Annotated in this window: 131 protein-coding genes, 1 tRNA gene, 2 riboswitches and 1 other annotated feature (1 of these 135 cut by a window edge); of the genes, 26 read left to right on the top strand and 106 right to left on the bottom strand. The window is 40.9% G+C overall.

Annotation, left to right across the window (positions count from 1 at the left end; genetic code table 11):
* Both mntR and R0K30_RS00655 read right to left on the bottom strand, forming a co-directional pair.
* On the bottom strand, window positions 1-246 hold the 5' portion of the coding sequence (mntR, locus tag R0K30_RS00660; RefSeq protein WP_410608576.1) for a transcriptional regulator MntR. Its footprint begins 189 nt before the window's first position; 246 of the gene's 435 nt are visible here — the first part of the coding sequence; its start codon is at window positions 244-246; its stop codon lies off the left edge, out of view.
* A gap of 85 nt (window positions 247-331) precedes the next feature.
* The gene (locus R0K30_RS00655; RefSeq protein ID WP_410608574.1) at window positions 332-1168 is read right to left on the bottom strand and encodes a lipoate--protein ligase family protein; all 837 of its coding nucleotides are present in this window, start codon (window positions 1166-1168) and stop codon (window positions 332-334) included.
* Window positions 1169-1388: 220 nt separating this feature from the next.
* On the opposite strand from R0K30_RS00655, the gene R0K30_RS00650 reads away from it, so the two are divergent.
* Window positions 1389-1769, top strand: a complete 381-nt coding sequence (locus R0K30_RS00650) for a rhodanese-like domain-containing protein (protein WP_099726786.1) — start codon at window positions 1389-1391, stop codon at window positions 1767-1769.
* A 42-nt stretch (window positions 1770-1811) separates the two neighbouring features.
* Here R0K30_RS00650 and gcvPB read toward each other — a convergent pair whose 3' ends face one another.
* The 3 genes from gcvPB to gcvT are packed head-to-tail and all read right to left on the bottom strand — an operon-like array spanning window position 1812 to window position 5725.
* Window positions 1812-3272 carry an aminomethyl-transferring glycine dehydrogenase subunit GcvPB gene (gene gcvPB, locus R0K30_RS00645; RefSeq protein WP_410608572.1) on the bottom strand — a complete coding sequence of 487 codons (1461 nt, stop codon included), beginning with the start codon at window positions 3270-3272 and terminating at the stop codon, window positions 1812-1814.
* A complete protein-coding gene (gcvPA, locus tag R0K30_RS00640; protein ID WP_099726664.1) occupies window positions 3265-4611 on the bottom strand; it encodes an aminomethyl-transferring glycine dehydrogenase subunit GcvPA in 1347 nt (448 codons plus the stop codon). Before gcvPA ends, gcvPB begins: the two co-directional genes overlap by 8 nt.
* Window positions 4612-4627: 16 nt before the next feature.
* Window positions 4628-5725 carry a glycine cleavage system aminomethyltransferase GcvT gene (gcvT, locus tag R0K30_RS00635; protein WP_099726663.1) on the bottom strand — a complete coding sequence of 366 codons (1098 nt, stop codon included), beginning with the start codon at window positions 5723-5725 and terminating at the stop codon, window positions 4628-4630.
* A 105-nt stretch (window positions 5726-5830) separates the two neighbouring features.
* Window positions 5831-5927: riboswitch (glycine riboswitch) on the bottom strand.
* A gap of 3 nt (window positions 5928-5930) precedes the next feature.
* A riboswitch (glycine riboswitch) is annotated at window positions 5931-6038 on the bottom strand.
* A gap of 250 nt (window positions 6039-6288) precedes the next feature.
* On the opposite strand from gcvT, the gene R0K30_RS00630 reads away from it, so the two are divergent.
* The 4 genes from R0K30_RS00630 (at window position 6289) to sinR (ending at window position 9487) form a co-directional block, all read left to right on the top strand.
* A complete protein-coding gene (locus R0K30_RS00630) occupies window positions 6289-7959 on the top strand; it encodes a DEAD/DEAH box helicase (RefSeq protein WP_410609140.1) in 1671 nt (556 codons plus the stop codon).
* A 14-nt stretch (window positions 7960-7973) separates the two neighbouring features.
* Window positions 7974-8771, top strand: coding sequence for a YqhG family protein (locus R0K30_RS00625; protein ID WP_099726661.1), 798 nt, complete (start codon window positions 7974-7976; stop codon window positions 8769-8771).
* Between the two features lie 182 nt (window positions 8772-8953).
* On the top strand, window positions 8954-9118 hold the full coding sequence (locus R0K30_RS00620) for an anti-repressor SinI family protein (RefSeq protein ID WP_099726660.1): 165 nt from the start codon (window positions 8954-8956) through the stop codon (window positions 9116-9118).
* Between the two features lie 33 nt (window positions 9119-9151).
* Complete coding sequence (gene sinR / locus R0K30_RS00615; protein ID WP_099726659.1) at window positions 9152-9487, top strand: transcriptional regulator SinR; 336 nt, start codon at window positions 9152-9154, stop codon at window positions 9485-9487.
* 68 nt (window positions 9488-9555) lie between these two features.
* Here sinR and tasA read toward each other — a convergent pair whose 3' ends face one another.
* Genes tasA through tapA form a run of 3 tightly spaced genes read right to left on the bottom strand, consistent with a single transcriptional unit; the run spans window position 9556 to window position 11565 of the window.
* Complete coding sequence (tasA, locus tag R0K30_RS00610) at window positions 9556-10356, bottom strand: biofilm matrix protein TasA (protein WP_099726658.1); 801 nt, start codon at window positions 10354-10356, stop codon at window positions 9556-9558.
* Window positions 10357-10413: 57 nt separating this feature from the next.
* The gene (gene sipW / locus R0K30_RS00605) at window positions 10414-10986 is read right to left on the bottom strand and encodes a signal peptidase I SipW (protein ID WP_099726657.1); all 573 of its coding nucleotides are present in this window, start codon (window positions 10984-10986) and stop codon (window positions 10414-10416) included.
* A gap of 51 nt (window positions 10987-11037) precedes the next feature.
* The gene (gene tapA / locus R0K30_RS00600) at window positions 11038-11565 is read right to left on the bottom strand and encodes an amyloid fiber anchoring/assembly protein TapA (protein ID WP_099726656.1); all 528 of its coding nucleotides are present in this window, start codon (window positions 11563-11565) and stop codon (window positions 11038-11040) included.
* 250 nt (window positions 11566-11815) lie between these two features.
* Here tapA and R0K30_RS00595 point away from each other — a divergent pair, with 250 nt between their 5' ends.
* The gene (locus R0K30_RS00595) at window positions 11816-12142 is read left to right on the top strand and encodes a YqzG/YhdC family protein (RefSeq protein WP_099726655.1); all 327 of its coding nucleotides are present in this window, start codon (window positions 11816-11818) and stop codon (window positions 12140-12142) included.
* 33 nt (window positions 12143-12175) lie between these two features.
* On the opposite strand, the gene R0K30_RS00590 is transcribed toward R0K30_RS00595, so the two are convergent.
* From R0K30_RS00590 to R0K30_RS00550, 9 genes are all read right to left on the bottom strand, one after another.
* Window positions 12176-12364: a YqzE family protein gene (locus tag R0K30_RS00590; RefSeq protein ID WP_008360237.1), complete on the bottom strand. Its 189-nt coding sequence runs from the start codon at window positions 12362-12364 to the stop codon at window positions 12176-12178.
* A gap of 59 nt (window positions 12365-12423) precedes the next feature.
* The gene (locus R0K30_RS00585) at window positions 12424-12807 is read right to left on the bottom strand and encodes a competence type IV pilus minor pilin ComGG (protein WP_099726654.1); all 384 of its coding nucleotides are present in this window, start codon (window positions 12805-12807) and stop codon (window positions 12424-12426) included.
* Window positions 12797-13333 (bottom strand): competence type IV pilus minor pilin ComGF, encoded by a 537-nt coding sequence (gene comGF, locus R0K30_RS00580; RefSeq protein ID WP_257213624.1) that lies wholly within the window; start codon window positions 13331-13333, stop codon window positions 12797-12799. Before comGF ends, R0K30_RS00585 begins: the two co-directional genes overlap by 11 nt.
* The gene (comGE, locus tag R0K30_RS00575; protein WP_256499678.1) at window positions 13248-13523 is read right to left on the bottom strand and encodes a competence type IV pilus minor pilin ComGE; all 276 of its coding nucleotides are present in this window, start codon (window positions 13521-13523) and stop codon (window positions 13248-13250) included. Before comGE ends, comGF begins: the two co-directional genes overlap by 86 nt.
* Before the next feature lie 19 nt (window positions 13524-13542).
* Window positions 13543-13989 (bottom strand): competence type IV pilus minor pilin ComGD, encoded by a 447-nt coding sequence (gene comGD, locus R0K30_RS00570; RefSeq protein ID WP_099726651.1) that lies wholly within the window; start codon window positions 13987-13989, stop codon window positions 13543-13545.
* Complete coding sequence (gene comGC, locus R0K30_RS00565) at window positions 13982-14275, bottom strand: competence type IV pilus major pilin ComGC (protein ID WP_008360227.1); 294 nt, start codon at window positions 14273-14275, stop codon at window positions 13982-13984. Before comGC ends, comGD begins: the two co-directional genes overlap by 8 nt.
* Before the next feature lie 16 nt (window positions 14276-14291).
* Window positions 14292-15332, bottom strand: a complete 1041-nt coding sequence (gene comGB / locus R0K30_RS00560) for a competence type IV pilus assembly protein ComGB (protein WP_410608564.1) — start codon at window positions 15330-15332, stop codon at window positions 14292-14294.
* Entirely contained in the window at window positions 15313-16383 is a 1071-nt protein-coding gene (gene comGA, locus R0K30_RS00555; RefSeq protein WP_099726649.1) for a competence type IV pilus ATPase ComGA, read from the bottom strand. Before comGA ends, comGB begins: the two co-directional genes overlap by 20 nt.
* Before the next feature lie 177 nt (window positions 16384-16560).
* Entirely contained in the window at window positions 16561-17421 is an 861-nt protein-coding gene (locus tag R0K30_RS00550; protein WP_099726648.1) for an STAS domain-containing protein, read from the bottom strand.
* Between the two features lie 99 nt (window positions 17422-17520).
* Between R0K30_RS00550 and R0K30_RS00545 the strand changes: the two genes are divergently transcribed.
* Window positions 17521-17591: transfer RNA gene (locus tag R0K30_RS00545), tRNA-Gln, on the top strand.
* A 55-nt stretch (window positions 17592-17646) separates the two neighbouring features.
* On the opposite strand, the gene R0K30_RS00540 is transcribed toward R0K30_RS00545, so the two are convergent.
* Window positions 17647-18027, bottom strand: coding sequence for a Spx/MgsR family RNA polymerase-binding regulatory protein (locus tag R0K30_RS00540; RefSeq protein ID WP_034319603.1), 381 nt, complete (start codon window positions 18025-18027; stop codon window positions 17647-17649).
* Between the two features lie 200 nt (window positions 18028-18227).
* Here R0K30_RS00540 and R0K30_RS00535 point away from each other — a divergent pair, with 200 nt between their 5' ends.
* On the top strand, window positions 18228-18470 hold the full coding sequence (locus tag R0K30_RS00535) for a DUF2626 domain-containing protein (protein ID WP_003217440.1): 243 nt from the start codon (window positions 18228-18230) through the stop codon (window positions 18468-18470).
* A 48-nt stretch (window positions 18471-18518) separates the two neighbouring features.
* On the opposite strand, the gene R0K30_RS00530 is transcribed toward R0K30_RS00535, so the two are convergent.
* Window positions 18519-19157, bottom strand: a complete 639-nt coding sequence (locus R0K30_RS00530) for an MBL fold metallo-hydrolase (RefSeq protein ID WP_099726647.1) — start codon at window positions 19155-19157, stop codon at window positions 18519-18521.
* Window positions 19158-19315: 158 nt separating this feature from the next.
* On the opposite strand from R0K30_RS00530, the gene R0K30_RS00525 reads away from it, so the two are divergent.
* Window positions 19316-19489, top strand: coding sequence for a DUF2759 domain-containing protein (locus tag R0K30_RS00525; protein WP_003217333.1), 174 nt, complete (start codon window positions 19316-19318; stop codon window positions 19487-19489).
* A gap of 24 nt (window positions 19490-19513) precedes the next feature.
* Here the strand turns inward: R0K30_RS00525 and R0K30_RS00520 are convergent, their stop codons facing one another.
* The 10 genes from R0K30_RS00520 to rpmG form a co-directional block, all read right to left on the bottom strand.
* A complete protein-coding gene (locus R0K30_RS00520) occupies window positions 19514-19828 on the bottom strand; it encodes an MTH1187 family thiamine-binding protein (RefSeq protein ID WP_099726646.1) in 315 nt (104 codons plus the stop codon).
* Window positions 19829-19905: 77 nt separating this feature from the next.
* On the bottom strand, window positions 19906-21159 hold the full coding sequence (locus R0K30_RS00515; RefSeq protein ID WP_410608560.1) for an MFS transporter: 1254 nt from the start codon (window positions 21157-21159) through the stop codon (window positions 19906-19908).
* Window positions 21160-21315: 156 nt separating this feature from the next.
* Window positions 21316-22440 carry a M14 family metallopeptidase gene (locus tag R0K30_RS00510; RefSeq protein ID WP_410608558.1) on the bottom strand — a complete coding sequence of 375 codons (1125 nt, stop codon included), beginning with the start codon at window positions 22438-22440 and terminating at the stop codon, window positions 21316-21318.
* An 84-nt stretch (window positions 22441-22524) separates the two neighbouring features.
* On the bottom strand, window positions 22525-24444 hold the full coding sequence (locus R0K30_RS00505) for an LTA synthase family protein (RefSeq protein ID WP_230030393.1): 1920 nt from the start codon (window positions 24442-24444) through the stop codon (window positions 22525-22527).
* Between the two features lie 212 nt (window positions 24445-24656).
* Window positions 24657-25610 (bottom strand): ROK family glucokinase, encoded by a 954-nt coding sequence (locus R0K30_RS00500; protein ID WP_410608556.1) that lies wholly within the window; start codon window positions 25608-25610, stop codon window positions 24657-24659.
* Between the two features lie 13 nt (window positions 25611-25623).
* The gene (locus tag R0K30_RS00495) at window positions 25624-25827 is read right to left on the bottom strand and encodes a YqgQ family protein (RefSeq protein ID WP_099726641.1); all 204 of its coding nucleotides are present in this window, start codon (window positions 25825-25827) and stop codon (window positions 25624-25626) included.
* A gap of 70 nt (window positions 25828-25897) precedes the next feature.
* Window positions 25898-27436, bottom strand: a complete 1539-nt coding sequence (locus R0K30_RS00490; RefSeq protein ID WP_410608553.1) for a rhomboid family intramembrane serine protease — start codon at window positions 27434-27436, stop codon at window positions 25898-25900.
* A gap of 86 nt (window positions 27437-27522) precedes the next feature.
* Window positions 27523-27696 (bottom strand): hypothetical protein, encoded by a 174-nt coding sequence (locus R0K30_RS00485; RefSeq protein ID WP_410608551.1) that lies wholly within the window; start codon window positions 27694-27696, stop codon window positions 27523-27525.
* Between the two features lie 141 nt (window positions 27697-27837).
* Window positions 27838-28398 carry a 5-formyltetrahydrofolate cyclo-ligase gene (locus R0K30_RS00480; protein ID WP_099726639.1) on the bottom strand — a complete coding sequence of 187 codons (561 nt, stop codon included), beginning with the start codon at window positions 28396-28398 and terminating at the stop codon, window positions 27838-27840.
* A gap of 48 nt (window positions 28399-28446) precedes the next feature.
* Complete coding sequence (gene rpmG / locus R0K30_RS00475; RefSeq protein WP_008360061.1) at window positions 28447-28596, bottom strand: 50S ribosomal protein L33; 150 nt, start codon at window positions 28594-28596, stop codon at window positions 28447-28449.
* Window positions 28597-29045: 449 nt separating this feature from the next.
* On the opposite strand from rpmG, the gene R0K30_RS00470 reads away from it, so the two are divergent.
* Both R0K30_RS00470 and R0K30_RS00465 read left to right on the top strand, forming a co-directional pair.
* Window positions 29046-29393: a hypothetical protein gene (locus R0K30_RS00470; RefSeq protein WP_003217285.1), complete on the top strand. Its 348-nt coding sequence runs from the start codon at window positions 29046-29048 to the stop codon at window positions 29391-29393.
* Window positions 29390-29890 (top strand): endolytic transglycosylase MltG, encoded by a 501-nt coding sequence (locus tag R0K30_RS00465; protein WP_099726637.1) that lies wholly within the window; start codon window positions 29390-29392, stop codon window positions 29888-29890. Before R0K30_RS00470 ends, R0K30_RS00465 begins: the two co-directional genes overlap by 4 nt.
* A gap of 43 nt (window positions 29891-29933) precedes the next feature.
* On the opposite strand, the gene pstB (R0K30_RS00460) is transcribed toward R0K30_RS00465, so the two are convergent.
* The 9 genes from pstB (R0K30_RS00460) to R0K30_RS00420 form a co-directional block, all read right to left on the bottom strand.
* The gene (gene pstB, locus R0K30_RS00460) at window positions 29934-30716 is read right to left on the bottom strand and encodes a phosphate ABC transporter ATP-binding protein PstB (RefSeq protein ID WP_099726636.1); all 783 of its coding nucleotides are present in this window, start codon (window positions 30714-30716) and stop codon (window positions 29934-29936) included.
* A 15-nt stretch (window positions 30717-30731) separates the two neighbouring features.
* On the bottom strand, window positions 30732-31544 hold the full coding sequence (pstB, locus tag R0K30_RS00455; RefSeq protein ID WP_410608547.1) for a phosphate ABC transporter ATP-binding protein PstB: 813 nt from the start codon (window positions 31542-31544) through the stop codon (window positions 30732-30734).
* Window positions 31545-31567: 23 nt separating this feature from the next.
* A complete protein-coding gene (pstA, locus tag R0K30_RS00450; RefSeq protein ID WP_099726634.1) occupies window positions 31568-32452 on the bottom strand; it encodes a phosphate ABC transporter permease PstA in 885 nt (294 codons plus the stop codon).
* Window positions 32452-33378, bottom strand: coding sequence for a phosphate ABC transporter permease subunit PstC (gene pstC, locus R0K30_RS00445; protein ID WP_034319569.1), 927 nt, complete (start codon window positions 33376-33378; stop codon window positions 32452-32454). The genes pstA and pstC overlap by 1 nt, the downstream gene beginning before the upstream one ends.
* A 79-nt stretch (window positions 33379-33457) precedes the next feature.
* Window positions 33458-34375: a phosphate ABC transporter substrate-binding protein gene (locus R0K30_RS00440; RefSeq protein WP_007501261.1), complete on the bottom strand. Its 918-nt coding sequence runs from the start codon at window positions 34373-34375 to the stop codon at window positions 33458-33460.
* A 214-nt stretch (window positions 34376-34589) separates the two neighbouring features.
* Window positions 34590-36725: a peptidoglycan D,D-transpeptidase FtsI family protein gene (locus R0K30_RS00435; RefSeq protein ID WP_283775116.1), complete on the bottom strand. Its 2136-nt coding sequence runs from the start codon at window positions 36723-36725 to the stop codon at window positions 34590-34592.
* A gap of 122 nt (window positions 36726-36847) precedes the next feature.
* Complete coding sequence (locus tag R0K30_RS00430) at window positions 36848-38134, bottom strand: MFS transporter (protein WP_099726633.1); 1287 nt, start codon at window positions 38132-38134, stop codon at window positions 36848-36850.
* A gap of 122 nt (window positions 38135-38256) precedes the next feature.
* Window positions 38257-38865 carry a superoxide dismutase SodA gene (sodA, locus tag R0K30_RS00425; protein WP_099726632.1) on the bottom strand — a complete coding sequence of 203 codons (609 nt, stop codon included), beginning with the start codon at window positions 38863-38865 and terminating at the stop codon, window positions 38257-38259.
* Window positions 38866-39052: 187 nt separating this feature from the next.
* Window positions 39053-39538, bottom strand: coding sequence for a DUF456 domain-containing protein (locus R0K30_RS00420; RefSeq protein ID WP_099726631.1), 486 nt, complete (start codon window positions 39536-39538; stop codon window positions 39053-39055).
* 143 nt (window positions 39539-39681) lie between these two features.
* On the opposite strand from R0K30_RS00420, the gene R0K30_RS00415 reads away from it, so the two are divergent.
* Entirely contained in the window at window positions 39682-40455 is a 774-nt protein-coding gene (locus R0K30_RS00415; RefSeq protein ID WP_099726630.1) for a DUF1189 domain-containing protein, read from the top strand.
* 75 nt (window positions 40456-40530) lie between these two features.
* On the opposite strand, the gene R0K30_RS00410 is transcribed toward R0K30_RS00415, so the two are convergent.
* Window positions 40531-41076 carry a GNAT family N-acetyltransferase gene (locus tag R0K30_RS00410; RefSeq protein ID WP_099726629.1) on the bottom strand — a complete coding sequence of 182 codons (546 nt, stop codon included), beginning with the start codon at window positions 41074-41076 and terminating at the stop codon, window positions 40531-40533.
* 238 nt (window positions 41077-41314) lie between these two features.
* On the opposite strand from R0K30_RS00410, the gene R0K30_RS00405 reads away from it, so the two are divergent.
* Together R0K30_RS00405 and ispG are read left to right on the top strand one after the other, a co-directional pair.
* Window positions 41315-41617 carry a hypothetical protein gene (locus R0K30_RS00405; RefSeq protein WP_099726628.1) on the top strand — a complete coding sequence of 101 codons (303 nt, stop codon included), beginning with the start codon at window positions 41315-41317 and terminating at the stop codon, window positions 41615-41617.
* A 105-nt stretch (window positions 41618-41722) separates the two neighbouring features.
* Complete coding sequence (gene ispG, locus R0K30_RS00400) at window positions 41723-42838, top strand: flavodoxin-dependent (E)-4-hydroxy-3-methylbut-2-enyl-diphosphate synthase (protein ID WP_099726627.1); 1116 nt, start codon at window positions 41723-41725, stop codon at window positions 42836-42838.
* A gap of 42 nt (window positions 42839-42880) precedes the next feature.
* Here the strand turns inward: ispG and R0K30_RS00395 are convergent, their stop codons facing one another.
* On the bottom strand, window positions 42881-43243 hold the full coding sequence (locus tag R0K30_RS00395; protein ID WP_008342359.1) for a DUF308 domain-containing protein: 363 nt from the start codon (window positions 43241-43243) through the stop codon (window positions 42881-42883).
* Between the two features lie 139 nt (window positions 43244-43382).
* On the opposite strand from R0K30_RS00395, the gene R0K30_RS00390 reads away from it, so the two are divergent.
* Window positions 43383-43961 (top strand): 5' nucleotidase, NT5C type, encoded by a 579-nt coding sequence (locus R0K30_RS00390; RefSeq protein ID WP_099726626.1) that lies wholly within the window; start codon window positions 43383-43385, stop codon window positions 43959-43961.
* Here the strand turns inward: R0K30_RS00390 and R0K30_RS00385 are convergent.
* The 5 genes from R0K30_RS00385 to R0K30_RS00365 all read right to left on the bottom strand — a co-directional run bounded on the left by R0K30_RS00385 (window position 43958) and on the right by R0K30_RS00365 (window position 48064).
* Entirely contained in the window at window positions 43958-44863 is a 906-nt protein-coding gene (locus R0K30_RS00385) for an ROK family protein (protein WP_410608539.1), read from the bottom strand. The two genes, R0K30_RS00390 and R0K30_RS00385, sit on opposite strands and share 4 nt — an antisense overlap.
* A 141-nt stretch (window positions 44864-45004) precedes the next feature.
* Window positions 45005-45433, bottom strand: coding sequence for a zinc uptake transcriptional repressor Zur (gene zur, locus R0K30_RS00380; RefSeq protein WP_410608537.1), 429 nt, complete (start codon window positions 45431-45433; stop codon window positions 45005-45007).
* Window positions 45411-46271 (bottom strand): metal ABC transporter permease, encoded by an 861-nt coding sequence (locus R0K30_RS00375; RefSeq protein WP_191097556.1) that lies wholly within the window; start codon window positions 46269-46271, stop codon window positions 45411-45413. Before R0K30_RS00375 ends, zur begins: the two co-directional genes overlap by 23 nt.
* Entirely contained in the window at window positions 46271-47047 is a 777-nt protein-coding gene (locus tag R0K30_RS00370; protein WP_099726622.1) for a metal ABC transporter ATP-binding protein, read from the bottom strand. The genes R0K30_RS00375 and R0K30_RS00370 overlap by 1 nt, the downstream gene beginning before the upstream one ends.
* A gap of 135 nt (window positions 47048-47182) precedes the next feature.
* Window positions 47183-48064 carry a YitT family protein gene (locus R0K30_RS00365; protein WP_099726621.1) on the bottom strand — a complete coding sequence of 294 codons (882 nt, stop codon included), beginning with the start codon at window positions 48062-48064 and terminating at the stop codon, window positions 47183-47185.
* A 140-nt stretch (window positions 48065-48204) separates the two neighbouring features.
* On the opposite strand from R0K30_RS00365, the gene R0K30_RS00360 reads away from it, so the two are divergent.
* Complete coding sequence (locus tag R0K30_RS00360; RefSeq protein WP_410609137.1) at window positions 48205-48459, top strand: DUF2624 domain-containing protein; 255 nt, start codon at window positions 48205-48207, stop codon at window positions 48457-48459.
* Window positions 48460-48508: 49 nt separating this feature from the next.
* Here the strand turns inward: R0K30_RS00360 and R0K30_RS00355 are convergent, their stop codons facing one another.
* Together R0K30_RS00355 and R0K30_RS00350 are read right to left on the bottom strand one after the other, a co-directional pair.
* Window positions 48509-49402, bottom strand: coding sequence for a deoxyribonuclease IV (locus R0K30_RS00355; RefSeq protein WP_410608534.1), 894 nt, complete (start codon window positions 49400-49402; stop codon window positions 48509-48511).
* A gap of 9 nt (window positions 49403-49411) precedes the next feature.
* Window positions 49412-50731, bottom strand: a complete 1320-nt coding sequence (locus R0K30_RS00350) for a DEAD/DEAH box helicase (RefSeq protein ID WP_410608532.1) — start codon at window positions 50729-50731, stop codon at window positions 49412-49414.
* A 155-nt stretch (window positions 50732-50886) separates the two neighbouring features.
* Here R0K30_RS00350 and vrrA point away from each other — a divergent pair, with 155 nt between their 5' ends.
* Entirely contained in the window at window positions 50887-51594 is a 708-nt protein-coding gene (gene vrrA / locus R0K30_RS00345; protein ID WP_410608529.1) for a VrrA/YqfQ family protein, read from the top strand.
* 157 nt (window positions 51595-51751) lie between these two features.
* Entirely contained in the window at window positions 51752-52696 is a 945-nt protein-coding gene (locus tag R0K30_RS00340; protein WP_230030401.1) for a 4-hydroxy-3-methylbut-2-enyl diphosphate reductase, read from the top strand.
* 34 nt (window positions 52697-52730) lie between these two features.
* On the opposite strand, the gene R0K30_RS00335 is transcribed toward R0K30_RS00340, so the two are convergent.
* The 25 genes from R0K30_RS00335 to rpsU all read right to left on the bottom strand — a co-directional run bounded on the left by R0K30_RS00335 (window position 52731) and on the right by rpsU (window position 76055).
* Window positions 52731-53852, bottom strand: coding sequence for a Nif3-like dinuclear metal center hexameric protein (locus R0K30_RS00335; RefSeq protein WP_410608527.1), 1122 nt, complete (start codon window positions 53850-53852; stop codon window positions 52731-52733).
* The gene (locus R0K30_RS00330; protein ID WP_099726615.1) at window positions 53845-54561 is read right to left on the bottom strand and encodes a tRNA (adenine(22)-N(1))-methyltransferase; all 717 of its coding nucleotides are present in this window, start codon (window positions 54559-54561) and stop codon (window positions 53845-53847) included. Before R0K30_RS00330 ends, R0K30_RS00335 begins: the two co-directional genes overlap by 8 nt.
* Window positions 54562-54682: 121 nt before the next feature.
* The gene (gene cccA / locus R0K30_RS00325) at window positions 54683-55042 is read right to left on the bottom strand and encodes a cytochrome c550 (protein WP_034319511.1); all 360 of its coding nucleotides are present in this window, start codon (window positions 55040-55042) and stop codon (window positions 54683-54685) included.
* 302 nt (window positions 55043-55344) lie between these two features.
* Window positions 55345-56466, bottom strand: coding sequence for an RNA polymerase sigma factor RpoD (gene rpoD / locus R0K30_RS00320; protein WP_008342392.1), 1122 nt, complete (start codon window positions 56464-56466; stop codon window positions 55345-55347).
* Between the two features lie 201 nt (window positions 56467-56667).
* The gene (gene dnaG, locus R0K30_RS00315) at window positions 56668-58497 is read right to left on the bottom strand and encodes a DNA primase (protein ID WP_099726614.1); all 1830 of its coding nucleotides are present in this window, start codon (window positions 58495-58497) and stop codon (window positions 56668-56670) included.
* A 33-nt stretch (window positions 58498-58530) separates the two neighbouring features.
* Entirely contained in the window at window positions 58531-59031 is a 501-nt protein-coding gene (locus tag R0K30_RS00310) for a YaiI/YqxD family protein (protein ID WP_410608524.1), read from the bottom strand.
* Window positions 59032-59292: 261 nt separating this feature from the next.
* The gene (locus R0K30_RS00305; RefSeq protein ID WP_099726612.1) at window positions 59293-60114 is read right to left on the bottom strand and encodes a pyruvate, water dikinase regulatory protein; all 822 of its coding nucleotides are present in this window, start codon (window positions 60112-60114) and stop codon (window positions 59293-59295) included.
* Window positions 60115-60138: 24 nt separating this feature from the next.
* A complete protein-coding gene (gene ccpN / locus R0K30_RS00300) occupies window positions 60139-60777 on the bottom strand; it encodes a transcriptional regulator CcpN (RefSeq protein ID WP_099726784.1) in 639 nt (212 codons plus the stop codon).
* A gap of 166 nt (window positions 60778-60943) precedes the next feature.
* Window positions 60944-62989 (bottom strand): glycine--tRNA ligase subunit beta, encoded by a 2046-nt coding sequence (gene glyS, locus R0K30_RS00295; protein ID WP_410608521.1) that lies wholly within the window; start codon window positions 62987-62989, stop codon window positions 60944-60946.
* Window positions 62982-63869, bottom strand: coding sequence for a glycine--tRNA ligase subunit alpha (glyQ, locus tag R0K30_RS00290; RefSeq protein ID WP_003217487.1), 888 nt, complete (start codon window positions 63867-63869; stop codon window positions 62982-62984). Before glyQ ends, glyS begins: the two co-directional genes overlap by 8 nt.
* 113 nt (window positions 63870-63982) lie before the next feature.
* Window positions 63983-64160: a binding site (T-box leader), on the bottom strand.
* Window positions 64161-64199: 39 nt separating this feature from the next.
* Window positions 64200-64970, bottom strand: a complete 771-nt coding sequence (recO, locus tag R0K30_RS00285) for a DNA repair protein RecO (RefSeq protein ID WP_410608519.1) — start codon at window positions 64968-64970, stop codon at window positions 64200-64202.
* Window positions 64971-65005: 35 nt separating this feature from the next.
* Window positions 65006-65149, bottom strand: coding sequence for a YqzL family protein (locus R0K30_RS00280; protein WP_003217288.1), 144 nt, complete (start codon window positions 65147-65149; stop codon window positions 65006-65008).
* 147 nt (window positions 65150-65296) lie between these two features.
* Window positions 65297-66202, bottom strand: coding sequence for a GTPase Era (gene era / locus R0K30_RS00275; protein WP_099726610.1), 906 nt, complete (start codon window positions 66200-66202; stop codon window positions 65297-65299).
* The gene (locus R0K30_RS00270; RefSeq protein WP_410608516.1) at window positions 66195-66593 is read right to left on the bottom strand and encodes a cytidine deaminase; all 399 of its coding nucleotides are present in this window, start codon (window positions 66591-66593) and stop codon (window positions 66195-66197) included. Before R0K30_RS00270 ends, era begins: the two co-directional genes overlap by 8 nt.
* 113 nt (window positions 66594-66706) lie before the next feature.
* Window positions 66707-67093, bottom strand: a complete 387-nt coding sequence (locus R0K30_RS00265) for a diacylglycerol kinase family protein (RefSeq protein WP_099726609.1) — start codon at window positions 67091-67093, stop codon at window positions 66707-66709.
* The gene (gene ybeY, locus R0K30_RS00260; RefSeq protein WP_099726608.1) at window positions 67071-67550 is read right to left on the bottom strand and encodes an rRNA maturation RNase YbeY; all 480 of its coding nucleotides are present in this window, start codon (window positions 67548-67550) and stop codon (window positions 67071-67073) included. Before ybeY ends, R0K30_RS00265 begins: the two co-directional genes overlap by 23 nt.
* Window positions 67551-69662: an HD family phosphohydrolase gene (locus tag R0K30_RS00255; RefSeq protein WP_370461107.1), complete on the bottom strand. Its 2112-nt coding sequence runs from the start codon at window positions 69660-69662 to the stop codon at window positions 67551-67553. It lies immediately after the preceding gene.
* A 114-nt stretch (window positions 69663-69776) separates the two neighbouring features.
* Window positions 69777-70736, bottom strand: coding sequence for a PhoH family protein (locus tag R0K30_RS00250; protein WP_034319485.1), 960 nt, complete (start codon window positions 70734-70736; stop codon window positions 69777-69779).
* A gap of 3 nt (window positions 70737-70739) precedes the next feature.
* Window positions 70740-71930, bottom strand: a complete 1191-nt coding sequence (gene yqfD, locus R0K30_RS00245) for a sporulation protein YqfD (RefSeq protein WP_099726605.1) — start codon at window positions 71928-71930, stop codon at window positions 70740-70742.
* Between the two features lie 18 nt (window positions 71931-71948).
* Window positions 71949-72230 carry a sporulation protein YqfC gene (yqfC, locus tag R0K30_RS00240; protein ID WP_012010618.1) on the bottom strand — a complete coding sequence of 94 codons (282 nt, stop codon included), beginning with the start codon at window positions 72228-72230 and terminating at the stop codon, window positions 71949-71951.
* Between the two features lie 180 nt (window positions 72231-72410).
* Complete coding sequence (locus R0K30_RS00235; RefSeq protein ID WP_099726604.1) at window positions 72411-72911, bottom strand: hypothetical protein; 501 nt, start codon at window positions 72909-72911, stop codon at window positions 72411-72413.
* Between the two features lie 31 nt (window positions 72912-72942).
* Window positions 72943-73935 carry a flotillin-like protein FloA gene (floA, locus tag R0K30_RS00230; protein ID WP_099726603.1) on the bottom strand — a complete coding sequence of 331 codons (993 nt, stop codon included), beginning with the start codon at window positions 73933-73935 and terminating at the stop codon, window positions 72943-72945.
* A 27-nt stretch (window positions 73936-73962) separates the two neighbouring features.
* Window positions 73963-75276 carry an NfeD family protein gene (locus tag R0K30_RS00225; protein WP_249705053.1) on the bottom strand — a complete coding sequence of 438 codons (1314 nt, stop codon included), beginning with the start codon at window positions 75274-75276 and terminating at the stop codon, window positions 73963-73965.
* Between the two features lie 141 nt (window positions 75277-75417).
* Entirely contained in the window at window positions 75418-75867 is a 450-nt protein-coding gene (locus R0K30_RS00220; protein ID WP_249705052.1) for a GatB/YqeY domain-containing protein, read from the bottom strand.
* Between the two features lie 14 nt (window positions 75868-75881).
* Entirely contained in the window at window positions 75882-76055 is a 174-nt protein-coding gene (rpsU, locus tag R0K30_RS00215; protein ID WP_003152957.1) for a 30S ribosomal protein S21, read from the bottom strand.
* Between the two features lie 181 nt (window positions 76056-76236).
* Between rpsU and R0K30_RS00210 the strand changes: the two genes are divergently transcribed.
* Window positions 76237-77163, top strand: a complete 927-nt coding sequence (locus R0K30_RS00210) for a Na/Pi symporter (protein WP_410608511.1) — start codon at window positions 76237-76239, stop codon at window positions 77161-77163.
* Window positions 77164-77204: 41 nt separating this feature from the next.
* Here R0K30_RS00210 and mtaB read toward each other — a convergent pair whose 3' ends face one another.
* From mtaB to gpr, 12 genes are all read right to left on the bottom strand, one after another.
* Window positions 77205-78563 (bottom strand): tRNA (N(6)-L-threonylcarbamoyladenosine(37)-C(2))-methylthiotransferase MtaB, encoded by a 1359-nt coding sequence (gene mtaB / locus R0K30_RS00205; protein ID WP_099726599.1) that lies wholly within the window; start codon window positions 78561-78563, stop codon window positions 77205-77207.
* Window positions 78563-79333 carry a 16S rRNA (uracil(1498)-N(3))-methyltransferase gene (locus R0K30_RS00200; protein WP_410608509.1) on the bottom strand — a complete coding sequence of 257 codons (771 nt, stop codon included), beginning with the start codon at window positions 79331-79333 and terminating at the stop codon, window positions 78563-78565. Before R0K30_RS00200 ends, mtaB begins: the two co-directional genes overlap by 1 nt.
* A gap of 23 nt (window positions 79334-79356) precedes the next feature.
* Window positions 79357-80292, bottom strand: coding sequence for a 50S ribosomal protein L11 methyltransferase (gene prmA / locus R0K30_RS00195; protein ID WP_230030409.1), 936 nt, complete (start codon window positions 80290-80292; stop codon window positions 79357-79359).
* 22 nt (window positions 80293-80314) lie between these two features.
* Entirely contained in the window at window positions 80315-81448 is a 1134-nt protein-coding gene (gene dnaJ, locus R0K30_RS00190) for a molecular chaperone DnaJ (RefSeq protein ID WP_410608506.1), read from the bottom strand.
* 165 nt (window positions 81449-81613) lie between these two features.
* Window positions 81614-83452, bottom strand: a complete 1839-nt coding sequence (dnaK, locus tag R0K30_RS00185; RefSeq protein ID WP_230030410.1) for a molecular chaperone DnaK — start codon at window positions 83450-83452, stop codon at window positions 81614-81616.
* A gap of 29 nt (window positions 83453-83481) precedes the next feature.
* Complete coding sequence (grpE, locus tag R0K30_RS00180) at window positions 83482-84039, bottom strand: nucleotide exchange factor GrpE (protein ID WP_099726594.1); 558 nt, start codon at window positions 84037-84039, stop codon at window positions 83482-83484.
* Between the two features lie 63 nt (window positions 84040-84102).
* Complete coding sequence (gene hrcA, locus R0K30_RS00175; protein ID WP_099726593.1) at window positions 84103-85134, bottom strand: heat-inducible transcriptional repressor HrcA; 1032 nt, start codon at window positions 85132-85134, stop codon at window positions 84103-84105.
* Between the two features lie 81 nt (window positions 85135-85215).
* Entirely contained in the window at window positions 85216-86355 is a 1140-nt protein-coding gene (hemW, locus tag R0K30_RS00170; protein WP_410608503.1) for a radical SAM family heme chaperone HemW, read from the bottom strand.
* Between the two features lie 114 nt (window positions 86356-86469).
* The gene (gene lepA / locus R0K30_RS00165) at window positions 86470-88308 is read right to left on the bottom strand and encodes a translation elongation factor 4 (RefSeq protein WP_099726591.1); all 1839 of its coding nucleotides are present in this window, start codon (window positions 88306-88308) and stop codon (window positions 86470-86472) included.
* A 168-nt stretch (window positions 88309-88476) separates the two neighbouring features.
* Window positions 88477-88809, bottom strand: coding sequence for a YqxA family protein (locus tag R0K30_RS00160; RefSeq protein WP_099726590.1), 333 nt, complete (start codon window positions 88807-88809; stop codon window positions 88477-88479).
* 13 nt (window positions 88810-88822) lie between these two features.
* Entirely contained in the window at window positions 88823-90031 is a 1209-nt protein-coding gene (locus R0K30_RS00155) for a stage II sporulation protein P (RefSeq protein ID WP_099726589.1), read from the bottom strand.
* A gap of 66 nt (window positions 90032-90097) precedes the next feature.
* On the bottom strand, window positions 90098-91213 hold the full coding sequence (gpr, locus tag R0K30_RS00150) for a GPR endopeptidase (RefSeq protein WP_099726588.1): 1116 nt from the start codon (window positions 91211-91213) through the stop codon (window positions 90098-90100).
* A 198-nt stretch (window positions 91214-91411) separates the two neighbouring features.
* Here gpr and rpsT point away from each other — a divergent pair, with 198 nt between their 5' ends.
* Window positions 91412-91678, top strand: coding sequence for a 30S ribosomal protein S20 (gene rpsT, locus R0K30_RS00145; RefSeq protein ID WP_008342485.1), 267 nt, complete (start codon window positions 91412-91414; stop codon window positions 91676-91678).
* A 135-nt stretch (window positions 91679-91813) separates the two neighbouring features.
* Here rpsT and holA read toward each other — a convergent pair whose 3' ends face one another.
* The gene (gene holA, locus R0K30_RS00140) at window positions 91814-92833 is read right to left on the bottom strand and encodes a DNA polymerase III subunit delta (RefSeq protein ID WP_256498825.1); all 1020 of its coding nucleotides are present in this window, start codon (window positions 92831-92833) and stop codon (window positions 91814-91816) included.
* Window positions 92834-93070: 237 nt separating this feature from the next.
* Here holA and R0K30_RS00135 point away from each other — a divergent pair, with 237 nt between their 5' ends.
* Window positions 93071-93205, top strand: coding sequence for a YqzM family protein (locus R0K30_RS00135; RefSeq protein WP_012010638.1), 135 nt, complete (start codon window positions 93071-93073; stop codon window positions 93203-93205).
* A 39-nt stretch (window positions 93206-93244) separates the two neighbouring features.
* On the opposite strand, the gene R0K30_RS00130 is transcribed toward R0K30_RS00135, so the two are convergent.
* The 3 genes from R0K30_RS00130 to R0K30_RS00120 all read right to left on the bottom strand — a co-directional run bounded on the left by R0K30_RS00130 (window position 93245) and on the right by R0K30_RS00120 (window position 96823).
* On the bottom strand, window positions 93245-95572 hold the full coding sequence (locus R0K30_RS00130) for a DNA internalization-related competence protein ComEC/Rec2 (RefSeq protein ID WP_410609133.1): 2328 nt from the start codon (window positions 95570-95572) through the stop codon (window positions 93245-93247).
* The gene (locus tag R0K30_RS00125; RefSeq protein WP_024423045.1) at window positions 95565-96134 is read right to left on the bottom strand and encodes a ComE operon protein 2; all 570 of its coding nucleotides are present in this window, start codon (window positions 96132-96134) and stop codon (window positions 95565-95567) included. Before R0K30_RS00125 ends, R0K30_RS00130 begins: the two co-directional genes overlap by 8 nt.
* Before the next feature lie 65 nt (window positions 96135-96199).
* Entirely contained in the window at window positions 96200-96823 is a 624-nt protein-coding gene (locus R0K30_RS00120) for a helix-hairpin-helix domain-containing protein (protein ID WP_249705045.1), read from the bottom strand.
* A gap of 90 nt (window positions 96824-96913) precedes the next feature.
* On the opposite strand from R0K30_RS00120, the gene comER reads away from it, so the two are divergent.
* Complete coding sequence (gene comER, locus R0K30_RS00115) at window positions 96914-97762, top strand: late competence protein ComER (RefSeq protein ID WP_230030414.1); 849 nt, start codon at window positions 96914-96916, stop codon at window positions 97760-97762.
* 48 nt (window positions 97763-97810) lie between these two features.
* Here the strand turns inward: comER and R0K30_RS00110 are convergent, their stop codons facing one another.
* Genes R0K30_RS00110 through R0K30_RS00075 form a run of 8 tightly spaced genes read right to left on the bottom strand, consistent with a single transcriptional unit; the run spans window position 97811 to window position 102829 of the window.
* Complete coding sequence (locus R0K30_RS00110; protein ID WP_249705043.1) at window positions 97811-98554, bottom strand: class I SAM-dependent DNA methyltransferase; 744 nt, start codon at window positions 98552-98554, stop codon at window positions 97811-97813.
* Complete coding sequence (gene rsfS / locus R0K30_RS00105; RefSeq protein WP_034319428.1) at window positions 98551-98907, bottom strand: ribosome silencing factor; 357 nt, start codon at window positions 98905-98907, stop codon at window positions 98551-98553. Before rsfS ends, R0K30_RS00110 begins: the two co-directional genes overlap by 4 nt.
* A 13-nt stretch (window positions 98908-98920) precedes the next feature.
* Window positions 98921-99484, bottom strand: a complete 564-nt coding sequence (gene yqeK, locus R0K30_RS00100; protein ID WP_099726581.1) for a bis(5'-nucleosyl)-tetraphosphatase (symmetrical) YqeK — start codon at window positions 99482-99484, stop codon at window positions 98921-98923.
* On the bottom strand, window positions 99474-100043 hold the full coding sequence (locus tag R0K30_RS00095) for a nicotinate-nucleotide adenylyltransferase (protein WP_099726580.1): 570 nt from the start codon (window positions 100041-100043) through the stop codon (window positions 99474-99476). The genes yqeK and R0K30_RS00095 overlap by 11 nt, the downstream gene beginning before the upstream one ends.
* Window positions 100044-100056: 13 nt before the next feature.
* Complete coding sequence (gene yhbY, locus R0K30_RS00090) at window positions 100057-100347, bottom strand: ribosome assembly RNA-binding protein YhbY (RefSeq protein ID WP_008342507.1); 291 nt, start codon at window positions 100345-100347, stop codon at window positions 100057-100059.
* Complete coding sequence (gene aroE / locus R0K30_RS00085; RefSeq protein ID WP_410608494.1) at window positions 100341-101183, bottom strand: shikimate dehydrogenase; 843 nt, start codon at window positions 101181-101183, stop codon at window positions 100341-100343. Before aroE ends, yhbY begins: the two co-directional genes overlap by 7 nt.
* 21 nt (window positions 101184-101204) lie before the next feature.
* The gene (yqeH, locus tag R0K30_RS00080; protein ID WP_099726578.1) at window positions 101205-102305 is read right to left on the bottom strand and encodes a ribosome biogenesis GTPase YqeH; all 1101 of its coding nucleotides are present in this window, start codon (window positions 102303-102305) and stop codon (window positions 101205-101207) included.
* Between the two features lie 2 nt (window positions 102306-102307).
* A complete protein-coding gene (locus R0K30_RS00075) occupies window positions 102308-102829 on the bottom strand; it encodes a YqeG family HAD IIIA-type phosphatase (RefSeq protein WP_008356191.1) in 522 nt (173 codons plus the stop codon).
* A 362-nt stretch (window positions 102830-103191) separates the two neighbouring features.
* Here R0K30_RS00075 and R0K30_RS00070 point away from each other — a divergent pair, with 362 nt between their 5' ends.
* Window positions 103192-103332 carry a sporulation histidine kinase inhibitor Sda gene (locus tag R0K30_RS00070; protein WP_003217327.1) on the top strand — a complete coding sequence of 47 codons (141 nt, stop codon included), beginning with the start codon at window positions 103192-103194 and terminating at the stop codon, window positions 103330-103332.
* 135 nt (window positions 103333-103467) lie between these two features.
* On the opposite strand, the gene R0K30_RS00065 is transcribed toward R0K30_RS00070, so the two are convergent.
* The 4 genes from R0K30_RS00065 to R0K30_RS00050 form a co-directional block, all read right to left on the bottom strand.
* Window positions 103468-103617 (bottom strand): hypothetical protein, encoded by a 150-nt coding sequence (locus R0K30_RS00065; protein ID WP_180275482.1) that lies wholly within the window; start codon window positions 103615-103617, stop codon window positions 103468-103470.
* 78 nt (window positions 103618-103695) lie between these two features.
* Window positions 103696-104424 carry an SGNH/GDSL hydrolase family protein gene (locus R0K30_RS00060; protein WP_230030418.1) on the bottom strand — a complete coding sequence of 243 codons (729 nt, stop codon included), beginning with the start codon at window positions 104422-104424 and terminating at the stop codon, window positions 103696-103698.
* Between the two features lie 84 nt (window positions 104425-104508).
* Window positions 104509-105249 (bottom strand): polysaccharide deacetylase family protein, encoded by a 741-nt coding sequence (locus R0K30_RS00055; RefSeq protein ID WP_230030419.1) that lies wholly within the window; start codon window positions 105247-105249, stop codon window positions 104509-104511.
* Between the two features lie 178 nt (window positions 105250-105427).
* Window positions 105428-106549, bottom strand: coding sequence for a response regulator aspartate phosphatase (locus R0K30_RS00050; RefSeq protein WP_410608490.1), 1122 nt, complete (start codon window positions 106547-106549; stop codon window positions 105428-105430).
* A 234-nt stretch (window positions 106550-106783) separates the two neighbouring features.
* Here R0K30_RS00050 and R0K30_RS00045 point away from each other — a divergent pair, with 234 nt between their 5' ends.
* On the top strand, window positions 106784-107152 hold the full coding sequence (locus tag R0K30_RS00045; protein ID WP_073979130.1) for a sigma-70 family RNA polymerase sigma factor: 369 nt from the start codon (window positions 106784-106786) through the stop codon (window positions 107150-107152).
* 14 nt (window positions 107153-107166) lie between these two features.
* Here the strand turns inward: R0K30_RS00045 and R0K30_RS00040 are convergent, their stop codons facing one another.
* Window positions 107167-108669 (bottom strand): recombinase family protein, encoded by a 1503-nt coding sequence (locus R0K30_RS00040; RefSeq protein ID WP_410608488.1) that lies wholly within the window; start codon window positions 108667-108669, stop codon window positions 107167-107169.
* 352 nt (window positions 108670-109021) lie between these two features.
* Between R0K30_RS00040 and R0K30_RS00035 the strand changes: the two genes are divergently transcribed.
* Window positions 109022-109600, top strand: coding sequence for a hypothetical protein (locus tag R0K30_RS00035; RefSeq protein WP_410608486.1), 579 nt, complete (start codon window positions 109022-109024; stop codon window positions 109598-109600).
* 92 nt (window positions 109601-109692) lie between these two features.
* On the opposite strand, the gene R0K30_RS00030 is transcribed toward R0K30_RS00035, so the two are convergent.
* A complete protein-coding gene (locus R0K30_RS00030; RefSeq protein ID WP_410608484.1) occupies window positions 109693-110529 on the bottom strand; it encodes an SMI1/KNR4 family protein in 837 nt (278 codons plus the stop codon).
* A 78-nt stretch (window positions 110530-110607) separates the two neighbouring features.
* Between R0K30_RS00030 and R0K30_RS00025 the strand changes: the two genes are divergently transcribed.
* Window positions 110608-110796 (top strand): hypothetical protein, encoded by a 189-nt coding sequence (locus R0K30_RS00025; RefSeq protein WP_061419632.1) that lies wholly within the window; start codon window positions 110608-110610, stop codon window positions 110794-110796.
* An 80-nt stretch (window positions 110797-110876) separates the two neighbouring features.
* Here the strand turns inward: R0K30_RS00025 and R0K30_RS00020 are convergent, their stop codons facing one another.
* From R0K30_RS00020 to R0K30_RS00005, 4 genes are all read right to left on the bottom strand, one after another.
* On the bottom strand, window positions 110877-111509 hold the full coding sequence (locus R0K30_RS00020; RefSeq protein WP_410608481.1) for a hypothetical protein: 633 nt from the start codon (window positions 111507-111509) through the stop codon (window positions 110877-110879).
* 22 nt (window positions 111510-111531) lie between these two features.
* Entirely contained in the window at window positions 111532-112275 is a 744-nt protein-coding gene (locus tag R0K30_RS00015; RefSeq protein ID WP_410608479.1) for a hypothetical protein, read from the bottom strand.
* A gap of 341 nt (window positions 112276-112616) precedes the next feature.
* The gene (locus R0K30_RS00010; protein WP_410608477.1) at window positions 112617-114221 is read right to left on the bottom strand and encodes an SIR2 family protein; all 1605 of its coding nucleotides are present in this window, start codon (window positions 114219-114221) and stop codon (window positions 112617-112619) included.
* Between the two features lie 296 nt (window positions 114222-114517).
* Window positions 114518-114949: peptidoglycan recognition protein family protein (locus R0K30_RS00005; protein WP_410608475.1), on the bottom strand; the 432-nt coding region annotated here is incomplete at its 5' end.

Genomic DNA, 114949 nt, shown 5'->3' with positions numbered 1-114949 from the left:
TTGCTCTAGCAGTTCATGTCTGTATACGAGACGTTTTCCAATTTTTTTGCCTTTCGGGGTTAAAATCAGACCACGATATTTCTCATAAATAAGGTATTCATCTTTATCTAGCTTCTGAACCATTTTTGTTACAGAGGAGGGATGGACAGCGAGGGCTTCTGCAATATCAGATACTCTGGCATATCCTTTTTCTTCTATCAGCATATAAATTTGTTCAATATAATCTTCCATACTAGGTGTAGTCATAAAACCCCTCCAAAATGCACCTTTACTTAATAATCATAACAATTCTACACCATCGCCCATTAAAAAACAAGAAGTGTCCATCGTCTTAACGCTTGTAATTCCAATCATCTGAGGCATATTTCGTTTTGGCGAGATGGTGGACAAACGCTAATTCTTCATCTGTCAGTTCATAAGGCACAAGCTCGATATTTAATCCTTTTTCAAACCCTCGTTTAAACGCCACACGTGCATCGTCTAATGTACATGTTCGATCTGAAATTTCATTGATTGCGACCGCCTTGTTTTTAAAGCTGCGCTGCATCCGCTCTCTTACCCGGTCGTTTGGATAAAGAAACAAATCGAACAATTTGTCCTCATCAAGGTCAATTAAGATTGAGCCATGCTGAAGGATCACACCTTTTTGTCTCGTTTGAGCACTGCCTGCCACTTTTCTGCCTTCTACGACAAGCTCGTACCACGAAGGGGCATCAAAGCATACAGACGATCTTGGGTTTTTTAAGCTTTCCTTTTCTTTTTCTGTACGAGGAATGGCAAAATACGCATCAAGTCCCAGTTCTTTAAAGCCCTCTAAAATGCCTTCTGAAATGACGCGGTACGCCTCTGTCACTGTCGCTGGCATTTCTGGATGCTCCTCTGACACAATGACGCTGTAGGTCAGTTCCTGATCATGAAGAACCCCCCGCCCTCCTGTTGGTCTGCGGACAAATCCGAGACCATAGCGCTTGACTGCTTCCATGTTGATTTCTTTTTCAACATGCTGAAAATACCCAACAGACAATGTTGCCGGATCCCATCCATAAAAACGGATCACAGGCGGGATAAGCTTCTCACTATGCCAATAAAGCAAGGCTTCGTCCATTGCCATGTTAAAGGCTGGGTCCTTGTTTCCTGTATCAATGAAACACCATTTCTCTTTTTGCATATAAAAATCCCTTCTCTTTTACGTAGTCAATATTAGATGATGGCGGTGACCACCGGTTTTCTCTCTTCATCAGTCTATCAAATAGGGAAGGAATTGAAAATAATTCTGACCATTTATGATGACAAGTTTCTTTTGCTTTACTATAATAGTATTTGTCTAAACCGTACCATCAGACAGGCCACTGTGCTGATGCTCAAGAAGGAGTCGAGTCGTATTGCCAATATTCAACTATATCGTCCTCTCACTTTGTGGACTTTTCGTTCTTTATTCCATCGGCAGTTACATTTATCAGCAGCGCATTATGAAAACGCTGACGGAAGAAGAATTCATTAAAGGTTACCGCAAAGCTCAACTCATTGACGTGAGAGAGCCAAATGAGTTTGAAGGCGGACATATTTTAGGGGCAAGAAACATCCCCCTTTCACAATTAAAGCAGCGAAAAAATGAAATACGTCCTGACAAGCCTGTTTATCTCTATTGCCAAAATAATTTGAGAAGCGGGAAAGCAGCCCAAACTTTACGTAAAAACGGATGTCGTGAGATTTATAATTTAAAGGGCGGCTTTAAAAAATGGGGCGGCCGCATCAAAACGAAAAACTAACAAAAAAGACTCTGGGAGCTAGCCGCCCCCTTTGAGTCTTTTTTATTTTCTCTCAAAAACAAGAACTGGATTCCGCGCAGCCTTTGTTTCGTCCATTCGTTTGACAACCGTTGTATGCGGCGCTTCCTGCACCACTTCTGGATTCTCTTCTGCTTCTTTTGCAATTTGAATCATCGCTTCAATGAATGCATCAAGTGTTTCTTTTGATTCTGTTTCAGTTGGTTCAATCATGATACATTCCTCTACATTCAGCGGGAAGTAGATCGTTGGCGGATGATAGCCAAAATCAAGTAATCGTTTGGCAATATCAAGTGTCCTCACACCTAGTTTCTTCTGACGTTTACCTGAAAGGACAAATTCATGCTTACAGTGACGATCAAATGGTAAATCGTAATGAGCACATAAGCGGCGCATCATATAGTTCGCATTTAACACAGCATTATCTGTTACAGCCTTTAAGCCGTCTGGACCCATTGAGCGGATGTACGCATATGCCCTGACGTTAATGCCAAAGTTGCCATAGAACGGCTTGACGCGTCCAATTGATTGTGGACGATCATCATCAAAATAAAAACGACCTTCCTTCTTCACAAGTACTGGCTTTGGCAAGTACGGAAGCAAATCCTTTTTCACTCCAACTGGACCTGAACCAGGACCTCCGCCTCCGTGTGGACCTGTAAAGGTTTTATGAAGATTTAAGTGAACCACATCAAATCCCATATCCCCTGGTCTTGCTCTGCTTAAAACAGCATTCAAATTCGCTCCGTCATAATAAAGCTTACCGCCAGCTCCGTGAACGATTTCAGCCATTTCTAAAATGTTTTCTTCAAAAAGGCCGAGTGTATTCGGGTTTGTCAGCATAAGAGCCGCTGTTTCTTCATTCACAACACGGCGTAAATCCTCTAAATCAACAAGCCCATTTTCATCAGATGCAACGGTAATCGTTTCAAACCCAGCCACTGTCGCAGATGCCGGATTCGTTCCATGAGCAGAATCCGGCACGATGACTTTTGTTCGCTTATGATCTCCTCTTGCTTCATGGTACGCACGAATCATCATGAGCCCCGTCCATTCGCCATGTGCACCTGCCGCAGGCTGTAATGTCACTGCGTCCATTCCTGTGATTTCTTCAAGATGGTCGCCTAGGTCATAAAGTAATTCTAATGCTCCTTGCACAGTGTCTGCTTCTTGAAGTGGATGAATTTGCGAGAAGCCTGCAAGGCGTGCAACCTTTTCGTTAATCTTTGGGTTATATTTCATCGTACAAGAGCCAAGAGGGTAAAATCCTGAATCAACTCCATGATTACGTCTTGATAGTGCCGTATAATGACGCATGATATCAAGCTCAGATACTTCCGGAAGCTCAGCATCCTCATGACGAATGTACGTTTCATCAAATAAAGCCGGGAGCTCCTGTTCAGGTACATCTAAATCAGGCAGGCTATAACCAATTCTTCCTTCTTTGGATAATTCAAAAATAAGCGGCTGATCTTGTTTATTCATGGCGATCCCCCAATTCCTTGATGAACGTATCAATTTCTTCTTTTGTTCTTAGCTCTGTCACGGCTACCAGCATGTGCTGCTGAAGCTCTGGGTAGTCTATCCCTAAGTCATAGCCGCCGATGATCCCTTTTTCAAGCAATCGTTTATTGACTTCTTTCACAGGCTCATTTAACTTGATCACAAATTCATTAAAATGGGCTCCTTCTACATCAGCCTGAAGCCCATGTTTTTCCGCCTGCGTCTTGGCATAATGGGCTTTTTGCACGTTTTGATAGGCGATTTCTTTTATGCCTGTCTTTCCAAGTGCCGTCATCGCAACAGAAGCGGCTAACGCATTTAATGCCTGATTCGAACAAATATTTGACGTCGCTTTGTCTCTTCGAATGTGCTGTTCACGCGCTTGAAGGGTCAGCACAAACCCACGAACACCATTTTCGTCTTCTGTCTGCCCGACTAAACGCCCTGGAACTTTTCGCATTAATTTTTTCGTCACGGCAAAATACCCGCAATGAGGTCCGCCAAATGCAGCCGGAATGCCAAACGGCTGTGCATCACCAACAACAATATCTGCCCCCAGTTTTCCTGGCGGCGTCAGTAAACCGAGTGCAAGCGGATTACTTGAGACAATGAACAGGCTCTTTCCTTTATGTGCAATCGGTTCAATCTCTTTTAACGGTTCGACTACACCGAAAAAGTTTGGATATTGTACAAGAACAGCTGCTGTTTCGTCGCAGACGGCCTCTTCTAATGCCGCTACATCCGTCTGCCCTTTTCGCGCAGGTACCTCAACTACTTCAATATGCTGTCCTTTGGCATATGTTTTCAGCACTGCTCTTGATTCAGGGTGAACCGATTCAGAGACAACAATTTTCTTTTTCTTTGTATGTCCTGCAGCCAGCATCGCCGCTTCAGCTAATGCGGTTCCGCCATCATACATCGAGGAGTTGGCAAGATCCATGCCGGTCAGCTCAGCGATCATCGTTTGAAACTCAAAGATGGCTTGCAATTCACCTTGTGAAATCTCGGGCTGATAAGGTGTATACGCTGTATAAAATTCAGAGCGTGAGATGACGTGATCGACAATGACAGGCTGATAATGATCATACACACCAGCACCAAGAAACGATGAATAGGAAACAGTATCCTTATTCTTTGCAGCTAAGCGAGATAATTCCCGCACAAGCTCTGTTTCAGATGCGGCTTCTTTGATGTTGTATGCCCCTTTGAATCGTACTTTCTCTGGGATATCTGAAAAAAGCTCATCAATCGACTGAACGCCGATGACATCCAGCATTTCTTTTTGATCTTGCTCTGTTTGCGGCAAATACCTGTGCTTCATCCTCTATTCCCCCTCGTTATTTGGCTCTTTTATAAAATGGTGTGGCGACGATTTTGGCTTTTAGACGTTTTTTACGAACTTGTACTTCCACCTCTGCCTGAAGCTGCGCCTCTGATGTTTCGATCAAAGCAAGCCCGATATTTTTCTTTAACGTTGGAGATTGTGTACCCGTTGTGACAATTCCAATCTGCTTCTCTCCTGAAAAGACCGGATAGTCTGTACGCGGAATCCCTTTATCAATCATTTCAATGCCGACAAGCTTCCGCTTCGCTCCTTCTTCTTTTTGCTTTTTGAGCGCTTCTTTCCCAATAAAATTAGCTTCTTTATCCATTTTCACAGCAAAACCAATCCCGCCCTCTAATGGGGAAATATCCTTTGTGAGCTCCTGACCATAAAGCGGAAGTCTTGCTTCAAATCTCAAGGTGTCACGTGCACCGAGCCCGCACGGCATTAACCCTTTAGGCTGGCCCGCTTTTAATAAAGCCGACCAAATGTGAACGGCATCTTCTGACTGGCAGTAGATTTCAAAGCCGTCTTCTCCTGTGTAGCCAGTTCTTGAAACAAGCACCTCTTTTTGAGCGACCTCAGCTTGTGATAAAAACGTAAATGGCTTGAGAGATGTCACCTCTTCGTCCGCCACATCCTTGATGATGTCAGCAGCAAGAGGTCCTTGAAGTGCTAGCAAGGCGATTTGATCAGAGACGTTTTTGATCAATACGTCATCTTCACCTTGATGCTTGAGCAGCCAATCCACATCTTTTTCGATATTTGATGCATTAATGACAAGCAAATAGTTGTTCTTTTCTTTTTGATAGACGAGCAGGTCATCCACAGTCCCGCCATCTTCATAACACATGGCTGTATATAGTGCCTTACCATCCGTCAGCTTAGACAGATCATTGGTTAATAGCTTTTGTAAAAAAGGAAGGGCATCTTGACCTTTGACTTCCACCTCACCCATGTGAGACACATCAAAAAGCCCTGCTTTTGTTCGAACAGCTTCATGTTCTTCTTTAATGGAAGAAAACTGGACAGGTAATTCCCAGCCCCCGAAGTCAATGGTTTTTGCGCCAAACGTTTCATACGCATGAAAAAGCGGTGTTCGTTTCAACATCAATCGTTTCCCCCTTTTTTCTTACAGTGCAGATCACAAGCTGAATTTTCAGAAAAAAATCACAGCAAAAAAGGACAGAGAGCTCCCTTTTTATCAAAAAGAAGTCTCTGTCCTTGCACCTGAAAGTTTACAGCACAACATCATTGTGCGTTTTCCCCTTTGGTGGTTTGCTAAAAAAACAATGAGCAAACACTCTCCAGAGTTGCGTCCGGTAAGAGTACTTTTGCCTGAGAGATTCACTGAATCAATTCAGCTTGCTCCTTCGGCGCCTGCCAGTGCAAAATAACCGCCAAGTCTCTCCCCATACCATCATCCGCTCATATTCTTCACATTTATTGGACATACTATCAAAATGGGTGACTTATTTTCTAGATCACTTACCAACATCCTACCATTAGAAATGGATCAAGAGCAACAGAAAAATCATTAACATTTTTAAAATAAATGTTCAGTATCGTTCGCTTTTATTGAAATATATAGTCTTTTAAAGATCTCTCAAAAAATGAAGCGTTTAAAAACAGAACGATTTTATTATAAACCGACTAGAAAGGCAGGCGATGACATTGAATATTCAAACGATTTTTGATCAAGAATGGGTAAGTGAATTTCAGCAGCGGCTTTCAGCAGACGGTCCCTGGGCGAACTGGGATATGTACCGATTAGCGACGCAGGTTCAGAAAGTCACGGCGATTGATTCATTCGAGGGTTTGCAAGCTCCTACGCACCTACCTGACTTCACTCCTTTAAAACACCAGCTCGAAGTAGCCAGAAGAGTCGTAGAAGAGATGAACGGGAAAGCCATTCTAGCAGATGAAGTGGGACTTGGGAAAACTGTAGAAGCAGGGCTCATTATCAAAGAATACATGATTCGTGGACTTGCCAAAAAAATTCTCATTCTCGTCCCCGCCTCCCTTGTGTCTCAATGGGTGCAGGAGCTGCGGACGAAATTTTACATTGATGCTGTCGAACAAAAAAAAAGCTATGTGTGGGAGCAGTGTGACGTCGTAGTTTCCTCAATTGATACAGCCAAAAGACAGCCGCATCGAGACACGATTTTATCTATCGCCTACGATATGGTCATTATTGATGAAGCACACAAACTGAAAAACAATAAAACGAAAAACTATGAATTTGTGAGAAATCTAAATAAGAAGTTCTGCCTCCTGCTTACAGCTACGCCTATTCAAAACCGAATCGGAGAAATTTTCAATCTCGTTTCCCTTCTGAAGCCGGGCCATCTTGGGAATGAACATCAGTTTAAAGATGTTTTTGCCAAAAAGGACTTGCAGCTTGAAGATCATGATCGATTGAAACAGCTAATCAATAAAGTGATGATTCGTAACCGAAGAGAAGACACTGGCATCGAGTGGTCAAAACGGCATGTCAAGACGATTTCCATTCATTTCTCTCCGACAGAGCAAGCGTTATATGATGAAATCTGCAAGCTGAAAGAGAATCCAGCTTATACAAAGCACATGTTTTCAATCATGACCTTGGAACGGGAATGCTGCTCAAGCCGCGAGGCGGTCTATATGACGATTAAAAAAATGCAGGAAGAAGAAAAACACATTTTAGGATCTTCTGCCATTGCGCAAATCATGGAGAAAATCAACCAAGTCGAGCAAAATTCAAAGGCGCTGGAAGTCGTCAAACTCATTCAGCAGTTAAATGAGAAAGTGATTATTTTCACTGAATATCGTGCGACACAAATTTATTTACAATGGTTTCTTCAGCAAAACGGCATTAGCTCGGTTCCTTTTCGAGGCGGCTTTAAGCGGAGCAAAAAAGACTGGATGAAAGATTTATTTAGAGAACGGGCTCAAGTGTTAATTGCTACAGAAGCCGGCGGCGAAGGGATTAACCTTCAGTTTTGTAACCAGATCATCAACTACGACCTTCCGTGGAATCCGATGCGTCTAGAACAGAGAATTGGACGTATCCACCGCCTTGGCCAAGAGCGGGATGTCCACATTTACAATATGGCAACGAACGGAACAGTCGAGGAACATATTCTAAAGCTTTTATATGAAAAAATTCAGCTGTTTGAAAACGTCATTGGCGATCTAGATGATATTTTAACGCGAATTGATATCCAAGATGCCGAAACAGAATTGCATCATATACTCTTTCAGCACAAATCTGACGGAGACATGAAAAAGAAATTAACCCAGTTTGCTTCCTATTTAACAGAAGCACAAACACCGCTTTTAGAAAAAAGGCAGCAAGGCTTATAAAGGAGAGTTGATCAATGGAGCAGCGTGACATTCATACATTTCTTCTCCGTTTCTTTCAGGCGAACCAATGCGACATATTAGAAGAAAGTGCAGGACATATGACAGTGCAGCTAACGATCGAAATGGATAAATTGATTATGAACCGCCCTTTTTATTGGCACTGGCTCGAAAAAACGGGCGGTGTACCTGAGCCGCGGCAACTGACCTTAATCACCGATCAAAAAAAAGCCGGTGACACGGTCGAAGGTGAATTTGTCCACTTCGGCTCCCCTCGTTTATTTCAAATATTCGAGGCTGTTAAGCAGCAAGGCCGATTTATCCGGCTCTACGAAAGAGTGAGACCGCTTAGCAACAACCAGATCGCGCTGGAACCATGGCTTGGTCTCAATGTGAAAATATCCTACCTGGCAGACCGTAAAAAGGATAAGCTGCTGTCACTTGGGCTTCATCTGATACGAGGAGAAGTCATAGAACAATTTCAAGAAAAGCTCGAAGCCCGTGAGCTGTCGTCTCAAATTCCTGATTATTGCTTTACGATGAGTACAATGATTAAGCCAGAAAGCGGCGTCAAACGGCTCTATAGCCTGATGGAGCGTTATGCCCATGAGGAGCCGGACGATTGGGCGGTGAGGGCTGTTCAAAAGTGGAAAGAAGACTCGGAACTTTTAAACCAATTTTATGAAGGGACTTCAGACACATCTGTAGAATATGAAATAGAAAGACAAGCACTTAAAACTTTATACGAACCAAAAATCAGTCTTACGATTGAAAATGGCGGGCTTTTTTACTTACAGCAAAAAAGAGGAGGTTGACTCACGAGTCCCCTCCCCTTCATGTGACATACGATTTTCGATCAGTCAAAAGCAAAGTTTGTCTGTTTGTATTGGGCGGAAACATGACGCAAGCAACCTATGAGGTCTTACCACCTGTGTCTTTCCATTTAATGCGTTAAGTGCCTGAAATACACGATTCAGTATTTTAGGAGGGTATTTGTATGGAAAAGAAAACGAAATTATTAGACAGTGAATGGGTTCAATTATTACGCGAAGCTCGCAAAGCAGGGCTAACAGTTGAAGAAGTCCGTCATTTTCTCAAATCAAAGGAAAAGTCCTCTGAGTCTCCCCCTCTGGTAAGAAGTCATTCTATCAAACCTTTCTGAATGTGCTATAATATCGAAAGGAAGGTGATGACATTGATTGGCCAGCGTATTAAACAATACCGCAATGAAAAAGGCTACTCACTATCAGAACTGGCCGAAAAGGCTGGGGTAGCGAAGTCTTATTTAAGCTCAATAGAAAGAAACTTGCAAACAAACCCCTCCATTCAATTTCTTGAAAAAATCTCCGCCGTTCTGGACGTCTCGGTTCATACACTGTTACACGAAAAAGATGAAACCGAATACGATGGTCAATTAGATAGTGAATGGGAAAAACTAGTTCGAGATGCAATGACATCAGGGGTTTCGAAAAAGCAATTTCGTGAATTTTTAGATTATCAAATCTGGAAAAAACAGCAAGAAGAGGAGTAAAGCGCACGTTTTAGCGCATACTCCTCCAATTGCTATGCAGAGCTTATATATCAGTCTAAAGACTGTATTTATTTTTTATCTTCGCTGTGTGCTTTTTCGTTTTCTTTCACGTAGCCTTTTTCATCCGTATGCTTTTTGGGATTGATCGTTAAACCATTCCACTGAGTCGCTTCGAAGGAAAGATCAATTTGAATCGCATCGCCTTGGTATTTATTTTGGATATAGTGACCAGCTTTATCCTTCGTCTGGTCATTGACAAATTCAATGATCATTTCCATTTTATCGTAATCAAACGGATTCTTTGGAATGCCGTCATACTCTGGAGCCACTGTTCCATCAACGGTTGCTACATTAATTTTACCACTTTCATGTAAAAACTTCTCATCGACGGCATGACGAAGCTTTTCAAATGCGGTCTGATCCTGTTTTGACGTTAATTGATGCAGGTCAAGCAGGTTTGCATGGTCTAAAATAATATTTTTCGGATAACCATTTCCACCTTCGGCTCCAACCGTAAGAACACTCACCTGAAACTGGCTGAGGAATTCTTCAGCTGTATTCTTACCGCCATTCTTCGCAGAAGTTCCATCTTTAAACTGGCTATAATCAAGACTCATCAGCACTTGATTAATCGCAAGCGACCCCTTATTTTCAAAATTAAATTCTTTCTTTATTCGGTCACCAGGTTTTAAGTTCGCAAGGTTGATGGCGCCAGAGTTCTCTTTTGCAGATAAATTCAGCTCTCCTGTCGAGTAGACCGCGTTTGCCTTTTCTACATCATTAAATGCCGCCCAAGTTCCCCCGCCGATTAGAGCAAGGCCTAATGCCCCTGATAATACACCTAAACGAATTGATTTTTTGATAGCCATGAATAAACCCCCTAATAAATTGTTTTATTGAAACCTAATTAGGTTACAAACGAAAATTTATGCTTGTTTCTCTGACATATGTAAATCAGCCGTGTGTCTTCGATGTTTCGCAGCGCCCACAAAATGAATTGTTGAATAAACGAGCAGCATCACACCTGGTATAATCAGCAGCAAAGCGGTTCCAGCCGAGGTCCCGGCATACGAAAGAAACTTTCCTGCATAAGGGATGTTCATTCCCGTATACTGCGCAACCACTTGATCCGCTTTTACCAGCGTGCCGTCTTGATACATATTGTGGTCTCCTTTTGTCTCAAAGGCTTTATTTGTTCCATTTCCTTTTACCCCAACAATTCGGTGAGTCACAAAGGACTTGTCTTGCTTCGTTTGAAAAGTGATAATATCCCCTTTTTTGAGCGTATCAGGTGAGGTCACATGTTGTACTACAATCAGCGACCCAGCCGAAAATTCCGGTTCCATTGAGCCAGATAATACTTGCTTGAATTGATAACCGAAAATCTGAGGATCTCCACCTGTTGTTCTTGATGACAACACAACAATAATACATGCAATCATCATCGTGAAAACCGTTGCGTAAAGAATACTGCCAGACATTTTCATCCATTTTTTCATGTCTCTTCTCCCCTTTTCATATCATTTTTTTCATTCAGCAGACAGCTCCATTTAAGATATCTTTTCTTGACAGCTTGAGAGCTGCATATGTTTAGACCAAAAGAATGTTTTTTCAGATGCACCAATTCCATTAGGAAAATAGATTTTAAATGCATAGATTCCATTCGTTTTTGCTTTATCTGTTGTGACAGTCGTCGTTTCTTCTGATGAAAGGTGTTGTATAGAGCCCTTTTCAAGAATATGACCATCCTGTAATGGTTTCTGATCACTTTCTACTTTGTGTAATTCCCACTTCCATTCAGAGTGCGCTATGGGTTGTCCAATATTTTTTAATGTCATGCTCAGCTTTTGAGGCGCACAGACTGTTCCTTCGATCATCGTTTGATCTATGAGCTTTAAATCACTTTTATCCCATTTCTTTGGCTGACAATGCTGATCTGTCTGTTCAAAATCTTCACACGTGTTCATCACAAAATTTGTATGCTCGACATCGTTAAAAGAAGCGTTAGTAGATGTGATAAGAAGAGACATGAAAATTAAACAAATGGAACTAAAGAGTACAAAGAGCGACTGTTTCATATTCTTCCAACTCCTTGGACGATTGTTCTTTAAAGAGAACGATTACATTCAGTATAAGGAAATACCTATAAAACCCAAAACGTCAAATTAGTCCATTTTGTTCTTAAACAAGAACTCTTCCGAGAAAATTCTTCCATTTTCTCATTCTTTCGCCATATTCTATATTTTTTTCTGTGACATTTGTACTTCTTAAAAATTTACATAAAAGTGTAGGATTTGGTCAGGATAATAACTGATGAGGTGATGTTAAGTGAAATATAGAAAAATCATGATCATGCTCAGTTTACTGTTGGGTCCTGTCATACAAGACGCCAAACCTGCAGATGCGAGAGGATTCACTACTGCCGCAGATCAATGGGAAACAAGAGCTGTCAAAGAAGCAAAGAAAAGATATCCGTTAGCACAAGTCTTATTTAAACAAAAAGTATGGGACAGGCATCGGGAAAAAGAATCTGTGAAACAGTATCATATTACGTTAAAAGATCATGCCAAAGAATTTGGGGTATTTGTCACCATTTCCTATAACCCTTACTCAAACAAGGTCAATAAAGTCATTGTCGTTGAAGAATACAGCTAAAGCGGCACAAAAAAACCGCCTGCTGGCGGCTTTTTACTTTTGTCGATGTCGTTTTTTTAGCATCATTGAAAAGCCAAACGGCAGAACACCAAATAAACGCTGTGAAAATGGCGGTTTTGTTTCCATCTTTTCTTGTTTATGTTCCTTCCGTTCGTCACGTGGTGTATTCATATATTTAATGATTTCCTGTGTCATATATTTTACATAGTCATTTGTTTTCAACGAACATTCACCTCTTCTTCCTTAAAGTGTTACCAGGAAGAGTGTGATTTTATACACTGCTAATCAGGGATTGTCCATTTCATAATTTCACCGGTCTTCCCATCCATCACCAATTCCCGCTCATCTGCTAAACCATCCTTTGTTTTAACGCCGACCAGCATATGGACATGTTTTTTCTTTTGATCGCACCCGATCTGTTTCAATGTCACACGTCCTTCTTCAGTGTCCACATGAGTATTCGGCTGATCACAAATACGATTTAATTTGCTTGCAGCCTCACTTACACCCATTCTAAATAGCTGCTGTTTTTTATAAAAGGAAATCGTCAGCTCTGCACTTTTCAGCTCATTTTGAAACCCAATCGTCATCGAGCCTAGGATCAAAAGGAAGAAAAGAATCGTAGCAAGTACGTGCGGATAGATAAACCCTTCTTCACTTTTCACGTTTTTTAGGAACCACTCCTTTATATGTGAAAAAAATGGCTTCATACACCTTACCAGATACATCTGTGACTTCAAGGATTGTTGTTTGCTGATCTGTTCTGACGCGAAATTGTTTCACCTTTTGCAATAAAGGAAGATGCCCCGCCTGATCCATTCGCTTCCGCAGCATCTCTTGATATGGCTCAACCCTCACAACTCGCCCTTGGTCGGAAATATACTCTAACACTTTTCCTTCTTTCACCGCTCTAACAGCCAGTGCACGGCTTAATTCCTCCTCTAATTGCAGTACAGTTTGCTTCCACTCCATTTGTGAAAATTGGTTGATTTCTTCAAATGGATGGGCTTTCTCTGCAACAGAAAAGATGAGCACACAGCCAAAAGAAAGGAACAGAAATAGTTGCAATTGCCACAAAGCTTGTACAAGTGTAAATCCCTGTTCATCATTCAACATGACGAAAGCATATCGTCTTCTTTTTGTGTACTTTGTATGATACACATCCCCTCTGCTTACTCCAATGGAGTTCATATGTGATCTCGCCTCTCTTCTTTTTGACGGATGGCTTTGTACCTTCTATGAACGCTTCGTTCATATGTTCATGTAACACTTGGTAAGCTTCAAGTTTTGCTCTTAATTCCTTTTTTCCCATCATTAGTTTTTCATAGGCTGGCATGAGCACAAGAGCTGCAAATAGAAAGGTATGGCAAGCTAACAGCATCTCAAACGTACTAAATCCTCTATTGTTTTTGAACATGGATCCGCCCGCTCCCTAAATAAATCGTGAGTTTATAAGTTTGACTGCCAAATTGAACAATGAGAGATCCGCCGCTGCTCGGATGTCCATTTACATTAAAGTGGATCCCCTGTGGAAATGTAGAATGCTTGATGATGCCTTTTTTATGCTGATGAGAAGCAATCACCTCATCACCATTTTGATCTATTATTTGATAGGATACATGGTGTGGATGAATGTCAACATTCACACGGGTTTTTTTGATAAATGCCGTATAAGCAGCCAATTGGAGATCTTGTTTCATGATGTTCACTTGTTTTTTTGCTTCAGCACTTTCTAATATACTTGGGACTTTTCCTCCTATGACCGACAATAGAATAGATAAAACAAGTAAGATCATGAGCTGTTCAATGAGGGTAAAACCCTTCTCATGTAAAAGCAACTTATTCATGCTTCACGTCGCCGTTTTGAATGACAATGGCTTTTCCATTAGGACAAGTTAATCCCTTTTTGACATAGCCTTCTTTTTCTAATTCAGCTAAAGATGGTGTCTTGCCATCATGCTCTAATTCATATGCCATCACCTGTGTACTCACCATTGATTTGAGCCCTTCACAGCCCTTCGCTTGAATGCTTTGATGGTGACGTGTGATATTCGGAATGGTAATGAGTAAAAGAATGGAAATCACGAGCATGACAATTAACATTTCCAACAGTGTAAATCCTTTATCATTCATGCCTTTGTCCTCCTCCTCACACTTGTTCCATTAGTTGATACATCGGTAAAAGAATAGATAAATACACAATGAGTATAAGGAGCGCTGTCAAACCATATATGACCGGCTGCAGCCATGAAACCCATTTTTCAATTTTCAGCTCTGCATTCTCCAATAGGAATTGACTATACGTGTACAATTCTCTTGCAAGCATCCCGCTAGCTTCACCATGCTTGATGACAGCTGCAAAATGTTTTTCGAAAAAAGGAGACCCGCTTAGTTGATGTTCCATGCTTTCTCCTTTTCTTAATTCTCCAATCATCTGTTCAGATATTTCTTGAAGAAAGGGTAAATAGCTTTGCTGTTTGAAAGCTTGCAAGCTTTCATACATCGATAATCCAGCTTGAAGAAGCCCGCTTAGCTGAAGGGAAAAAAGATACGTATGCATCAGCTGCATCCCTTTATATAACACAGGCAGCCTGCTCATCACTCTCAGTTTCTCAAGGGCTGACTTTTTCCTAAAAAAGACATGATAATATCCAGCCAAAAAGATACACATACAGCCTATGATGAGGAGGAAAGCGTGTAGGAATTGAAAGAGTCCAAACATCCCTTGGATCAGCCATGACATGCGGGTATCCATCGATGAGTACAATAAAGAAAATTGAGGAATGATCATCTGCTGAACAAGTATTAGCACAACCAAGACCGTAAAGACGAGGAAGATCGGGTACCGTAACATACGTTTGAACGTGTCTAACTGCTTGATTTTTTTCTCTAAAAAACGTGAGCTTTGCTCAAGAGCGCGTGCTAGGCTGCCATGCTTCTCTGAAAAACAGAGAATGGCGATGACTTCCCGCTGAAAATGGAGTCTCTCCAGCACCACATAAAAAGACTCCCCTTCAAGCAGCCACTGAATGCCTCTTGTTAATAGCTGCTGTTGCTTCTTTGATAACTGGATATTCACCATCGTTAATGCCTCAATCAATGTATATCCAGCTTGAATCAATTGAGCAAGTTTTGATAGAAATTCAGCTTGTTCTCTTCTAGACCAGGCTTTAGAGACTCGCTTCTTCATAAACCCAGCGATGATATGTGTTTTTCGATAGATAGCCCAGTGCCACTCCTTTACGAATTAATCTTTGCAGTGTTTCATATGACGAGTGAGCATATTCTCCTTTGGCCTCTTTGATACACTCACCAAGCTCCTTTCCGTAAAGTAATTCAAAAACATTCGTTCGTCTGACCGGTCGATTTAATTTGCAATATAGCTGACACGTTTCCCCGCAAAATGGACACGTGAGCTCGATTAATCGCTGTGCAGCAATCGCAACCATTGTTTGTTCGAGCTCATTCATCGTCACACCAAATTCAAGCATTCGGTAAAGGGCACCTTTTGCATTTTTCGCATGCAGCGTACTCATCACTAAATGGCCTGTCAGTGCTGCTCTAATTGCCGTTTTGGCTGTTTCAGCATCTCTTATTTCTCCTAGCACAATCATATCTGGGTCATGTCTTAAAATAGCGCGTAATCCCGCCGCATACGTGATGCCTGCTTTTTCATTGACTTGGACCTGTAACACTTCTTCATTTCTTGTTTCCACAGGATCTTCAAGTGTAATAATATTTCGGTTGAAATGCTTTTTTGCAAACTGTATCAATGAATAAAGTGTTGTTGTTTTCCCTGAATTGGTTGGCCCAGTAAATAAAATGAGTCCATGCGAATGATTCAAAAATGATAATAATCTGGCTGAGGCTTTCGGAAATAACGACAGATATTTTGTTTTCGGGATATGATCCTGCGGTAAAATCCTAATCACTAAACTTTCATCATTTACAGTCGGTAATGTAGACATTCGAACAAACACTTGGCCAGTTCTCAGCATCACAGCCAATGACCCGTTTTGCGGTCTCCTTTTTTCGCCGATATCCATGGAGGATAAAAATTTAAAATGAGCAATTAACCGTTCCCCGCTTTTTTTATCAATGGCTCGCTGCTGGATTAAATCTGAGTCTACACGGAAAGATACCGAAGCTTCCTTTTCTTTTGGGACAATATGAACATCAGATGCTCTCATGCGGCATGCTTCTTCTAGCAGCTCTTGTCCCAAATATTCAATACCATACAAGTGGTTCACTCCTTTCTCTGACCCTATTGTAAGATGGAGGAACCCGTCTGACAAAAGCGCATTTCACGATTTTAATGACTGATAAAGCGTTAAAATCCTTAACTTAGGATGCATTTTATTAAATATAAAAAAAGAGCAAATCAAAAAACCTGACTTTTACAAGTGCAGGTTTTTTGATCATATTGCCTCTTCAAAGATACGGAATCCTCTCTTTTCTAACGCTTTTGCAAGGCTATGTTCAGTATTTACTTTTGAGAAATCAATGCCAAGTTTGACAACTGTCTGAGCAATCTCTGGCCGGATACCTGAAATAATCGTCTCAATTCCTAGAAGCTTCGCACTATCAACCACTTTAAAGAGCTGATAAGCAACCATTGTATCAACAACTGGTACGCCAGATATATCAATAAATAAATGGATCAAACGCAGTCTTGAAGCCTGTTCTAGTACTGACTCCAAAATAATTTTGGCCCGGTACGTATCAATTTCGCCGATCAGCGGTAAAATCCCGATCTCTTTTGATACTGGAATAACAGGGGCACTAAGTTCTTGGATCATTTCTCTTTGTGCATTTAGCTGACTCAGTGTCACGCGGTCATATTCTTCTGATAAACGCTCAATCATATCATCAAACGTCCCGTGAAAATGCTGATTCCATCCGCACACATCTTGCAGCGTCACTTCTAGCTCTGTTTCTTGTGTGAATGTCTCGATTCTCGAACAGAAGATGTGGCGGAATACCTTAAATTGGCCGATGATTTCATATAAGGGCACCTCGTGAACTGCTCGATCACGAGCGATATCAACAGACCACTTTTTCAAATGGTTCTCTGCTTTGTCTGATACCTTTACAAGCGTCGCTGCAATGGTTTGAATAAACGCTGTGTTTTGTTCCTTCAGTTTCTTTTCTGTCTCCTCTGAAGCATGTTTAGAGTATAATGAACCTTCTTCTGTTCTTGTTTTCAACCATTCTTCGGTCATGACAGGCGCTTCTTTTAGAATAAATTCATATAATTGTTCAGATTTTTCATTTTTCATTTATTTCTTTCGCTCCTTTTTCACTTAAAACTAGTGACAAACCAAACTTTATGTATAAATGACCGCAGATGGTGAACAATATCATTACACGTTTGATATTGGGCTATAGCCAAGTGGTAAGGCAATGGACTTTGACTCCGTGATCGTTGGTTCGAACCCAGCTAGCCCAGTTCAGCACAAAAACGAAGACGGCTGAAGCATGTTTCAGCTGATCTTCGTTTTTTATTAGGAAACCGATTGATGAATCGCTTTCTTTTTTGATATTTTCATGAGTTCCCCGGGATTATAGCCAACCACTAATTTATTCCCATCAATGATGATCGGTCTCCGCAGCAACTTTGGTTTTTCAATGAGAAGCTCAAGTACCTCGTTTACTTTTAAATCATTAATATTTAAATTTAAGCTTTTAAAAGCTTGGCTTCGCGTGGCTAAAATTTCATCCATTCCCTCTGTCGTTAAGGAAAGAATCTTTTTTAATTCATCTAGAGTTGGCGTTTCTCTGAAAAGGTGACGCTCTTTAAAATCAATTTGATTCGCCTTTAGCCAATGTTTTGTTTTGCGGCAAGACGTGCAGCTCGGGTATGAATAAAAAGTAATGTCACTCATTAGTCTTCCTCCTTAGGTCGTTAACCTTTTCTCTTATGGAGTAAGTACCCTTATGTATTTAGGCATAAACACTTTTTCAAAAAATTTTTTTCATCTTACTAAATAAATGTTCACACGTTGTCAAAAATGTAAATGTTTACATAACAAGTGATGATCAGCTATAATATGAATCAAAGGGGTTTTTAAGGGGAGGGAAAGAAATGAATCGCATGTTCCGCGTGCTTGGCTTTTGGACGGGTATTTTTGCTGTCATGTTCTATTTAGGACATATGAAAGATGCATCCTTGCTGTTCTTCGGTCAAACCGTTCTTTTTGTATTTTTATCCTACTTGAATTTATCCGAAAGAATGTATATTTACATTTTCGGAGCGTACTTGACGATTTTCTTTGCCGGATTTACATATTATTCGATTTTCATCATGGTTCCCGGTACCGGACATTAATAGAAAAAAGCATCTCATTGAGAAGAGATGCTTTTTTCATACCTACATTTAAAGAGAAAAACCATGAATAAACGGATTTTGTTCCTGCTCCGTGAGCACAGTTGTTTCCCCGCCATGTCCACTTAAAACGAGAGTGGATTCTGGCAATGATAACAATTTGTCATGAATCGATTGAAGCAGCACTTCCTGGCTGCCGCCCACTAAATCTGTTCTCCCGATGCCGCCTTGGAATAAAGCGTCACCAGAAATGACAAATCCCTCCTCCGCCGAGTAGTAAGACATACTGCCTGGTGAATGCCCAGGTGTATGGAATATGTCTAATGTAAACGATCCGATTTGAAGAGTACCTTCTGACGTAATCAATTTTTCAGCTTCTTTGACAGTAATTCCATTTCCAATCAATCGAGCTGAGCCGTTTAACTCAGCATTCGTGAGCCACTCTTTTTCATGTTCGTGTACATATAGTGGCACTCCCCACTCTGCACGCACCTCATCTGCCGCACCAATATGATCAAAATGGGCATGTGTCAGTAAGACAGCGAGCGGTGTGAGCTGTTTTTCTTTCACATAGGAAATCAGCTTTTGCGCTTCACCACCTGGATCAAAAATTAAGCATTCTCCCTGCTCGTTTTTCCAAATATACGCATTTGCTTGTACATAGCCTAGTGGCATTCTTCTCCAATTCATTTTTCATCACCTACTTTATTCATTCTTTTTTATTATGAAGGCTATTCAATAAAAATTCAAACAATCGTCAACTGGAATCTACTCGACAAGCTTTATGAAAACGGTTAAAATGAAAAGAAAGGAAATCAAGGGGATTGATGACAAAGGGGGATTTTCATATGATGCTCGTCATTATTTTCGGTCTAGTCACGATTTTAGCCGCTCTCGGCATCTATCGCTCACTTAAAAAAGTGAACGTACTTGCCATCGCTTTTGCTGGCGCTACATTTTTGGTTTTTGGATGGTTTACTGTCATGACCATCATCTATAGCGGTTATCCAACTGCACATTAAAAGCCTGCATGTAGCAGGCTTTTTTTATTGATTCAAGTGCTTATTCACGCTTTCTAATTTGCTTGTAAGGGTTGTTGTTTGATCCCGTCTGTCATCAATGCGGATATTGGTTGCTACTCTGTGTAATCCCTTTTCAAAAGGTGCCTCATGAATGCGCTGAATGACCTCAAATAAAACGGATAATTCACCTTCAATTAACGTATTCATAGGTGTTAACTGATATTTGATTTTCCCTTCTTGTTGAAAGCCTTCCAAAATTCTTTGTACATCTGCTACATATGAACTCACGCTTGGTGTTTCAGTTCCTATTGGAATGATGGTGACATCTGCTATGGCCATGTTTCTTGCTCCTTTCAATTGAATCCTCATGTTTCCTCGTCCTCATTGTAACCTATCCTCATTTAAAAAAGCCATGATCACGTTGCGTTTAAGCCAGGTTTGTCTCGTTCTATCGTCAAATCCGTCCTCTCTACCTTCCCAATCTTTGTGAACAGAAGCAGGCAGATACCAGAAACAGCTTCAATGATCCTTCCTGCTGCAATAACGTACCCAGAACCAAATAGAGTGGCCATATAGCCGCCGATGAGGGCACCTAACGGAATCATTAAGTAGGAGATCATGTTGATAATCGCATATACCTGCGGCTGATCCTCTGCCTTCACTGACAATTGAATCATCGTATGTTCGGGAACATTGACTGCACTGATGGCTGCGCCTAAGGCAAAAGCTGATATAAACACAAGTGGTAATAATGCGTTCATTCCTGTGATGAAGAATGCGATTCCATCAACGATCCCTGCGCCTATAAACAGCAATCCATACCGATTCACTTTGATCTTTGTCAAAACAAACCCCATCAAAAATGCGCCTAGTGCTGTTGTGACTTTGATCAATGAATAAACCACCGGTCCACTATTTAATTCTTCTGTCAAATAAATAACAGACAATGCTTCCCAGGGCGCTGCAGCGAAGTTTGAGCAGACGCAAAAAATCGCTAATGGAAACAAAATATGATGGCTCCTAACAAGTGAAAATCCCCTCATTAATCTTTTGCCATATGATAGCCCTTTTTTGCCTTTATCAATGATGACTTCTGTTTGATATGTAATCATTAAAACCAATAAAGCTGATATGAGGTAAAGAGGAATGATCACAAGCATTGTATACCCTACCCCCACAAACGCGATCATGACACCACAAACCGTAACCGTCACAAGCCTTACCACATGACTTGCTGATTGGATGGTTGCATTCGCTTTTTGTATGACGTCCTCATGCACAAGCTTTGGAATAATTGATACCGACGCCGGTTCATAGGAGCCTCCTGTCGCCGAATGCAGCAGCATACCGCCAATGATGAGTGCTAATGGGGAAAAACCATGAAAGTAACTGATCACGATCACAAGGATAATCGCTCCTCGCGTTAAATCAGCAAAGCACATCCAGAATTTCAATTGATGCGGCCTCATCATTGGGGTAATAAATGGCCCGACGATCGCTTGAGGAACAAAGCTGACCGCAATAAAAAACGCTGTCCCTATTGCCCCTTTCCCGCCTAGCACTAAAAGCCACAAGATGGTGTTGAAAGATAAACTATCAGCAGTGATTTTGCACATTTTAGAAACAAATAAGTAAGTAAAATTTCTTTTCCACAGGCTTTGAGCACTCAATGATCGACATCTCCCTAAAACATATCCTTTTTTTTACATCTATTTCTTTCACAATAGCTTACAAGGAGGCCCTCGTCAATCACTTCAACGCTGTTTTTATTGACAATAAGAAATTGATTTATTTTCAAATGTTAAAAAACACCAGACAGGTGCTTTTTAACACTTACAAGCTTCCCATAATAGCCGCTTTGTTTTTTCATAAATGGAATCAAATTGATTCATGGAAAGAGGATTCTTCCCTAGACCAAGCTCCACTGTATAGCCCTCACTTTGAAATTGATAAATAAACCAATCACGATAGCCTGCATAGCTATCAAGGTATTGAATCGGTTTGTAGCCGCTCACCTGTTCGAATTGTTTGACCGTATCTTTGGATATCGCTGGTTCGTGGCCAAGAAAGCCCCAGTATATCTCTTCTCCTTGTGTATGAAGGGCGATCAGCCGGTCAAAGCGCTTGCGTAACGCAAGATTTGCCATCGCTTTCGCTTCTGGTTCTGTTAACGGCTGATCACCAGGAAAATCCCTATAAGACGGCACCTTCGGCTGATTACGGTAGTATTCGATTTCCCAATAAGCAGGAAATTGATTGTTTAAATCAACTCCTCGAATATTAGCTTTCCATTCTCTATAATCGGAAAACCCACCATTTAGCGATGTCAATTTTTCACTGCTTAGACCTAGTGATTCTGGGCCATTGCGAACCAAATCCACTCCATCTGGATTAACCATTGGCACGATGGATAGTGCGGTGGTTTGCAGTATATGAACCGCTTCATAATGTCTCGCTTGCACTGGATCAGACGCGGCTAAACAAAGGGATTTCAACCATTTTAATAAAACAGAGGTGGTGATCCATTCATTTGCATGAAAAGAGGCATTGAGATGAATAGAATGTAAATGCTGAGCTGGCTCTGTCCGAATTTCATAAATAGGCGTATCAAGCACTGAATGACCAATCACACTGATATGAAGAAAAGGAAATACGGCTTTCAAATGTCTTAACTCTTCTTCTAATTGAGCACTATCGTATTCAAATGTTCCGTTGATCCAATCATCTGATTGCTGCAGCCGGTAAGGTGAAATAAATCTCTGCAAATCACCTATGGAATGAAATGCATGGGTACCTTCTGGGAATCTATACCCCGGTAAAAGAAGATGCTCGGTACTTGTTTGATTGGATAAATGGAAAGCCGCTTTCCCTATTCCAAGCTGCTTTGCCACATCATCCAGCTTGGCTTCATCCAGCTGCCATTCAATTTTTCCAAACGACGTTGTCTTCATTTACATCCCTCCTCTCATACTATATGAGCCAGCATGCAAAAAAGAAAACCTCTGCTTCTAAAATAGCAGAGGTTTTCTCATATGTTAGGACGCCTTTTTCAGCTTACTCTCATCTTCTTTTTTGGAAGGTGAATGGTCCGGGCTGCTCCGGTCATAAAATCTAAGGAGATCCCCGTAGATAATTTGATCAGAGAATTGAAGCTCTTGCTTCGCCTTTTCTTCATAAGACTGACAAACGGTTTCATCGTCTCTTGGCTCGCCCGTTTCTTTATTGTAGCAAACACCGTCTGTGAAAATGCTGTCCTTCGTAATAAAGCTTCCATCACGGAGCACTGTAAAGTCATTTGTATCTTTCGATAATAGGTCATGACCAAATTGAATTTGCTTACTTGTATCAATTCCTAGAAGGTTGAGTACAGTTGGACGGATATCCACCTGACCACCCACCGTATCAATTTCTTTTGGATTCTTATCCGTTATCCCTGGTATGTGTACAACAAACGGTACTTTTTGAAGCTGCACTTCTTCAAATGGTGTAATCTCTTTATTTAAGAATTGTCCCATAGCTTCGTTATGGTTTTCTGAAATTCCGTAGTGATCCCCATATAAAACAAAAATGGAGTTGTCGTATAAACCTGCTTCCTTCATCTTTTCAAAGAAAATCTTAAGTGCCTCATCCTGATAACGCACGGTAGGGAAGAACTTGTTTAACGTTTTGCTCTTAGAATCATATTCATCAATAAGCTTATCTTCTTCGTCTAGATCAAATGGAAAGTGATTCGTTAATGTAATCAATCTCGTATAGAAAGGCTGCGGGATAGACTTCATCAATTCCGCTGACTGCTCGAAGAACGGACCATCTTTCAATCCCCAGCCAACTGAGTTCTCTTCATTCACATCAAATGAGTTAATATCAAAAAACTTATCGTAGCCAAAGCTATCGTAGATCAGGTCACGGTTCCAGAAGCTTTTGTTATTCGCATGAATAACAGAAGAGTGATAGCCCTCATCCTTTAACAGCTCAGGTATGGCTGTATACTCATTACTTGGATTTGTAAAGAACACGGCCCCTCTTCCAAGTGAGTAGAGAGAATTATCAACAATAAACTCTGAGTCAGAGGTTTTCCCTTGACCTGTTTGATGATAGAAATTGCTAAAGTTGTAACTTTTCTTGATTAATTTGTTCAAGAACGGGGTGATTTCTTTCCCATTCAATTTTTCGTTGACCACAAAGCTCTGAGTAGACTCAAGTGATACAAGAATGACATTTCGTCCTTTTGCTTGACCGAACGTTTTTTCGTTACGGTCGGTTTGATTCGCGCTTACATAGTTTTCAATTTCGGTTAAGTTATTGCTGTCAGCAAGAGCCCGTTGAGCGGACTGCTTCGATTGCAGAACCCCATCATAAATATGGAAGTTATATAAGCTAATATTTTTCACTAGCATCTCACGGTCGAATGAACGAGTTAACAGTTCTGGTCTTTCAGTTTCAGCCAAGCCAAGGTTAAAGAAGAATGTGGCTGCCACAAATAAGTAATATGCTGCTCGTTCCTTTCGTGAAATGGTGACATCCGTTCTAAAGGAAGGCTGTTTTTTATAGAGCCAAATTAAAATGATGATATCAACGAACATCAGCAAATCGACTGGTTCAATTAAAGAGGTAATACTTGACCCGAGATCACCCATATTGTTTGTTTGAAATAGGACGGGGATGGTTAGAAAATCACTATAGAATCGATAAAATACAATGTTGGCTAACAAAATGAATGTCAGGATAAAGCTCGTCACGATGATATATCGATTGCGATTTTTTTCTTTAAAGAATAAACCGATACCGAAGATAAACAAGAGAAAGCTAAGCGGATTAATAAACAGGATAAACTCCTGCATGAAATTTTCAATTTTGATATTAAAGCTAGATTTATAGATAACATAGGTTTTGACCCACATTAACAAAGTCGCAATCAGTAAAAATGACATCGCCTGTAATCTTTTCTTTCGCATTGTAACCTCCTTATGCTTGACACGCACTCAGGTTAGGGGCATACCCTAATTATTGGTGCTTCTTCAAAAACAACTAAAATATATCTTATCCTGTCTGTGCTGGAAAATCAATGTCTTTTTCCCCATGACAAACTTATGAATATGCTAAACATTCAATTTCATGCCCATATATCGCTTTTTTTAATAAAAATGACATCATTATGACTTTTTGTTCAGGACAGCCATTTATTTTTTGCCATCCATGCCCCGCCGATCACACCTGCATCGTTTCCAAGTGATGCAATGACAACCTCGACATCTTCAGCACAAGGCGGGAATGCATGATGTTTGACCACGTGCTCTACTTTACTGCGAAGAAGCTCTCCTGCTCTAGAAACACCACCGCCAATGACGATCTTTGTTGGGTTTAAAGCACTAGCAAGATTCGCTAGGACAAGTCCAAGGTGGGTCGTCACTTCTTCTACGACACGCATTCCAAGATTATCTCCGTTTTCTGCCGCCTGAAACACATCCTTTGCAGACAGCGAAGCGAGCGTCCCAAGTGAGGATGTATGCTGCTCGGTTTCTAATTTATCCTTTGCAAGTCGGACGATGCCGGTGGCAGACGCAATGGTTTCAATACAGCCTGTTCTTCCGCAGTTACACGGTGCTCCTTGAAATGGAACTGCACAAATATGGCCAATTTCTCCGCCAGCACCTGTTTCACCTTGAACAACCTCCCCATTTACGATAATGCCGCCGCCAACACCCGTTCCAAGTGTGACCATAAAGATGTTTTTTGCACCATCTCCTGCACCCTTCCACATTTCACCGAGTGCAGCAATGTTCGCATCATTTTCAATTACAGATGGAAGCCCCGTTTCGGCCTCTAAGTGATCTTTCAAAGGATAGTTTGTCCAGCCCAAATTCGTTGTTTTATAGACGATTCCGGATACTTTATCGACGGGTCCAGGTGCTCCCATTCCTATACCAATGAGAGCCGATTTTGGCATACTGATCTCAACCAGTTTATGATCAATTGATTTCGCAATATCGACTGTGATCGTCTGCCCAGATTTATCCGTAGGAATCTCCCACTTATGCTGAATCTCACCATATAGATTAATGAACGCAAGCTTAATTGTCGTACCGCCAAGATCAACCCCTACAAACCAATCCCCTGTCATATGCCCTCCACCTTCACATTGTTTTTCTATTTAATTTGGCCAATTCCATTTGAAGAATGGCCATTGCGTTTGACCATTCGTTTCGGTCTATGATTCCCGATGTATACATTTCCTTCAATTCATCTGCCATAAATTCTAACTCCACTTCACGATCTCCAAAATACACATAATTTCCAAATCTCATGAGCAGCTGCTGTACATCATATAACGTTTTCATTATTTCCACCATTTCTTTCAATCAACAGATAGGATAAGCGTATTCATAAATGCGCTTTCAGTCAAGTCATTCAACGTGTTTGAGTATTTTCGATATATTGTTTCAGCTTTAAAAATTGATCATTTTCAGGATCTTGTTTTAACGCTTTCTCAATTAGACTTTCTGCTTTTGCTGTTTCCCCTTTTTCTACGTACAACAATGATAAATGATACAGTTTATTCGGTTCATTTGGATCTTTTTCGAGCGACTTTTGCAAAAATTGTACCGCCTTGTCAAGGTGACCCAGCTGTGCTTCAGAGAGTGCATATATATGAAGTGCTTCAGCTGATGCATTCTTTTGGTACACATATTCCTCTAGACGTTTACTTGCTTCGCTATAGTTCTTATCATCAAATAAACTCGCTGCCTCACTTGTTGCCGCTGCTTCCTTTTGATCGTCGGAATGAAATCCTGTATACAATCCAAAACCACCAATAAGCAGAAGGAGAAGACTGGCAAGAAGCATTTTGACAGGCTGCAGCTGTTTAGGCAGGCGGACAGCTAAGGCTGCTAAAAAACCGCCAACAAGGCCGCCAAGGTGACCGGCATTATCAATACCTGATACGGTGAACCCTATTCCTAAGTTGATCAAGATGATCACAATAATATTTGTCCCCATCGTCCGAAAGAAAAGCTTGCGGTTAGAGATCGCTAAATATAACAGTGCGCCTAAACAGCCAAAGATCGCGCCTGATGCACCGGCTGCGATCGCCGTATTAAACAGAAAGCTCGCAATTGAGCCAAATATGCCGGACACCAAATAGATGAGCAAAAATCTTCCTGACCCATAAATTCTCTCAACAGCCGCACCAACGGACCAAAGAGCAAATGTATTGAAGAGTAAATGCGTCAAGCCAATGTGTAAAAACATCGGTGTAATCAGGCGCCACCATTCACCATCTAAGATCAGTACATTATTTTTAGCACCAAACGCAGTTAAAGTTGCCGTATTTGTACTTCCGCCAGACAGCTCAAGTAAAAGAAACATGACAACTTGAACAGCGATTAGCAAGTAGGTGAAAATCGGTCTGCCATTTTGAAAAACGGCCCGTTCTCGTTCCCGCTGCTTTTCCTGGTCGTCAAACGCCTGTAGCACGTTCATTTTAAGCTGCACGGCATCTTCAGCTGTATCTGTCTTCGCCTCTTCTACATCAACTGAAAGTGATGTATTCAGCCATTTTTGCAGCTCGTGCACATCGTTTTGAAGAGCTTCTTCATTGAATAAAACAGGTGTAATTGTCACCTTTTGTTTTTTATACGGCTGACCGTTTATATCTTTCCAAACATCTACTGGATCGTCAGCTGTAAATTGAAGCTGCAAGAGATGGAGAGATCGTTTACGCATGGCTTCTCTCAGCTGATTCATTCGAAACGTCTGCTCTTCAATATCTCGAACGATCTCCTGTCTAAAGTTCACATCTTTTCTATATAGACGGATGAGATCATACCCTGAGTTTCGTGGTGCTTCAAAAAATATTTCATCTTCTGGGTAAGGACTTTGAATCATCTCATATCCTTTTTGTCTTAGTTCATCAACAACTCGCCAAAATAGACTATCTATGACATTCATTTATTCGCGCTCCATTTTTTACATTATTATAACAAGAATCATTCTTATCCGCATTTCTGAACAAAAAAATCCCGGCTTTTGCGGGATTAGAATGCTTGGCAAATAAATTTCGTCCGAAAATATGGGATTTTCATCAGCCACTTAATAAAAAAGTGACGCACTTGATTTTGACCTAAGATCAAATTCATCAGCCGATAACGATTTTGCACGAGAACGAATGCAAACAGTGTGAACACAATGCTCCAAATCATTTTATTCATGATATTCCCTCCTATGTTCGTATCGTGGCTTAAATAGGATTTGTTTATACATGAACAGCCTTTTTTATCGGAAGTGATCACCTTTCCTATGGTAAAACGTCATCAACAAAAAATCCGCTCTTATGCGTAAGCAGCGGACTTTTACTCATGATATAACGGACCTTTCTCACTGACAATCATAGACACCGGTATGTCGTGCGTTTCAGCCGGAACATGCTCTATTTGCTGGACAGACAGACAAAGAGCAAGTGTTACGCCGTGATAGTCAGCTAAGAAACGGTCAAAATAACCGCCACCGTATCCAATACGGTAGCCTTGCTGATCGAAGCATACCCCAGGAACAATCACCAAATCGATCGCTTTTTTATGTACAGCTGCCGATGTTTCAGGGTCTGGTTCTGATAGCCCAAAGTACCTGGATGTCATCTTCGTTTGCGGTGTATATTCATAAAACGTCATCTCTTTCGTTTCCGGGAAACAGGTTGGTACGCACACTGTTTTACCTTCCTCCCACGCCTTATCAATCAGAGGTCTTGTAGGTACCTCTTTTCCTCTAGACATGGTCAGCGCAATCGTTTTCGCCTGTTTCCATGCGGTTAATTGAAACAGATGCTCATATAGTAAAGTCGTGTTTTGTTTAAATTCCTCAGAACTCATCTGCTCAAGCTTTGCTAATGTTTGACGCCGAAGCTCTTTTTTCACAAGGATCATCTCCCATCATAAAAAAACAGCAGGAAAATTCCCTGCTGCTTACTTTGTTTCACGATGTAAAGTTTGTTTTTTATCACGTGAGCAATACTTTTTGAATTCAACGCGATCTGGATTGTTTCGCTTATTCTTTTTAGTAATATAGTTACGCTCACCGCATTCAGTGCAAGCTAGAGTAATATTTACGCGCATATTTTTCCCTCCAAACTAAAATCAATTCACATTCAGACCTAACTATAATACCACTTCTATCTTAGGAATGCTAGAATGTTTTTCACCAATTTCATTTTTCGTGCATTCCACCCGCGTTCTTATCCGTATTGCACTGTCATTTCATGAAAAATCGCCCGCTCCCCTATAAAACCTCAGGCCTTTGTCGTACTGTATACATAAGAACCCCTCTTCTATCCACAGTCTTTTTTGATCTGTCAGCCTTCTTTTATTTTGACATCGAGCAAGGTTTTCATACTCGTTTTACATATAAAAAGAAAAATGATGAAAAAAAGGTGATTTTCTTCAGCAATTCCTTTTGAAACTAGCTTTTTTGTGGTATAAAAAAGAAGGGTCGAAAACTGTCTGAAACAATCATGAAAGCCTTTTTTGGCTTTCGGCATTAAAATATGAATAAAAGGTGATGAAACATGGAAATTGCAATTATCGGATTGCTTGTTGTCAGTATTGTACTGATCGCATTCTCATATTTTCAAAGAGAACCGATTAAAGAAGTCGAGCAGGAACTTGAAACACTTCAACTATCTGCAATGCAAGAAATCTATAAACTGAAAAAGAAAATGAAAGTCCTTGAAGAAGAATTGCTTGAAACAAACATCGTTGTCCGCAAGCATTCAGAAATTGATCCATCTATCGCAAGACAAATCATTTCAAAGCATCAAAATGGCATGTCTCCTGAGGCGATAGCACGCGCTGAGCATGTGTCTGTAGAAGATGTCAACATGATCATTAAAGACAACGAGAGGGTGCTTGTATGACGAAAAAAAGCATCCAAACGTTCGCAGCAGGTATGATTCTTGCAACTGGCGTTCTGGCCATCGTGTTTTTCCTCACAGGAAAAGATGAAGCAGCAGCTGATTCTACGACAAAAGAAACCCTCGCAGCGAAAGTGACAGACACTGACGTGAAAAATTATTTAGACTCTAAGAAAGAAGTATCCGTCAGCCGCGAAACGTATCAGCAGCTTCTTGATTATAAAGAAAAAGCGCTGAAAGCGAACGAAGACGGCGATTCTAAGAGCGATAAACAAACAACGGACAAGTCAAAAGGCAAATCGGTTAAATTCGTGATTAAAAACGGTATGAGCACAAGTGATGTTTCAGACATGCTTGAAAAAGACGGAATCATTAACTCGTCTAAAGATTTTAATGATTACGTGATTGACGCAGGCTACCATAAAGAAATTCGTGCCGGCAAATTCAATTTAAAAACAGGAATGACATTCAAACAAATCGTCAAAGCCTTAACAAAATAACATCTAAAATCCCCTGGCGGCGCTGACCTCCAGGGGATGTTTATTATCCAAATCGTCCAGATATATAATCATTCGTTCTTTGATCGTTTGGCTCTGAGAACATCACATTTGTATCATTGACCTCAACAAGCTCGCCCATCAAGAAAAAGGCAGTTCGATCAGATACCCTTGCCGCTTGCTGCATATTGTGCGTCACAATGGCAATCGTGTATTTCTCCTTCAATTTCATAATCAATTCTTCGATCTTTAATGTTGAAACAGGATCAAGCGCTGATGTGGGTTCATCCATTAATAGGATGTCTGGGCTTGTGGCAATCGCTCTTGCGATACAAAGACGCTGCTGCTGACCGCCGGAAAGACCTAATGCAGGCGCACTTAAACGATCTTTCACTTCATCCCAAAGTGCGACATCCCGAAGCGCTTTTTCAGCAATTTCTTTCAATTGCTGCTTGCTCTTCACTCCATGAATTCTTGGGCCATAAACGACATTATCAAAGATAGACTGAGGGAATGGATTTCCTTTTTGAAACACCATCCCGACGTTTTTACGCAGTTCTACTAAATCGACACGTCCTTTTAAGATGTTGTCGCCGTTATACATCATATCCCCTGTGATTTTCACACCTGGCACTGTTTTGACCATGAGATTCAAGGTTTTAATAAACGTTGACTTCCCGCAGCCTGATGGGCCGATAATCGCTGTGACTTCATGCTCTCTAATGGCTAAGTCAATATGTTTCAGTGCGTGGTGCTGACCATACCAAAGGTTCATATCATTCACACGAAACACTTCTTTTGCTGCTGCTTTAGTTGCTACTGCATTCATCAAAATCCACCCGCCTTATCCAAATCGACCATTGATATAGTCTTCTGTTTTTTGCTGCGCAGGACGTGTAAAGATACGTTCAGTCGCATCATATTCCACTAGATCACCGTTCAGGAAAAAGGCCGTACGATCAGATACACGTAACGCCTGCTGCATGTTGTGTGTGACAATGACAATTGAATAATCATGTTTTAATTCTGTTAACAGCTCTTCAATTTTTGCATTTGAGATCGGGTCTAGAGCGGAAGCAGGTTCATCTAATAGAAGCACGCTAGGCTTCATCGCAAGTGTACGTGCAATACAAAGGCGCTGCTGCTGACCGCCTGATAATGACAATGCAGAGCGGTGCAGACGGTCTTTGACCTCATCCCATAGCGCCGCCTTTGTTAAGCTTTCCTCTACCGCATCATCAAGCACTGATTTTCTTTTTTCACCCGCATACTTTAACGCATGGGTAATGTTGTTGTAGATCGATTTAGGAAATGGATTTGGTTTTTGGAATACCATGCCGATTTCTCTTCTTAAATTCACCACATTAATGCGGTCATCCAAAATATTTAACCCTTCGTACATGATCGCCCCTTCACTTCTCGCGCCTGGAATCAGGTCGTTCATTCGGTTAATGCTGCGTAAAAAGGTTGATTTCCCGCAGCCTGATGGGCCGATTAATGCGGTAATCGCGTTCTTCTCAATTTCGAATGAAATGTGATTAACCGCTCTTTTTTCACCATAATAAATGCTTAAATCCTGCACCTGTAAAATCTCTTCCGCTTGAAGTGGAGCCTTTTTTGCTGCAATCTCTTTTTTTTCTGCTAGCATTTGAACCATATCCCCTTCACACCTCTCTCACATTATTTTGACGTAAGCTTCTTATGAATAAATGAACCAAGCCATCTAGCTGCTAAGTTGAACAATAAGACCGAAAGCACAAGTACGGCTGATGCACCATTTGCAATGGCTTCTGCATCTGGTATGATCCCTTGTGTATTGACGTTCCATATATGAACGGCTAATGTTTCGGCCGGTCTGAAAATATTCAGCGGTGACGTATCAGAAAAAGGACTCCAGTTTGTAAAATCAAGACGCGGTGTTGAGAGACCTGCTGTGAAAAGAAGAGCAGCCGCCTCCCCGAAGACTCTTCCTGATGCTAAAATCGCACCGGTAATAATAGAAGGAATCGCACCTGGAATAAGGACTGTCTTCACCGTATGCCACTTCGTTACACCGAGCGCAAGTGATGCTTCCTTTTGATCCTTCGGTACAGAGCGCAGCGCGTCTTCTGTCACCCTGACCATCACTGGTAAGTTAAACACAGTGAGCGCAAGAGCTCCCCCAATGATCGTATAGCCCCAGCCTGTTAAATTCACAAACATGAGTAAACCAAACATGCCAATGACGATAGATGGAAGTGACGATAGCACTTCAATACATGTACGAATAAAATCTGTGACTTTGTTTTGAGGTGCATATTCCGCCATGTACACTCCGCCGCCGACGCCAAGGGGCACTGTGATCAGCATCGTAATAAATAGAATGTAAAACGAGTTAAACAGCTGATCCCGAATACCGCCGCCAGAGCCAATCGCACTTGAGCGAGTTGTCAAAAAGTCAAAATTTAATTCTTTTGCACCGTTGAAAATGATATAAGAAAACAAACCAACAAGAATCGCCGTAATAATGGCGGCACATAATCCAAAAACAAATGTGGCAAAACGATCGGTCATTTTGCTATTCATTAAATCTTCCTCCTAGACGACAAGTATCTGATAATGAGTATGAACATAAATGATACAACTAGAAGGACAAGTCCCATTGACCAAAGTGTATTGTTTTCAACACTTCCATACGTTGTGTGACCCATGTTTAACGTAATAATGGTTGTTAATGTACCAGCTGTGTCCATAATGCTCTCTGGTAGATTACGCGTGTTTCCAATGACCATCTGAACGGCAAGGGCTTCTCCAAATGCTCTTGCCATTCCAAGCACGACCGCTGTCATTAATGTCGGAAGAGCTGCTGGTACAAGAACACGTCTGATCGTTTGCCATCTTGTTGCGCCTAATGCATACGATCCCTCACGTAAACTTTTTGGAAGTGAAGCCATTGCATCAGTTGCAATGGATGTAACGGTTGGGAGAATCATAATAGACAGGACAATCGTTCCTGCTAGCACGCTATGCCCTGAGCCGCTTGACTTGAAATGTCCGATAAACGGTACCAATACTGTAAGACCTATGAATCCGTAAACAACGGATGGAATCCCTACAAGCAATTCAATGACTGGCTGGAGAATTTTTCGTCCCCAAGCAGGTGCAATTTCTGTCATAAAGATTGCGCCTGCGATGCCTAGCGGCGCTGCAATGAGTGCCGATAGGAGTGTGACGGCGATTGATCCAAAGATAAATGGAAATGCGCCGTACTGCGGGTTTTCTGCTGTTGGGTTCCAATTGATACTGGTTAAGAACTCAATTGGGCTTACACCATTTACGATGAAAGATTGTAAACCCTTAATGCCAAGGAAGATCGTGATGGCGATGGATACAGCAATCATTAAGAATGCGCAAAATCTCACCAAAATACTTCCTCTTACTTCATCCATTTGCCTATTTTTCTTCGAGCTGATCAGTCGATCGCTCGCTTCTGTCTGTTCTATCTGCTTCATCTTTTTCTACACTCCTATGAATGTCATAAAAGGAAAAGTGAAAAGCTCCACTTTTCCTTCATCAGCAATTCAAGACCTATTACTTATCTGTTTGTTTGCCTGTTGCGTCTCTTTCTACTTTCATATTAGAAACTGAGATGTAGCCTTGGTCTTTGACGATTTCTTTTTGTACTTCGTCACTCATGAGGTAATCTAAAAATTGTTTTGCTAGACCATCCGGCTCACCTTTTGTATAAGAGTGCTCGTAAGCCCAAATTGTATATTTACCGCTTTCCACATTGCTTTCTTCTGGTTTCACACCATCAATGCTAAGCGGTGTAATTTTGTCATCTGTTAAATAAGAGAATGCTAGGTATCCAATCGCACCTGGTGTTTCTGCAATCAATTTTTTCACTGTGTTTGAAGAATCTTCTGTGATTCCTTCTGCAGGTGTTGCACCATCAAGCGCATATTTCACAAATGTTGCACGAGTTCCTGAAGAGTCAGGTCTGTTCACAAGAGTGATTTTTTGGTCTTTCCCGCCAAGCTCTTTCCAGTTTTTGATTTTACCAGTGAAGATTTTTTTCAATTCGTCCTTTGTGATGTCTTTGACACCAACTTCAGGGTTTACAGCTGCGGCCATTCCAACAACTGCTACTTTGTGGTCTTTTAAAGCTTTTGCGTCGATTCCGTCTTTCTCTTCTGCGAATACATCTGAGTTACCAATTTGTACAGATCCTTCTGACACTTGAGAAAGTCCTGTTCCTGAACCGCCGGCTTGTACTTGAATATCGGCTTTTGGATGTTTATCCATGAATTTTTCTGCTGCCGCAAGAACTAAAGGCTGCATCGCAGATGATCCTGAGATGGTAATGGAACCTGATGCCTCATCTTTGTTTGAAGCATTTCCTTTACTGTCTTTTGAATCTCCGCTTGAGCTGCTGTTTCCGCATGCTGTGACGAATGCTAACAATGCGATAGTAAGGAAAGTAAGCAGCCATAATTTGTTCTTTTTCATTTCAAGAATACCCCCTGAATAATTTGTCCTACGAGTAATACATTAAAGGTTCTTTATTAATTTCGTTTAAATGGAATGTTAAGGTTTTGTAAATGTCGAAGTTTTGTAGAGATATTGCGGAGTTTTTTGTGGTTTTTGTCAATTTATATCGAAAAGTTTGAAGAAAACATAAAAAAACGCCCACAAAAAGTGAGCGTTTTTACCTAGTAAAGGTCTAGTCATTTGTTTCTGCTTCATTTTCAATTTTATTTTTGTTTTTCGCTTGTGTATCATTGCTTTCCTGTTTTGATTTCAGTTCAAAGTATTTGTCTAATACTTGTTCACCAATATCATTCGTAATCGGATAGCGCTGGTTGTAGTCTTGATACACCCACGGTACAACGACGGAAATGGCCACTTCTGGATTATCAGCAGGCGCATACGCAACAAGTGTTGTGTTATATGTCGGTGTGCCGCGTTTGCTTTTAATTGGGCCGTCATAGAATGATTGAGCGGTCCCTGTTTTGCCAGCTGGATTGTACTTTTTGTTGCCAAAGTTTGAATAGGCTGTCCCTCTTGGATTTTGCATCACAAGCTTGAAGCCTTGCTGTACACGCTTGATCTCATCACTTGTCATATCAAGCTTATTCAATACATCCGGCTTAACGGATTCCGTCACGGCTCCAATTCCGCGCTGCGGATCGGGCTCTCTGACTTCTTTTACTAGCTGCGGACGTAAACGATAACCGCCGTTTGCGATCGTTGAGACGTACTGCGCCATTTGCAGCGGTGTAAACGTGTCATATTGTCCAATCGCATAGTCAAGTAAAAGACCAGATTGTGTAGACGTTCCTCGGTAGCCAGTTGCTTCGTTTGGCAGATCGATGCCCGTTTCAACCCCAAGACCAAATTTACTGAAATTGTAGCGGAACGTATCAAATGCTTTCGTATCAATTGGGAGCGGCTGATTCTTACGATATTCCCCTTTCCCAATGGCAATTGCTGTTTTGAACATATACACGTTAGAAGAACGCTCTAGTGCCGTTAAATCATTAATGAGTCCCATATTTTGATAGGATTTCTTTGGCGGTGACTGAGCGATATAGAGCGGTTCATCATACTGGGTGCTTCCAATATGAAGCGCGCCTGTTTTATATCCTGTCAGTACAGTTGCCCCTTTCACTGCTGATCCCATCGCATACGATGATGTCATGGTTCCTAGTGCGTAGTCATCGAATTTGTATTTTCCGTTTTTGTTTGTAATCTGTTTACCCGCAACCGAGAGAACCTCTCCATTTCTCGGGTCCATCATCACAACAAACGCACGGTCAAGAAGCTCTGTTCCACCTCTTTGCTTCGCACTTCTCAAGTTCTTTTCAATGATTTTTTCAACCGCTTTTTGCAGCTGAATATCAATTGTGAGCACAAGGTCTTTCCCGCTCTTTCCTTCTGTTAAGACTTTAGAGCTTGTGACATTGCCCTCTTTATCGGTTGTACTCTGTTCTTTTTCCTTTTGGCCCTGCAAAACATCTTCATATTGATATTCAAGATAGCTTTTTCCTACACGGTCATTTCGGCTGTAGCCGAGTGATAGATAATGTTCAAGGAGTGACTGCGGAAGACCTTCATCACTTGAGGACACACTGCCGAGCATACTGCGGAGCAGTCCTTTATAAGGATAGCTGCGCGACCAGTCTGTGGTGACATCAACGCCTGGCAGCTCGTCCAAATGCTCAGAGACGTAAGCAATTTCGCTTGGCTTCACATCTTCATTTTTAATGAATTGGGGCGTGAGTGCATAGCCTGCATCCATCTGCCTTTTAATCGCTAGCACTTGCAAATCTTTTTTCGTCAGTTGATTTAATTCCTTGTCTGTGATGCGTTTCAGTTGAAGCTCATATAGTTTATCATCAGAAACCTTATCGTCACCCTTTAATTCTGATTCCTTTTGAACAAGCTTTTTTGCTTCATTCGGATGTGTTAAGATCCAGAAATCTTTTTTGTCACGGTCTGTGATTTTTTTCGTACTCACATGAATCATATCCGCTAATTTTGTAGCCACTTTGAGCCGCTCTTCTTGTGAAGTCGTCGAGGTTCTCGTATATGTAATGGCATTTAGCGCTTTATTGCTGACAATCGTGTTATAGTTTCGATCATAAATTTTTCCGCGCGGAGCAGATGAGCTGACATTCACATCCTCTTGTTTTTCTGCCTGCTTTTTATAATCCTCTCCATTGACAATCTGCACAAACCCAAGTCTAACCACAACACCAGTAAAAATAATGAACGCAGCCAAAAATAATAAATTCAGCCGGATTGGAAGTGTTTTGCGCCCTTCCTTCGCGTCTTTTTTGTTTTTCTTGTTTCTCATCACATCACCTTTTCTATCAAGAAAGAAATGGCACCCCTTTTTGTGTATAAAAGGTGCCATCATCATTTTAGCGGTTTTTCTATGATTTATCTAGAAATTTGATGTTCCATTGGTAAGAAATTTTACCTTTCTCCCTTGATAAGGTTCGTGTGAGATACTGGCTTTTGACCGTCAGTCTCTTTCATATCCGCTGTTTTTTCTTTTAAATGAATATCTTTCACAAAATAATAAATGAGTGTGTGCCCCGCTCCAAGCACTACAAGTGAAGCAGGAATGCCGAGCTCATCACCTAGTAGGGTGACAGACAAAAGAAATAAGACTATGGAACAAATACGGCCGGCATTTAAAAATAGCTCTCTGACCACAATATATTCAATTCGGGCTTTTCTTGCATACCTAGCATGACCGATCACATCATATGTTAAGGATACATAAGGAACAAGAAGGAGCGGATACCCTATCGCTATGGCCACTGCATACATGAGCAGCGATACATAGGACAAGTGAAAAATAATCAGAAATAAGGCGCCGTATAAAATAAGCCCGCCAAGCATAATGGCTTTCTTCCGCCATTTTTTCTTAATCAAACGTGTAGCGAAGAAATAAGCAAAAAAGGCAACACCTGAATTTACTAAACCAAATGTCCCTAGAGCAAGCTCACTGTTTGTCGCAATAAACACAAAGACACTAATTAAAAAGACAAACACACCTTCACGAAGCCCTTGAAAAAAGTGAGCCGTTGTAATCTTACGCCAATTCTCGTCCGCATGGCGTTCTTTCCAAATTTGCTTGATCATAAATTTCCCTTTTGACTGCCTTCTCTTAAGGAAAAAACTCATCACAACCGCTAATGAAAACAAAATAAGCGATAAAGTAAAAATCACTGTATAGCCCGTATCATCTGTTAATTGAGAAATGACAATACCCGCGATCAGTGGACCGATCATGCCAGCTGTAGATGTGAGCACCCCTAGAAATCCATTAAAGAAATCTCTTGTCTCAGGCTCTGTGATTTCAAAAGTGAGCACGTTAAAAGCAAGCCAGTAGAAACCATAGCCGATCCCAAGGACACTTCCTAATAAAACAAGCCGCGCGGCCGCTTGTTCTCCTGCTATTAAAACAATTAAGTAAAAAGCGGCTAAGAAGATCACACCAAAACGAAGAACAAACGCCCGATCTATTTTTTTAGCGAGCCGACCAGCGAATAAAAAGGTAATGGGCTGAAGCACAACAATCGCCAGGTTATAAATCGCAAGATCTGTGAATTTCCCAGACTGTTTCCATAAATACACATTTACAAACGTATTCGAAAGCGCAATGGCAAGTGCGTATAATCCACCAATCGTGAGGAGGAGCAATAAATCTCTTGTGACATCCATGTCCCCGAACATTTTCTTTAATCTGCTCATACATTTCATTCTCCTTTTCTACACAATAGTCTGTCTCATCAAAAGGCAGATATGTAAAAAAAGGAGGGAAAATATAAAAAGACCCGCTTCTTTTCAGAGCAGGTCTTTTCGAATCAAATGATTTATTTAGCTTCGCTGTAAAGGCGAGCTACTTCATCCCAGTTCACAACATTCCAGAAAGCAGAAATGTAATCAGGACGACGGTTTTGGTAGTTTAGGTAGTAAGCATGCTCCCAAACGTCTAGTCCTAGAATTGGTGTTTTTCCTTCAGTTAAAGGAGAATCTTGGTTTGGCGTGCTTGTGATTTCAAGTTTGCCATTGTTCACAACAAGCCATGCCCAACCAGAACCAAAGCGTCCTGCAGCTGCTGCAGCGAAATCAGATTTGAATTTTTCAAACCCGCCTAATTCTTTTTCGATTGCATCTGCAAGTTCACCAGTTGGTGCGCCGCCACCGTTTGGTGAAAGAAGCGTCCAGAATAATGAGTGGTTAGCATGTCCTCCGCCGTTGTTACGTACAGCTGTACGAATGTTTTCAGGCACAGAGTTTAGGTTAGCCACTAGCTCATCGATTGATTGATCTTCAAGAGCTGATACACCTTCGATTGCTTTGTTTAAGTTTGTTACGTAAGTGTTATGGTGTTTTGTGTGGTGAATCGTCATTGTTTCCTTGTCGATATGTGGTTCTAATGCATCGTAAGCATATGGTAATTCTGGAAGTTTAAAAGCCATGGTAAAATTCCTCCTTAGAAATGTATGTACTGAAATGCTTCCTTAGTTAGTAAGTAAGCATTTCACCCTACTCAAAGAGTATCAAAAGAAACGGCTTGTTTCAACGTTATTGCTCATGATCTGAAACATTTCAGTGTTTATTGTGTATTTAGCCCTTTAGAAAAAGTTTTAAACACCATTTCTCGATTTAGCGAAGCACATAAAATAAAAAGATTCCAAGCATCAGTGCTTGAATCAATCCTTTGGCAAATACACCCGATACAAACCCAATTAATGAGCCTAACCCTACTTTCACACTTGTCTTCATATCTTTTTGATGAACGAGAAGCTCTGCAATGACACTTCCTATAAATGGACCAATGATAATGCCTGCAATGGGAATGACAAAAGGACCGATTAATAACCCAATGGTGCTTCCCCAAATGGCTGCCCGGCTGCCGCCAAAACGCTTCACTCCAATGAGGTTTGAGACATAATCTGCCGCAAATAATACGGCTGTAAACATGGCTTGAATGAGCCAAAACGTCAGCGTAAGCGGCTCGAAGGTGAAAAAGAAACCATATAGAATAAATCCAAGAACCATAAAAACAACACTAGGAATAATTGGATAGACAAGTCCAACAAACGCAATGATAAATGCACAGCCAATCAGAATCCAATACAGCACGTCCAAGTCACTGCCGCCTCCTTTTTATATGCTGTTTACATTATGCCTCATTCCTTCTATCTTAACCAGCTATGAAGGCCGTACTTGTACTTGATGGATAGACATTGATACAATGTGAGAAATAGAAAAGAATGTAGGAAGTGAATTGGTTGAACGTATTTAGTCTATTATTAAAAGGAATTTACTCACCAAAAGATGTTGCCAGAGCACGGTTTACAGGGATTGGAAAAGCGATTTTGTTCATTTTTATCCTTTCGATCATCGCAGCTGTTCCTCAGGGTTATCATATGAGTCAGGATATTTCGAATGCGATGTCAGGATTTCAGCATGTGATCAAAAAGGATTTACCCGACTTTTCAATCGAAAAAGGAACGCTTCAAGCTGATCAAAGTGCACCGATAGAGAAAGAAGAGAACGGCATCACGATCATCTTTGACCCTGCTGAAAAAATAAAAACAAGTGAGCTTGAAACAAAACAAACGGCTATTGCTTTATTAAAAGAAAAAGCAGTGATTGCCATTGATGGACAAATGACAGATATCCCATACCAGCTCCTTGGCGGGACGCTCACAAAAGATGAACTCGCTCGCGTCATAAACCAGAATCAAGCGATCATTATCCCAGTCATTTGTGTGCTGCTGTATCTATCAACTGCGGCTCTCATGTTCATCAGCGCGACATTCCTTGCAATGCTTGGTACATTTATTAAACGGATGCAGCAAAAAGAGCTTTCCTTCCAAATGCTGTGGAAGCTCTCAGCCTATTCACTCACGTTAACGACGGTCTTTTTCGCCATTATGAGTGCGTTAAACACCCCAGTTGCAAACTCATTTTTATTAAATTGGGTCATTAACTTCATCTTCTTATATCTTGTCGTCAAAGAGATACCCGCTAAAAATAAACCACTTGTCAAAAGTAAATGAGTAGTTACAACAAGGGTTTGTCTACACGCTGAAAGCTCCCCCGACTTGGAGGAGCTTTTTATGTATGTTCATGCTCTATGCCTCATCTGGATGGATGATCGCAAACAAATAGTGATCCTCCCACACGCCATTAATCTTTACTTTTTTACGATTGAGTCCCTCATTTTCAAAACCTGTCTTTTCAAGCACACGAATGGAACCAATGTTATCCGGCTTTACTCCAGCCTCAATACGATGGAGGTGCAGTTCATAAAAGGCATAATCAATGATCAAACGAATGGCCTCTGTCATATATCCCTTCCCGCCTTGATTTTGATCGAGAACATATCCAAGCATGGCCCCTTCAATAGGTCCTCTTTCGACAGAACTTAGTGAGATCGTTCCGACTAAGGCATCTGTTTCATTTAAGAAAATACCATGCATGTAAGCTTCATCTTGTGCACATCGTTGCATACTGCGCTGAATCCGTTCAATTTGACGAGATAACCCGAAAAAATCATCTTTGACCAAAGGTGTAAATTGCTGAAAATATGCGCGATTTTCGAGTTCAAGTGTTAATAGTGATTCTGCATCATTTTCTGTTAGCGTTCTCACATATATATGCTGACCTATTTTCTTCATAAACTCTCCCCCTTCTTTTATTTTATCATAATGGCCATATGAGAAAGCGCACCTATTCATCATGTGGCACTTCAGCTCAAACAAAATTCACAAACCCACACTAACTACCCCAGTGGTTTTCATTACAAGACTTACTAGAACTAACTAGAACCACCCTTTCCAGCTTTTCTCCTCTTTTTGGTTCTATCATTTCAGGACATGCATACACTGAAGTAAACTCTTAAAAGCGGTGAGTGAAATGCGGCGTATTATTTTTTTACTAATCAGTTTGTTTGTCCTCTTTATTATTTTTTTTGATTTAAAAAATGGCACCATCCCTGTTGAGGATGCTCCAGCTGTCCCTGCAAATGCCTTTCAACAAGCTGAGAAAAAAGCATATAAGAACGTCACTGTGAAACAAGGTGAAACCGTCGTCTCCATCGTCCATACAAGCAAGCCACTTGATGAAGTCATTGAAGATTTTGAAGAGCTGAATCAAGGCGTCAAAGCAAATGAAATTCGGGCAGGCAGCACATATAAGTTTCCGGTCTATAAGAGATAAAACGTTAATTCCTTGTCATTCATACAAAGAGACTGTTACAATATGAAATGTAAAACACGTCGTACATGGCAAATGATTGCGTGTACACTAAGGAGCGATTGACAAGTGAGTGAAGTCACACATCGTACTAAAACGCGTCCCGTCAAAGTGGGACCTTTAACTATAGGTGGAAATAATGAGGTTGTCATTCAAAGTATGGCAACAACCAAAACACATGATGTCGAAGCGACAGTAGCTGAAATTAAACGTTTAGAAGAAGCAGGCTGTCAAATCGTGCGTGTCGCATGCCCTGATGAGCGTGCAGCAAATGCGATTGCGGATATTAAAAAACAAATTAACATCCCGCTTGTTGTCGATATACATTTTGACTACAAGCTTGCACTGAAAGCCATTGAAGCAGGTGCAGACAAAATCCGCATCAACCCAGGAAACATCGGCAGACGAGAAAAAGTCGAAGCTGTTGTGAAAGCAGCAAAAGAAAAAGGCATTCCAATCCGTATTGGGGTAAACGCCGGTTCATTAGAGAAAAAAATTCTTGATAAATACGGCTACCCAACAGCAGATGGCATGGTCGAAAGTGCACTGCATCACATTAAAATTCTAGAAGACCTAGACTTTCATGACATTATCGTCAGTATGAAAGCATCTGATGTAAACCTTGCAATTGAGGCGTACGAAAAAGCGGCAAAAGCCTTTGATTATCCTCTTCACCTTGGGATTACAGAATCAGGTACGTTATTTGCAGGTACAGTCAAAAGTGCAGCTGGACTTGGCGCTATCTTGAATATGGGGATTGGTAACACACTCCGCATCTCATTAAGTGCTGACCCAGTTGAAGAAGTAAAAGTAGCACGTGAATTGTTGAAATCATTTGGTCTTGCATCAAATGCAGCAACACTGATCTCCTGCCCAACTTGTGGCCGAATTGAAATTGATCTCATTAGCATTGCAAATGAAGTCGAAGAATATATTTCTACAATTAAAGCACCGATTAAAGTGGCTGTTCTCGGCTGCGCTGTAAACGGTCCAGGTGAAGCACGTGAGGCTGACATCGGAATCGCAGGCGCTAGAGGCGAAGGCCTATTGTTCCGTAAAGGTGAAATTGTGCGTAAAGTACCAGAAGAAACAATGGTCGAAGAGCTGAAAAAAGAAATCGATAAAATCGCTGAAGAACACTATGCGAAAATGGAAGCTGAAAAAGAAAAACAAGCGAACGCATAGCAAAAACGCCTGACGTCACTGTCAGGCGTTTTTCTGTTCTTGTTAAAAGAACGGGGTGATAAATATGCCAAGGATGACGGAAACAATTCCGATCCCGATTGACCACGCGCCAAGCGCATGTGCTCCTTTTCTTCTTGCAATATAACCAACGACGATTGCCGCTACCCCTAATAGCACCGGCAAGACAAATAATGAGATAATCGCAATCGCGAGTGCTGTATAGCCTATCCCCTTACTGCCTGAATCGTCACCTACATGGTCACGTTCTCGTCTGTCTTCTCGATCTCTTGATGCCTGATATGGCTCTGCTATTTCAGCAGCTGTTTCCTCTAAATAGCCATCATCATTACTAAAGTGTGTGTCGATTTCACGATCATTTCTTCTGAAATCCTCGTCTCTTTCCATGATCAATTCCCCCTTGTGGTTAATAGAAAGGAGCTTTTTTAGTATGAGCAAAAATGTCTGTTTCATGTTTGCTAAAACTTGCTGGAATTGTGAATTGATTATGTTACACTTTAAGAGTATAAATATGAGGAGTGTGGGCATGTTACGTTTAGGAATTGATATTGATGGCACAGTGACGGCGCAGGACACCTTTGTTCCCTACTTAAATGAGTCGTTTCAATGTGCCATTACACTAGATGATATGACAGAATATGATTTGACGAAGCTTTTAAAGATTTCAAATGAAGAATTTTGGGGCTGGATGGATCAGCATGAGCCTCTTATTTATAAACAGGCGAAGCCTGCTGAGGGTGCAAAAGAGATCCTCGATCAAATGAAACATCACCACAAACTGATTTATATCACAGCAAGAAGGCAGCATCACACAGATGTCACCTACACGTGGTTTCAAGAAAATCACGTGCACTATGATGACATTGAGCTAGTTGGCGGTCATCACAAGCTGGAAGCTGTTCAAAAGCACAAGATTGATGTGTTTTTCGAGGATCATCATGGCAATGCCACAATGATTGCAAAAGAGGCTGACATTCCGGTCATTCTTTTTAACTCACCTTATAATCAAATGCCAATTGACGATAGAATCATTCGCGTCAATAACTGGAAAGAAGCGTCTCAATGGATTAAACAATACGAACAGCGTCTGCAAACTGCTTATTAATGTAGTGTATCAAGATGTCCTTCTTTCATTAAAAAATGGTACAGTGCCCCCTTCATGCCAGCCTGATTCAAATAGTAGCATGCTTCCAGCTTCACCTGAATGTTCTTCCAGGCATGCAGTGTATGTAAATGTTTCTCAATGCTTGGAATCAAATCCGGCCTTGCACTCACCCCGCCGCCAATGAGAATTTTCTCTGGATTGAGGACAGTTGCTACATTGTAAATACCAATGGCTATTCGTTTGTACCACTGATCCACCAGCTTCTCAATAGACGGATCATGCTTTGCCTTATCAAATATCGCTTGACCGTCTATTTGTTTACTTTGCGAAATTCCTTGCTTTTCTTTATAGCTTCGAATTAATCCAGCCGTTGAAGCACTGCTGTTGAGTGTCGTAAACTGGCCGCTTTCTGTCTCTGTCAGCATCATGCCAAATTCACCGCCGCGAAAGAAGGCCCCGCGAACAAGCTGACCGCCAGCAAAAATACCGCCGCCAACACCTGTACCAATCGTCATACAAATAAAGCTGTCACAATCTATCGCATGACCACTATATTTTTCTGCCAGGGCTGCGCAGTTCGCATCATTTTCCACTTCGACACGAAGAGATGTTTTTTCTTCTAAGAGCGTTTTTACATTTTGACCATTTAAGGCAATGATTGCTCCTGCAAATTCCGTAAAACCCGTTTGACTGTCCACAAACCCTGGAAGACTGATGGCGATTCCGCTGACATCTCGAGTCTTTTGATATTGCTTGACCACGTCCTCCATTGCCTCTAAAAACGGTTCAAGCTGCCAGCAATTCGTTTCATAGTCACCGCCAGTGATCAGCTCCCCATCCTCATCCATTAAACCATGTTTTGTTCTCGTTCCGCCTACATCGAACACGACATAATATGCCACTTTTGACCCCTCCCTATATTCCAAAAGACTCAAGATTGCTTGAGCGTATGACCTGCCTGATCTCATTCTAATGAAGCAGCTGACCTTTGTAAAACGTTTTCAAAAAGACAAAACAAAAAAGCCAGCTTCGCGGCTGGCTTTTTACGAGTGAACTTCCTTCGGTTCGCAGGAAGGACACGTACCGTATATTTCAAATTTATGTCCGCTAATGTGATAATTCTCTAGATCGGCTTCAAGCTTGTCCATAGGACACGCATCGATCTCCTTAGTTTTACCGCATGCAAGACAAATAAAGTGATGATGATGATGGGAAAATGAACATTTAAAACGGAATAGCTTCTCCCCTGACAATTCCGTTGTCTCTAATATCCCAAGGTCTTCATATAAGGACAGGTTTCGATAAATCGTATCGAAGCTAAGACCCGGGTAGTCTTCACTTAATGCCGTTAACACATTTTTAGCGGTCAAGTATTTGTCAGAATCAGAAAACAATTGAAGCATATCTTCACGTTTGCTTGTATATTTGTAGCCTTTTTCCTTTAATAAATCAAGCGCTTCTTGTACGTTCATGATGATTCCCCCTTCTGAATTTTCCAATACTAATACATCCGATTAAAATCAAAATGGACAGCATCACAATGGTTCCGCCCGGCGCTAAATCAAGATAATAGCTTAAGATCAATCCGGCCATGACAGACAATTCACCGAACAAGATCGAAAGGAAAATCGCCTGTTTAAACCCTTTGGCAATCCGAATACTTGCCGCAACAGGCAGCGTCATGAGCGCGGACACAAGCAGTGTACCTACGATACGCATCGATGCCGCAATGACGAGTGCAACGACTAAGATAAAAATAAAATGAATCCATTTTGCTGAAATACCAGAAGCCTTTGCATGCTCTTCATCAAAAGAAAGCAAAAACAATTCTTTATATAAAAGCACAACAACTAACACAACAACGAGTGAGATCCCAACAATAATCCAAAGATCCAGTCTCGAAACCGCACTGACACTTCCGAACAGATAACTAAACAAATCTGTATTAAAGCCATTCGCTAGTGAAATGAAAATGACAGAAATCCCAATACCACCTGATAAGATAATTGGAATCGCCAGTTCCTGATAATGCTTATATACAGAGCGCAGACGTTCAATAAACAATGAGCCGGCGACAGAAAAAGCCATCCCTAAGTACAGCGGGCTAACCCCTGTCAGCAGTCCAAACTTTTTATCAAGGAATAGACTCGCTGCAATCCCCGCAAGTGACACGTGACTGAGGGCATCTGCAATAAGTGAAAGCCTTCTCACGACAATAAATACACCAAGTAAGGGCGCAATAAAACCGATCAGCATTCCTGCAATAAATGCATTTTGTAAAAATTCATAATGAAAAAATGGAAATAGCATTATTCATGTCCCCCATGATGGTGATGGTCGTGATGAATCACTTGAATGTCATGTCCGTAAAATTGAGATAACGCCTGATCATCCATTGAATCAAACGTCTCCGCATCTCCATGGAAATGAAGGCTCTGATTTAAGCAAGCCACATGGGTGACTTTATCAGAGACGGTTCCAACGTCATGTGTGACGAGAATTAAAGACATTCCTTTTTCTTTGTTCAATGTTTCTAACAGCTGATAAAAGCCTTCTACTGTTCGTTGATCCACTCCAACAGTCGGTTCATCTAAAATGAGCAGCTTTGGCTGACTGACGAGCGCACGGGCAATAAATGCACGCTGCTGCTGACCGCCTGAAAGCTCTCCAATGTTTTGGTGCTTTAAATCTTGTATGCCAACTGAGCGAATGGCATCTTCAACTTGCCATTTATCCTGCTTACTCATTCGTTTGAATAAACCAATTTTCGCCGTCAATCCACTTGCGACGACCTCGTACACAGAAGCAGGGAAACCAGTATTAAAACTATTCGCCTTTTGTGAAACAAATCCAATTTGATCCCAGTCTCTAAATTTCGAAACAGGCGTGCCAAATAGCTTTAATTCACCTTGCTGCGGTTTAATGAGCCCAAGCAGGCATTTTAATAAGGTTGTTTTACCAGATCCATTCGGTCCAACGAGTGCCAGAAAATTCCCTTCCTCTACTGTTAAATGAATGTGATCAATGACATTTCGCTGTCCATACGAGTACGAAATGTCTTTCATTTCAATAATCGGCTTTGCCATGAATCTTTCCACCTTTAATCAATATAAAAAGAATGATTACGATTTATACAACAAAAAGAAAATGGCAAGAGCCATTTTCTTTTTCCATACATACGTCTCATTATATAAAAGAAAAATAAAAAAGTAAAATAAAAGCTAATGAATGGCTGTTTTAAACTTACCGCCTTTTGTTTCATGTGTATCCATAATTGTAATAAATGCTTGACCATCAATTTCAAACACAATGGATTTCAGCTTTGTAATTTCAAGCCTTGTGACAACGGCATAGATGACATCTTTCTCTTCATCTGTATAGCCGCCTTTTCCTCTAAGCTTTGTCGTTCCCCTACCAAGACGATGAAGAATTGCATCTGAAATTTCATCATAATAATCCGACACGATAATGACAGCTTTTGTTTCATCAAGTCCTTGAATGACAGCATCAATTGTTTTCATTGCCAAATAATATGTCATGACAGAATACATAGCCTGCTCTGGTCCGAAGACAAAGCCTGCCCAAATAAAAATGAACACATTGACGATCATGACAAACTCACCGACGGAGAAAGGAATTTTTTTCGTCAGAAGAATTCCTAAGATCTCTGTTCCGTCCATTGAGCCTCCATTCCGAATGACGAGTCCAACGCCAAATCCTAGTAACAGTCCTCCAAATACAGTGGCTAAGATCGGCTGATTTGTAAATGCCTCTACATGATGGAGTGAAGATTCAATCACGGCTAAGCTGACAATCCCAATCACAGTGGAAATGAGAAAGGTTTTCCCAATATGTTTGTATCCTGATATCATAAATGGAATATTCAAAATGACAACAATCGTCGCAAAATTAATAAATGGGTTATCTGTAAAGAGATAATCCAAAATAAGCGAAATGCCGATGATGCCTCCATCAATAATATTGTTTGGCACTAAAAATAATTCAATGCTGACTGCTGCACATGCAGCTCCTACTAGAATCAGAAAAATTCTCATAATAAAATGAGGCACTGATTCCTTTCTATGCTGTTTACTATTTGCCATACGTTCTCCCTTCTACACTTGTTAAATTTTCAATGAACATTTTATACTCTTTACTATTTTATCATTTCACAGAGTAAAATTAAATTTTTTGCACATTTTCCGTTTTCGACCATACATTGTTACAGAGGGGAGGAATGGAATTGATCTTAATTCAAAAAATTGTGCTGCAACGGCTTAACCAGATCACAGCAAATGATTTGTTAAGGTATGCGAAACAGTATGGGGTTAGCTTAACATCAACTCAGGCTGCTGAAGTCGCCAAACTCATAAATGGGAAGAACGTCAATATTTTTAATGATGCAGAGCGCAGTCGGCTTCTTAAGCAAGTGGAAGCGATTACTTCTAAACAAACAGCACAGACTGTCAATGATCTGTTTAACCAATTTACAAATTAGGCAAAAAAGGGCCGCATTTAGCGGCACCTCATCACATTGCATGCTTTTTTTACTGACCCGTAATTTTTTCTCGTAAGCCTTCATCAAACTGCTTTTCTTTCAGCATCTCAATTTCGAATTTGTAAGGTGGCTTTTTGTTCTTTTTATCTTCACCTACATAAGGCGTTTCTAGAATTTTCGGCACATCTTGAAGCTGCGGATGATGCACGATATAGTTCAATGCATCGAAGCCAATTTCACCAAAACCGATATTTTCATGTCGGTCTTTTCTTGCGCCTTGTACGTTTTTACTGTCATTAATATGAAGAACTTTGATTCGGTCAATACCGACGATTCGATCAAAATCTTCCAGCACACCGTCAAAGTCACTCACAATCGGGTAACCAGCATCGTGCGTGTGACACGTATCAAAGCAGACAGAAAGTGCTTCGTTATGTGTCACACCGTCGATAATTTGGGCAAGCTCTTCAAAGCTTCTTCCGCACTCTGAGCCCTTGCCTGCCATTGTTTCAAGTGCGATTTGGACCTCTTGCCCTTTCACAATGACTTCGTTTAAACCTTCGATGATTTTTTGAATTCCCGCTTCTGCCCCTGCTCCGACATGCGCACCTGGATGGAGAACAATTTGTTTTGCGCCAAGTGCTTCCGTACGCTCTATTTCTGAGCGAAGGAAGTCCACTCCAAGCTCGAATGTCGCTGGATTCACTGTGTTCCCAATATTGATAATATACGGTGCATGAACGACGATATCTGTCACGCCATGCTCTTTCATATGCGCTTTTCCAGCTTCAATATTAAGGTCTTCAATTTTTTTACGGCGTGTATTTTGTGGTGCACCTGTATAAATCATAAAAGTATTCGAACCATAAGAGGCAGCTTCTTGACTCGCTGCAAGAAGCATATGTTTTCCGCTCATGGATACATGTGATCCAATCTTCAACAATGTTTCCCCCTACTTTCCGTTACGCTTTGACTTTCTACGTTCCTGCTTTTTGATTTTATCCATCTCACGTGTCATTTTCTTTTTATATCCAGGTTTGACGGCTTTCGGTTTTTTCACAAGACGCTTCGCTTTTTCTTCAATTTCATTTGGTGCTTTTTTACGTCTTTGACGCTTTAGACGGTCATCCGCATCTCGCCATTCTCCATGAACAATGGTTTTGTTCTCAAACACAACACCCATTTTCTCAACCTGAACAAGTGCATCCTCATCAGCGAGATCATAAATGGTCATCGCAATTCCAGAGGAACCAGCTCGAGCTGTTCTTCCAACACGGTGAACATAGAAATCAAGATCAGATGGAAGTTCATAGTTGATCACGTGGCTGACGCCCTTAATATCAATTCCGCGGGCTGCAAGATCAGACGCCACAATATAGGTGAACTCCAAATCATCAATTTGTTTCATGACTTTTTTACGTTCGCGCGGCGTTAATCCGCCATGAAGCACACCAATTTTCATTCCTTTTTCTTGAAGGAATGAAGCAATTTCATCAACGGTTGATTTTGTATTGGCAAAGATGATTCCTAAATAAGGCTGTACATTTGTCACCATCTCATGCAGCAATTTTAATTTGTCACGTTGTTTAGACGGGACTAAAATATGCTGAATGTTTTCAGCAGTAATACGTCTTGGTTCAACATGGGCATACTTTGGATTGTCCATATATTTTTTAAGGAAAGGCTTTAGTTTTTCCGGAATGGTTGCTGAGAACACAAGCATTTGCAGCTTTTCTGGCATTTGTGCACCAATACGGTCCACATCTTCTAAAAATCCCATATCCAGCATTAAATCCGCTTCATCAATAACAAGAGAAGTCGCTTTGTATACATTCAGCGCTTGCTCATGAATAAGATCAGCAATACGTCCAGGAGTGCCGACAACCAAATGCGGCTGGTTCTTTAGCTTTTGAATGGATTTCTGCTTGTCCGTTCCGCCAATGTAAAGCTTTGCTTTAATTTCTTCTTCCGGAGAAGTATTCTTTAAGATCGTTTGGGCTTCTTTGAAAATTTGATTGGCTAATTCTCGTGTTGATGCAGTAATCACCACTTGTACTTGCTCTTTGCCTGGATCGATTGAATGAATAAGCGGCAATAAGTACGCATGGGTTTTTCCTGTTCCTGTTTGTGATTGACCAATGACGCTTTCTCCTTTTAAAACAGCAGGGATGATTCTTCTTTGAATATCAGTTGGCTCATAAAAGCCCAGTTCATGAATAGCATCTATAATAAAAGGCTTTAATTCATATGTCGTAAATTTCGTTTCTTTCATGTTTTCACTCCTTAAGGCAATGCCTTTTTGCTCATCTCCTCATTATAGCTGATTTTCAACAAAAAAACCATGTCCGCTTTTCTTACAGGAAACCAATTGATGCTTCTTTGCATAACCTATGAAGAGAAAGAGAATGCAGTAAGGGAGGTACAAGTATGTTAGGGCAAAGGCCTATGGGCGATTTTCAGCCGCATCGTCCCTCACGCCGGCACCTTGGAAATGGCGGACAGCCCGGGATTTTCCAAAGGAGACAGCAGGCTCCGATCGAACAGCCTTTTCAAGGGCAAGGGAATCAATTTCAACAAATGATGCCTCGCTCTCCGTCTGTACAGGGCGGCGGTTTACATGGGATGGGCGGTATTCCAGGGGGCGAGAGCCGTGCACTAGGCGGCGGAGCTGGAATTAAAGGCATGCTCGCTAAATTCCTTCCTGGAGCCGGGGGAGCAGGGGTCTCTGGAGGTGGTGCGGGATTACAAGGAATCCAGAGCTTCACAAATCCTGCGACTCTCTCAAGCATGTTAGGAAATGTTCAAAAAGTGCTCGGAATGGCGCAGCAATTCACACCAATGATTCAGCAATACGGCCCTTTAGTGAGAAATCTGCCTGCGATGATTAAGCTGTACAGCCAGCTTGGCAGTGCGGATGATGATGAAACGAATGTGAATGATGCAGACGCAGAACCAAAAGAACTCAGCGACGAAACAGAAATGACGAATGAACAAACAGCACCAGTTGATGAAATAAAAGAAGATGAAGAACCAGAGGACATTCTTGTCAAAAAAACAGCTGCACTCACATCACCTGCTCCTGAAGCAAAGCCGCAAAAAAGAGCTGGCAGTTCTGTTCCAAAACTATATGTCTAGTAATCTTTGAAAGGCGAAGTGGTTACCGCGTATAACAATCTTTGATATATGCGCTTACTTTGGCTATAATGGAAGGAAGAGAATGATAAAAAGCCGTTTTTTACGGCTTTTTATATTGTTCTTCTCTAGCAGCACTTCCCTACAGGAGGACGAATAAATGAATGTGATTAAAATATCGCCGCGTGGCTATTGCTATGGCGTTGTGGATGCAATGGTCATTGCTAAAAATGCCGCACTGGATAAAAACTTGCCACGCCCAATTTATATATTAGGTATGATTGTGCATAACAAACATGTAACAGATGCCTTTGAAGAAGATGGGATCTACACACTGGACGGACCAAATCGCTTGGACATTTTAAAGCAGGTTGAAAGCGGAACGGTGATTTTCACCGCCCACGGCGTTTCTCCCGAGGTTCGCCAAATCGCAGAAGAAAAAGGCCTTGTAGCCATTGACGCGACCTGTCCAGATGTAACGAAAACACATGAACTCATTTCAGAAAAAACTGCCGATGGGTATGACATTATTTATATTGGGAAAAAAGGTCACCCTGAGCCAGAAGGAGCTGTCGGAGTTGCACCAGACAAAGTGCACCTTGTTGAAACAGAAGCTGACATTGAGGCGCTGGATTTAACGTCAGATAAGCTGCTCATTACCAATCAGACGACGATGTCACAGTGGGATGTCTATGATTTGATGGAGCTCATTAAGGAGAAATATCCGCACGTTGAATACCATCAAGAAATTTGTCTTGCGACTCAAGTACGTCAGGAAGCTGTTTCACAGCAAGCTGGGCAAGCTGATCTCACCATTGTGGTCGGCGATCCGAAAAGTAATAACTCCAACCGTCTAGCACAAGTGTCAATGGAGATTGCAGGTACACAGGCTTACCGTATTGGTGACCTAAGTGAGCTCAAGCTGGAATGGCTGCAAGGCGTAAAAACCGTTGCCGTGACTGCTGGTGCTTCAACACCAACACCTATTACAAAAGAAGTCATTCGCTTCCTAGAAAACTATGAACCGGACAATGAATCGACTTGGAAGGTTGAACACGCTGTTCCTCTTTCTAAAATATTACCTCGCGTAAAAACGAAGAAATAAAAAAACGTCAGAGCTGCTGTGCTCTGACGTTTTTTTACATAAACTTAAATGGGTTTGTGTTTGATTCTGACACAAAGAGCTGTACATCATACTTTTGATCCGTACATAGCGATTGAAGCTTCGCTTTCACGCCCTCTTTCATGATCTTTTCTGCGTAATGACCTGGGTCCACTACGTTTAGTCCGAGCATCATTGCATCGTGGGCGACATGAAAATAAAGGTCTCCTGTCACATACACATCGGCACCCATTCTTTTCGCTTGATGGATGTATTTATTTCCGTCTCCGCCAAGCACAGCTACCTTTTTCACAACCGCTTCCTGATCTCCTACAAAACGAGCACCATTCACATCTAGCTTCACTTTTACAAATTGTGTAAATTCCCCAAGAGTCATAGGGTCTCTTAATTCTCCAATGCGGCCGAGACCTTTTTGAATAGGAGGAAGATCCGTCGTGTGTACACTGTAGGCCACTTCTTCATAAGGATGTGCTTTGATCATTTCACGAATCACTTGTTTTTCAATACTTGCTGGGAAAATGGTTTCGATCCGCACTTCTTTCACAAATTCCAGCTTACCCGACTCACCAATAAAAGGCTCAGCTTCTTCTGATGGCAGAAAGCTGCCTGTCCCTTCATTTGAAAAAGCACAATGGCTGTAGTTGCCAATATGACCAGCTCCCGCATTTCCTAAAGCCGTTCTGATGGCCTCTTCAAATTCCTCTGGAACATAAAGTGCAAGCTGCTTGATTTGATCTTCATATGTCGGAACTAACACACTTGTTTCCTTGAGCTCTAATGCCTCAGCAAGCAAGTCATTAACTCCTCCATCCGCTACGTCTAAATTTGTATGAGCCACATATACCGCAATATCATGTTTGATGCACTTTTCAATGATACGTCCAGCCGGCTGATCTGTCGCTACATTTTTTAATGGACGAAAAATCGGCGGGTGGTGGGCTATGATAAGATCTATATTCCGCTCAATCGCCTCATCTACCACATTGTCTAATACATCTAAGGTGATCATGACATTGGTGACTTGTTTATTTAATGTTCCAATCTGGAGCCCAATTTTATCACCCTCCACGGCATATGCTTTTGGTGAAAATTGTTCAAACAATTGGATGATTTCATGCCCGTTTACTGTTTTAGTCAACAGTCAAAACCTCCTTTAGAATCTTTATTTTCGCTTTCAGCTCTTTCTGGCGCTCTTTGTTTTCTTCTGTCGGAGCTGCCTCTTGAATTTGACCTTCTATTTTCTCCATATGCTGAAGCTCTTGCATCCACTTGCGCCGGAAGACGTCATTTTGCTCTTTCGCAAGAAACGGACCAACTAGCATGCCTGTTTCTACTGACATTCCTTCATAGGCTTTATCTTTGTCGCCTTTTTCGGCGATGATGATTTCGTATATTTTGCCATCCTCTTCTAAAATGACTTCACCCATCAATTCATACCCCTCTTGATAGAGCCATAAACGAATGTGGTGAGCATGGATATTTGGCTGAAGAATGAGCCGCTCGCGGCCTGTGAGCTTATGCTTGCCGTCATTTAAAATGCTTGCGATGAGTGCTCCGCCCATACCTGCAATCGTGACTGCATTCACTTCGCCCTTTTCAATGACTTCAAGGCCATTTCCTTTTCTGACCGAGATCTGTTCATCTAATTCAAGTCTATGTACTTGCTGCTTCGCAGATTGGAGCGGTCCATCTGTAATTTCACCAGCAATGGCTTTTACTGCTTTTTGATGTAATATCGCATAGCATGGCAAATAGGCATGATCTGAGCCGATATCAGCAAAGACAGCCTCATTTGGTAAAAAGTCTGCAACTCTTTTTAATCGTTTCGATAAATTCATTTCATTCATACATATCACTACTTTTCTTTAATGTTCATCCCTTGTCTATCTTATATAAATTATGGACTTTTTAAAAGTCGTTTTCAAATGAAAAAAGCTCTTCTTATCAAAAAGAGCTTTTTGCGTCACATTATTTAATTTTGGAAACCCATTCTGACATTTCATCTAGCTTTTCATTCGGAATCAGCCCGCCTGGCATCCCGTTTCCGCCTTCTTGAATTTTCTTCTTGATGTCTGCCACTTCAAGCTTGTCACCAACACCTTTTAATGCAGGACCTGCGCCGCCTTCATAGTTTTCCCCATGACAGCTCAGACAGTTTTGCTTATACAATTCTTCCGGCGTCGCATTTGCTGTCTCCTCTTGCTTTTGCTCTTCGCCACCAGAGGCAATTTTTTCTTCATCCTTCAGCCCCTTCATTGATAAGAAAAAAGTGAGTCCAATTCCTAAAATGGCAATCAATAAAAATGGTATAAGTGGATTCCGTTTCATTTCTTTCATCCTCCCCTTTGTGAAAAACCCCTTTGAGACTATGCAAACAATTCTAATTCTACTTTAATTTTACAAAAAGTAAACGAATTATGATACAAAACTTTGGTCAAGTTCACAGATTAGACAAAAATGAATCATGATGAGAAATGAAGCCTGCAGCACATTTTGATGTATTTTTTATACATCTTTTCTCTAAGAACGTTGCAAATTCATTTGTTATTCAGTAAAATATAATCAGATTGAAAAAAGCGTTTTCATTTTGATGAAGAAAGAACGGATCTCTTTCAAGATCCGTCCGGTTTCTATTCTAAGAAGTCTTTTAATCGTTTACTTCTGCTTGGGTGTCTTAATTTACGAAGAGCTTTCGCTTCAATTTGGCGGATACGCTCTCTTGTTACGCCAAACACCTTTCCAACCTCTTCTAACGTGCGTGTTCTTCCGTCATCTAGTCCGAAACGTAGTCTCAGCACATTTTCTTCACGGTCCGTTAGCGTGTCTAATACATCTTCAAGCTGCTCTTTCAACAATTCGTATGCAGCATGGTCAGATGGAGACGTCGCCTCTTGGTCTTCAATAAAATCACCAAGATGCGAGTCATCTTCTTCACCAATAGGTGTTTCTAAAGAGACAGGCTCTTGTGCAATTTTAAGAATTTCTCTTACCTTTTCTGGGGTTAAATCCATGTCTTCAGCAATTTCCTCTGGCGTTGGTTCTCTGCCTAGGTCTTGCAGAAGCTGTCTTTGAACACGGATCAATTTATTAATGGTTTCCACCATATGAACTGGAATACGGATTGTTCTCGCCTGATCGGCAATGGCACGCGTGATCGCCTGTCTAATCCACCAAGTCGCATATGTTGAGAATTTGTATCCTTTGCGGTAATCAAACTTCTCAACTGCCTTCATGAGCCCCATGTTTCCTTCTTGAATCAAGTCAAGGAAAAGCATACCACGACCGACGTAGCGTTTCGCAATACTGACAACGAGACGAAGGTTCGCTTCCGCTAATCTTCTTTTTGATTCCTCATCGCCTTCTTCGATCTTTTGAGCATACGTAATTTCTTCTTTAGCAGATAACAAATTGACGCGTCCGATTTCTTTTAAGTACATACGAACAGGATCATTAATTTTGACACCTGGTGGTACGCTTAAATCATTCAGGTCAAATTCCTCTTCTGCTTTAGCCAGCTGCTGAACATTTGGGTCTTCTGTCTCTTCATTTTCACTGATGAGCTCTACACCCTGTTCGCCTAAGTATTCATAGTATTCATCCATTTGGTCTGATTCAATTTCAAAGCTAGACATACGCTCTGCAATTTCTTCGTATGTTAAAACGCCCCGTTTTTTACCCGTTTCAGTGAGCTTATCTCTCACCTGTTCAAAGGTTAATTCAGTTTCGGTTTCGTGGGCTTGTTTATCAGCCATTATGGATCCCTCCTTCCAAAGCTTGCAACGAATTCTAAAGTAACTTGCGATTTGCATCCGCTCTGCTTTTCTCTCTCTATCAAACAGATGAGCAAATAGGAATAAAATAAATAATGATGAAGGCAAGATGCTTGCGGTCTTATGCTCCTCCCCTAAAGGATTCATTGCCAGCCGTAAGTCTTGTCATAAATATTAGACGTATTACTTCAGCGAACGGTTCAACTGAATAATTTCTTTTGCAAGTGTTGCCGCTTTGAAGAAATCTTTTTGCCTCTCCGCCTCTGCACGTTCTAGTTCTTTTTCCTTTATCATTGACAAATTCCGATGATTCAACACTTTTTTTACATAATCACTTAATTCAGCTTCACTTAGTTCGTCTCCAACTTGAATCATTAATATATCCGTCAGAAGCTGACTTATCACATCATCTTCCAACCGGTTCATCAGGTGCTGCGGCGTCGGTTCTTTGCCTTCTTCATACAATGCATAAATGTACGTTGCCAGCGCCCTGTGCGTATCTATATTAAATTCAATCCCTACTCTGTCAAGCACTTTGCGGATCACGTCATCGCTTTTTAACATATGAGCAAGCAGCATTCTCTCTGCATTTTCATATGCCGGCCGCAGACGCTTTCTTCTCACCTGTGTTGACAAATGTGCACGCCGTTTTTCAAGCCCACTTTCTTCCTGCGTGCTTTTGGCTTCTTGCCGCTGCTGCTTTTCAAACAGCTCCAGTTGTTCCTTTAATGAGTCAAGTGAGATCGAGAACTCTCCAGCAAGCTGTTTCATGTAAATCTCTTGTTCCAAGGAGCCGTTTAACCGGCTGATTTCTCGGAGAACTTGCTTCATATAAGCAAGACGGTCTCCTTCGTCTGATAAATTCTTTCCTCTTCGGAAAAAATTCATCTTAAATGTCATTAATGTCACACTTGCATCTATGATGTCATTCCTAAATTTCTCGCCGCCATATTTACGAATGTAATCATCTGGATCGAGTCCATCTGGTATCATGGCAACGCGAACTTTACATCCTCTTTTTCCAAGCAAATCTGACGCTTTCATGGTCGCTTCATATCCGGCCGTGTCAGAGTCATAACAGAGGATGATCTCTTCTACGTTCCGTCTGAGCAGTTTAACGTGCTCTTCTGTTAAAGACGTACCCATTGTTGCAACACTTTCGCCAACACCAGATGTGACAGCTGAGATGACGTCAGCAAATCCTTCGAAAAGGACCGCCCGTTCGCGTTTTCTAATATGCATACGCGCGTCATGAAAGTGATAGAGCAGCTTACTTTTATGAAAAAGTGGCGTTTCAGGACTATTCATATACTTAGGCTGCTGATTACCAAGTGATCTTCCGGAAAAAGCGACGACCGTCCCGTGATGATCATGAATTGGAAACATGACACGATCCCTAAAACGATCAAAAAAGCCTGTGCCGTTTTCTCGTTGAATCAAAAGACCAGCTTTCTCCATCATCATAGGATCAAACCCTCGTTTTTCTAAAAACTTGGTCATGAAATCCCAAGAGTCAAGAGCATACCCGATCTCAAACTTGGCAATTGTTTCATCCGTAAAGCCTCTGGACCGTAAATAATCGAGTGCGTTTTGACCTTCCTTTGTATTTACCAGCAAATGGTGGTAAAATTTCTTAAGAAGCTCATGTGCCTCAATCATTTTATGATTTGCTGTATCCTCTTGCTGAGAGGAACTGATCTGAGCATTCGCTACATGATCAGGCAAATCAATATGGTACTTATCAGCAACATGTGAAACGGCTTCAATAAATGAGTAGCCTTCCATTTGTCTGAGGAACGAAAACACATTACCTCCAGCACCACAGCCAAAACAATGGAAGATTTGCTTATCTGCTGAAACAGAGAATGAAGGAGTATTTTCACCATGGAATGGACAAAGACCGAAGTAATTTCGACCTTGTTTTCTAAGCTGTACGTATTCTCCAATCACTTCGACAATGTCTGCGTTTTTTTGGATCTGCTCCAAAAGTTCATCTGGTATACGTTTGCTCATCCTAATAACACTCCGTCGTACATTATTCGCCTTTTAATTCAAAAATCCTTCATGATTCGACAGGATTTTTTGTAGTTGCGTAATAAATCGCTTTTTATCCTCTTCCAAAAGCTTTTTGGGACCTTTTCCGTATATACCTTTTCTTCGCTGTTTGCTGGAAACATGCCTGCGTTCCAAATCAAAATCAATTGTTTCGTTTGTGTACATCCGTCCTCTTTCAGACAGAACAATGACATGTCTTGGAAGCAGTAAGGAGGCAAGACCAATATCTTGGGTGACGACAATATCATGTGCGGCAGCTGAGTTCGCAATGACTAAATCCGCTGCTTCCTTATGTGTATCTACAAACAGCCAATCTTCAAGTGGTAATCTTTTGGTTTGAAAATGCTCATATGAAGCAATGAAAGTCACAGGTACTTGAAACTGAGATGCGACAGAAAGGATTTCGTCTTTTACAGGACAAGCATCTGCATCGACATAAATCGTCCTCTCTCTTTTACGTTCATTCAGGTGACTAATTCTCCATCCCTCCACCTTATTCCTGCTTTAAAGAAGCAAAAAGACCATACTTTTCCCCCATAAAGCAATCAACAGTAAAACTCATTTTGTCGAAAAGTTATGTTCAGAATCACTTGACTTCTGCCAATATTAGTTTATTCGTTCTTGACTTAACTTAAACCTAAAATCAATCATTTTATCACAATTTTTTATTATAATACAAATGCAGCAAATATGCCATTATTTTTGTTTACCCGTTTCCCACCATAGGAAAAACCCAGGAGGAGCATCCTGAGTTTATTCGGAACCTCTTTTGGTCAGCATTTGATGAATGACATTCGCCGTTTCCTCAACTGCTTTATTCGATACATCGACAACTTGACAGTTAATTCGGTCAACCACTTTTTCAAAATACTCTAGTTCCTCTTTAATCCGCTCGATGTTCGCATAAATTGCTCGATCATTTAAACCTAGAGATTTTAAACGTTCTTTACGAATATGATTGAGTTTGTCTGGACTAATTTTCAGGCCAATGCATTTCTTTGGATCAACTGAGAATAACTCTTCTGGCGGATCTACTTCAGGAACAATCGGAACGTTCGCTACCTTCAGCCGCTTATGCGCCAAATATTGAGAAAGCGGTGTCTTGGACGTGCGTGATACACCAATGAGCACAATATCAGCTTTTAGAATGCCTCTTGGATCTCTGCCATCATCATACTTTACAGCGAACTCAATGGCTTCTACTTTTTTAAAATAGTCCTCATCTAATTGACGTACACGACCCGGCTCATGTTTCGCTTCATTTCCATATGCGGTCTCCATTTTATCAATAAGTGGACCAATGATGTCATAGTAAACGACTCCGTTTGCTTCTGCCTCTTCTATTAAAAATTGACGCATTTCTGGCACAACGAGAGTAAAGCAGACGATCCCGTTATCTGCTTTCGCCAGTGAAATGACTTCTTTAATCGTACCGATATCCTCAACATATGGGATTCTTCTAATATTTGAATGGTCTGATGAACCGCCATCAAATTGGCTAAGTGCCGCTTTGACCACGAGCTCTGCGGTTTCTCCTACTGAATCTGATACAACAAAAATTACGCGATTACTCATAACATCCCCTCGCAGTCTTCTGAATTAGATAATTTCATTCTCCGATAAGCTAACAAGTATTTTCGTCATGTTTGTTTTCGTAATTCTGCCGACAACTTCAAAGCCTTTATCCGTTTCTTTTATGACAGGAAGTGCGTCTATTTGCTTTTCAATCAAGTGCTTGGCCACATCCATAATGAAATCTTCCTTGCGGCAAACGGTGATGTTCGGCATTCTTGTCATAATAATATGGACAGGTATAGATGGAAGCTCTTGTTTTCCAATACTTGCTCGAAGGAGGTCTTTTCTTGATAACACGCCTGTTAAAATAGAGTGATCGTCCACAACGAATAATGTGCCCACATCCTCTAAAAACATCGTACAAATCGCATCATAAACCGAAACATTCTCATGTATCACCACTGGAATGGATTGGAAATCTTTCACTTGGAGTTTTTTCAGCTTATCTGCCAGAAGCTGCGTGCCTGTTTTTCCTGTAAAAAAGTAGCCGACCCTTGGCCTTGCTTCTAAAAATCCAGACATTGTTAAAATGGCTAAATCCGGTCTGAGGGTAGCCCTTGTTAAGTTCAGCCGATCGGCGATATGCTCTCCAGTGATCGGACCATTCTCTTTGACAATCTGTAAAATCTGCTCTTGCCGTTTATTTAACTCGATTGTACTCACCACCTTTAAATAGAGAGAGCGAATCTTTACTTTATGTATATCATTTTCATAACTCATCATATTATAGCGCATCTTTGTCCGAATGAAACAAAAATCCGCTCAAAAACCGTGAATTAAATGAGTAAAAAACGATTGCCCTTCTCAAAAGGCAACCGTTCTTAGGTATTTATTTTACAATTAAATTGTTCATATTCGCAAATGATTGAATGACTTTGGCTAGCTTGACCATCTGTGCCAAACGATTTTGCTTCAGTTTTTCATCATCCGCATGAACCATTGTGTGATCGAAATAATGAACAATCGGCGCTTTTAAGGTATTTAACGCCTCAAGTGCTAAGTTGTATTCTCCTGCTGCCACATGTCCCTTAACAGCTTTCTCTACTTGCTGATACGCCTCAAATAGCTTTTGCTCGTGCTCATTTTCAAACAGTGCAGGCTGAATCTCTACATCTTCCCCTTTTTTACTGATTGAAATGACGCGGCCAAGTGCCTCAGCCGTTTCTTTGAAGCTTTCTTGTTTCACGCTCTCTTCAAGAACAGCTGCTTTTTTCACGACCGCATAAGGCTCAATATTTTCAACATCAAGCACTGCATCGGCCACATCATGACGGATATGCTCTGCTTGGAGGACATATTTTAAACGCTGCGTCAAAAACTCAATCAGAGCAGCTTCATGTTCTGCCTCTACTTGAGCAAGTGCTAACAGCTCTTTAAATGAAATATTCCAATGACGGTCGAGCAGGATTTGAACGATACCGCTCGCTTGTCTTCTGAGTCCATAAGGATCTTGAGAACCCGTTGGAATCACATCAATTGAAAAGAACGAACAAATAGAATCTAGTTTATCCGCTACTGCGACAATCGCACCAATCAGAGTCGAAGGCGCCTTGTCACCGGCAAAACGCGGCATGTAGTGTTCGTTTATGCTCTTTGCGACTTCTTCGTGTTCGCCAAGTGCTTTTGCATATTTCTCACCCATGATTCCTTGTAATTCTGGGAATTCATAGACCATTTGAGTCACAAGGTCAAACTTAGAAATACTTGCTGCTCTTGCGACACGTTTTGTTGTTTCGTCATCTGTGCCGACATGCGCTGCTAGGCGGGTCGCAATATCTGTCACTCTCTTCAGCTTGTCACCAATTGTTCCAAGCTTCTCATGAAATACAACCTTATCAAGCTTTTTAATATTGTCTTCAATGACTAGTTTTTCGTCTTCTTTATAGAAGAATGCAGCATCTGATAAACGCGCACGAAGTACTTTTTCGTTTCCTCTTGCGACATTTTCCAGCGCCTCACTGTTTCCGTTTCTGACCGTAATAAAATGAGGCAGCAATTCTCCTTGCTCATTTTTCACAGGGAAATAGCGCTGATGCTCTTTCATTGTCGTGACCAATACTTCTTCCGGCAATGCAAGGAACTCTTCTTCAAAGGAACCAAACAACACTGTTGGGTATTCAACAAGATCGTTGACTTCCTCTAGAAGTTCAGGATCAACTGGAATGACCCAGCCTTTTTCTGAAGAAAGGGCATTTAGCTGCTCAGTAATCCATTGCTTTCTTTTACCTGCATCTGCAATGACAAATTGATCGTGTAATGTTTGCTCATAAGAAGCAGGTGAGTCAATGCTGGCTGTCGTACCGAGGAAGCGATGTCCTCTTGTCTCCCGTCCGCTTTTTACGCCTGCAATTTCAACGGGTACGACCTCTTGCCCGAATAAGCAAACAATCCATTTAATCGGACGGATATAGCGTAAATCTTCGTTTCCCCATCTCATGTTCTTTGGAAAGCTTAATGAAGCGGCAATCTCACCTAGCGCCGGGAGAAGGTCTTTGACTTGCTTTCCTTCTTGGAACTTTTGGACATGGACATAATCCACACCTTTGATCTCTTTGAAATAGAGATCCTCTGTTGAAGCGCCTTGTCCGCGGGCAAAGCCCTCAGCCGCTTTTGTCCAATTGCCTTCAGCGTCTTGAGCAATCTTTTTAGCTGGGCCTTTTGCTTCTTCTTTGATGTCTTCTTGTTTTTCTGCGACACCTTTGACGAGCACAGCAAGGCGTCTTGGTGAATTGAATAAAACAACATCTTCGAATGAAATATTTTGCGTTTCAAACCAAGCTTTTACTTTCTCACCTAGCTGCTTTGTGCTCTCTGGCATAAAACGAGCCGGCATCTCTTCTAAGCCGATTTCGAGTAATACATCTTGTTTATTCATGAGAAGCCGCCTCCTCTTTTAACATAGGAAATCCAAGTTTTTCTCGTTCTTCGTAATACGTTTTAGCCACTTTTCGCGCTAACTGACGTACTCTTCCAATATAGCCGGTTCGCTCAGTGACAGATATAGCGCCCTTTGCGTCGAGCAAGTTAAACGTATGAGAACATTTGAGTACATAATCGTATGCCGGGTGAACAAGTCCTTTGTCCATTTGGCTATGTGCTTCTTTCTCATAGGTTGTAAATAAATCGAACAGCATGTCAGTATTAGATGTTTCAAATGTATAAACAGAGTGCTCATATTCAGCCATTAAGAATAAATCTCTTACAGTAAATCCGTCTGTCCATTCAAGGTCAAAGACATTTTCTTTGTCTTGGATGTAAGAGGCAAGACGTTCAATACCGTATGTGATTTCAACAGAAACTGGCTTACATTCTAAGCCGCCGACTTGCTGAAAATACGTAAATTGCGTAATTTCCATGCCATCAAGCCAGACTTCCCAGCCGAGCCCTGCACAGCCAAGAGATGGATTTTCCCAGTTGTCTTCAACAAAACGAATATCATGTTTCAACGGGTCAATGCCAAGCGCCTTCAATGATTCAAGATACAGTTCTTGAATATTGTCAGGTGATGGCTTAATGATCACTTGAAATTGATGATGCTGATACAATCTATTTGGATTTTCTCCATATCTGCCATCAGCCGGGCGTCTAGAAGGCTCTACATACGCTACCTTCCACGGCTCTGGTCCGATGCTTCGCAGGAACGTGTATGGACTCATCGTTCCAGCACCTTTTTCTGTGTCATACGCTTGCATTAATACGCAGCCTTCATTTGACCAATGCTTTTGCAGCGTCAAAATCATGTCTTGAATATTCAATGATCGCACCTCCGTCTTTTCTACACCATCCGCTATGTATGGCGGGTGGGGACTAGAACCTCATAAGAGAACACAAAAACTCCCGTCTCTATGCTCACAAGGTTCCTTGCAAACATAGGGACGAGAGTTTTTCCCGCGGTTCCACCCTATTTGCTGGTGTCGTAGCACCCAGCCGCTTTGTTTTACGTTGCTCAAGAATGCCTTTCGTTACGCCTCCATCCTTAGCTTACACCGTCCTAAGGTCGCTTTTATGGATTATACGTAAGTACTTCTTTCTGTCAATGCAACATATTTTATCTTAGACAATCTTACAAAAAGTCATGGAAGATGTCAACTTTTGTTTTCTTCACCCATTAGCTTTTTCATGGATTCCATCTGATTCATGAATTTTTTTGATTTTAAATAAAGGCCTGAATACTCGTCATAGTAGTGATCCAGCACTTGACGAATTTCTTGTTTAGTCTGCGGTTTCACGTCAACTTGACCAAGCCTTGATAAATCAAAATAATGAAACAAACGAAGCAGTCTTGCAGCTGCTGGGGATAAGGGCAGTTTATATGGATCTTTAGAAAAGCAATTTTGGCAAATAAATCCGTTATCTCTAATCGAGAAATGGAACTGCCCTTCTTTTTGACCGCAGTGTACACATTGATCCAGTTCAGGCTTCATCCCCATCACTGATAACATTTTAACCTCTACAATAAATAAAATAATATCAGCATCTGTGCCTTCATTGAGATGACGTAAAGATTGAAGAAGGAGCTCAAACAAATAAGGGTTTGGCTTCTTTTCCTCCGTTCCTTTATCGAGTAATTCTGTCATATATGCGGCATATGCAGTCAGAAATAAATCTTCCCGGATGGCCCGCATGCTTTCGATCATTTCACCTTGCTGGAGCGTTCCAAGTCCTGTTGATGATTGGATAAGGAAGGTTCCGTATAAAAACGGCTGGCTTATGGCTGACAGGCGGCTGTTTGATTTTTTAGCACCTCTTGCCATCACACCAATTTTCCCATGCTCTCTAGTGAGCAGCGTGACAATTTTGTTTGTTTCGCCATAATCTGTTGTTCTAAGAACGATTCCTTCACTTTTAATGAGCATTTGTCTACACTCCGAGCGTTGGAGGGGGTCAAGAATTATAAGATTGGAAAATCAAATCGTGCTATCTCTTCTTCAAGTACATCGGGTCTTTCCAGGTTCTCCTTTTCTAACTCTTTGAAAAGCAGATACGTGTCAACGCTTCCTGTTTGTGAAAATACGTTCCATGTAAAATTCAACATAAAAACCCCACCTTTCTTTATTAGAAGCAGCAACGCTACATCCAACATATTAACTTTATCTTGACCAGGCTACCTCCATTTCATGATAAACAATTTTTACTAATCGAACCGCACCATTGTCAGATTTTATGACAAATGCAGCGATTTTTAATATTCGTCTTCTCTAAATCCGAAGTCACGCAAGTGAGTGGATTTATTACGCCAGTCCTTCTGAACTTTTACCCAAAGCTCCAGGTATACTTTTGAGCCTAGAAGTGCTTCAATATCTCTGCGCGCTTTTTGTCCCACTTCTTTTAATAAGCTGCCTCGTTTACCAATAACGATCCCTTTTTGTGAATCACGTTCTACGACAATGGTCGCCGCCACATGGATCTTGCCATTTTCATCTGGCTTAATTGATTCGATCGCAACCGCAATACTGTGAGGAATCTCTTCTCTCGTTAAATGCAGCACTTTTTCACGAATTAATTCAGAAATAATAAACCGCTCTGGATGATCTGTTACTTGATCTGCTGGATAAAATTGAGGGCCCTCTGGAAGATAACCTTCAATTTGCTGAAGAAGCGTATCAATGTTGTTGCCCTCAAGAGCTGAAATTGGCACAATTTCCTTAAACGGATAACGTGTGCGGTATTCATCAATTAAAAGGAACAGTTCATCTGGGTGAATTTGATCAATTTTATTGACGACAAGAAAAACCGGTGTAGATGTTTGCTTTAGTCGTTCAATGATGAATTCATCACCTTTGCCATAACCTTCCTTTGCGTTGATCATAAACAAGATCAGGTCGACTTCCTTCAGTGTATTTTGAGCCACCCTCATCATAAAATCACCTAGCTTATGCTTAGGTTTATGAATGCCTGGTGTATCGATAAAAATCGTTTGTGACGTGTTGGTTGTCAAGACACCTTGAACTTTGTTTCGCGTCGTTTGGGGCTTATCACTCATAATGGCAATTTTTTGTCCAATGACACGATTAAGAAAGGTTGATTTCCCTACATTTGGTCTTCCAATAATTGATACAAATCCTGATTTGAAGCTTTCGTTAGTCATTTAAATCCTCCGGTGAAAATGCGCCTGGCAATAGTTCGTTTACTGTTGTTTCGTATATATGTCCTTTTAAGTTTGTTAGGATCACTGGCATATCAGGTGCACATAGCTCTGAAATGACCTGTCTGCATACGCCGCACGGTGAAACAGGTCGATCTGTATCAGCCACTACTGCAAGCATTTGAAAAGATGTGATGCCTTCTGAATAAGCTTTAAAAAGTGCTGTTCTTTCCGCACAATTACACATGCCATATGCTGCATTTTCAATGTTGCAGCCGCCATACACTTTTCCATCATTCGACAATAATGCTGCACCGACTTTGAATTTTGAATAGGGTACATATGCAAAATCTCTTGCTTTGATTGCTTCTGAAATCAACTCTTGTTTGTTCATTCCTAGTTCCCACTTTCAGAAGAAATGGACCCACTGTCACATTTATATTTTACATAATTCACGTGACATTTTCACGCCCATTTCTAAAAATGTTAATAAATAGTAATATTGTTCTATTGCATGATCTTCGGCAGGAAGATCATCAACCCAATCATAACCGAAATCGCGGCGTAAACGCAAACAGCGCCTGCTGCAGCGTCCTTTGCTCTTTCTGCAAGCGGGTGCTTTTCTTCTGTCATAAGATCCACTGTATGTTCAATGGCTGTGTTGACAAGTTCAAGTGCAAAGATTCCCCCACATAAAAGAAGCACGATCATCCATTCGACCGGTTCAATGTGAAACCAAAAGCCGCAGATCACCACGATGATGGCTGCGACTGTATGAAATCGAAAATTCCGTTCATTCAAGAAAGTTCGCCAGATTCCTCTAAATGCATAATAAAAACTCCGAAAAAAACGGGCAAGCGGGCTGCGTTTCTTACGATGATCTCGAAAGGCCATAATCATCCAGAATTTTTGTCTGTTTGGCGAACATTTCTTTCTCATCTTCCTCTGTCATATGATCATAACCAAGTAAATGAAGGAAACCATGAATCGTTAAGAAACCAAGCTCTCTCATAAAGGAATGTCCATATTCTTCTGCCTGCTCTTTCGTTCGATCAACACTAATGATAATGTCACCGAGTACCGGCGGGATGTCGCCCGCGCCAATGATCTCAATCTCACCTTCTCCTTCTTCCTCAAGTGCAAAGGAGATCACATCTGTTGGTGCGTCCTTTCCCCTGTATTCTTTGTTGATTTGATGAATTTCTTCATTCGAGACGATCGACACTGATACTTCCGCTTGATCTTTTACCTCAAGGGCATCCGCAGCAAATTGAAGAAGCTTTTCCATTTCTTCAAGATGCTCTTTTGATACTTGTCCTGTTTCATCTATTAAATCGATTAACAATGTCATTTACTTCACCTTCTGTTTCGGGGCATCTGGATATTCAATCCGAGAATGGAAAATCCCCTTTAATGTTGTACAAATCGTTTGGCTAATAATATTTAATTCTTTAAATGTCAGATCACATTCACTAAATTGCCCGTCCTGCATTTTATCTGAAATAATGCCTTTGACAAGTTTTTCAATCCGCTCTGGATTTGGATTATGCATTGACCGAACCGCAGCTTCAACGCTGTCAGCCACAGAAATGATCGCCGCTTCTTTTGATTGCGGTTTTGGACCAGGATAACGAAATTCTTCTTCTGTCACCTGATCATCACGTTCTTTTGCTTTGTAGTAGAAGAACTTTAAAAGAGATTTCCCGTGGTGCTGTTCTGCAATATCGACAAGCTCTTCAGGAAACTTCTTTTCTCTCAGCATATCAGCACCATCTGTCGTATGGGCAATAATAATATTTTTACTCAGCTGTGGGGAAAGCTTGTCATGCGGATTATCAATGTTCATTTGGTTTTCAATAAAGTATTGCGGTCTTTTCGTTTTCCCAATGTCATGATAATAAGCGCCGACCCTCGCTAAAAGCCCGTTTGCGCCGACTGCTTCACAAGCAGCATCCGCTAAATTCGCCACCATGACACTATGATGATATGTACCTGGTGTCTCTGTTAAAATCTTTTTGAGCAGCGGATGATTTGGATTCGATAATTCAATCAGCTTCATTGTCGAAAGAATGCCAAACATGCTTTCAAAGACAGGCATTAACCCAATAACCAAAATAGCTGATGCAAAACCTGACACAATCGCCATCATGAGGTTCACACCGATTTCAAGTCCTGACGGAGAGGAGTTTTGGATCAGCGTGATTGATAAAACCACAAGAACATTCGTCAAAGCCACCAAAAGCCCTGCCTGCAAAATTTTCGATCTCGCGTTATGTTTTCTCAAAAACAAAATGCCCGCCATCCCGCTAATGAGATAATAAGCACAGATAACATAGTTAAAGACGCCGGTTACTCCTTGATTAAACATCATACTTCCGCAAAGGGCAAATACAAGGCCAGAGAAGATCGCTAACCGCTCATTGATCAGCAGCTTGATCAGCATCGTCCCAAGCGCAACTGGCACGACATAGCCTATCGTCGTGTATTTCGTTTCCTGGAAGAGACTGAATACTTCCATGATGATTAAAATAATGGTGAAAATAAGCGAGTAAAGCAGTAACGATTTATTCTTATGGACAAGCGATTTTTTCCTCGTTTCTAATGTGTGAATAATCGCCGCTAAGAAAAGGCCGATCAATATCATAAGACCGCTTACAGGCTTAAACAAATTTGAGCTGTTTAACAGGCCGGTCAGTTCTAATTTGCGATAAACTTCACGGTCGATGAGTTCCCCTTCCTCCACTAAAATTTGCCCTTGCTTGATTTGAACCGGCTGAATATTATCAGCTGCTTCTTGCCTTTTCTTCTCTGTTGCCACTGGGTCAAATACATAGTTTGGAATAATCGCAAATTCACCGATTTCTTTCGCTGCATTTAAATATTTTGAAGGAATAGAATTGTTTTCAAGCTCTGTTTTCACTTGTTTTTTCTCATCTTGTAACTTAGCTGCTGTGATTTCTTTACTCATCAGTGAATTCACCACTGTGATGATGGAATCCTTAGTAAAAGAGAGATTTTCGTCACTTGCTTGGAGCAGTGCTTTGATGGATTGATCCGAAACAGCTTCCTGCATATCTGTTGTGAGTTTTTCTTTTACACGCTTGACCATTTCTTGATCTGTTGGCGGGTTCTCTTTTTCATCAGCGGCTTTCTTCTCTTCTTTAATGGCTTCAAAGAGGGATGAGATGAGGTCAACACGATTGTCAGAATATGCTTTTTTGAGCGTATACTGATCTTCTACTTGATCCGTTGCTTCTTGCTTCTTTTCTTCTGTCGCTTCTTGATCATCGACGGTTGACGGAGAATAGATGGTCTGTTCGCTCACTGAAAACAAATCTAAGTCGAGCGATTCAGGCTTTACATGGAAGAAGAGCACCACGAACAGAATGGCTGCTAAACCAGCGTATAGCAAAACGTTTAAATAACGTGAGCGCTCCATTTTCTGAGGTTCTTTTTTAGACAGCAGTCTTTTGCGCTTACTGCCTTTCTGATTCTTTCTCAAGGAAAGTACCTCCTTTTTTACTTTAAACCACGATCGAAACAAAATGACCCGATGAAGACGATCGGGTCACTCAGTTCATTTTTGCTTTTCGTATGCGCCAATGATCTTCGCCACAAGCGGGTGTCTGACCACATCTGTCTGGTCTAATTCAATGAATGAGATGCCCTTGATCTCTGCAAGCATGTCCTTTGCAGCCGCAAGGCCTGACTGCATGCCCTTTGGCAGATCAATTTGTGTAATATCTCCTGTAATGACCATTTTAGAGCCAAACCCTAGTCTCGTCAAAAACATTTTCATTTGGGCTGGCGTTGTATTCTGCGCTTCATCTAAAATCACAAATGCATCATCGAGCGTCCGCCCTCTCATATAGGCGAGAGGCGCTATTTCAATGACACCGCGCTCAATTAAACGTTCCGTATGATCACTGCCAAGCACATCATGCAAGGCATCATATAGTGGTCTTAAATAAGGATCTACTTTTTCCTTTAGATCGCCTGGCAAAAAGCCAAGACTCTCTCCTGCCTCAACGGCTGGTCTTGTCAGGATAATCCGTTTCACATGTCCATTTTTCAGAGCATGTACCGCATTAACGACTGCCAAATACGTTTTACCTGTACCAGCAGGCCCAATCCCAAAGACGAGGTCATCTTTCTTCATCGCCGCAGCATATTCACGCTGACCGATCGTTTTCACCCTGATCGACTTACCTTTGGCATTTTTCGTAATTTCATCTTCATACATATTCTCAAAATAATTCAGCTTGTTTTTTTGCGCCATTTTAATCGCATAGACGACATCCCGTTCAGAAATCTCGATTCCTTTACGGATGAGATGTAAGAGAGATGTAATCAACTGGCTCACTGTATCTCTTGATGCTTCCTGACCAGAAACATACACTTTCTCTCCACGTGTAATAATGGAGACATTCAGCTCGTTTTCCATCAGTTTCAGATAAGCATCTTGATTGCCAAATAAAGCGATGGCTTCGTTTGGGCTATCCAATTTTTGTTGAATCTCAAGTAAATGTTCTGTCATTCTCTAGTCTCCCTGAACAATAGGTGTTGGTTGAACAATATCTTCTATTACTTGGTAAAGGATGATTAACTTAACTTTACCATTCCCTGTTGTCTCGTGCAAAACTTTTTCACTTTTCACCTCACCTGTTTGACCTAGCTTCTCTTCTAATTCTTTTCTACCTATTTTAATCCCTGCTTGAACTGCTTCTTTATTTGTGTATTCTCGATTGATTTTTTCACTTTCACGTGTGATTTCCTTTTCATAGGAGAATGGCAGCTGGAAGTTTAAGAAATGAAGTGGATGGTCTTCTGTTTCTATTTTTGGCTGCTCAAAATCATCTTTTTTAAAGGAAAATCCCCAAAATGGTAGTGAACCTCCAAATGCGGAGAGCTTGTGCTTTGTCTTCATTTTACCCGTAAAGACGTCAAAAGATGTTCGAAGAGGGACAGAAACTTCAGAACGATACCATGTTTCACCATAGATTTTCGCTTTGGCTCCTACCGTTTTTTGTTGATCTTCACTGCCAATTAGTCCTGAGACGAGCATCTGCCCTTTTTTTACATGTTCATCGACCGCGGCTAGCGGCTCTCCTTTTTCTACATACATCCTCGTGATGACGGCCTTTTTCTTAGCAACGATGTGCTGAGGACTCGTATATTTCTCTTTTTCAGGCTCGTTTTTTTCAACGACTTTCATTTGAAATGTCGTACCGTTTAATTCAACGCCGACCCATGTAATGCTTTTAATATTGGTTGTCAGGGATTTTTGAATTTTTTCAGGTGTCCCCATAAGAAACTGAAAACGGCCTTTTTGTACCCCAATGTCGTCTAAATGCTTTCTCATCTGATGCTCTGTCTCTGGGTTTGCACCTGTGATATCAATTTTCCACACCATGTTTGAAAGAGCCAATATCGTCACCAGAAAGAAAACAATCCCAAGGGTGAACCCAATATTCTTCCTTGACCACATAAGAAGAAATGGAAAACCCTTCTTTTGATGAAATGAACATTTCACCTTATGATGTCTACGTAATTTTCTAAAGGCATGTACATCTGATAAGCGAATAAATAAGCGCACGCTGTCTTGACGGCGGCTCACTTGAAAAATTGTGATCCCCTGTCTCGTGCACTCATTCATAAGCCGCTCAATGCCGTTTCCTTTGATCTCCACTTCCACTCTGCCAATAAAATAGGCAAACCATTTATTTTTCACGCTTCTCCCCTCCGTCAGTTAAGAATCAATGTAACGGACCTCATCGATTTTCCCTTCTAATAAGATCTCTTCTGGCAAAATCGTTTTAATCACAAAGTCTTTCCCTGAAATAATGCATTGTCCTTGTTTGAGCATAAGCCTTACCTCTTGATCACTGAAAAGCAAAAGCCCTTTATGGTTCTCTATGTAAATGTGGAGTCTGCCAACCATCGTAATACGGGGAAGATCCATCATCACGTCCGGAGGGATTTCAAGTGTTCTTGTCAGCCATGCTTTAAGTCGATTTTTTCTTTTTCCCATTCAATAAGAACCCCTTCCCACCTCATGTGTATGAGATCAAACTGAAAGATGGTGAGACTGATGAGAAAGTCTCTATATCATCCTATTCCTCAGCGGTTCATATCATGCTAATGAATCCCGTAAAACAGCCTGTTCATCGTTTACGCAAAAAAAGCCCCCTTTTACAAGGGAGCTTTCTTCTTACCTTTTATATGGCCGTTTCATCGTTCGATGCGGTTTTTTAGCGCGGGGCGCTCCAAACACTTCGCCAAGAAGCATGCCTTGAACAACAGTGTTTTGGTTGAGCTTATCAATGATGTGCGGCTTCATTTCCACAGCTGAGGCTTTCGGCCTTGTCAGCTGCCTTTCAAGCGATTGAAACTCTTTGTTTAACTCGCTTTTTCTTTCTTCCATTTCAGCAAGTGTATCCGTATAGCGATCTTGTAAGGACTGCGATGTGTTTTTCTTCATCCCGCCATGATCATGTACATCGCCAAAATCGTCTAGTTGGTCCGTCACGACGAGGTCTGGACTTTTTTGTTTTGTTTGCTGATTTTGGGGCATTGGCTTACGTTGAGGAGCTGACTTGTTTTGCTGGTTCTTTTGTTCATTCTCCTCTTGTTTGCCGATTTTCCCAAAGACAGCAGAGATGATACCGATGATAATCGCAATTAGTAGCGGATTTTCAAATAGAATGTCCAATGGGCTCCCTCCTTAAAGCGTGAGAGGATGCTTATTTGTTTTCATGATCAGATGGACCTTTTGTCATTTTACCAAATGAATCTCTCATATCCGTATCAGCATCGATATTCTTAATGTTCATGTAGTCCATGACTCCAATATTGCCTTCGCGTAGTGCTTCAGCCATTGCAAGTGGTACTTCAGCCTCTGCTTCTACTACTTTCGCGCGCATTTCTTCAACTTTCGCACGCATTTCTTGTTCTTGTGCAACAGCCATTGCGCGGCGTTCTTCCGCTTTAGCCTGTGCAATGTTTTTGTCTGCTTCTGCTTGGTCTGTTTGCAGAATAGCCCCAATGTTCTTACCGATATCAACATCTGCGATATCAATCGAGAGAATTTCAAACGCAGTACCTGAATCTAATCCTTTACCAAGAACCGTTTGAGAAATCATATCAGGATTTTCTAGAACCTTTTTATGATTATTTGATGAACCGATTGTAGAGACAATTCCTTCACCTACACGAGCAATGATTGTTTCTTCCCCTGCACCACCAACAAGTCGTTCGATGTTTGCGCGAACTGTAATACGTGCTTTTGCTTTCACTTCAATCCCGTCCATCGCAACACCTGAGATAAATGGTGTTTCAATCACTTTAGGGTTTACACTCATTTGTACAGCTTCAAGTACGTCACGGCCTGCTAGGTCGATCGCTGCACAGCGTGCAAAGTTCAATTCGATATTCGCACGTTGAGCCGCGATCAATGCATTCACAACACGGTCAACGTTACCACCTGCAAGGTAGTGGCTTTCTAACTGGTTAATCGTCACATCAAGACCTGCTTTATGTGCTTTGATGAGCGGGTTGACCACTCGGTTTGGAATTACTCGGCGAAGTCTCATTCCTACAAGTGTAAAAATGCTCACTCTTACGCCAGCCGCTAGGGCAGAAATCCACAGCATCACCGGTACAAAGGTGAAGAAGATCGATAGAACGATCAAACCTGCTGCGATAATCACAAATAATAGTAAAGTAGATGGATCCATTTTATTCCTCCTATAAAATCAGTATATCTATACTTTCCTCACGACAATGCGTGAGCCTTCCGCTTTAACAATTTTTACTTGTTCATCCTTGTCGATAAATGCACCTTCTGACACAACATCAATACGCTCATCTCCGAGTACAATCGTACCGGATGGACGAAGTGCTGTTGCTGTCACTGCAATTTGTCCAACAAGATCCTCTCTTGTTTCATTTGAGACATAACCACTTTCTTTATTGGTTGAATCGGTTAAAATGAACTTTTTAAAAAATTTCATACGTTTCCCCAACACCTTTGTCAATAAAATAACTGCTATGATTGAAACAGCAGTGGCAATCAAGATGGAAATCGCCATTTCTGTAAAGCTTCCAGCTGCTAAAAATAAGCTGACAACAACACAGATTAGTCCAATGGCACCTAAGATTCCCCCTGGCAAAAACAATTCCAGAATAATGAGTGCAATCCCTGCTAAAAACAGGAACAACGTCTCATATCCTGCAAAACCTGCCACGAGATGACCATAAAAGAATAGAAGAAGCGCTGTGACTCCCATGGTGCCTGGGACCCCAAAGCCGGGAGAATATAGCTCAACAATTAACCCTAAGCTTGCGATGGATAAAAGGATTGGAATGACGATTGGGTGCGTGAGAAAACGCGCAACCTTTTCAGCAAAGCTCACTTCATCGTATTGAACAGAAGTGTCTGCTAAGGTCAGCTTCTGAAGCAAGTCATCCAGATTTTTTGCTTCTCCTTCTGCATACCCGAATTGAAGCGCCCGGTCTGTGTTGAAGGTGAGCAATTCTCCTTTTGGTGCACCGGCTTCTTTTGCATCTATATCTACATCTGCCATCGCAAGAGCATACTTTGGATCACGCCCCTGCTTTTCGGCAGCATCACTCATTTCAGCAAGCCATAGAGATTCAGATTTTTGATCGGCAGCATTGCCTTCTCCATCAATGATCGCAGCAGCCCCCATCTTTCCGTTTGGGGTCATATAAATTTGGTCGGCATTTAATGCAAGGAAGGCCCCGGCTGAAAGCGCTCTATGATTGACAAACGCTGTCACAGGGATATCAGACGCACGAATGGTATCTGCGATTTCAAGCGCCGCATCAACTGCACCACCTGGTGTATTGATGTCGAGAATAATATGTTTCGCCCGTTCCGACTTTGCTTGCTCAAATGATCGTTCAATGAATTTAGATAGTCCCTTTTCTACTGTATCTTCAATTGGAATGACATGAACTTTCTGATCTGCTGATTTCGCGGTCAATTGAACCCCTAATAACAAGCATATTATAAAACAACTGAAGAGAGCAATAGAAATTTTTATTTTTTTCATCTATTTGGTGATCCCTCCTCTCTTTCTTTTATTTTACCGTTCCTTTACATACGTTACAAATGTATCATAGGTTTCATTTTTATATGACAGATTTATGGTGGTACAAAAAAAGTACCCTTCTAACAATAGAAGGATACTTTTTTATTGAGACAGCTGCTCGCTGACAAGTCTGTTAATGACAGCACCATCAGCTTTACCTTTTACTTTTGGCATAATAGCGCTCATCACTTTACCCATATCAGCCTTCGATGAAGCACCTGTTTCAGCGATCGTTTCTTTCACGACCGTTTGCAGTTCTTCTTCAGAAAGCTGTTCAGGTAAATAAACGTCTAAGATGTCAATCTCTTTTTGAACTTTATCTACTAAATCTAAGCGATTAGCTTTCGAAAATTCATGGAGGGAGTCTTTACGTTGCTTAATCTCACGAGAAAGAACGGTCAGTTCCTCATCGCCGGTCAAACTGTCTTTCTTAAGCTTAATTGCTTCATTTTGTAGTGAAGCCTTTACCATTCGAATGACAGCAAGCTTGTCTTTCTCACGGTTTTTCATCATCAGCTTCATATCAGAATTTAATTGCTCAAGAAGACTCATAAATCCACCCTCTTTTAAAATTTACGTTTTCTAGCAGCTTCGGACTTTTTCTTGCGCTTTACGCTAGGCTTTTCATAAAATTCACGCTTTCTTGCTTCTTGCAATGTTCCAGTTTTGGATACACTGCGTTTAAAGCGACGAAGAGCATCTTCAAGCGATTCGTTTTTTCTAACGACCGTTTTTGACATTCTCTTTCCCTCCCTCCGAATACACCAATCGACTGCATTAAAAAAAGATATACATGCAAACATGTACCTAGACATTATAATATAAGCCTAGTGTGAGGTCAACTAAGTGATTTGGAAATATATTTTCGTCATGAGCAGGTAGACAAGTCCATATATTTATTGGTAAGAGGAGGACTTTTCTATGATGGCGATCATTTATTTTTGTGCACTTATTTTCATTTTTTTATGGTCAATGGGTTTGCTGAGAAAAGGATTAATGGCACTGACATCGTCTCGTATTGAGAAATCGCTTCTTCTCTTTACAGATCACCCGGCGAAAGCATTCTTGGTTAGTATTGTGTTTACAGGCGTGCTTCAAAGCAGTTCGGCGTTTATGGTCATTGTCATCGGCTTTGTGAGTACAGGCATTCTGACTTTCAAAAAATCAATTCCAATGATCCTTGGGACCAATATCGGATCCACGTTCACGACAGAATTTATCGCGATTAAGATGGACGTGTTCATGTGGGTTTTAATTGCTACCGGTCTTGTATGTATCATTTTTGGTCAAAGGTCCTTCAGGCATGCAGGAAAAAGTCTATTTGGTCTTGGGATGATCTTTTTTTGCATTCAAGGCTTTTCAAAAATTGCAGGTATGATGACAAGTCAACCGGAAACGCTACGTTTTCTTGAAATGATGCAGCACTCAGATTGGACAGCTATTCTGTCGGGCACAATCCTCACTGCCATTGTTCATTCAAGCTCTGTATGCATTGGTATTTTAATGGGATTTATGAATGAAGGGACTGTGGCGTTGCAGGAGGGAATCAGCTTTGTATTAGGATCGAATGTTGGCACATGCATTACAGCTGTCATGGCTGCGATCTCGGGCGGATTGGCAGCACGTCAAACGGCTTATGCACATGTTGTATTTAATGTTCTTGGGGTTTTATTATGCCTGCCATTTCTCACACTCATAACGCAATTTGTCGCACTTTTAGCGAGCTCTCCAGCACAGCAGATCGCGCATTTCAGTCTATTGTTTAATGTCGCCAGCTCGTTATTGTTCTTCCCGTTCATCCGCCCCTTTCATGCAATGATTTTGTTCCTTTTACCAAATCAAACATAAAAGAAAACCGGCCCCCTAGTGGCAGCCGGTTCTTGTCTCTCTTATGATGTCATTCTCACTTTGTCTGGTTGAATGTCTTCACTCATACGGACGAACTGTCCTTCGTTATAAGGGTAGCCAGCTTTCGTGATTTTCACTTTCACCAATCGACCGATCATATCTTCTGATCCTTCAAAAACGACCTTCATATAGTTATCTGTATAACCAACATAAAGATTGTGTTCTCCATCTTTTTCTTTGAAGGATTCTTCAGGAATAATCTCTAGTACATCTCCTTCGTATGCTGACGCATATTCCTTCGCAAGCTGGTCAGAAAGAGCGATCAAGCGGTGAACGCGTTCGTTTTTCACATGTTCATCCACTTGATCTTCCATTCTTGCAGCCGGAGTACCTGTACGTTTGCTGTAAGGGAATACGTGCAGCTCAGAGAATTGATGGTCTTTGACAAAATTGTACGTTTCCAAAAACTCTTCTTCTGTTTCCCCAGGGAATCCAACGATGACATCAGAGGTCACAGCTAGGCCTGGCAATGCTTTTTTCAGCTTTGTTAAACGCTCTGCAAAGAATTCCATCGTATATTTACGGCGCATTCTTTTCAGCACAGTATTAGAGCCAGATTGAAGCGGAATGTGCAGGTGTCTGACAATTTTATCTGACTGATCCAGCACTTCAATCACTTCGTCTGTAATTTGACTTGCTTCAATTGATGAAATGCGGATTCGTTTTAAACCGATAACACGTTCATCTAATTCTTTTAGAAGCTTCGCGAAGTTATAATCCTTTAAGTCTTCACCGTATCCGCCTGTGTGAATACCAGTTAACACAATTTCTTTATAGCCGGCATCAACAAGCTGCTGTGCTTGATTGATAACCTCTTCAGGATCACGAGAACGAAGAAGTCCGCGAGCCCACGGAATGATGCAGAATGTGCAGAAATTGTTACAGCCTTCTTGGATTTTTAATGAAGCACGCGTTCTATCTGTAAAGGCAGGGACATCCAGCTCTTCAAACACCCGTGCTTTCATGATATTGCCAACCCCGTTAATAGGCTGTCTTTCTCTACGGTATTCTTCAATATAACCAAGCAATTTATGTCTGTCTTGTGTTCCAACCACAATATCAACGCCAGGGATCGCCATGATTTCTGCCGGAGACGTTTGCGCATAACAGCCTGTTACACAAATGACACCATCCGGGTTATGACGAATGGCTCTTCTAATGACTTGGCGGCTTTTCTTATCGCCTGTATTCGTGACCGTACATGTATTAATCACATATACGTCTGCTTTTGATTCATAATCTTTTCTTTCATAGCCAGCTTCTTTAAACAGCTGCCAGATCGCTTCTGTTTCATAGTGATTGACCTTACAGCCAAGTGTATGGAACGCTACTGTTCCCATCATGATTCACCTCTTAATAACTCTGTTTGATAAGATATAGCAGAAAGCGCGTATAGAGGAGCTGTTTCTGTTCTTAAAATGCGTGGTCCGAGCCCGCAAATGACTGCACCAAGCTTTTCAAGCTCTCCAATCTCCTTTTCTGCCAAACCGCCTTCAGGGCCAAAAACCACTAATAAGGTTTGTCCGCCTTTCATCTGTTGAAGCACAGTTTGAAATCGGCTTTGCTCTCCTTCTTTCGATGATTCTTCGTATGCAACGACACATTTATCGAATTCATCAGCCAGCTGTGTCAGCTCTTTAAACGTTGATACTGGATGGACACGGGGAATGATATTCCGGTAGGACTGCTCGGCTGCTTCCTTCGCAATTTTCTCCCAGCGCTCACGTTTTTTATGTGACTTTTTTTGGTCAAGCTTTGTAATAGAACGAGCCGCTTGAAACGGGACAAAAGCACTTGCGCCAAGCTCGGTCCCTTTTTGGATAATCACCTCAAGCTTATCTCCTTTTGGCAGACCACTCGCTATCGTCACACTGATCGGAAGTTCTCTGTTCTGATTCGTCCAGCCTTCAAGGTGACAAATCACTTCTTCCTTTGTTATTGTATCAATTTTACTGAGCGCTTCAAAGCCGTCTGTCGTTAAGCAAAGGATTTCCTGCCCTGCTTTCATTCGCATGACATTTGAAAGGTGATGTACATCTTCACCTTTTATGACGCTGGCTCCCTTTGCCATCACTTCTTCTTTCGTGAGGTCGATAAAATATCGTTGCATACGTGTCCTGACACCTACTCGCTTTATTTTTTCGCTATAATGCTGACCCAATCTTCCATTGACAGCACTTCAACAATGTCAAAGCCAGCTTCTTCTAAAGCCGTTTTGACTTGTAATTTCTTTTGTCCGATGATGCCTGATGTAATGAAATAGCCATCTTTCTTTAATAAGTCATATGCTTGATCTGTAAAGCGTAAGATGACCTCTGCAAGAATGTTGGCAACGATCACATCACGTTCACCTGAAATACCATCAAGTAGATTGTTTTGTTTCACAGTCACTTGTTCACTAACACCATTTAATTCGATGTTTTGCTTCGCACTTTCAACCGCAACGGTATCGAGATCAAAGGCCTGAATGTCCTTTGCACCAAGCATCGCTGCTGCAACACTTAAAATGCCAGATCCTGTTCCAACATCAATCACCGTATCGTTTTCCTTCACATAGCGCTCAAGCGCCTGAATGCAAAGGACTGTCGTTGGATGCGTACCTGTTCCAAATGCCATTCCAGGATCCATTTCAATGATCAGTTCATCAGAATGAACAGGTGTATATTCTTCCCACGTTGGAACGATGGTGAATTTTTCAGAGATTTTTACAGGATGATAGTATTTCTTCCATGCGGTTGCCCATTCTTCTTCATTTACTTCACAAATGGACAGCGTATTTCGTCCAAGATCAATATCGTATAGAAGAAGATTGTTGATGGCTTCTTTGATCTCATCTACCGTTTCCATCAAAAAGCTATTCATCGGAAGATAGGCTTTCACAATAACCCCTTCATCCGGATAATCATTCGGATCGAGCTGGTAGATCTCACCGTATACATTTTCACGTTCCTTGATTAAATCAAGCGGGTCCTCAATCACGACACCACTTGCACCTGCTTCATGCAAAATATTGGTGACTGGTTCCACCGCTTCATTTGTTGTATGGACGCTAATCTCTGACCACTTCAATACTACCAACTCCTTATCCGTCTTACTCGCCTTTAAATGCGCGTTTTACCTTATCGAAGAAGCTCATTTCTTGTTCGTCTGGTTTATTTCCGCTCACTTCAGCAAATTTTCTAATGATATCTTTTTGATTGTCAGTTAAATTCGTCGGTGTGACGACACGTACAACGATATGCTGATCGCCTTGGCCATAGCCGCGTACATTTTTCACACCTTTTCCTTTGAGTCTAAACTTTGTTCCAGTTTGAGTGCCTGCAGGAATTTTTAATTTTACTTTTCCGTGTAATGTCGGCACTTCAATTTCGTCGCCTAATGCAGCTTGCGCGAAGGTAAGCGGCATTTCGCAGTAAATGTCATCTCCGTCACGTTCGAAGAATTCATGCGCACGTACATGGAACACAACGAATAGATCGCCTGGAGGTCCTCCATTTATACCTGGTTCACCTTGACCAGATACTCTGAGCTGCTGACCATCATCAACACCTGCCGGAATCGTTACATTGATTTTCTTACGCTTACGCACTTTACCAGATCCACCGCATGTTGAACATTTGTGGTCAATTTGTTTTCCTGTTCCGCTACAGTAATTACATACTCTGCGGTTGACGACTTTACCAAATGGGGTTGATTGCTCGACATTTAATTGGCCAGAACCGCCGCAATGTGAACATGTCTTCGCTTGCGTCCCAGGCTTTGCCCCTGAGCCATGACATGTTTCACAAGATTCTTCACGAGGAATTTCAATGGTCGCTTCTTTTCCAAATGCCGCTTCTTCGAACGAAAGCGTCATTGTATATTGAAGGTCCGCTCCTTGACGCGGTGCATTTGGATCTCTTCTTCTGGCACCGCCGCCAAAAATACTAGAGAAGATGTCATCAAAGCCGCCGAAGCCGCCAAAGTCTCCCCCTCCACCAAAACCGCCGCCGCCAAAGCCTTGGTTTGGATCGGTATGACCGAATTGATCATAATGCGAACGTTTTTGATCATCACAAAGGGTTTCATAGGCTTCTTTTACTTCTTTGAATTTCTCATCTGAGCCAGCTTCTTTATTAATATCAGGGTGATACTTTTTTGAAAGCTTGCGGTATGCCTTTTTGATTTCGTCCTTTGAGGCGCTCTTACCAACGCCAAGCACTTCATAGTAATCACGCTTACTCATCTCTTCACACTCCCGATTTTCTCACATAAATACGATTGTATCATTTTGATTTAACCTTTTTCAATTCCTTTTCATCGTTGAAAAGAAAAAAGTCAAAGCCAAGAGATCCTGACTTTGACTTTCTGACGAGTACGTTTCAGCAGTCTTTTTCAAAAGTAAAGGTGATTATTTTTTCTCTTGATCGTCGTTTACTTCTTCGTATTCTGCATCCACTACATTGTCATCTGCTTTTTGAGCACCTTCAGCGCCTTCTTGCTGAGCTTGTGCTTGTTTTGCAGCTTCTTCATAGAGCTTTGTCGTTAATTCTTGAACGATTGTTTGCAGCTCATCTTTTTTCGCTTTGATGTCTTCAAGCTCGCCTTTTTCGATCGCAGCTTTTAAAGCATCTTTCGCATCATTTGCTTTTTTGACTTGCTCTTCATCGATTTTGCCTTCTAGATCTTTTAATGTTTTTTCAGTTGTGAACACTAATTGATCTGCTTCATTGCGCACTTCGATTTCTTCTTTTTTCTTTGCATCTGCTTCAGCATTTTCTTCTGCTTCTTTGACCATTTTTTCGATCTCATCATCAGAAAGACCTGAAGAAGATTTGATTGTAATATTTTGTTCTTTTCCAGTACCCATATCTTTCGCACGTACGTTCACAATACCGTTTTTATCGATATCAAATGATACTTCGATTTGCGGTACGCCGCGTGGTGCTGGCGGGATATCAGTCAATTGGAAACGACCTAATGTTTTGTTATCTGCTGCCATAGGACGTTCACCTTGTAAAACGTGGATGTCTACAGCTGTTTGGTTGTCAGCAGCCGTTGAGAACACTTGAGATTTACTTGTTGGAATTGTTGTATTACGCTCAATCAGCTTCGTGAATACGCCGCCCATTGTTTCAATCCCTAAAGAAAGTGGTGTCACGTCAAGAAGAACAACGTCTTTCACATCTCCTGTGATCACTCCACCTTGAATTGCAGCACCTAGTGCAACAACTTCATCAGGGTTTACGCCTTTATGAGGCTCTTTACCTGTTTCTTTTTTGATCGCTTCTTGCACTGCAGGAATACGGGTTGATCCACCAACAAGGATGACTTTATCAATCTCGCTAGCAGATAAACCAGCATCTTTAAGTGATTGACGTACAGGTGTCATTGTACGCTCGACAAGCTCAGAAGATAGTTCTTCGAATTTAGCACGAGTTAACGTTAACTCAAGGTGAAGAGGTCCTGCATCTCCAGCTGTGATAAATGGCAGTGAAATTTGTGTAGATGATACACCAGAAAGATCTTTTTTCGCTTTTTCAGCAGCATCTTTTAAACGCTGAAGCGCCATTTTATCTTTAGAAAGATCAATGCCATTTTCTTTTTTGAATTCAGCCACTAGGTGGTCAATGATGACTTGGTCAAAATCATCTCCACCTAGACGGTTGTCCCCAGCAGTTGAGCGTACTTCAAAGACGCCGTCTCCAAGCTCAAGAATTGAAACGTCAAATGTACCGCCGCCAAGGTCGTATACAAGAATCGTTTGATCTTCTTCTGTTTTATCTAAACCATAAGCAAGTGCAGCTGCTGTTGGTTCGTTAATGATACGTTCTACTTCAAGACCAGCAATTTTCCCTGCATCTTTTGTTGCTTGACGTTCTGCATCATTGAAGTAAGCAGGAACTGTGATCACAGCTTTTGTTACTTCTTCGCCAAGATAGCCTTCAGCGTAAGATTTAAGATGTTGAAGAATGATTGCAGAGATTTCCTGCGGTGTATAGTTCTTGCCTTCAGCTTCTACTTTATAATCAGTACCCATATGTCTTTTCACAGACATGATTGTGTTAGGGTTTGTAATTGATTGACGTTTTGCTACTTCACCTACTTGGCGCTCTCCGTTTTTAAAAGCGACAACAGATGGTGTTGTACGTGCTCCTTCAGCGTTTGCAATAACTTTTGGCTCGCCGCCTTCAAGTACTGCAACACATGAGTTTGTTGTTCCTAAGTCAATCCCAATGATTTTACTCATATTCGATGACCTCCCATTATGTTATGTAGTTATTGATTTACTTTTACCATTGATGGACGAATGACTCGGTCTTTGAGTTTATAGCCCTTTTGCAATTCTTCTACAACGATATTTGAATCGAAGTTTTCATCTTCAACTTGCATGACGGCTTGATGAAGGTTTGGATCGAACTCTTTGCCGACAGCTTCAATTGGTTCAACGCCTTCATTTTTCAACGCTTCTACCAGCTGGCGGTAAACCATTTGCATTCCTTCTAACAAACTTTTCGTCTGCTCATTGTCTGGATCGATTCCAAGCGCTCTTTCAAAGTTGTCAAGAGCTGGGAGAAGATCGCTGACAACATGTTGAGAACGATATTTTTGCACGGTCTCCACTTCAGTTCGAGCACGGCGTTTATAGTTTTCAAAATCTGCTTGAACACGCAGAATTTTGTTTTCTTTTTCGTCTAGAAGCTGCTGCAATTCATCGATTTTCTCTTGGAAGGCAGACTGTTCATCATGCATTACTTCCTCAGTATCTGCTTGAACTGCTTCTTCTTGTGCTTCAACCTCTGCTTCTTGCTCAGGTGTCTGTTTTTCTTCTGACATTGTGTTCACCTCCCTCAAAAGATTCAAGAATACGAAGGGGCTGTGCCCCCGCTTTTCATCACCCTACTCATCATACAAATTGGAAAGTGCGTTTGACAAGTCTTTTGATACATGATGCAAGAGACTGACGACCCGGCCGTAATCCATGCGGGTTGGACCGATGACGGCAATGGAGCCGAGAGATTTTTGATCAATCGAATAGGTCGCTGTGATTAAGCTGCAATTCTCCATTGCTTCCAAATTGTTTTCTGAGCCAATTTTAATGGTGATTCCTTGCTGATTTGGATGAAACAGCTGCATGACATCATTCTTTTGCTCAATGAGCATCATCAGTGAACGAATGCGGTCAATGTCATGAAACTCCGGCTGATTCAACATATTAATCTTCCCGCCAAAGAAAAGTTTTGATTCGTTTTGTGTCGATGTAAATGTGTTGCCTAGCGCATCTAAAATATGATCATAATCTTTTAAATGCATGCGAAGCAGCATGACAACTTCTTTGTACATCCTGTCCTTCAGCTGATCCATCGGGACTCCTGCTAGGCGGCTGTTTAAAATATTCATCAGCTTCTCAATATCGGAGACATCGAGATGCTCAGAGAAGGTAATGGTTTTGTTTTCAACATGACCACTGTCTGTAATCATGATCGCCACTGCTTTGTTTGGCTGAACAGGGACAAGCTGAATTTGCTTTAATCGATTTTCACTTAGCTTTGGACCCAGCACAATCGATGTATAGTTTGTGAGATCTGATAAAATTTCCGCCGATTTTTGAACTGTTTTTTCCAGCTCGAAAATTTTCTCCTGAAAAGCTGACTGGATGAGCACAAGCTCTTTAGATGACAGTTTTCGCGGAGAGAGCAAATGATCTACATAATAACGATATCCTTTTTCGGAAGGAATTCTTCCTGATGAAGAATGGGTCTTTTCAATAAAACCAAGTTCCTCCAAATCAGCCATTTCGTTTCTAATCGTCGCAGAGCTGAATGTGATGTCTTCTTTTTTAGAAAGAGTCCTTGATCCAACTGGCTGCGCCGAACGAATAAAGTCATTAATGATGACTTGCAGAATCAAAAGCTGACGATTTGTTAACATCATCATCACCCCTGTTAGCACTCTCTTTCAACGAGTGCTAATTGTATAAACAAAATTACCAAACTCAAATTAAAATGTCAATTATAACTCACCGAGAAACGCTTGAAACACTTCATTTCCTAACAATTTTCCTTTTCTTGTTAAACGAATCCCAATGTCATCTTGTACAATGAGACCTTTTTCTTCTAATTCTTCAAGAACAGTGGAAAAGAGCGCCTCTGGCATTGCTCCATATTTGGCTTGGAAATGGGTGCTTTTAACACCTTCGATTTTCCGGAGACCTAAAAACATTTCTTCTTCGATTTGTTCTGCTTTTGTCACCTGATGTGTTTCCTTATATGGGAACCCTGTTTGTTCAATCAGCTCCAAATAATGCTTCACTGGTCCAGCGTTCACATTTCGGATACCATCTACATAGCCGTGCGCCCCTGCACCAAAACCGAAGTAACCTTCATTGCTCCAATATGTGAGGTTATGCTGGCTTTCAAAGCCTGGTTTGGCGTAATTGCTAATTTCATATTGCTTTAATCCGTGGCGCTCCATTTCATCCATGACAAGCTCATACATTTCAGCCTCACGTTCTTGCGGCGGCAAATGCAGCTTTCCTTTTTGCATTAAGTTGTAAAAAACCGTTTTCGGCTCCACAATGAGTGAATAGACAGAATAGTGCTCTGCACCTAATGAAAAAGCCGTCTCAAGTGAATTCATGACATGGTGCTTTTCTTGATGAGGCAAACCAAACATGAGGTCGAGACTAATGTTGTCAAACCCAACCGTTCTTGCTCGTTCGAAAGAAGTTAGGACATCTTTCTGTTGATGAACTCGTCCGATTTTTTTGAGCAAATCGTCTTCAAATGTTTGTACGCCAAAGCTCAGCCGATTCACGCCTGCTGATTTCAGGACATGCAGCTTATCAAGCGATAGTTCGTCTGGGTTTGCTTCAACTGCAAATTCAATCAGATTTTTTGTCGGCTTTAATACGCGTTGAATACTGTCCATGAGCTGATCTAGCTGGCTGACTGTCAGTGATGTCGGGGTTCCACCGCCAATAAAGATCGTCTTTAGTTCTTGCTCGCCTTTTTGCTCGATCGTGTGCTGCATTTCTTTTTCAAGAGCGGCTAAGTATTCATCTACTGGCTGCGTTTTAATGAAAAATTTATTGAAATCACAATAGTGACAAATGTGCTCACAAAATGGAATGTGAATGTATGCTGCTTTCATTTGATGACACCTTCTTTACAGGTAAAGAGCCGCAGTTTATCGCTGCGGCAACTTTGTTTGTTTTCGACTATAAACGTCAAGGCGTGCATTGTAAAGCAGGTTGCCTTGAGGATATTATTTTTTCGGTGTGCTGTCGTCCATTTTCAGGACAGCCATAAATGCTTCTTGCGGGACTTCAACAGAGCCCACTTGCTTCATGCGCTTTTTCCCTTCTTTTTGCTTCTCAAGAAGCTTTCTTTTCCGGGAAATATCTCCACCATAACACTTAGCAAGTACGTTTTTACGCATCGCTTTAATGGTAGAACGAGCAACGATTTTTTGACCGATCGCCGCCTGAACTGGTACTTCAAAGTGCTGGCGTGGAATGAGTTCTTTCAGCTTTTCTACAATGAGCTTTCCTCGTTCATATGCATAATCGCGGTGAACAATGAAGGAAAGGGCATCGATCTTTTCACCATTTAGCATAATATCCATTTTCACTAGAGTGGATGGACGATAGCCAATCAGCTCATAATCAAAGGACGCATACCCTTTTGTATTGGACTTTAGCTGGTCAAAGAATTCGTATACAATCTCTGCCAAAGGAATTTCGTAAACAATGCTGACGCGGTTTGCATCAAGGTATTGCATATCAATGAAATTACCGCGCTTTCCTTGGCAAAGCTCCATAACAGAGCCTACATAATCATTTGGCACCATCATTGTTGCCTTCACGTATGGTTCTTCAATTCGTTCAATCTTTTGCGGATCAGGCAGATTGGACGGGTTATCTACAACGATTTTTTCTCCGTCTGTCATATACACATCGTAAATAACACTTGGTGCTGTCGTAATGAGGTCAATTTTAAATTCACGTTCAATCCGTTCTTGGATGATTTCCATATGAAGCATTCCAAGAAAGCCGCAGCGGAAACCGAAGCCAAGTGCTTGGGATGTCTCTGCCTCATATTGAAGTGAAGAATCATTTAATTCAAGCTTTTCTAACGCTTCACGTAAGTCGTTATATTTCGCTGTGTCAATTGGATAAAGTCCGCAGTATACCATTGGGTTCAGCTTTCTGTATCCTGGCAGTGCTTCTTTCGCAGGGTTCTCCGCACTTGTGATCGTATCCCCTACACGTGTATCACCGACATTTTTAATCGCAGCTGTTAAGTAGCCAACATCTCCAACGGTGAGTTCGTCTGTGGGCATTGCTTTCGGTGTGAAAACGCCGACTTCAAGCACTTCAAATTCTTTGCCTGTCGCCATCATTTTGATTTTCTGACCTGGCTTTACTGTTCCTTCAACAATCCGTATGTACGCAATAACGCCTCGATACGCATCATAAAGGGAATCAAAAATAAGGGCTTGAAGCGGTGCTTCTGGGTCTCCAGCTGGAGCCGGCACTTTTTCTACGATTTGTTCTAAAATATCCTCGATCCCAATGCCCGCCTTAGCAGATGTCAGAACAGCTTCAGACGCATCCAACCCGATGACATCTTCAATTTCTTCTCTTACACGCTCAGGCTCTGCACTTGGCAGATCAATTTTATTGATAATCGGCAGAATTTCTAAGTTGTTATCAAGAGCTAAATAAACGTTCGCAAGTGTCTGTGCTTCAATTCCTTGTGCTGCATCAACAACGAGAATCGCACCTTCACAGGCAGCTAGGCTTCGGGAAACCTCGTAGGTGAAGTCGACATGCCCTGGTGTATCAATCAGGTGCATAATATATTCTTCTCCATCCTTCGCCTTATATTTCAGCTGGACAGAGTTTAATTTAATCGTAATGCCGCGTTCACGCTCTAAGTCCATGGAATCAAGTAATTGTTCTTTCATTTCTCGTTGAGTAATCGCCGCTGTTTTTTCCAAAATACGGTCCGCCAATGTTGATTTCCCATGGTCAATATGGGCGATAATGGAGAAATTTCGAATTCTTGATTGCCGTTCTAATCGTTTTTCTTTATCTGTCACAATCTATCACTCCTACTATAAAACGCGGGTTGCGCTAGGTTAGATTATATCAATAGGGCTGTAAAGATTCAATCGAAATCAAGAAAAGCCGCTCATCGGTGTAAGCGGCTTTTCTCAAAAGGGTGATATCTCATGAAATGAAATCCATGGTGGTGCTAATTTGAATGGTTATTTGCCATTCACCCAATCATAAAGAGAACGGGCTGCATGTGTCATACCATCAGATAGGGCTTTTCCGGCCTTGGAGAAGGCATTGAAGCTCTCTATTTCTTCGAGCTGCTTTTGTTTTTCAGCTAAATCCTTTTCTGTGACAGCCGTTCCTAAGATAGAAGCTTCTCTTTCTTGATCGTCTTTCATTTGAATAGAGAAAGCCCCTTTTAATTGCGGATCATGGTAGCCCTTCATTTGCAGCATACCATTATTGGCTTGCTGCATTCCTAAAAAGACACCAAACAGCAAAACCAATCCTAAAATAATGGTTTTTCCAATAAATGAGCCCATACCCGTCACCACCTTAAGAACGTTTTTTCTCATCCTTTGCTTTGCCATTTACTTTTTCTGCGTCCCAGAAAATTTCACTGAACACATCAGCCGCTGCATTGGATGCATTTTTCAATTCTTTCATATTATTATCCACTCCGCCAAATTCTAAAAGAAGGGCTTTATCAGATAAATCTTGATTATAGATTCCATTATCGCCAATTTCTCCTTTTGCAAACACTCCGACGCTGAGACCTTTATATTTTTTCTCCATCAAATGGTGAAACTCTGTTGCCAGCTTTAAATTTTTTTCATAGCTTTGATTCTTCTTCCCCACAACAAACGCGATTCTCGCATATTTCTTTCCTTTGATCTCCACAGTGGTATCTTTCTTTCTCCTTGAGTCACGGTGAATATCAATTAAATATTCGAGGTCATCATTTGCAGCAAGGGCTTCTTTCACGACCAATCTGGATTCATTATACGACTGCGGATACTTTAACCCTTTTTGCAGGAGCCTTTTTTCAATTTCAGTTTTGTCAACTGTATTACCGATTCCTTGCTGATCGAGCGCTTTTCCAAACATGTCTCCGACAAGGGTGACGTTCACTTTTGAGTGCCGTGCATTGTTTGGGTTCGTTTCTCCTTTTAAAAATGGTAAATATGATTCCGTATTGTGTGTGTGATAAATGTACACGGCTTTTCGTTTCCCTGTCGAACGATCCGGCTCTTTAGCAGGCTTTTTCGGCTCATCCTCATCGAGCTTGTCCAGCTCAGCTAAATTCGCTTCTTTCTCATCTTTGATGACTTCACTTGGCGGCGGCGATTCCATTGGCATGTTGGTATAGTCTGTTCCTTCACCCGCTAAGATGATTTTTGTATCAAAATGTTCAAAGCCTGGCAGCTCTCTTCCTAGAAAACTGCGGGGATCTTCTAAATTGATACTTGTCGCAAGCTTGAGTGACAGTCCAGAGAAATTGAACCCTTTTTGATCTTCTGGAACTGTTGAGGCGAAATATTGGTTTTCCATTCCCATCAGTGTGGCAAAGAACGCTCCTGACAACTCATCAGCTACACCATATAACGAAGCTTGAGGTCTAAGCTCAGGTTTTAAAGATGTCAAAGCCCCTGACATGACAAACATGACAACAAGAGAGGCAATAAACAAGAAAATACTTTTCACTACTTTGGTTCCATTAATCGCAACGACCAACTGTCGAGGACGGCGGGGTCTTTTTTTCATGATTTACTCCCTCCAGCACGCTTTCTAGTAATTACACTATGAGCGAGCTAGAGAAAGTAGAACCGATTAATGATTATAAGAACCCATGTTATCTTGAGAGATTTTTTGATGAAGCGCTGTGTTTAATCCATTGGCAAGTACGTTTGCCATATCATCAATGAATGTATCCACTTCCTTCGGCGTCACCATTAAATTTTGTCCTAGCGGCGAAAGCACTTCATGGATCAGCTGTCTTTTCTCTTCATCAGGAAGCGTTCCTACTATTCCTAAGAATGATTGACGCGTTTCTTCATCTGGCAAGTCTTCTTCGTTTAGCACTTTTTTCTTCCCAAATGTCAGACCAGCCGGCACAAGAGAGCGGGAGGGTCTATCATCTTTCAGTTCTCTACCAAAATGCTTTAAGACATAATCAATCGTATCACTTGCGATCGTCACTGCATCAACCACTGTCGGGACGCCAATCGCAATCACTGGAATACCCAAGGTTTCTTTGCTTAATTCCTTGCGCTTATTCCCTACACCAGATCCTGGATGGATGCCTGTATCAGACATTTGAATCGTTGTATTCACCCGTTCCACCGCACGAGCAGCAAGTGCATCTATGGCAATCACAAAATCGGGTTTGGAACGTTCGATCACACCTTGTATAATGTCACTTGTTTCAATTCCAGTCAGTCCCATCACACCAGGTGATAAAGAGGACACTGGGCGATAGCCTTCCTGTACATTTTCCGGCTGTAATTCAAATAGATGACGGGTCACAAGCAGGTTTTCAACTGTGAGTGGTCCTAATGCATCTGGCGTGACATTCCAGTTACCTAGTCCCACTACAAGACAGCTCGCATCTGCCTGAATTCCCCGGTCTTTTAAAAACTGAGCAAAATGATGGGCGAAGACTTCGACTACTTTTTCTTGCATCTCAGAATCCTTCTCCCGAATGCCCTGCGCCTCAAGTGTCAAGTATGTTCCTGCCTTTTTCCCCGTCAGCTCTTCTCCTTCTTTCGTAATCTCCACAGTGCGTATGCGGATCCCGTGCTCTTCCTTTTCTTTCTCGACAATTCCTTGAATGCCATCATTTTTGACGACATTCGGATCGTTCTCTTGTTCTAGTATCTCTTTTGTTTCAACGGCCAAGTCTGTCCGGATTTGATAAGCGCTTAAATCGAGTTTCTGTTTCTTCATAAAAAGGCTCCTTCCACCAAGTAATTAACAGTAGTCTTTCCATCTCTATAAAGAAACATTCGAGCGGTTCATCAATGAAAAATACTTTACATTTATATTGCATTCTAAAGGTGTGTTTGATAGAATACAACTTGTTCTATTGTGAAGATTTAACCTTAAGACAATTGTGTTTAGGTTGTATCTTAGGAGGTGAAACACATGCCAAATATTAAATCAGCGATCAAACGTACAAAAACGAATAACGAGCGCCGTGCACACAACGCAACAATCAAATCTGCGATGCGTACTGCGATTAAACAAGTTGAAGTTTCTGTAGCTAACAACGATGCTGAGCAAGCAAAAGCTGCTCTTTCTTCTGCTGCAAAACGCATTGACAAAGCCGTTAAAACTGGTCTTGTACACAAAAACGCAGCTGCGCGTTACAAATCAAGACTTGCTAAACAAGTAAACGGACTTTCTGCATAATGCTTGCAACGCCTCAGTGATGAGGCACCTGTTTAACTGTACGTCCGTCCTGACCGGCTCAGCCATAAGGACAGACTGGCAATTATACATCTAAACAAAAACGACCCTCTTTTTAGAAGGTCGTTTTTTTTATGTTCAAGCGCCTAATAATCGAAGCAGGAACAATTCTAGCAATAGCTGCTTGTCCTTTTTACCCGTTTTCATTTCATAATCGATCGTTGAGAGCTCTTTGACGATCTGCTTTAGTTCTTCTTCTGAAAACAGTTTTGCCTGGTCCATGGCGAGTTTGACACGGAATGGATGGACCTTCAGGTTTGACGCAATTTGTTTTTGCCCGTACCCCTGCTGAGCAAAGTACTTTGTCTGCAAAATCAGCCGAAATTGATTTGAAATGAGCGCCAATATTTTAATGGGTTCCTCATTTTGCTTTAAGAGGTCATAAAACATTTGCATGGCTTCAGAACGGCGTCTGTTTACAATTTGGTTAATCAATTCGAAAATATTCTGCTCTAAGCTGCGCGCAACAAGCTGATTGACATCCGCCAGCTCGATTTCCTCTCGCTCTCCAATATATGTACTTAGCTTCCGAACCTCTTGAAAAAGTGAGGACAGACTCCCGCCGCATAGCATGACAAGCTGCTCAGCCGCTTCAGCCGTGATCGCCTTTCCTTCTGTCTTCACCAAGGTGATGGTGAAATCAGTTGTTTCTTTAGGGTTTAACTCTTTCGCCTCAACGACAGCCGCTTTCTTTTTTAGTAATTTCGTGATTTTTTTACGTTCATCCAGCTTTTCATATGGCGCTAATAACACGAGAACAGTATAAGGTGCTGGCTTTTCTAAGTAAGCTTCTAATACGGAAAGCTGATGCTCGATCTTCTCCTTTTTCTTTTCTGCTGTAAGAAAATAAGGATTTTTAATCACAACGAGACGTCGTTCTCCCATAAACGGAAAGGTTTCTGCGTCCGTCACAGCCTGTTCAAGCGGCACCTCTTCCATATCGAAGACGGAGAAATTAAAATCCTTTGCTTCCTCGTCAACCACAGCTTGTCTCAGTTTAGCAGCAGTTTCTTGCAGTAAATACGTTTCTTTTCCATATAAGCAATAAACGGGATGGATATCCCCTTTTTTTAAATTGTTCCATATCTCAAAGACCATAAATTGAATCCCTCTCTTTCACTTCCTCCTCTATCCTAAAGTGTGCGAAGACATTAGTAAAGAGGAAGCTGAAAGTGCCGCCTCCTCATTTATAGTAAACGTCTGGCGCAAGCTCCCGGGTCAGCTCGCTGTCAGACGATATTCATAAAATGATCATGAAAAAGGAAAACGGTTACTTTACCTTCTAGCAATTCCAAATGAGTTCAAGTATACTAAAATTAGCCAGGAGGGATGAAAATGAATGAATTTGAAAAAAATGTTCAAAGCAAGCGGAATGATGTGACCGACTCAGCTGTTGGTTTTATCGTCACATTCGGATTTTTCGCCTCAATGTTTATTTTGGCAACAATTATACACCTCGTTGGATCTTAACTTCATGAAGGCTCTATGACTGCCGTTTCGGCAGTTTTTTTATTGATTTTGTAAGATATCATATGGAGGGTGCGAGTAAAACGTTCCAGCCTCTTCGAGAAATTCATAGGTCACACTTCCATCAATATCTGTACGGTACACCCTCGTTTGATAATCATCTAATTTTTTCAAGACTTCTTGATGAGGATGCTGATAACGATTTCGTTCACCTGCCGAAATCAATGCATATGACGGCCTCAGATGCTGAAGCCATTCCTCACTTGTTGATCCTTTACTCCCATGATGTCCAACCTTCAGTACATCCACCCGCAGATGAGGATAAGCTTCTATGATGTCTCGCTCGCCTTCTTGTTCAAGGTCTCCCGTGAATATAAAACGCTTCCCCCCAAGAGTAAAGGTAAGCACAAGCGAATCATTATTCTTACTTGTCACCCGATCTCGCGCCGGATGAAGAACCTCAAACTCTTGCCCTCCCACCTGAAGCTTATCCCCTCTCTGTAATTCATCAACAGATATCCCTTTATCAGCTGCTTCTTTTAAAATCTGTGCATCCTCTGTACTTCGGGCAAAGCCTTTTGGCACGGCCAGCCGCTTCACTTTATTTCGCTTGATTAAACGAACCGCTTCCCCCATGTGATCTTGATCCGCATGTGTAAGGATGAGGACATCAAGTTTCGCTATACCTTTAGAATGCAGAAACGGTATGAGCGTTTGATCACCAATCGTAGACACTTTTCGTCTTTTTTTCCACGGTTCTTCTTCGAAGGATAGTCTGCCTCCTGTATCTACTAATAAATCCCCCTTGCGATAGGGCAATTGAATAAACAAACTATCCCCCTGCCCTACATCCAGCATCATGACCTCACCTTTTTGAAAAAAATTCGGCGTAACATAGTGTACGCTCAGCACACCAACGAGAAAAAGAATCGCTACAGCATAAGATTTCATAGAGGTTTTGCACTCCAGCATATATAACAAAAAAATAACGGCACTCACTTCAAGAAGAACATGCCACCAAGTAGATTTTATAAAAATTAGGTTAAATCCATCATAAACAGCCATATGTGCTGACAACTGATGACTCAGCTGAATCACTGCATCAAGCAGCTGAAACAATGTTTGACCAAGCGGGAGGTAAACAATAGATAAAAGAAAAAAGAGTAAGGACAGAGGCATGACAACCGTTGTGTAAAAAGGGACAAAAATCATATTCAAAGGGACGCTCAGCAAAGAAAATTGCTGAAAATGATATAAAAGAATAGGGAGCGAAGCAAGCTGTGCAATAAAAGAGATGAGTAATAATTGCATCACTGCACTTTTCGCTTTTGATAGGATCCTAGTGGATAACAAAATAAAAAACGTCGCCACGAATGAAAGTTGAAAGCCGATATCAAATAAATAAAGGGGATGAATGGCCAATAAGAGCAAAAACGTCGCACTTAATACCACCACCGAAGGCTGTTTCATTTCTTTTGGCAGGCTAGTGATCACTAAATAGACTCCCGCCATTAGACAAGCTCTTAAAACAGATGGCGAAGCACCTGTCAAACAAGCATAAACCGGTAGAAAGCATAATAAAAGAATACATGCTGTCTCTCTTGTCACACCAGCACGAAGCAGACACCAAAATAAACAAGCGAGAAGTGTTTGCACATGCATCCCTGAAATCGCTAGTAAATGAATAATACCGAGCATTTGATAATCTCTTAGCGTGTCAGGATCAATCAATTCACGATCTCCAAAAATGAGTGCCTGTACAATTCCAGCAGAGCTCTTCGGAACATGCTCCTCTAAGAATTTCAAGCCCTTTTGTCTCATAGCTGCAAGGTAATGTGAGGGGCTGTCTTTTTTTGAACAGTTTTTGATCGACTGCGGTAAGAAAATAGCGTCAATTCCTTTTGTTTTTAGAAATTGATCGTATTGAAACCCGTTAGGAATGGTTGCGTGTTTAGGTAGTCGCACATCACCTGCCACTAGACAGCTCATACCTGGCTCTATATCTTTCAGCGCTTCTTTTTCATGCTCAGTTTGAATTGTATAAAAAGCCGCCAGCCGATCCTTCTCTGCTGACACGGTCGCTGAAAAACGATTGCCATCTATTGTCGGAATACTTTCAATTACAACTGAACCAGAAAATGATTTTTCTTTTACCACATGATCCGCCTCAAGAGACTGATGAACCATAAAGATAAGTGTATAGACAGTTCCGCACAAGCTAACCATCAGAAAGAGCTGGGGTGTTTTTTTCAGTAGGCTGAGAAGTAATATCATGAGAAGAAAGAGAAGGAAATACATATGAAGGTGAAATGCGGCCAGGGCAATTCCTACTGCTGCTGAAATCGCCCCGAACGGCAAATAATTAAACATAGGAAGTAAATAATTGATTCGCCTTTTCATGCATGTCTCGTATTTCTGTTTCGCTAAGTCCTGATTCACTCAGCTTGCCGATTAAATCTGCAACAAAGGCTAATTTTTCTTGATTTTTTAAGTCAATGATCATTTCATCTAGTTCAACCTGTTCCGTTTGAACGCCGGCCTGCTCAAATAAATCGATAGCATATGGATGATTTTTATAATCCTTTGCATAATACACTGTTCGAATGCCCGCTTGAATAATGGCTTTACAGCACTGCAAACAAGGAAAATGCGTGACATATATTTCAGCATCAGCCGTTGGTGCACCGAATTTAGCACATTGTAAAATGGCGTTCATTTCAGCATGGATTGTGCGTACACAGTGATGATCAATGACATAGCATCCTACATCTGCACAATGGACATCACCGGCAATGGAGCCATTGTATCCTCCTGCGATGATGCGCTTGTCTCTTACGATGGTCGCCCCAACAGCTAACCGCTCACAGGTGCTTCGTAAAGCAAGCAAATGGCTTTGTGCCATAAAATATTGATTCCATGAAATTCTTTCCACGAGCTGATCCCTCCAGAATGATGGTTGGTATTAAGTGTACATGCCTTTCTTCTATACCGTCAATTCTACTTCACGGTCAATTGACTTTTCAGCCGTTCGACTGTCTTCTCCCCAAAACCCGAAATGTTCCGCAAATCTTCAATTTGTTCAAATTCTCCATGTTCCTCTCTATAGGCAATGATGGCTTCTGCTTTGGCTGGTCCGATTCCGTTAATTGTTTGCAATTCCGCTGTATCAGCTTGATTGACATTGACACCTTGACTCTTTTCATTCCCGGATAACGCGACAGCTGCTGATGTCTGCGTCTCCGCCTCTCCCTGCTTCCGAACATAAATCATCATACTATCCTCTAATTTTGCCGCTTGATTGATTTCATACGTATCCGCTTTACTTGTAAAACCTCCTGCTCTTTTAATCGCTCCCTCAACCCGGTCCTCTGATCGAAACGTATATACCCCTGGCTTCCTTACAGCTCCTTTGACCTCTACAACAATGGGTGGTGGTTTACTTTTTGCACTCTCTTGTTTTTCTTCCAATGCGACTGGGCTTTCTTTATTTTCCTTCAATACACTTGGCTCTGCGCTGTTTTCCCCTTTTCCTGCTAAAAAGAAGAAACTGATGGTGATCAAGATCATGATCCCGGTAGCGATATAAAGACTGTATTTTTTCAATAGAATGAGTCGCTTCACGTGCTCACGCTTCTTTCAATCATATTTTTCTATTGCTCAACATACTGTTTAGAAGATAACAGATCCTATGCGTCTAAGGAGGGAGAACGTTTGAATATAGGGATAATCGGTACAGGAAACATGGGTACCATACTTACTGAGGCATTTATTGAATCAAAGGCAGTCAATCCCTCATCCATCACCATCACAAACCGGACCATTGAAAAAGCGTTCAATATAAAAAAGAACCATCCAGAGCTTGAAGTAACGAAACAGCTTTCAGGAGCTGTAACAGATAAAGATTTCATCTTTGTTTGTGTGAAACCACTTGATATTTATCCACTATTAAAAGAGCTCAGCTCTCTTTTAACAGAGCAGCAAACGATTGTCATCATTACAAGTCCGGTTCATCCTGAACAGCTTCAGGATATCGTTCCTTGTCAAACAGCTAGACTGATCCCAAGCATCACAAACCGCGCTTTATCAGGTGCGTCACTTTTAACTTTCGGTTCATCATGCAATGTCGCGACGAAAACAGCGTTAAGACAGTTAGCTTCCCGCATTTCAACACCAATTGAGATCCATCATTCGATTACAAGAGCGGCCTCAGATATTGTCAGCTGCGGACCTGCTTTTATTAGCTTTCTCGTTCAGAAAATGATTGAAGCAGCTGTCGAAGAAACCGATATTTCAAAAGAAGAAGCTACCACCTTATCAGAAGATATGCTTGTAGGACTTGGCCGTTTGATTGAAAAAAGAGTCTATACCCTTCCGACACTGCAAGACAAAGTGTGTGTGAAAGGCGGCGTCACTGGTGAGGGTATTAAAGCTCTTGAAGCAGGTGTGCAAGATATGTTTCACCGTCTTTTTCAAAACACCCATAAAAAGTTCGATGAAGATCTTGAAGCGGTTGCACATCAATACCCGCCAAGTGTGTTTACTGATGATCGCAGAAATTAATGAACTTTGCAATAAGCGAAAAAAGGGTTTTAAAAAACCATCGTCCTATTAAACGATGGTTTTTGGTTTCTTGGCTGAGATAAAATATCTTTCGGCCAATTCCTGAGGTGCTTTATTTGTAAAATCAGCCGTCACTTCAATATTTTCGAAGCCAGCGGACTCAAGGAACGCTGCATATGTCTCAAATGGAAATGTACGCTGTTCATGTGTCTCATCATAACGCTGATACACGTCTCCATCCTTTACAAAAAAGCTTAAATCATGAATGACCGAATACATGTCATCCCCTTTATCGCTCTGCCAAATATAGCTGATCTCTTCATCTTGATCTGCATAAGTAGAACCAGGGAATACCTCTTCCATTTTATAAGGGGTATGAACATCAAAGAGTAAAACCCCATCTGCCTCTAAAAGCTGAAACATGTTTTTAAAGGTTTTTTTGACGTCATTTTCGTTTTTTAAGTAGTTCAGGGAATCACAGCAGATAACGGCTGCTTGAAAGGCTTGTTCAAAGCCAGTAATCTCTCTCATATCTTGATGTAAAAATTGAACGGACTGCTTGTGAGCCTGCGCTTTTTGCTGCGCGAAGGCCAGCATCTCTTCACTTAGGTCAATTCCTGTGACGATGTGACCTTTTTGAGCTAACCGAAGAGAAATCTCCCCAGTTCCACAGCCTACATCGATGATTGCGGCATTTGGCTGGATATACTGCTGTATCCACTGAACCCATTCATCATAAGGTGCATGTGCCATGAGCTCGTCATACACACCTGCAAACCCTTGATAAATCATGAGTTAATGCCAAGTGAAAGCGTTTCTCTCGGCGCATCTCCCCATAACTTCTCTAGGTTATAGTATCCTCTTTCTTCTTTATGGAACACATGAGCAATAACATCTCCTAGATCAATCAATACCCATCTTGCTTCATCAAAGCCTTCCATCTTCTTCACTTCAATTCCACTTTCCTCTGCAAGATGTTTCACTTCTCTTGCGATGGCCTGCACCTGTTTGTCAGAATTCCCGTGACAAATGAGAAAATAATCTGCAACAAGTGAGACTCCTTGCATATTCAGGGCAATAATATCTTCAGCCCGTTTATCATCGCATGCTCCTGCTGCGATGTTTAAAATTGATGATGCATCCATCCAAAATTCCTCCTTATTTGTTCTTATGCACAAGCGAGTTGTAAGTAGCAAGTGTATCTGGAAAGACTGGCTGATTCTTTTTCATTAAAAAAATGATTGTGTTTTTTAACGATTGAATCAATGCACCATCCAAATCATGCTCTGCTAACTCTCTTACTTCTTCTACACCAGGAAAATGACGGCCTGGTTCTATATAGTCAGCGACATAAATGACTTTTTCAAGTAACGTCATATCTGGTCTGCCAGATGTATGGAATTCGATCGCTGTTAAAATGGATTGGTCGTCAATTCCGGCTTCCTTTTTGACCAAATATGCACCGACTGGGGCATGCCAAAGCTCGGGCGAATATTCAAGCAATAGAGGATTCATCTGTTCTTTTTGAATGATGCCCTCCATCTCTTCCTTTGGTCTAAATTTGGCATAATCATGAAAAATAGCAGCGATCTCCGCTTTTCTCACATCTGCACCAAACCGTTCCGCTAATGAAATGGCTGTATCCAAAACCCCAAGTGTATGTGTATATCTATGCTCTGTTAACTGCTCTTTGACACAATTCAATGCTTTTTCACGATTCATATAAATGATGCTCCTTTATATAACGCTCAACAGCTTTCGGAATCAAATAATCTACAGGTTCTCCCTGCTTTATTCGCTGCCTAATCAATGTCGATGATACATCAAAAGCTGGAACATCTGCAAATAAAAGAGGATATGTCGTGCTTCCTTCATAACCTCGTCTTTTCATCCCAATAAAGGTAATCATCTGAAGCAAATCATCAATCCGGTGCCATTTTGGCAAATAATCCACCATGTCCGCTCCAATCATAAAAAAGAACTCATTTTCAGGATGGCGCTTCTTTAACAGCTCCACCGTATCTACTGTATAAGATGGGCCTTCTCGCTCCATTTCAATGAGCTCCAGCTGAAAATGCGGATTAGACTGAATCGCTGTTTCCACCATTTTCACGCGGTGATGACTATCTGCTCGTTTTCGGCCTGTTTTATGAGGAGGCTTGTGATTTGGGATAAACCAAATTTCATCAAGCCCCACTTGAAAGCGTACCTCATTCGCCATCAGCAAATGCCCAATATGCGGGGGATCAAACGTACCGCCGAACAACCCTATTTTTTTCATATCGCATCCACCTTTACGGCAGCTTAATTTGTTTATTTTCCTTAGATTCTTTATAAAGGACAATCACATTTCCGATCGTTTGAACGAGTTCAGCTTTTGCACCCTTTACAAGTGCTTTAGCGACCTCAGTTTTGTCCTCGTCGCAGTTTTGCAATACGCTGACTTTTAAAAGTTCTCTTGCTTCAAGCGCCTCGGAAATTTGCTTGACCATATTGTCATTTACCCCGCCTTTTCCAACTTGAAAAATAGGTGATAAATGATGTGCTTGTGCACGTAAAAAACGTTTTTGCTTACCTTTTAACATGGTGTTCCTCCTAATTTCTCTATCACAATTGACTTCATTTTTCTGGCGTCAGGCGTGACGCCTATCCACAGTTCAAAGGCTCTTGCCGCTTGACCAACAAACATGCCAACACCATCTACTGTTTTCAAGCCTAACCCGGCTGCTTCACTCAGCAGTTTTGTTTCTATTGGATTATACACAATATCACAAACGACCGCTGTTTTTTTTGCGTTTGTTAAAGAAATCGGGGTTTCTTCAACATTCGGATACATGCCGATCGAGGTTGTATGGATGATGACATCATAATCTCCAAGCTGGTCTTCTGCTGTATTTAATGCGATTGCATTTGATGTCACTTTTCCATCCGCACTTTGAATTAAAGCCTCCGCTTTTTCAATGGTACGGTTGGTGATATCAAAGCTTTTCGGTGCATACTCAGCAATTGTCGTATAAATTGCTCTTGCCGCTCCGCCAGCACCAATCATGAGAAATGACAGCTCTGATAACGGCTGATCCAAGGCTTCAACCAATGAATGAAGGAAGCCCTCTCCATCTGTGTTGTACCCAACGAGCTGACCTTTTTCAAGCCGCACAGTATTGACCGCTCGCAGGCGTTCAGCTGTCACATCAATTTTGTCAAGGTACTGCATGATCTCTACCTTGTGCGGAACAGTGACGTTAAAGCCGCTGATGCCTAAGGCTTTCATGCCTCTAATCGCATCTTTAAGGTCGCCACCTTCTACTTGAAAGCCATGATAATGTCCATCAATCCCAGCATCCTTTAATGCTGCATTATGAATATCCGGAGACATTGAATGGCCAACAGGGTTACCGATTAATCCGTATAAAGGTTTCAAGGTCTCTCCCCCTTTGAACGTTTAAATTAACGAACGTCTCATAAACACATGAACGCCTTTTGGCGCATAGACTTTGATTTGCTTTCCTGCATCATTCGCTGTTACCCATCCTAATCCTGAAAAGACGATATCCATTTTCGGCTGATCAATGGTAAAAGTATGCGGAACGAGCGGAGGAAAATCTTCCATTCCCTCTTTTGATGGCGGTGATAGCAGTTCTCCTGCATGTTTTTCATATAAGTCATCTGCATTCTCTAACTTTGTCCGGTGAATGTTGAGTTCATTTGGCATATAGCAGACAAATGATGTTCTGCCGCCTTTTACATAGTCAAATCGAGCAAGACCGCCAAAATAAAGCGTTTGGGCTTCATTTAATTGGAACGTTCTCGGTTTCAATTCTTTTTTCGGCGTTAAAATCTTCAAGTCATTTTTACTGACATAGTGCGCCATTTGATGGCGATTGATGATGCCCGGCGTATCGAATAAAGCAGACCCGTCATCAAGCGGAATTTCGATTGCATCAAGAGTTGTACCTGGATATTGGGATGTGGTGATGACGTTCTCTTCTCCAGACACTTCTTTGATGATTCGATTGATAAATGTTGACTTCCCAACGTTCGTACAGCCGACGACATAGACATTTCTTCCCTCACGGTAATGGTCGATCGCTTCCATCACCTCAGGCACGCCTTGACCTCTGCTTGCACTGATTAAGAAAACATCGATTGGGTTTAATCCGTTTTCTTTTGCTTCCCGCTTCATCCAATGAACAAGACGGTCTTTTTTCACTGATTTCGGTAAAATATCCACTTTGTTGCCGACAAGTAAAATCGGATTCCCACCGACAATACGGCTTAGCCCGTTGATCCAGCTTCCGTTAAAGTCAAAAATATCAACGACCTTTACAATGAGAGAATCTGTCTCGCCAATGCTATGCAATATATTTAAAAAGTCGTCTTCTGTTAAAGAAACATCTTGTATTTCATTGTAGTTCTTTAACCTAAAACAGCGCTGGCAGATCACATCTTCTTTCAATAGAGATGCTGCCGGCGCATATCCTAATTGATCTTTATCTTCGGTCTGAATGGCTACACCGCAGCCAATACAAACAACCTTTTCCATTATTACTCTTCCTCCCACTGAATGTGGCCCTTACGCTTTAAGGCTCCTAAAATTCTGCGTTCAATCTGCCTGTTAAACTTTGTGAAAAATCCGTCCGACGCTGCAACAGGAACGACCAAAATCGTATGGAAGCCATGCCTGTTCCCGCCAAGCACATCTGTCATGAGCTGATCCCCAATGACGACCACATCTTCTTTTTTCAATTGCATATCAGCGACTGCCTTATTAAAGGCTCTTCCCATAGGCTTTCTCGCTTTATAAATAAACGGGATGTGAACCGGCTCAGAAAAAAGCTTGACCCTTTTTTCATTATTGTTCGATACAATTGTCACTTGTATCCCGTGATCTTTCATCTCTTGAAACCATTCAATTAAACGGGGTGTCGCACTTGGGCGGTCCCATTCTACTAGTGTGTTATCTAAATCGGTAATAATTCCTTTTACATTTCGTTCTTTTAGTTTTTGCGGTGAAATGTGGAAAATACTTTTCACAAATTCATCCGGTAAGAAATACTTCTTTAGCACAATTTGCACCCTTTCTTCCATTGGTTTTTCAGCGATTGTGTCGAATCAAATCATAATTTGTCTGTCTATCGAATACAATGAAAAAGTTTTCGACATATGATGAGGACCTTCAACAGGTGTGGATAATTTTACACACATTATCCACCTATATTTCATCACGCTTTCATTCAATTATAAACACTCTACCCACAAGTTATCCACTTAACCATGTGGATAACAGAACGATTGTTCTTGTTTCCCATTCATGGTAGATTAAAGGTACTTCGAAGACATTCGATCAACCTATGATGATATGTCTTTTCCTCAAGTTTTATGCCAACTTTTTCAGGGGAGGTGTTTTTCCCATCATATGGGTTTCTAGTATGAAAAAGCTGTCAGATGATTTACTTATAGAATCATATTATAAAGCAAATGAAATGAACTTAAATCGCGACTTCATTGAATTAATTGAGACAGAAATGAAAAGACGTTCGCTCGGGCATATGCTCTCTGTTTCCTCTTAATTCCATATCACAGGAACCATGCCTCCCGAGCACTCTCCTTTTTTAAACTCAGGTGACTGATATTATATCACTTGCGCTATAGGCTTACTACTATTTTCCGTAAAAAACACCCCTTCTTATCAAAGAAGAGGTGTCTTATTTGCAAGACTGTTCGTTCCAAAACCATAACCCTCCGCCTACGACCAAAATGACAACAAGGAACACAACAAGAAAAGCGTAACCGATTCCTGCTCCTTGAGCTGGATAAGGCGAACACGCAGGGTAAGGATAAGGACATCCCCACATATCAGTTACCTCCTTATAGGAAGATATACTGTTAGACTATGCTGGTTGGGTGGTCTTGTTTAGGCGAATGGCCATCATTTAAAAATGTTTGATGACTTCACGCTCTTTCATTTCGTTATAAATGATTCTCGCCCCTTTTGGTGTCATATGATTGCCAGAAGGGTCGATTAAACCTGACTGAATCAAAGCGTTGTCACTATCCTCACCAGCTTCTCGGATGAAAGCTTTCCAATTGTCGACAAGTGGAACTTGCTGATTTTTAGCTACTTCTCTTGTGATGTCATTATATGAGTTTTGCCAAGCTCTTGCCCCGCCTCTCTCAGCAAAATAAGATGCCTTATACCGCGAGTAATAATATAAGCCCTTTTTCCCTCCTTCTACGACAGGTACACAGGTCATGAGAATCGGGGTAATCCCTTCTTTTCTACTTTCAGAAATGAAGTAGGATACATTTTCTTTAAATCGTTTTTTTGTGACACGGGGATGTTTCCCGTCTAAAATCGCCGCATCATTCGTACCGAACATGATGAGGACGTAAGTTGGTTTCTGCTTTAAAATATCCTGCTCAAAGCGAAGCTTCGCGTCTTCAGTCGTCTGCCCGCCAATCCCTGCATTCTTCACTTGTATTTGGCCGCGCTCGACGTTTTTCATGAGATTCACCCATTTTTCAGATGCTGGGTAATCTCGAAAGTCCCAGTTTGATCCTCTTGTATTACTGTCGCCGAATGCAATAACGCTTTCCTGTGCTGGTTTTGAGCATCCAGCAGCGACACACAACAGGATGAAAAGGAAAACATATTTCTTCACAACATTCACCTCCAAAAACCCTCTTCATATAGTAAACGACAAGCCTTTTGGTTTCAATGAATGACTGTTTTTGACAAATGACCCCTATTGAAAATGAACAGGCAGATATGCTCTGTCATGATGCAGCAGTTCGCTTACTTTCACAAATTCATAGCCTTTATCCTTTAATTCAGGAATCACCTGTTTGAGCGCTTCTACCGTTTGCTTCCGATTTCCACCGCCATCATGTAAAAGGATGATATCGCCGCCCTGAATATGATCAATAATACGGCTTGCAATTTTGTGCGAGCCTGGTCTTGACCAGTCCTTCGGATCTTGCGTGAAGGACCACATGACCACATCGTATCCTTGCTTTGAAAGAATGCGGAATGACTTCATCGTCAGCCTGCCACCAGGAGGACGAAATAATAAAGGACCGCCTGGCTGGAGTGAAGCGATATGAGCCGCTGATTCGTTTAGCTCCTGCTTAATTTCCTTTGATGACAAAAGGTCAAAATATGTATGGTTCATCGTATGATTGCCGAGCTCATTTCCCTCGCCCACAATCCGCTTCGCAATCTCCGGATACGAACGAATTCGGCTCCCTACGACAAAAAAGCTGGCATTCACTTCATGCTCCCTCAGCACATCCAAAATTTGATTCGTGTACACCGGATGAGGCCCATCATCAAAGGTTAACGCAATCTTTTTCCGTTCCTCTCTCATATCCCAAAAGGCCCGTCCCGTTTTTTCCAGGTCGACTCTTTTTAATGTTCGTGCCTCTATTTCATTAGGAACAAAAGTGCATAATAACAAGACACATACAAAGACATGCAACCCTTTCATTAGACCGCCTCCACAGAACATCATTATAGATTAAAATGCCCGCTTTCAGATGAATTCATGCAGGGTTCATGATGATGTCTGCGCCTCGCTGACCTCTTTTTCCACATAAAAAAAGCCGGCCATGCAGGCCCGCTTTTTGTTTCACGTTTGGTTTCTCTCTTCAACTGTCGAACGTTGCTTAGAATTCATACAGACACTCTCCTTCTTGGATTTGATTTTGAGCCCATAATAATTTTTGATAATACTGGTTGGACTTCTGGTATTGTTGAGAGGCTTCTAAGGCTGTCGCAATTTCTAGTGAGATATCCTCTATATAAGAGTATAGGCTAAGTTTTTCCAAATAATCAATGGTTTTTTGCAGTTGTTCTTCATTGATTCCCTGAACATATAAAGCATCCAGATACTCAAACATATGACAGAACAGCTGGTCTTCATGCTTCTTTGCGGCTAATTTCCCATCTTCTAAAATACGCAGTGCACGCGCCTGTTCGTTTTGTCTAAAAAGAAGCTTCGCCAGCGTATAGAGCGTATGAGGAAGCGTGGGAAGCACCTCTTTGCGGGCAAGATCAGCCGATTCTGTTAAATATCGTTCCGCTTCCTCTAAATAGCCAAGCTCTCCATAACATTTACCTAAATTGTAAAGAGCTGAACTGTATATGCGCGGGTGATCAATTTGAGATGCGAGCTGTTTTGCTTTTTTCAAATGAGGCAGCGCTCGATCTTTACGTTTTAAATCTTGATAATTTCCTGAGATGACAAAGAGGCACTGAATAATGCGGATGGCATACGCATCATGCTGATCGTATATTTCAAGCGCCTTTAAAATATGGTGCATGGAGACATGCGTTTGTTTCATAATATAGTAGGCTTCTGCTACTTTAAAATGAAACTCAGCTTGCTCAATATCATCAAATACCATCGACAGCTGTTTTTCTGCCACTCGATAATATTTGACGGCTTCTAAATATTCTTTTTGACTAAACTCATGCATGCCACGAAAAAATGCATGGTAATAATGCAGCATATCAGATAACTCATGATTGGAATTTTCGATTTTATCGACAAGATTAGATACTGAGAAAGGTTGATATTTTGAAGGGTGTATATAGTCAAGCATGATTTGGTGCCGAAAACACAAGAGCTGATAATAAATCAGTAAATGCTGGTCCTCTTCCATACGTTCAATTTCCGCTTCTACTTCTGCTTTCAGGATTTCAGCATCTGGCACACTGAACTGCCGTATCATTCGATACCATTCATTAATTTTCATACCTACATGTGAAGAAAGAACCTTCCCCATGTTCCGAAAAAACCCCTTCCTTTTCGGTCTAATATTACATATTTTAGCACGCTTCTTGACCGCCAAGCACCGCAAAGAAACCGCAAACATATGAGAAGGGCAGCAAAAACAGACGAACAGAAGCCCGTTTTTTTCGAAAAAGATGATTTTTTCATCGTACAGACACAGACAATCCCCCCTTCACATACATTTGAGGATATAGGCAGTGGCCTAAACATGGTGGAGGTGAAAATCGTGGCAGGAGTATTTACAGCGATGGGATTGATGGTCAAAGAATTGGTGTTTTTAGTGTCCTATGTCAAAAACAATGCCTTTCCACAGCCCCTTTCGGGAGATGATGAAAAAAAATACTTAGCCCTCATGGCACAGGGCGATGAACACGCAAGAAACATGCTGATTGAACATAACCTTCGGCTCGTCGCCCATATTGTAAAGAAATTTGAAAATACCGGGGAAGACGCTGAAGACCTCATCTCCATCGGGACGATCGGACTCATTAAAGCCATTGAAAGCTATTCCTCTGGAAAAGGAACAAAGCTGGCAACGTATGCGGCGCGGTGTATCGAGAACGAGATATTAATGACAAAAGGGGGGTGCGTATAAACGCACCTCCCCTTTTAATGAGTTTTAATATGAATAGTCTCTGAATCAACAATCAATACTTCTTTAACCATAAAGTTAATAATGGCTGTCTTATCTTCCAACTTCAAATTATCTGCACTAACTGAATTTAAATAATCAAGTGCCCTTTTCATAGCATTTTCTCCTGCTGCCGATCCTTCTGATTCCTTAATCTCTTTTTTAATTTTATCATGCTGGGTCATAAGGTGATTTTGTTTCTTCTGTAGCTCAACAATCTGCGTTTTCACTTCTTCAATATCCAAGTCGTCTTCTTCACTAAGACTAATTAAAGTGATTAAACGCTGCCGCCCTTTTTTCGTCTTCTCAATTTCTTTTTGAATAAACTCTAGTTCCTCTGCTTTATGAATAGCTTTTTCTTCTTCCTTATAGACTCTATACTTTCCTGGATTGGTGATGAATTTGTATATCTCATCCCATACGATTCTGTTCAATTTATTTTCTGACATAGATTTACCGCAGCCTTTATTTTTGGCCCCAGCATAATTCTTCCTACATTCATACACATAGAAGTCATTCCCATGTGATTTTTTCTTTTTACCAGTCATCGTATTTCCACAGTTTCCGCAGCGCACTAGACCAGAAAGTAAATATTGATGAGTTCCATATTGCAATTGCTTCCTTCTGCTTTTATCAAGTAGCTCTTGAGCATATTCCCATTGTTCGTCAGAAACAACTGAAGGAACTTCAATAACATAGCGTTCCTCTTCAGGTCTAAGTTTTACTATTGCAGTGCCACCTGCTTGTTTAGATACATAGCTACCTTCCGTATCATACTTATATTGCTCATGTTTTCCTTTATAAGTTGGATTCATGAGGATCTGCCTCACCACTTGTCTATGCCAAACTTTTGCTCCTTTTTTTGTAGGAATACCCAGTTTGGTTAGATGCAGCGCAATTCCGTTCACTCGGTTGAAGAAGTGACTTGAATGATTCGTAAATAAATCAAAGATCATTCTAACAACTTTCGCTTCTTTTTCAATTATTTCAAGGGTTCTTTTCTCTTTATTCATTCTGTATCCTAATAAGTTAGAGTCTTTAATTATCATACCTTTTTTGATTTTTTGAAGTCTGCCTGTAGAAGTTCTCTCTTTAATTTTGGCCTTTTCAAATTCAGAGATGGCTCCTCTCATTGAAAAGAACAGCTGCCCTTCAGGAGAATCTGCATAATCCCCATTTACAAAGGTTAAGACTATCCCTTTTTTCCGTAATTCATCATCTATAATTAATTGATTCATTAGCTTCCGCGACAAACGATCAGGATCATAACAAATCAATTCAGTTATTAATCCTTTGCGTGCATCTTCTCTCAGACGGTTTAAGGCAGGCCTTTCTAATAATTCACCTGAGAAGCCTTCATCTGCATATTTCAGGACATTTGTGGTCCCTGCTTTCTTTACACATGCTTCAATCTGGCTGTCTATGCTCGACCCTTTTATCGCTTGCTCCTCGGTCGATACCCTCACGTAAATTGCTTTCACGATTAATCTCCTTCCTCCACCACTTAATCAAATAGTGATAACAATCGTTAATACGTGCGTCAACATTCTGTCCTTCAATGATTTTGACCTTCATATTAGATCACCTCATGACAGGTTATGCCGACATGGATTGTCCCTATTTCATAAAGAAAACGAGTTTGCCAGTAGATATAAAAAAGACCTGACTGAGTGTCAGCCAGGTTCATGAAGGGGTCAATCTTATTCTTATTATAACGAAAACAAAACAGTTGATCAAACATTTGTTCCCATCGAAAACTCAGCCCCTCTGTGATTAAAGATTCCTTATGGATGCCGATAAATATAAGGATATTTATAAAGGGGGATTTTACATATGGAAGATATAAAGGGATTCCTTCCAATATTAGGCGTTTTACTTGGGTTTTTACTAGCCTGGTTCAAAGAAGCAATACAAAATAAAGCAAAAATTAAAATAGGAGTTAGCCAGCCTAATTTGCATGTATACTTCAAACTAGACAAGTGGGGGAAAGAACAATGTGAGAACCGCTCATATGCAGATCATATCGAAACGACTATTTCTATAAATGTTTTCAATATAGGGAAAGCACCTACAGCTATCCAATCTGTATTTATTTTCTACGAATCTGATCACTTTAGTCTTTTTGATATAACTAAAATAAATATTAATGGAGTAACCGCAGAACATAGTGCGTTTGATTTATCCGCAGGATCTATTGTTCCTTTAAAATTAACACTTTTGATAACAAGAGATTCGAATAGTGAGTTTCTTTTTAATAATGATGTTAAGTACTTTAATCCTCTTAATGGAAAGAGAGGAGTTAAATTCGGAGTAAGCTTAATTGATATTTACGGAAAAGAGCACAGAGAATATTTCTATATTGATTATATTACACCCTTCCTGGATAACAAAGAAGAAGAAATTAAAGAGTAGCTTTAAAGAGCCACTCTTTATTTAAATTTAGCAACTGCTTCTTTAGCCATTCCCGATAATTTCTCTAGAAAGGAAAACTTAGAATCGCTCTATTAAGATAGAAGTTCTGTTCCAATCGCAATATTTTCTCCTAGATTCACTAGCAGTGGGTCATCATTCTTTTCTAAAAATTTAGCGATTTGATGCAGAATCTCACTAATTTTTTCGTTGATCGGCATATTTTGATTTAATAAGAAAATGCAGAGAATCGTATCACCTACTTGATAGAGCGTATCTTCATCTTTTGTATTTTCAATGTGATATTGCATCTTTTTAAAAAACCATTCAATTTCTTTCAAATCAACCATCGGGTAATATTGAATTTTATAAAGATTCTCTTCATCAAGGACGTCCAATTCAAATATGGCTTCAAGTTCTTCTTTACTTAAATGAACTTCAGAAAGTTCTTCACCTTCTGCTGCTTCCTCATCAATAGTGTACTCAGCTGTATAAAGCCCCTCAATGAATTCATCAAAGGAATCTGCTAATTTAAAGTCTTCTTCCATCTCAACATCAAAATAATGAATTGCAGGATTCTCTTTCGTTTTTCGATAATCCATAGCTACCCAAGTATGGCCATCCCCGTTAATCAAAACAAGCCCTTCTGGCAGCTCCCACTCTTTTATCAAATAGGCACTATCCATAATCCCCTCATCTTCTGCAATTCCCAGCAGATGATTAAATTGAATGTGATCCTCAGCCCATGAATTAGAGTGAGTCGTTGGAAAAGCATTATGAACTGTATAACCACCATTCTGTTCTAATATGAGCTTTTTATATGTATCTGGCAAAGTGACTCCTAGTTTCCTTTCAGCCTTCGCTACTTCTTCTGAGTTGATCTTTTTTAACGTATAGTAACCTTCATCGTCTATTTCCCAAAAAGATTTCAAAGTTTTTTCCTCCTAATGTCATTTAACAAAACTCTTTTACGAACATATATTCTATCAAACTGTTTTGGTGGTGATTGTATGTCTGATCTCGAGAGAAAGATTTATCGAATTATTTATAATATGAGCCGCTTCCGTAAGAATCCAACAATTGATGATCTGAAAAGAAAAACAGGTAAAGACGAAAGGGCTGTAAGACAAGCAGTACAAAACCTTCTGTCAAAAGAAGAATTGATATGGGATAAAAAGAAAAGAGAATGGCGGTTTTAAATATTAACTATATTTTCTTTATCCGAGTGCCTGAATACAAAACTAACAAGAGCAACTTCTGTATAGAAGTTGCTCTTGTTCTAATCTTCATCCTCAGGATCTTCGTCTACACCCAATATCAAATTCTGATCAGTAAAATACATCTCATAAAGTGTACTCTCTGTTACTTCTCCATTTAATATTCTTTGGTTAAGTATAAACATTAAATCTATAGGTTCACGATCATAATAAATGTAATCTCTTTCTTCGAAATGAAGAATAGGCTTATTTAAATAGGCATAAGATTTTGGCTTTGTAAAGTACGTCCATTGCACTTGAGGATGGTTTCTTCTAATGACTTCTGCATAATAAATCCCTATATCCATTGCTATTGCATAGTCCACTTTCGCTAATTCAACTGGATTAGCCAATAAACTCTCTTTTTCATCTTCATAAATATAATCAGGATATTGACTCAATCGTTCTAATTCTCTACCAATCTCTTCTTCTGATAGTTCATAAATCTCCACTTGAGATAAAAACCAACTATAGATATCTATAAGTGATTCGGGAGTGAAATTAAAATCCACTTCTCCATTAGTAACTTTTTTCAAAACTTCAATCCGGTCTGGAATCTGATTAATAAACCACTCGAAGTGAATTTTAGCTTCTTTTTTCGATAAATTCTCAAAGGATTCCACTGTAACCGGTGGTTCCATTAAAGGGTATTCCATGAACTAACCTCCGCTTAAATAGTTACTTATGAATTTGATAAGGAATTTTCTTTTTCTTTAAGTATTCCTTTAAGTTCTTAGTGATACCTATCTTACCAGTTTTGGCACTTTTAAAAAAGTGCCACTTTACGCCTTTAACTCTGCCTTCACTTCTTAACCTGGCATCTTTATCAATTTGTTTTCTCACAAAGTTTGATAAACTTGTATAGCCAACTTTAGATTCGTGTGCAACACCTTTTTTTGAAACATAAGCATCAATTATTCTTTTTTCAAACACATATTTTTTCTTTTTCCTATCGTAAACTTTTACATTTTTAAAAGTTTTATGGCCATTTCCATTAACATGAGCATTTAGATATTTTTCACCTTCCGCACCGGTTTTGAATCCTTTTGCTGGAAGTGTTGGTTTTGGTGTAGATTTTGGTGTTGGTTTTGGCTTTGGTACAATGGAACCACCTCCACCACCGCCTCCAATACGGCCTCCATTAAAACCACCTCTATCCCAAGATTGAGTAGTTATTTTAATATTTTGTAGTTCTTCTTCGCTTAGAGTACCTTCGTATGAACTTTCTTCGACTCCTTGAATTTCTTCAAGTTCTTCCTCAGCATCAGTATCATTATCTTCCTCAATAATCATGCTAATTTCTTCTAGATATGCCTCATCTTCGTCTTGACCCACTGCATTAGCTTGGGGAATAAAGCCTGCAGCACCTACAAACAATGAAAATATTAATAGCAAACTTAAAACCTTGTTAGTGATTTTCACCTAATAATCCTCCTATTTATGTAATTTGAAGAAACTTTAGTATAGTGTCTCTTCAAATTTAAATAAATACTTTATAGGATATTTAAGGTAAATTTAAGATTTTATTGTAATATAATAGAATTATTTGGATTTGGAATTTTTCGAACAACTAAGAAAAGCCGTCCATAAGTACAGGACGACCAAACTGTTTAATAATTATTAAACTCTCAATTTCTTTTTCTCTTTTAATCCATAATCTAAATAACCTTTTCAATATGATTAGTATCAAGTATACTTAAACATGTTAATTTTTCAAAAAACGGTTGATAGAACCTAGTTCGTTATAATCAAATATCAATGCTTTATCTCTTCAAGTCCCCATATAACTTCAAGTCATATGCTGCTGCTAAACGTCGCAGGGATGTCTTTTCCATTTGATTGGTGGAAGTCGCAAAATTTTGCTCAATTTGTTCTTTAACAAAAGCTTCAATTTCTTCATCTTTAAAATTATCAAAATTATAAACAATTAAATCGATTTTTTTTGAATTTTTGAACTTTTCATTAAGAATGTCGCCGATATCGTTATAATTCTGCCTATAAGATCTGCTTATACTATTTTGCATTTCCTCTAGAGAACCATGGTTTTGTATTCTTTGTAAAATCTTTTCCTTTTCTTCTGTTGTGATATCAACTTTTTCTAAATCAACATCCTTGACGTATTTGGCAAAAGGTATTCTGGAATGTGATGGTTGAGAAGCAACATACCTTAAAGCTACATCAGTCATTATCTCCTGTTTACCGAAGACATAATCGTTCATGTAAGATATTGCATTGGGCATCTTATAAATATGAGCCTTGTCTCCTAAAGCCAAAACTATCGGTTTTCCAGTATCTATTTTGTCTTCAATCGCATCCAGTTCCTGTGGAGATAAAAGTACAGCATCTAATGAACCCTTTTTACCTTTATCGACAACAAGCTTTTTTATTACCTGATGGTATTTCCGAACATGGTATGGCGATAACCCTTGATTAACCTTTGTCAATTCTTCAAACAATTTTTTGAAATTATCAGTTTTTAATAGTGTATAGTGCCACCCTTTATTATGATCACTTAATTTTTCTTCAAGAATCGATTCATTGCCTTCATCTCTTTCAACAATTATTATACGTTGAGCTGATTTTCTGGAGTCTTCTTTTGGAAGTTGTGAAGCAAAGTCTGATATCATATTTTGAACATTTACATCTGTTAATGAATAGCCTAAAAAAATAATTGGAGATTGAACTAAAGCAGCAATTAATTTAGCACTTATCAAAATTGACTTCTTATCATAAAGATCATAGTCACTCTTAGTAATCACAATAGAGTTTGGATCTTCAACACTTCCATGAATTTTAAATAATTCTGACCATCCTTCTGTTTGGTCAAAAAAACCTCGGTGCCCAACATATGTGGTTATTTTTCCGTCATATTCATAATTAAAAATATCTTCTATAAATGTATCATAATTAGTTGTAACAATAATCTGAGCTTTTCTTATGAATTGTGTGAATAGTTCTATTTCAGATTGACAGTCTTCCTTAAATTGATATGTTTTAAACTTTTCAGCAATAGATTTTTTAAATGGAGAGATTTTATCTTGATATGCAGTTTGAACATCTAAATTTGGCACTTTAATTTTTTCTTCCATAAACAATTCGTTAAATTGAGTTTCTATCTCCTGAGCCGCTCTTATATTTGTTAAATAAGTTAGTTCATCTTTAGAAATATTTAGATGTTCCTTTTCAATTTCACGGCTTATTTTACTAAGGTATCCGTAAAAATTCAAATTCTCATTCAATTTTTCCCAATATTCTTTTAATAGTTCATCCCAACTAGGGAAATTTTCTAAATATCTTTTTGACATACCTGATCCTATAAATATTATTGGATATTCATTGTTTTCCTCCAAGTTTCTCAATACACCCATTTTTTTGTCGCCCCTTTTAATCATTAATAACAAATGATTCGATATAAATTAGTCATTAGGATAAATTATACATAAAATATCAAAATAATGAAATAAGTAGGTATTCTAATCAGTAAAGTACCGTTTAATTTTTTAAGAGACTCTTTATTTTCCTTTCTGTTTCTGCTCCATAATTCCCATCAGAAACAAGCCCACGCATAAACAGGAAAAGAAAACGCACTAATTTATCATGAGCCTTATAACCAACTTCCCCTTTATTAAAAAAAGCCCCATCCAACAAAGGACAGGGGATTTGCTTATTTCAATGCTTTTTGAAGAGCTGCTTTTGTTTTTGGACCATAAATACCATCAGCAACAAGTCCATGCATAATCTGGAACCGCTTGACCGCATTAGCAGTTTTTGGTCCATAGTAGCCATCAATCCCATGATTTTTTGCACCTTTGTCAGGGTAGAAATATACAGCAGCCAGGGCTTCCTGCAATGCTTTTACTCCAGCGCCCTTTGTCAAAGGCTTTGTTACTTTAATGATGCCAGATGGCAAGTTAAATGACTTTTCAGCAGGCTTGGAAGCTGTTTTTTTGGATGAAGTATTTTTGACAGGTGTCGCTTTCACAGGCTTTGCTGTTGCCTTTTTACCTGTATGAGCGGTAGCAATACCTGCTTCGAAGCTGTCCCAGCGATTAAGTAGCTTTCGTGGACATTCTTTGCCGCTCCAGCGCTTATGCGG

This window comes from Bacillus sp. SIMBA_154, assembly GCF_046536015.1.
In the GTDB taxonomy this organism is placed as follows: domain Bacteria; phylum Bacillota; class Bacilli; order Bacillales; family Bacillaceae; genus Bacillus; species Bacillus pumilus_P.
This window is presented reverse-complemented; position numbering and strand designations above follow the sequence as displayed.

Bases quoted from the DNA above. Each gene is read 5' to 3' on its own strand.
- R0K30_RS00655 (WP_410608574.1), bottom strand. From the start codon at position 1,168: ATGCAAAAAGAGAAATGGTGTTTCATTGATACAGGAAACAAGGACCCA.
- gcvPB (WP_410608572.1), bottom strand. From the start codon at position 3,272: ATGAATAAACAAGATCAGCCGCTTATTTTTGAATTATCCAAAGAAGGA.
- gcvPA (WP_099726664.1), bottom strand. From the start codon at position 4,611: ATGAAGCACAGGTATTTGCCGCAAACAGAGCAAGATCAAAAAGAAATG.
- gcvT (WP_099726663.1), bottom strand. From the start codon at position 5,725: ATGTTGAAACGAACACCGCTTTTTCATGCGTATGAAACGTTTGGCGCA.
- R0K30_RS00625 (WP_099726661.1), top strand. From the start codon at position 7,974: ATGGAGCAGCGTGACATTCATACATTTCTTCTCCGTTTCTTTCAGGCG.
- R0K30_RS00620 (WP_099726660.1), top strand. From the start codon at position 8,954: ATGGAAAAGAAAACGAAATTATTAGACAGTGAATGGGTTCAATTATTA.
- tasA (WP_099726658.1), bottom strand. From the start codon at position 10,356: ATGGCTATCAAAAAATCAATTCGTTTAGGTGTATTATCAGGGGCATTA.
- sipW (WP_099726657.1), bottom strand. From the start codon at position 10,986: ATGAAAAAATGGATGAAAATGTCTGGCAGTATTCTTTACGCAACGGTT.
- tapA (WP_099726656.1), bottom strand. From the start codon at position 11,565: ATGAAACAGTCGCTCTTTGTACTCTTTAGTTCCATTTGTTTAATTTTC.
- comGF (WP_257213624.1), bottom strand. From the start codon at position 13,333: ATGAACTCCATTGGAGTAAGCAGAGGGGATGTGTATCATACAAAGTAC.
- comGE (WP_256499678.1), bottom strand. From the start codon at position 13,523: ATGCTGTTAGCTTGCCATACCTTTCTATTTGCAGCTCTTGTGCTCATG.
- comGD (WP_099726651.1), bottom strand. From the start codon at position 13,989: ATGAATAAGTTGCTTTTACATGAGAAGGGTTTTACCCTCATTGAACAG.
- comGC (WP_008360227.1), bottom strand. From the start codon at position 14,275: ATGAATGATAAAGGATTTACACTGTTGGAAATGTTAATTGTCATGCTC.
- comGB (WP_410608564.1), bottom strand. From the start codon at position 15,332: ATGAAGAAGCGAGTCTCTAAAGCCTGGTCTAGAAGAGAACAAGCTGAA.
- R0K30_RS00550 (WP_099726648.1), bottom strand. From the start codon at position 17,421: ATGAAAAATGAAAAATCTGAACAATTATATGAATTTATTCTAAAAGAA.
- R0K30_RS00540 (WP_034319603.1), bottom strand. From the start codon at position 18,027: ATGAGTGACATTACTTTTTATTCATACCCGAGCTGCACGTCTTGCCGC.
- R0K30_RS00535 (WP_003217440.1), top strand. From the start codon at position 18,228: ATGAATCGCATGTTCCGCGTGCTTGGCTTTTGGACGGGTATTTTTGCT.
- R0K30_RS00530 (WP_099726647.1), bottom strand. From the start codon at position 19,157: ATGAATTGGAGAAGAATGCCACTAGGCTATGTACAAGCAAATGCGTAT.
- R0K30_RS00525 (WP_003217333.1), top strand. From the start codon at position 19,316: ATGATGCTCGTCATTATTTTCGGTCTAGTCACGATTTTAGCCGCTCTC.
- R0K30_RS00520 (WP_099726646.1), bottom strand. From the start codon at position 19,828: ATGGCCATAGCAGATGTCACCATCATTCCAATAGGAACTGAAACACCA.
- R0K30_RS00510 (WP_410608558.1), bottom strand. From the start codon at position 22,440: ATGAAGACAACGTCGTTTGGAAAAATTGAATGGCAGCTGGATGAAGCC.
- R0K30_RS00505 (WP_230030393.1), bottom strand. From the start codon at position 24,444: ATGCGAAAGAAAAGATTACAGGCGATGTCATTTTTACTGATTGCGACT.
- R0K30_RS00500 (WP_410608556.1), bottom strand. From the start codon at position 25,610: ATGACAGGGGATTGGTTTGTAGGGGTTGATCTTGGCGGTACGACAATT.
- R0K30_RS00495 (WP_099726641.1), bottom strand. From the start codon at position 25,827: ATGAAAACGTTATATGATGTACAGCAGCTGCTCATGAGATTTGGAAAT.
- R0K30_RS00490 (WP_410608553.1), bottom strand. From the start codon at position 27,436: ATGAATGTCATAGATAGTCTATTTTGGCGAGTTGTTGATGAACTAAGA.
- R0K30_RS00485 (WP_410608551.1), bottom strand. From the start codon at position 27,696: ATGAATAAAATGATTTGGAGCATTGTGTTCACACTGTTTGCATTCGTT.
- rpmG (WP_008360061.1), bottom strand. From the start codon at position 28,596: ATGCGCGTAAATATTACTCTAGCTTGCACTGAATGCGGTGAGCGTAAC.
- R0K30_RS00470 (WP_003217285.1), top strand. From the start codon at position 29,046: ATGGAAATTGCAATTATCGGATTGCTTGTTGTCAGTATTGTACTGATC.
- R0K30_RS00465 (WP_099726637.1), top strand. From the start codon at position 29,390: ATGACGAAAAAAAGCATCCAAACGTTCGCAGCAGGTATGATTCTTGCA.
- pstB (WP_099726636.1), bottom strand. From the start codon at position 30,716: ATGAATGCAGTAGCAACTAAAGCAGCAGCAAAAGAAGTGTTTCGTGTG.
- pstB (WP_410608547.1), bottom strand. From the start codon at position 31,544: ATGGTTCAAATGCTAGCAGAAAAAAAAGAGATTGCAGCAAAAAAGGCT.
- pstA (WP_099726634.1), bottom strand. From the start codon at position 32,452: ATGAATAGCAAAATGACCGATCGTTTTGCCACATTTGTTTTTGGATTA.
- pstC (WP_034319569.1), bottom strand. From the start codon at position 33,378: ATGAAGCAGATAGAACAGACAGAAGCGAGCGATCGACTGATCAGCTCG.
- R0K30_RS00440 (WP_007501261.1), bottom strand. From the start codon at position 34,375: ATGAAAAAGAACAAATTATGGCTGCTTACTTTCCTTACTATCGCATTG.
- R0K30_RS00435 (WP_283775116.1), bottom strand. From the start codon at position 36,725: ATGAGAAACAAGAAAAACAAAAAAGACGCGAAGGAAGGGCGCAAAACA.
- R0K30_RS00430 (WP_099726633.1), bottom strand. From the start codon at position 38,134: ATGAGCAGATTAAAGAAAATGTTCGGGGACATGGATGTCACAAGAGAT.
- sodA (WP_099726632.1), bottom strand. From the start codon at position 38,865: ATGGCTTTTAAACTTCCAGAATTACCATATGCTTACGATGCATTAGAA.
- R0K30_RS00410 (WP_099726629.1), bottom strand. From the start codon at position 41,076: ATGAAGAAAATAGGTCAGCATATATATGTGAGAACGCTAACAGAAAAT.
- R0K30_RS00405 (WP_099726628.1), top strand. From the start codon at position 41,315: ATGCGGCGTATTATTTTTTTACTAATCAGTTTGTTTGTCCTCTTTATT.
- R0K30_RS00395 (WP_008342359.1), bottom strand. From the start codon at position 43,243: ATGGAAAGAGACGAGGATTTCAGAAGAAATGATCGTGAAATCGACACA.
- R0K30_RS00390 (WP_099726626.1), top strand. From the start codon at position 43,383: ATGTTACGTTTAGGAATTGATATTGATGGCACAGTGACGGCGCAGGAC.
- zur (WP_410608537.1), bottom strand. From the start codon at position 45,433: ATGAACGTACAAGAAGCGCTTGATTTATTAAAGGAAAAAGGCTACAAA.
- R0K30_RS00375 (WP_191097556.1), bottom strand. From the start codon at position 46,271: ATGCTATTTCCATTTTTTCATTATGAATTTTTACAAAATGCATTTATT.
- R0K30_RS00370 (WP_099726622.1), bottom strand. From the start codon at position 47,047: ATGGCAAAGCCGATTATTGAAATGAAAGACATTTCGTACTCGTATGGA.
- R0K30_RS00365 (WP_099726621.1), bottom strand. From the start codon at position 48,064: ATGGCAAATAGTAAACAGCATAGAAAGGAATCAGTGCCTCATTTTATT.
- R0K30_RS00350 (WP_410608532.1), bottom strand. From the start codon at position 50,731: ATGAAAGAAACGAAATTTACGACATATGAATTAAAGCCTTTTATTATA.
- vrrA (WP_410608529.1), top strand. From the start codon at position 50,887: ATGTTAGGGCAAAGGCCTATGGGCGATTTTCAGCCGCATCGTCCCTCA.
- R0K30_RS00340 (WP_230030401.1), top strand. From the start codon at position 51,752: ATGAATGTGATTAAAATATCGCCGCGTGGCTATTGCTATGGCGTTGTG.
- R0K30_RS00330 (WP_099726615.1), bottom strand. From the start codon at position 54,561: ATGAATGAAATGAATTTATCGAAACGATTAAAAAGAGTTGCAGACTTT.
- cccA (WP_034319511.1), bottom strand. From the start codon at position 55,042: ATGAAACGGAATCCACTTATACCATTTTTATTGATTGCCATTTTAGGA.
- rpoD (WP_008342392.1), bottom strand. From the start codon at position 56,466: ATGGCTGATAAACAAGCCCACGAAACCGAAACTGAATTAACCTTTGAA.
- dnaG (WP_099726614.1), bottom strand. From the start codon at position 58,497: ATGAGCAAACGTATACCAGATGAACTTTTGGAGCAGATCCAAAAAAAC.
- R0K30_RS00305 (WP_099726612.1), bottom strand. From the start codon at position 60,114: ATGAGTAATCGCGTAATTTTTGTTGTATCAGATTCAGTAGGAGAAACC.
- glyS (WP_410608521.1), bottom strand. From the start codon at position 62,989: ATGAATAAACAAGATGTATTACTCGAAATCGGCTTAGAAGAGATGCCG.
- recO (WP_410608519.1), bottom strand. From the start codon at position 64,970: ATGCTCATTAAAAGTGAAGGAATCGTTCTTAGAACAACAGATTATGGC.
- R0K30_RS00280 (WP_003217288.1), bottom strand. From the start codon at position 65,149: ATGTTGAATTTTACATGGAACGTATTTTCACAAACAGGAAGCGTTGAC.
- era (WP_099726610.1), bottom strand. From the start codon at position 66,202: ATGACTAACGAAAGCTTCAAATCAGGATTTGTATCAATTATTGGAAGA.
- R0K30_RS00270 (WP_410608516.1), bottom strand. From the start codon at position 66,593: ATGAACAAACAAGAGTTGATTTCAGAAGCAATCAAAGCAAGAGATTTT.
- R0K30_RS00265 (WP_099726609.1), bottom strand. From the start codon at position 67,093: ATGGCCTTTCGAGATCATCGTAAGAAACGCAGCCCGCTTGCCCGTTTT.
- ybeY (WP_099726608.1), bottom strand. From the start codon at position 67,550: ATGACATTGTTAATCGATTTAATAGATGAAACAGGACAAGTATCAAAA.
- R0K30_RS00250 (WP_034319485.1), bottom strand. From the start codon at position 70,736: ATGACAGAACATTTACTTGAGATTCAACAAAAATTGGATAGCCCAAAC.
- yqfC (WP_012010618.1), bottom strand. From the start codon at position 72,230: ATGGGAAAAAGAAAAAATCGACTTAAAGCATGGCTGACAAGAACACTT.
- floA (WP_099726603.1), bottom strand. From the start codon at position 73,935: ATGGATCCATCTACTTTACTATTATTTGTGATTATCGCAGCAGGTTTG.
- R0K30_RS00225 (WP_249705053.1), bottom strand. From the start codon at position 75,276: ATGAAAAAAATAAAAATTTCTATTGCTCTCTTCAGTTGTTTTATAATA.
- R0K30_RS00220 (WP_249705052.1), bottom strand. From the start codon at position 75,867: ATGAGTCTTCTTGAGCAATTAAATTCTGATATGAAGCTGATGATGAAA.
- rpsU (WP_003152957.1), bottom strand. From the start codon at position 76,055: ATGTCAAAAACGGTCGTTAGAAAAAACGAATCGCTTGAAGATGCTCTT.
- R0K30_RS00210 (WP_410608511.1), top strand. From the start codon at position 76,237: ATGATGGCGATCATTTATTTTTGTGCACTTATTTTCATTTTTTTATGG.
- mtaB (WP_099726599.1), bottom strand. From the start codon at position 78,563: ATGGGAACAGTAGCGTTCCATACACTTGGCTGTAAGGTCAATCACTAT.
- R0K30_RS00200 (WP_410608509.1), bottom strand. From the start codon at position 79,333: ATGCAACGATATTTTATCGACCTCACGAAAGAAGAAGTGATGGCAAAG.
- dnaJ (WP_410608506.1), bottom strand. From the start codon at position 81,448: ATGAGTAAGCGTGATTACTATGAAGTGCTTGGCGTTGGTAAGAGCGCC.
- dnaK (WP_230030410.1), bottom strand. From the start codon at position 83,452: ATGAGTAAAATCATTGGGATTGACTTAGGAACAACAAACTCATGTGTT.
- grpE (WP_099726594.1), bottom strand. From the start codon at position 84,039: ATGTCAGAAGAAAAACAGACACCTGAGCAAGAAGCAGAGGTTGAAGCA.
- hrcA (WP_099726593.1), bottom strand. From the start codon at position 85,134: ATGTTAACAAATCGTCAGCTTTTGATTCTGCAAGTCATCATTAATGAC.
- hemW (WP_410608503.1), bottom strand. From the start codon at position 86,355: ATGAAAGCAGCATACATTCACATTCCATTTTGTGAGCACATTTGTCAC.
- R0K30_RS00160 (WP_099726590.1), bottom strand. From the start codon at position 88,809: ATGGGCTCATTTATTGGAAAAACCATTATTTTAGGATTGGTTTTGCTG.
- R0K30_RS00155 (WP_099726589.1), bottom strand. From the start codon at position 90,031: ATGAAAAAAAGACCCCGCCGTCCTCGACAGTTGGTCGTTGCGATTAAT.
- gpr (WP_099726588.1), bottom strand. From the start codon at position 91,213: ATGAAGAAACAGAAACTCGATTTAAGCGCTTATCAAATCCGGACAGAC.
- rpsT (WP_008342485.1), top strand. From the start codon at position 91,412: ATGCCAAATATTAAATCAGCGATCAAACGTACAAAAACGAATAACGAG.
- holA (WP_256498825.1), bottom strand. From the start codon at position 92,833: ATGGTCTTTGAGATATGGAACAATTTAAAAAAAGGGGATATCCATCCC.
- R0K30_RS00135 (WP_012010638.1), top strand. From the start codon at position 93,071: ATGAATGAATTTGAAAAAAATGTTCAAAGCAAGCGGAATGATGTGACC.
- R0K30_RS00130 (WP_410609133.1), bottom strand. From the start codon at position 95,572: ATGTTTAATTATTTGCCGTTCGGGGCGATTTCAGCAGCAGTAGGAATT.
- R0K30_RS00110 (WP_249705043.1), bottom strand. From the start codon at position 98,554: ATGATTTATCAAGGGTTTGCAGGTGTGTATGACGAGCTCATGGCACAT.
- rsfS (WP_034319428.1), bottom strand. From the start codon at position 98,907: ATGGATGCATCATCAATTTTAAACATCGCAGCAGGAGCATGCGATGAT.
- yqeK (WP_099726581.1), bottom strand. From the start codon at position 99,484: ATGAATCGTGAAAAAGCATTGAATTGTGTCAAAGAGCAGTTAACAGAG.
- R0K30_RS00095 (WP_099726580.1), bottom strand. From the start codon at position 100,043: ATGAAAAAAATAGGGTTGTTCGGCGGTACGTTTGATCCCCCGCATATT.
- yhbY (WP_008342507.1), bottom strand. From the start codon at position 100,347: ATGTTAAAAGGTAAGCAAAAACGTTTTTTACGTGCACAAGCACATCAT.
- yqeH (WP_099726578.1), bottom strand. From the start codon at position 102,305: ATGGAAAAGGTTGTTTGTATTGGCTGCGGTGTAGCCATTCAGACCGAA.
- R0K30_RS00070 (WP_003217327.1), top strand. From the start codon at position 103,192: ATGAAAAAGCTGTCAGATGATTTACTTATAGAATCATATTATAAAGCA.
- R0K30_RS00065 (WP_180275482.1), bottom strand. From the start codon at position 103,617: ATGTGGGGATGTCCTTATCCTTACCCTGCGTGTTCGCCTTATCCAGCT.
- R0K30_RS00055 (WP_230030419.1), bottom strand. From the start codon at position 105,249: ATGAAAGGGTTGCATGTCTTTGTATGTGTCTTGTTATTATGCACTTTT.
- R0K30_RS00050 (WP_410608490.1), bottom strand. From the start codon at position 106,549: ATGGGGAAGGTTCTTTCTTCACATGTAGGTATGAAAATTAATGAATGG.
- R0K30_RS00035 (WP_410608486.1), top strand. From the start codon at position 109,022: ATGGAAGATATAAAGGGATTCCTTCCAATATTAGGCGTTTTACTTGGG.
- R0K30_RS00025 (WP_061419632.1), top strand. From the start codon at position 110,608: ATGTCTGATCTCGAGAGAAAGATTTATCGAATTATTTATAATATGAGC.
- R0K30_RS00020 (WP_410608481.1), bottom strand. From the start codon at position 111,509: ATGGAATACCCTTTAATGGAACCACCGGTTACAGTGGAATCCTTTGAG.
- R0K30_RS00010 (WP_410608477.1), bottom strand. From the start codon at position 114,221: ATGGGTGTATTGAGAAACTTGGAGGAAAACAATGAATATCCAATAATA.